Source organism: Allobosea sp. Root670, assembly GCF_001429415.1.
GTDB lineage: Bacteria > Pseudomonadota > Alphaproteobacteria > Rhizobiales > Beijerinckiaceae > Allobosea > Allobosea robiniae.
In genome coordinates this window covers 172244-257981 of record NZ_LMJU01000020.1, presented here as the reverse complement: position 1 = coordinate 257981, position 85738 = coordinate 172244, and the positions used below count along the sequence as shown (strand labels likewise).

86 protein-coding genes, 1 tRNA gene and 3 pseudogenes (1 of these 90 only partly in view) are annotated in these 85738 nt (G+C 64.2%); 35 read left to right on the top strand and 55 right to left on the bottom strand.

The genetic code is table 11. The annotated features are described in order from the left end of the window. The coding region (locus ASE61_RS24930; protein WP_320409894.1) for a CoA-transferase at positions 1-285 on the top strand (285 nt) is incomplete at its 5' end. Between the two features lie 263 nt (positions 286-548). On the opposite strand, the gene ASE61_RS24920 is transcribed toward ASE61_RS24930, so the two are convergent. From ASE61_RS24920 to ASE61_RS24900, 4 genes are all read right to left on the bottom strand, one after another. After that, positions 549-1400: an alpha/beta fold hydrolase gene (locus tag ASE61_RS24920; RefSeq protein ID WP_061971538.1), complete on the bottom strand. Its 852-nt coding sequence runs from the start codon at positions 1398-1400 to the stop codon at positions 549-551. Positions 1401-1434: 34 nt separating this feature from the next. Next, positions 1435-2310, bottom strand: coding sequence for an alpha/beta fold hydrolase (locus ASE61_RS24915; protein ID WP_061971536.1), 876 nt, complete (start codon positions 2308-2310; stop codon positions 1435-1437). 284 nt (positions 2311-2594) lie between these two features. Continuing rightward, on the bottom strand, positions 2595-3341 hold the full coding sequence (locus ASE61_RS26195) for an IclR family transcriptional regulator (RefSeq protein ID WP_162260153.1): 747 nt from the start codon (positions 3339-3341) through the stop codon (positions 2595-2597). A gap of 28 nt (positions 3342-3369) precedes the next feature. Next, positions 3370-4143: an IclR family transcriptional regulator gene (locus tag ASE61_RS24900; RefSeq protein ID WP_061971531.1), complete on the bottom strand. Its 774-nt coding sequence runs from the start codon at positions 4141-4143 to the stop codon at positions 3370-3372. 116 nt (positions 4144-4259) lie between these two features. On the opposite strand from ASE61_RS24900, the gene ASE61_RS24895 reads away from it, so the two are divergent. The 13 genes from ASE61_RS24895 (at position 4260) to ASE61_RS24840 (ending at position 16058) form a co-directional block, all read left to right on the top strand. Then, entirely contained in the window at positions 4260-5090 is an 831-nt protein-coding gene (locus tag ASE61_RS24895) for a shikimate dehydrogenase family protein (RefSeq protein ID WP_061971530.1), read from the top strand. 42 nt (positions 5091-5132) lie between these two features. Beyond that, a complete protein-coding gene (locus tag ASE61_RS24890; protein WP_061971528.1) occupies positions 5133-5801 on the top strand; it encodes an amino acid ABC transporter permease in 669 nt (222 codons plus the stop codon). Positions 5802-5808: 7 nt separating this feature from the next. Further along, complete coding sequence (locus ASE61_RS24885; protein WP_061971527.1) at positions 5809-6459, top strand: amino acid ABC transporter permease; 651 nt, start codon at positions 5809-5811, stop codon at positions 6457-6459. Between the two features lie 36 nt (positions 6460-6495). Then, on the top strand, positions 6496-7341 hold the full coding sequence (locus ASE61_RS24880; RefSeq protein WP_162260152.1) for a transporter substrate-binding domain-containing protein: 846 nt from the start codon (positions 6496-6498) through the stop codon (positions 7339-7341). Positions 7342-7392: 51 nt separating this feature from the next. Continuing rightward, a complete protein-coding gene (locus ASE61_RS24875; RefSeq protein WP_061971523.1) occupies positions 7393-8163 on the top strand; it encodes an amino acid ABC transporter ATP-binding protein in 771 nt (256 codons plus the stop codon). Positions 8164-8217: 54 nt separating this feature from the next. Further along, positions 8218-8685 (top strand): MaoC family dehydratase, encoded by a 468-nt coding sequence (locus ASE61_RS24870; protein ID WP_061971522.1) that lies wholly within the window; start codon positions 8218-8220, stop codon positions 8683-8685. After that, positions 8685-10226 carry an acyl CoA:acetate/3-ketoacid CoA transferase gene (locus ASE61_RS24865; RefSeq protein WP_061971520.1) on the top strand — a complete coding sequence of 514 codons (1542 nt, stop codon included), beginning with the start codon at positions 8685-8687 and terminating at the stop codon, positions 10224-10226. The genes ASE61_RS24870 and ASE61_RS24865 overlap by 1 nt, the downstream gene beginning before the upstream one ends. A 16-nt stretch (positions 10227-10242) precedes the next feature. Next, the gene (locus tag ASE61_RS24860; RefSeq protein WP_061971518.1) at positions 10243-11229 is read left to right on the top strand and encodes an aldo/keto reductase; all 987 of its coding nucleotides are present in this window, start codon (positions 10243-10245) and stop codon (positions 11227-11229) included. 61 nt (positions 11230-11290) lie between these two features. Then, positions 11291-13285: a bifunctional sugar phosphate isomerase/epimerase/4-hydroxyphenylpyruvate dioxygenase family protein gene (locus tag ASE61_RS24855; protein ID WP_061971516.1), complete on the top strand. Its 1995-nt coding sequence runs from the start codon at positions 11291-11293 to the stop codon at positions 13283-13285. Between the two features lie 15 nt (positions 13286-13300). Beyond that, a complete protein-coding gene (pcaH, locus tag ASE61_RS24850; protein ID WP_061971514.1) occupies positions 13301-14020 on the top strand; it encodes a protocatechuate 3,4-dioxygenase subunit beta in 720 nt (239 codons plus the stop codon). Beyond that, positions 14004-14720 carry a protocatechuate 3,4-dioxygenase subunit alpha gene (pcaG, locus tag ASE61_RS24845; protein WP_061971512.1) on the top strand — a complete coding sequence of 239 codons (717 nt, stop codon included), beginning with the start codon at positions 14004-14006 and terminating at the stop codon, positions 14718-14720. Before pcaH ends, pcaG begins: the two co-directional genes overlap by 17 nt. Continuing rightward, entirely contained in the window at positions 14721-15134 is a 414-nt protein-coding gene (locus tag ASE61_RS26720) for a hypothetical protein (RefSeq protein WP_156407223.1), read from the top strand. It abuts the gene before it with no gap. A gap of 30 nt (positions 15135-15164) precedes the next feature. Then, entirely contained in the window at positions 15165-16058 is an 894-nt protein-coding gene (locus tag ASE61_RS24840) for a LysR family transcriptional regulator (RefSeq protein WP_061971510.1), read from the top strand. A gap of 265 nt (positions 16059-16323) precedes the next feature. Here ASE61_RS24840 and ASE61_RS27450 read toward each other — a convergent pair. The 7 genes and pseudogenes from ASE61_RS27450 to ASE61_RS24810 form a co-directional block, all read right to left on the bottom strand. Next, a pseudogene (locus ASE61_RS27450) lies at positions 16324-16584 on the bottom strand (DUF4405 domain-containing protein); the annotation flags it as partial. Positions 16585-16716: 132 nt separating this feature from the next. Next, complete coding sequence (locus ASE61_RS24835; protein WP_061971508.1) at positions 16717-17199, bottom strand: cytochrome P460 family protein; 483 nt, start codon at positions 17197-17199, stop codon at positions 16717-16719. A 13-nt stretch (positions 17200-17212) separates the two neighbouring features. Continuing rightward, positions 17213-17683, bottom strand: a complete 471-nt coding sequence (locus tag ASE61_RS24830) for a cupin domain-containing protein (RefSeq protein ID WP_061971601.1) — start codon at positions 17681-17683, stop codon at positions 17213-17215. 8 nt (positions 17684-17691) lie between these two features. Next, positions 17692-18123 (bottom strand): carboxymuconolactone decarboxylase family protein, encoded by a 432-nt coding sequence (locus tag ASE61_RS24825; protein ID WP_061971506.1) that lies wholly within the window; start codon positions 18121-18123, stop codon positions 17692-17694. Positions 18124-18238: 115 nt separating this feature from the next. Continuing rightward, a complete protein-coding gene (locus ASE61_RS24820; RefSeq protein WP_244493018.1) occupies positions 18239-19249 on the bottom strand; it encodes an alpha/beta hydrolase in 1011 nt (336 codons plus the stop codon). Positions 19250-19407: 158 nt separating this feature from the next. Continuing rightward, positions 19408-20499 carry an alpha/beta hydrolase gene (locus ASE61_RS24815; RefSeq protein WP_082617725.1) on the bottom strand — a complete coding sequence of 364 codons (1092 nt, stop codon included), beginning with the start codon at positions 20497-20499 and terminating at the stop codon, positions 19408-19410. Positions 20500-20668: 169 nt separating this feature from the next. Continuing rightward, entirely contained in the window at positions 20669-21523 is an 855-nt protein-coding gene (locus tag ASE61_RS24810; RefSeq protein ID WP_162260151.1) for an alpha/beta hydrolase, read from the bottom strand. 144 nt (positions 21524-21667) lie between these two features. Between ASE61_RS24810 and ASE61_RS24805 the strand changes: the two genes are divergently transcribed. After that, positions 21668-22081 (top strand): DUF2177 family protein, encoded by a 414-nt coding sequence (locus ASE61_RS24805; protein ID WP_061971500.1) that lies wholly within the window; start codon positions 21668-21670, stop codon positions 22079-22081. 18 nt (positions 22082-22099) lie between these two features. On the opposite strand, the gene ASE61_RS24800 is transcribed toward ASE61_RS24805, so the two are convergent. From ASE61_RS24800 to ASE61_RS24775, 6 genes are all read right to left on the bottom strand, one after another. Next, positions 22100-23122: an SAM-dependent methyltransferase gene (locus ASE61_RS24800; RefSeq protein WP_061971498.1), complete on the bottom strand. Its 1023-nt coding sequence runs from the start codon at positions 23120-23122 to the stop codon at positions 22100-22102. Next, the gene (locus ASE61_RS24795) at positions 23119-23874 is read right to left on the bottom strand and encodes a DUF1295 domain-containing protein (RefSeq protein WP_244493016.1); all 756 of its coding nucleotides are present in this window, start codon (positions 23872-23874) and stop codon (positions 23119-23121) included. The genes ASE61_RS24800 and ASE61_RS24795 overlap by 4 nt, the downstream gene beginning before the upstream one ends. A 44-nt stretch (positions 23875-23918) precedes the next feature. Then, the gene (locus ASE61_RS24790) at positions 23919-24545 is read right to left on the bottom strand and encodes a ChrR family anti-sigma-E factor (RefSeq protein WP_061971494.1); all 627 of its coding nucleotides are present in this window, start codon (positions 24543-24545) and stop codon (positions 23919-23921) included. Continuing rightward, entirely contained in the window at positions 24542-25120 is a 579-nt protein-coding gene (locus ASE61_RS24785) for a sigma-70 family RNA polymerase sigma factor (protein WP_274532903.1), read from the bottom strand. Before ASE61_RS24785 ends, ASE61_RS24790 begins: the two co-directional genes overlap by 4 nt. A 97-nt stretch (positions 25121-25217) precedes the next feature. Continuing rightward, complete coding sequence (locus tag ASE61_RS24780; RefSeq protein WP_061971492.1) at positions 25218-25586, bottom strand: DUF2147 domain-containing protein; 369 nt, start codon at positions 25584-25586, stop codon at positions 25218-25220. A gap of 31 nt (positions 25587-25617) precedes the next feature. Beyond that, a complete protein-coding gene (locus ASE61_RS24775) occupies positions 25618-26211 on the bottom strand; it encodes a hypothetical protein (protein ID WP_061971596.1) in 594 nt (197 codons plus the stop codon). A gap of 181 nt (positions 26212-26392) precedes the next feature. Here ASE61_RS24775 and ASE61_RS24770 point away from each other — a divergent pair, with 181 nt between their 5' ends. The 3 genes from ASE61_RS24770 to ASE61_RS24760 are packed head-to-tail and all read left to right on the top strand — an operon-like array spanning position 26393 to position 29738. Further along, a complete protein-coding gene (locus ASE61_RS24770; protein ID WP_244493012.1) occupies positions 26393-27706 on the top strand; it encodes an NAD(P)/FAD-dependent oxidoreductase in 1314 nt (437 codons plus the stop codon). Continuing rightward, positions 27703-28506 (top strand): DUF1365 domain-containing protein, encoded by an 804-nt coding sequence (locus ASE61_RS24765; RefSeq protein WP_061971488.1) that lies wholly within the window; start codon positions 27703-27705, stop codon positions 28504-28506. Before ASE61_RS24770 ends, ASE61_RS24765 begins: the two co-directional genes overlap by 4 nt. Beyond that, positions 28503-29738: an SAM-dependent methyltransferase gene (locus ASE61_RS24760; RefSeq protein ID WP_082617722.1), complete on the top strand. Its 1236-nt coding sequence runs from the start codon at positions 28503-28505 to the stop codon at positions 29736-29738. Before ASE61_RS24765 ends, ASE61_RS24760 begins: the two co-directional genes overlap by 4 nt. A 130-nt stretch (positions 29739-29868) precedes the next feature. Here the strand turns inward: ASE61_RS24760 and ASE61_RS24755 are convergent, their stop codons facing one another. Then, a complete protein-coding gene (locus ASE61_RS24755; protein ID WP_061971486.1) occupies positions 29869-30591 on the bottom strand; it encodes an anti-sigma factor domain-containing protein in 723 nt (240 codons plus the stop codon). Continuing rightward, a complete protein-coding gene (locus ASE61_RS24750) occupies positions 30588-31148 on the bottom strand; it encodes a sigma-70 family RNA polymerase sigma factor (RefSeq protein WP_061971484.1) in 561 nt (186 codons plus the stop codon). Before ASE61_RS24750 ends, ASE61_RS24755 begins: the two co-directional genes overlap by 4 nt. 189 nt (positions 31149-31337) lie before the next feature. Here ASE61_RS24750 and ASE61_RS24745 point away from each other — a divergent pair, with 189 nt between their 5' ends. Continuing rightward, positions 31338-32120 carry a DUF4394 domain-containing protein gene (locus ASE61_RS24745; protein ID WP_061971592.1) on the top strand — a complete coding sequence of 261 codons (783 nt, stop codon included), beginning with the start codon at positions 31338-31340 and terminating at the stop codon, positions 32118-32120. Between the two features lie 161 nt (positions 32121-32281). Here the strand turns inward: ASE61_RS24745 and ASE61_RS24740 are convergent, their stop codons facing one another. The 5 genes from ASE61_RS24740 to ASE61_RS24720 all read right to left on the bottom strand — a co-directional run bounded on the left by ASE61_RS24740 (position 32282) and on the right by ASE61_RS24720 (position 38271). Continuing rightward, the gene (locus ASE61_RS24740) at positions 32282-34345 is read right to left on the bottom strand and encodes a putative bifunctional diguanylate cyclase/phosphodiesterase (RefSeq protein WP_061971482.1); all 2064 of its coding nucleotides are present in this window, start codon (positions 34343-34345) and stop codon (positions 32282-32284) included. Positions 34346-34811: 466 nt separating this feature from the next. Then, entirely contained in the window at positions 34812-35351 is a 540-nt protein-coding gene (locus tag ASE61_RS24735) for a mechanosensitive ion channel family protein (protein ID WP_061971480.1), read from the bottom strand. Continuing rightward, entirely contained in the window at positions 35318-36214 is an 897-nt protein-coding gene (locus tag ASE61_RS24730) for a DUF1254 domain-containing protein (RefSeq protein WP_320409893.1), read from the bottom strand. The genes ASE61_RS24735 and ASE61_RS24730 overlap by 34 nt, the downstream gene beginning before the upstream one ends. A 243-nt stretch (positions 36215-36457) precedes the next feature. Then, on the bottom strand, positions 36458-37291 hold the full coding sequence (locus ASE61_RS24725) for an acid phosphatase (RefSeq protein ID WP_244493011.1): 834 nt from the start codon (positions 37289-37291) through the stop codon (positions 36458-36460). A gap of 41 nt (positions 37292-37332) precedes the next feature. Then, a complete protein-coding gene (locus ASE61_RS24720; protein ID WP_156407220.1) occupies positions 37333-38271 on the bottom strand; it encodes an outer membrane protein in 939 nt (312 codons plus the stop codon). A 94-nt stretch (positions 38272-38365) separates the two neighbouring features. Here ASE61_RS24720 and ASE61_RS24715 point away from each other — a divergent pair, with 94 nt between their 5' ends. Beyond that, entirely contained in the window at positions 38366-39364 is a 999-nt protein-coding gene (locus tag ASE61_RS24715; RefSeq protein WP_082617720.1) for a helix-turn-helix transcriptional regulator, read from the top strand. Positions 39365-39515: 151 nt separating this feature from the next. Here the strand turns inward: ASE61_RS24715 and ASE61_RS24710 are convergent, their stop codons facing one another. The 7 genes from ASE61_RS24710 to ASE61_RS24680 are packed head-to-tail and all read right to left on the bottom strand — an operon-like array spanning position 39516 to position 44892. Then, entirely contained in the window at positions 39516-40694 is a 1179-nt protein-coding gene (locus ASE61_RS24710; RefSeq protein ID WP_061971476.1) for an MFS transporter, read from the bottom strand. After that, positions 40691-42097, bottom strand: a complete 1407-nt coding sequence (locus tag ASE61_RS24705; protein ID WP_061971474.1) for an FAD-dependent oxidoreductase — start codon at positions 42095-42097, stop codon at positions 40691-40693. The genes ASE61_RS24710 and ASE61_RS24705 overlap by 4 nt, the downstream gene beginning before the upstream one ends. A gap of 56 nt (positions 42098-42153) precedes the next feature. Then, on the bottom strand, positions 42154-42471 hold the full coding sequence (locus ASE61_RS24700) for an ArsR/SmtB family transcription factor (RefSeq protein WP_061971472.1): 318 nt from the start codon (positions 42469-42471) through the stop codon (positions 42154-42156). A gap of 59 nt (positions 42472-42530) precedes the next feature. Then, the gene (arsB, locus tag ASE61_RS24695; RefSeq protein WP_061971586.1) at positions 42531-43583 is read right to left on the bottom strand and encodes an ACR3 family arsenite efflux transporter; all 1053 of its coding nucleotides are present in this window, start codon (positions 43581-43583) and stop codon (positions 42531-42533) included. 7 nt (positions 43584-43590) lie between these two features. Next, a complete protein-coding gene (gene arsC / locus ASE61_RS24690) occupies positions 43591-44016 on the bottom strand; it encodes an arsenate reductase (glutaredoxin) (protein ID WP_061971470.1) in 426 nt (141 codons plus the stop codon). Beyond that, positions 44016-44543, bottom strand: coding sequence for an arsenate reductase ArsC (locus tag ASE61_RS24685; protein ID WP_061971468.1), 528 nt, complete (start codon positions 44541-44543; stop codon positions 44016-44018). The genes arsC and ASE61_RS24685 overlap by 1 nt, the downstream gene beginning before the upstream one ends. Then, positions 44536-44892 carry an ArsR/SmtB family transcription factor gene (locus ASE61_RS24680; RefSeq protein WP_061971467.1) on the bottom strand — a complete coding sequence of 119 codons (357 nt, stop codon included), beginning with the start codon at positions 44890-44892 and terminating at the stop codon, positions 44536-44538. Before ASE61_RS24680 ends, ASE61_RS24685 begins: the two co-directional genes overlap by 8 nt. A 272-nt stretch (positions 44893-45164) precedes the next feature. Here ASE61_RS24680 and ASE61_RS24675 point away from each other — a divergent pair, with 272 nt between their 5' ends. Both ASE61_RS24675 and ASE61_RS27635 read left to right on the top strand, forming a co-directional pair. Then, entirely contained in the window at positions 45165-45617 is a 453-nt protein-coding gene (locus tag ASE61_RS24675) for an SRPBCC family protein (protein ID WP_061971465.1), read from the top strand. A 287-nt stretch (positions 45618-45904) separates the two neighbouring features. After that, positions 45905-46255, top strand: a pseudogene (locus ASE61_RS27635) (SDR family NAD(P)-dependent oxidoreductase); the annotation flags it as partial. A 93-nt stretch (positions 46256-46348) separates the two neighbouring features. On the opposite strand, the gene ASE61_RS24665 reads toward ASE61_RS27635, so the two are convergent. The 9 genes from ASE61_RS24665 to ASE61_RS24625 form a co-directional block, all read right to left on the bottom strand. Next, a complete protein-coding gene (locus ASE61_RS24665) occupies positions 46349-47404 on the bottom strand; it encodes an ABC transporter substrate-binding protein (protein ID WP_061971461.1) in 1056 nt (351 codons plus the stop codon). Positions 47405-47504: 100 nt separating this feature from the next. Beyond that, positions 47505-48998 carry a M81 family metallopeptidase gene (locus ASE61_RS24660; RefSeq protein ID WP_061971460.1) on the bottom strand — a complete coding sequence of 498 codons (1494 nt, stop codon included), beginning with the start codon at positions 48996-48998 and terminating at the stop codon, positions 47505-47507. A gap of 15 nt (positions 48999-49013) precedes the next feature. Beyond that, positions 49014-50072 (bottom strand): ABC transporter substrate-binding protein, encoded by a 1059-nt coding sequence (locus ASE61_RS24655; RefSeq protein WP_061971458.1) that lies wholly within the window; start codon positions 50070-50072, stop codon positions 49014-49016. Between the two features lie 40 nt (positions 50073-50112). Next, positions 50113-51225 carry an extracellular solute-binding protein gene (locus ASE61_RS27315; RefSeq protein WP_061971457.1) on the bottom strand — a complete coding sequence of 371 codons (1113 nt, stop codon included), beginning with the start codon at positions 51223-51225 and terminating at the stop codon, positions 50113-50115. Positions 51226-51252: 27 nt separating this feature from the next. After that, complete coding sequence (locus tag ASE61_RS24645) at positions 51253-52620, bottom strand: amidohydrolase family protein (protein ID WP_061971455.1); 1368 nt, start codon at positions 52618-52620, stop codon at positions 51253-51255. 12 nt (positions 52621-52632) lie between these two features. After that, positions 52633-53403 carry an SDR family NAD(P)-dependent oxidoreductase gene (locus ASE61_RS24640; RefSeq protein ID WP_061971454.1) on the bottom strand — a complete coding sequence of 257 codons (771 nt, stop codon included), beginning with the start codon at positions 53401-53403 and terminating at the stop codon, positions 52633-52635. Continuing rightward, positions 53403-55133, bottom strand: a complete 1731-nt coding sequence (locus ASE61_RS24635) for an acetolactate synthase catalytic subunit (RefSeq protein ID WP_061971452.1) — start codon at positions 55131-55133, stop codon at positions 53403-53405. Before ASE61_RS24635 ends, ASE61_RS24640 begins: the two co-directional genes overlap by 1 nt. Further along, positions 55130-56485, bottom strand: coding sequence for an aspartate aminotransferase family protein (locus tag ASE61_RS24630; protein ID WP_061971450.1), 1356 nt, complete (start codon positions 56483-56485; stop codon positions 55130-55132). The genes ASE61_RS24635 and ASE61_RS24630 overlap by 4 nt, the downstream gene beginning before the upstream one ends. 104 nt (positions 56486-56589) lie before the next feature. After that, positions 56590-57276 carry a GntR family transcriptional regulator gene (locus tag ASE61_RS24625; protein ID WP_061971449.1) on the bottom strand — a complete coding sequence of 229 codons (687 nt, stop codon included), beginning with the start codon at positions 57274-57276 and terminating at the stop codon, positions 56590-56592. A gap of 171 nt (positions 57277-57447) precedes the next feature. On the opposite strand from ASE61_RS24625, the gene ASE61_RS24620 reads away from it, so the two are divergent. The 4 genes from ASE61_RS24620 to ASE61_RS24605 are packed head-to-tail and all read left to right on the top strand — an operon-like array spanning position 57448 to position 61775. Next, the gene (locus ASE61_RS24620; protein WP_082617737.1) at positions 57448-58581 is read left to right on the top strand and encodes an ABC transporter ATP-binding protein; all 1134 of its coding nucleotides are present in this window, start codon (positions 57448-57450) and stop codon (positions 58579-58581) included. A gap of 3 nt (positions 58582-58584) precedes the next feature. Then, positions 58585-59451, top strand: a complete 867-nt coding sequence (locus ASE61_RS24615) for an ABC transporter permease (protein WP_061971447.1) — start codon at positions 58585-58587, stop codon at positions 59449-59451. A gap of 5 nt (positions 59452-59456) precedes the next feature. Continuing rightward, on the top strand, positions 59457-60299 hold the full coding sequence (locus tag ASE61_RS24610) for an ABC transporter permease (RefSeq protein WP_413813554.1): 843 nt from the start codon (positions 59457-59459) through the stop codon (positions 60297-60299). A 24-nt stretch (positions 60300-60323) separates the two neighbouring features. Then, positions 60324-61775 carry an NAD-dependent succinate-semialdehyde dehydrogenase gene (locus tag ASE61_RS24605; protein ID WP_061971582.1) on the top strand — a complete coding sequence of 484 codons (1452 nt, stop codon included), beginning with the start codon at positions 60324-60326 and terminating at the stop codon, positions 61773-61775. 65 nt (positions 61776-61840) lie between these two features. On the opposite strand, the gene ASE61_RS24600 is transcribed toward ASE61_RS24605, so the two are convergent. The 7 genes from ASE61_RS24600 to ASE61_RS24570 all read right to left on the bottom strand — a co-directional run bounded on the left by ASE61_RS24600 (position 61841) and on the right by ASE61_RS24570 (position 70813). Continuing rightward, positions 61841-63091: a serine hydrolase domain-containing protein gene (locus tag ASE61_RS24600; RefSeq protein WP_061971444.1), complete on the bottom strand. Its 1251-nt coding sequence runs from the start codon at positions 63089-63091 to the stop codon at positions 61841-61843. 41 nt (positions 63092-63132) lie between these two features. After that, positions 63133-63969, bottom strand: a complete 837-nt coding sequence (locus ASE61_RS24595) for an ABC transporter permease (protein WP_061971580.1) — start codon at positions 63967-63969, stop codon at positions 63133-63135. 32 nt (positions 63970-64001) lie between these two features. Further along, the gene (locus ASE61_RS24590) at positions 64002-64943 is read right to left on the bottom strand and encodes an ABC transporter permease (protein WP_061971442.1); all 942 of its coding nucleotides are present in this window, start codon (positions 64941-64943) and stop codon (positions 64002-64004) included. A gap of 36 nt (positions 64944-64979) precedes the next feature. Then, positions 64980-66551 carry an ABC transporter substrate-binding protein gene (locus ASE61_RS24585; RefSeq protein WP_061971440.1) on the bottom strand — a complete coding sequence of 524 codons (1572 nt, stop codon included), beginning with the start codon at positions 66549-66551 and terminating at the stop codon, positions 64980-64982. Continuing rightward, entirely contained in the window at positions 66523-67536 is a 1014-nt protein-coding gene (locus ASE61_RS24580; RefSeq protein WP_162260148.1) for a hydroxymethylglutaryl-CoA lyase, read from the bottom strand. Before ASE61_RS24580 ends, ASE61_RS24585 begins: the two co-directional genes overlap by 29 nt. Continuing rightward, positions 67533-68705 (bottom strand): CaiB/BaiF CoA transferase family protein, encoded by a 1173-nt coding sequence (locus ASE61_RS24575; protein WP_061971439.1) that lies wholly within the window; start codon positions 68703-68705, stop codon positions 67533-67535. The genes ASE61_RS24580 and ASE61_RS24575 overlap by 4 nt, the downstream gene beginning before the upstream one ends. Before the next feature lie 155 nt (positions 68706-68860). Continuing rightward, positions 68861-70813 carry an aconitase family protein gene (locus ASE61_RS24570; protein WP_061971437.1) on the bottom strand — a complete coding sequence of 651 codons (1953 nt, stop codon included), beginning with the start codon at positions 70811-70813 and terminating at the stop codon, positions 68861-68863. 178 nt (positions 70814-70991) lie between these two features. On the opposite strand from ASE61_RS24570, the gene ASE61_RS24565 reads away from it, so the two are divergent. Then, on the top strand, positions 70992-71891 hold the full coding sequence (locus ASE61_RS24565) for an FCD domain-containing protein (protein WP_061971435.1): 900 nt from the start codon (positions 70992-70994) through the stop codon (positions 71889-71891). 209 nt (positions 71892-72100) lie between these two features. Then, a pseudogene (locus tag ASE61_RS27310) lies at positions 72101-72724 on the top strand (tyrosine-type recombinase/integrase). A 191-nt stretch (positions 72725-72915) separates the two neighbouring features. Here ASE61_RS27310 and ASE61_RS24555 read toward each other — a convergent pair. The 3 genes from ASE61_RS24555 to ASE61_RS24545 all read right to left on the bottom strand — a co-directional run bounded on the left by ASE61_RS24555 (position 72916) and on the right by ASE61_RS24545 (position 75415). Next, positions 72916-73395: a c-type cytochrome gene (locus ASE61_RS24555; RefSeq protein ID WP_061971434.1), complete on the bottom strand. Its 480-nt coding sequence runs from the start codon at positions 73393-73395 to the stop codon at positions 72916-72918. Between the two features lie 70 nt (positions 73396-73465). Next, a complete protein-coding gene (locus tag ASE61_RS26715) occupies positions 73466-74089 on the bottom strand; it encodes a glycosyltransferase (RefSeq protein WP_156407218.1) in 624 nt (207 codons plus the stop codon). Between the two features lie 729 nt (positions 74090-74818). Then, positions 74819-75415, bottom strand: a complete 597-nt coding sequence (locus ASE61_RS24545) for a TetR/AcrR family transcriptional regulator (protein ID WP_061971430.1) — start codon at positions 75413-75415, stop codon at positions 74819-74821. A gap of 259 nt (positions 75416-75674) precedes the next feature. Between ASE61_RS24545 and ASE61_RS24540 the strand changes: the two genes are divergently transcribed. After that, positions 75675-76349: a hypothetical protein gene (locus ASE61_RS24540; RefSeq protein ID WP_061971429.1), complete on the top strand. Its 675-nt coding sequence runs from the start codon at positions 75675-75677 to the stop codon at positions 76347-76349. A 20-nt stretch (positions 76350-76369) separates the two neighbouring features. Here ASE61_RS24540 and ASE61_RS24535 read toward each other — a convergent pair whose 3' ends face one another. Together ASE61_RS24535 and ASE61_RS24530 are read right to left on the bottom strand one after the other, a co-directional pair. Then, entirely contained in the window at positions 76370-76933 is a 564-nt protein-coding gene (locus ASE61_RS24535; RefSeq protein ID WP_061971427.1) for a DUF6538 domain-containing protein, read from the bottom strand. Positions 76934-77017: 84 nt separating this feature from the next. Then, positions 77018-77093 (bottom strand) — tRNA-Glu (locus ASE61_RS24530). 295 nt (positions 77094-77388) lie between these two features. On the opposite strand from ASE61_RS24530, the gene ASE61_RS24525 reads away from it, so the two are divergent. The 5 genes from ASE61_RS24525 to ASE61_RS24505 all read left to right on the top strand — a co-directional run bounded on the left by ASE61_RS24525 (position 77389) and on the right by ASE61_RS24505 (position 82458). Then, complete coding sequence (locus tag ASE61_RS24525) at positions 77389-78252, top strand: ComF family protein (protein WP_082617714.1); 864 nt, start codon at positions 77389-77391, stop codon at positions 78250-78252. 28 nt (positions 78253-78280) lie between these two features. Continuing rightward, positions 78281-78538, top strand: coding sequence for a glutaredoxin 3 (grxC, locus tag ASE61_RS24520; RefSeq protein WP_061971425.1), 258 nt, complete (start codon positions 78281-78283; stop codon positions 78536-78538). Positions 78539-78591: 53 nt separating this feature from the next. Then, on the top strand, positions 78592-79074 hold the full coding sequence (locus ASE61_RS24515) for a DUF1178 family protein (RefSeq protein ID WP_061971423.1): 483 nt from the start codon (positions 78592-78594) through the stop codon (positions 79072-79074). 313 nt (positions 79075-79387) lie between these two features. Beyond that, positions 79388-80305, top strand: a complete 918-nt coding sequence (locus tag ASE61_RS24510) for a cell wall hydrolase (RefSeq protein ID WP_244493008.1) — start codon at positions 79388-79390, stop codon at positions 80303-80305. Between the two features lie 164 nt (positions 80306-80469). After that, positions 80470-82458, top strand: a complete 1989-nt coding sequence (locus tag ASE61_RS24505; protein WP_061971422.1) for a protein meaA — start codon at positions 80470-80472, stop codon at positions 82456-82458. A 12-nt stretch (positions 82459-82470) separates the two neighbouring features. Here ASE61_RS24505 and ASE61_RS24500 read toward each other — a convergent pair whose 3' ends face one another. Continuing rightward, positions 82471-83088, bottom strand: coding sequence for a J domain-containing protein (locus tag ASE61_RS24500; protein WP_061971420.1), 618 nt, complete (start codon positions 83086-83088; stop codon positions 82471-82473). A gap of 96 nt (positions 83089-83184) precedes the next feature. Between ASE61_RS24500 and ASE61_RS24495 the strand changes: the two genes are divergently transcribed. Next, positions 83185-83457, top strand: coding sequence for a BolA family protein (locus tag ASE61_RS24495; RefSeq protein ID WP_061971418.1), 273 nt, complete (start codon positions 83185-83187; stop codon positions 83455-83457). A gap of 1 nt (position 83458) precedes the next feature. On the opposite strand, the gene ASE61_RS24490 is transcribed toward ASE61_RS24495, so the two are convergent. Together ASE61_RS24490 and ASE61_RS24485 are read right to left on the bottom strand one after the other, a co-directional pair. Then, on the bottom strand, positions 83459-84667 hold the full coding sequence (locus tag ASE61_RS24490; protein WP_061971417.1) for an MFS transporter: 1209 nt from the start codon (positions 84665-84667) through the stop codon (positions 83459-83461). A 73-nt stretch (positions 84668-84740) separates the two neighbouring features. After that, positions 84741-85738, bottom strand: the 3' portion of a protein-coding gene (locus tag ASE61_RS24485) for an acetyl-CoA acetyltransferase (RefSeq protein ID WP_061971415.1). 172 nt of this gene lie beyond the right edge of the window; 998 of the gene's 1170 nt are visible here — the last part of the coding sequence; the start codon falls outside the window, past its right edge — the gene reads right to left on this strand; it ends in the stop codon at positions 84741-84743.

Sequence of the window (85738 nt, the reverse complement as noted above, 5' to 3'; positions counted from 1 at the left end):
GGCGGCGCGATGGATCTCGTCGCCGGCGTCAAGAAGGTCATCGTCGTGATGGAGCACGCCAACAAGGCGGGCGAATCCAAGGTGCTGGAGCGCTGCACGCTGCCGCTGACCGGTGCGGGCGTGGTCGACCTCATCGTCACCGATCTCTGCGTGATGAGCTGCGCCAAGGAAAACGGCGGCGGGCTGACCCTGGTCGAGCTCGCGCCAGGCGTCACGCTCGACGAGGTCAAGGCCAAGACCGGCGCGCCCTTCACCGTCGCGCCAAGCCTCGCAAAGGCCGCGTGAGCGGGTTCTATAGAAAGCCGCGCGAGGTTCGACCGGGATGAAGCCCACAGTCCGGCGCGGTGTACCTTCTTCGGCCTAAGGGCTCGCATTGAAGCTCAAGTGCATTGCCGGAGCAGCCGCCCGAATTTGCTTGGCAGCCACAAGTCTCAACTTCAGAAACATGTACATTGCAAAGCCGCTGTTGAATGCTGACAAGCCGCTCTGCTCAGACTCTGGCGCTTTTACGCGCTCGGACGAGCGCGGAGCGAGGATGTCCAGCTGAGTCACGTCTCAAAAAATGAGAGAAGCCTCTTGGCGGTCTCCGCTGGCCGCTCTTCCGGCACCCAATGGCCGCAACCTGCGATGGATCCTCCTACAACGCTGGAAGCGAATTCCTTGAGCATGGGGATCATCTTTTCCCCATATCGGTGTTCCCCACCCAGAGCCATAACCGGGATCGTCAAGGGCGCCTTTTTCCAGGCGAGACCATTGGCGTGATCCAAAGGAAAGGCACGGTACCATTCGAGTGCGCCGCGGGTGTTTCCGACTTGCGCGAGAGCGCGAGCAAAAATCTCGATATCATGATGCTCGAATGCGCCGTGGTTGAAGGCTCTGTCCGATAAGAACGTTGAAACATACGTCAGTTCACGCCCCTGGATCAGCAATTCCGGCAAATCCCGTCGCATGTGAAATGCGAAGTGCCACACCTTTGGATCAGCGAAATTGGCTTCCCATTGACTCCAGCCGGGCATCGGAGCGTCCAGGATTGCGAGACGCGTCAAGGCCTCGCGGTGCTGGAATGCCAACGCAAGAGCAACCATGGCTCCGATATCATGCCCACAGACGGCGTAACGGGCAAAGCCCAGCGATCTCATCGCGGCGTGTACGTCTGCCGCCATGGAAGCCTTGTCATACCCTGCTTGCGGCTTGTCTGAATGACCGGCACCTCGCAAATCGAGCGCGATCACCGTGTGGTGCTTGCTGAGTTCAGGCATGACCTTGTGCCATTCCCACCAAGTTTGGGGAAACCCATGCAAAAGAACGACAGGCGAACCCGATCCACCAATGACCGCGTGAAGCCCAACCTCACCCGCCATCACCATGCGATGTTCGAAACCTTCGAGCTTCGTGCTCATGGTCTCCTCCGTAGGTTCTAGTCGCAGCCTTGGATCAGCTCCTTGCGGAGCGTGATCTCCCGAGAAATTGCTTGATTGCGGCGGCCAGCTCGTGCGGCCTCTCCTCTGGCGGATAGTGGCCACATCGCTCGATCAGGACATCTTCGACATTGCTTGCGACCTGACGGATCGTCCGCGACGATGCATCGCCGTATCCCCAGTCGGCGCCCACAGCGAGAACCGGCATTTGTAGAGGCGTCTGCCCCCACGCCCGATTGTCTTCGCGATCAATCGGTATGGTTCGGTAATAGCTGAAGGAGCTACGCAGCGCACCCGGCCTGGCGAGCGCCTGCGCATAGTGTTCGATTTCAGAAGAGCCGACGGCATTTGCGTCGAACAAGCCGACCTTCTCACGCCGCATGAAATGGTCGACGAACAGAAACTCTCGCCCCCTGACCAGCTCTTCCGAGATGTCGCCTGCCATGTTGAAGCCGAAATGCCAGCTCCCACCTCTGGCAACATCCATGCCCGCTTCTTGGCCAAAGGCAGGGAGGCTGCTCTCAATGAACACGAGATGGCTCACTTCGTCCGGCCACTGGGCAGCGTACGCAAAGGCGACGTGTCCTCCCAAGTCATGACCGGCAATAGCGATGCGCGACAAACCGAGTGATTGAACAAATTCTCTTAGACGCGCGGAAACAGTCTTCTTGTCGAACCCGCTATCCGGCTTCGATGAGTAACCGAAGCCTGGCAGATCGGGCGCGATTACGTCGTGCTCATTGCAGAGAAGTGGCATGATTTTTCGCCAGGCGAACGACGTCTGTGGCCATCCGTGAAGCAACAGGATCGGGGTGCCTTGGCCCACGCGCGCGTAGGCAAAACGCATATCACGGGTGCGAACAGAACCGAGGGTCTCCGCAGCGTGGCCCATTGCCCCAATCTCATTTCAACTCAGCCGGGCGCAGTACCGCATAATTCGTTCCTGCATGCAAACAAGAATGTATCGAGTTCATGGATGAGAACAATCGGCTAGGACGCCAACATATGGGGAGAGTGGTCACGGCGGCGAAAACGCGTCATTCGGGGCCGAATGACGCGACGCCGTAACGGCCCGGTCTGCTCATCGGAGCCGCCCACAAACGAGCACGTTGAGAATTTAAGAGCGAGCTAGCGCATCCGCACGCGAGCAGACGTCAAGCGCCATCCCGGTCGGTATCAGGTAAGGCTGAACAAGGGGGATGAAGCAGCCGCTGCGCCGAGTTCGTCGGCGCTGGCAAGTAGCCAGGGCGCAATTTCTGTCATGCGAGCAGGCGTCATTCGAATGGTCGGACCTGCTACACTGATCGTGCCGACAGGGGTTCCCACACCGCGCTTGCGGATCGCGGTAGCCATTGCAGATGTCCCTATCTCGTAAGCCTCCGTCACGCACGCATATCCGAGCTGGCGCGTCCGCTCGATCTGCGTAAGCAACTGCTCGATGGTGGCCGGAGCGTTGGGACCGAGTCCAGATCGATGCAGACCCTGTTTCTCGACGACAATTTTCACTTGCTCGTCGCTGAGGTTCGCTAACCAGGCCTGGCCATTGGCTGTGGCCGCAAGATAAACTTCCGGCTCGGTGTGTGGGACATAGAACAGGCCGCTTTGCGTACTTTGAGATTTGGCTACCCAGGTCAAATGATCACTTTCGACGACGGCCAGCCGCACCAATTCTCCTGTTCGTTTGGCGAGGTCATCGAGAATCGGCTGAACAAGGTCGGTTATGCCGCTGGTGCCGAGATAGGCCAAGCCGAGAGCAGCGAGCTTCACGCTCAAATTCACGGTGCCGTCCGCCGAGCGAAAGAGGAAGCCACCATCGACCAGGCCCTGAACGGCTCGTTCAGCAGCTGCCGCCGGTATTTTTAATCTGTGGGCGAGGTCTCGCAATGGCAAGCCGGCGGGACATTGCGCCAATGTTTCGAGCATTCCTAAGGCTCGGATACGGCTAGACATGTCAATGCGCCGGTTCGGAGAAAATGGGTAGCCCTGTGCCGGCCTTGGCGATGGCGCTGGCTGCGCCGCGCAGGGAGGGCAGGATCTGATCCATTGCTTCGCTAGTCATGCGTATGACGGGCCCGGCGACACTGATTGTGCCGATAGGGCGTTGCGTCGCTTCGTCGAAGATGGCGACGGCGATCGCGGAAGTTCCCGGCTCGTAGGTTTCGAAGATTTTAGCATAGCCGAGTTCACGCGCAGCATCGACAAAGATCAACAGGTCTCGCATTGATCGTGGCGCGTTCGGTCCATACCCCTCACGCTTCAATCCCTGCTTGGCAGCGAGCTGCAACACCTCGTCCTCGTCAAGGCATGAAAGCCAAGCATGGCCGTTCGAGGTTGCGGCCAGATAGACCTCGGCTCCTTCGTCGGGGTTGTACAGAAGCCCACGCCTCGCGCCCTGCGCCTTCGCGACGCGGATGAGTTTTCGGTCATGGATGACGGCCAGCGTAACCAGTTCGCCGGTCTTGTCAGCGAGCCCGTCGAGGAGCGGCTGGATCCTGGTGGTAATACCGGTGGACGCCAGATGACTGAAGCCAAGGGCCACGATCTTTGCGGTTAGGCGGTAGGCCCCGCCATCGAACTCTTGGCGGACGTAACCTTCGTCTTTGAGGTCCGCGAGAAGGCGGTGTGTGGCACTTCGAGGGATGGCCAAAGTGTCGGCCACAGCCATGAGCGGCAGTCCGCCAGCGTGGCGCGACAACAAGTCGATGATCGCGATCGCCCGATCCATGGAGCCTCCGTTCCAATTGGACACTATTCGATTTGGAACGGAGTGTCACCGTTCTTGACGAAACTGGAATTATGAGATTTATGGAATTCATTCCATTTTTATGACGGACCTCACGCTTGGCAGATGCCCTTCTCCCGACCAGCGAGCCTTCCGCGGCGAAGGCGATCAGCGGCAGAACGCGGCTTTTCGCTGTGCTTGGCGACCCTGTCGCCCAAGTCATGGCACCGGCGATGATGAACCAGCTCTTTGTTGAGCGGGGCGTGGACGCCGTGCTGATCCCTGTGGAGGTATCAGCACGGTCGTTGGCGGCAGTCGTCAATGGGCTGAAACAGATCGACAACCTCGACGGGCTCCTCGTCACCGTCCCTCATAAGCGCAGCGTCCACGATCAGGCGGACATGTTGAGCGGCACCGCTCGGCTGGCAAGGTCGGTCAACGCCATGCGGCGCGAGGCTGACGGCACGTGGTTCGGGGATAACTTCGACGGCGAGGGCTTCGTACGCGGGTTGGAGCGGGCTGACCGCTCGATTGCGGGCAAGCGTTTCACGGTTGTTGGCGCCGGTGGGGCGGGTGTCTCGATCGCGGCCGCCATCCTTCGGGCGCAGGCCGCGAGCATCACGATCGTCGATATAGACCGCGCAAGTGCGGAAACGCTCGCGAGCCGCCTCGACGAGAGGTGGCCCGGACTTGCTGAGGTCGCGGATGTTCCCGATGCAGCAAGCGATGTGGTGGTGAACGCAACGCCGCTCGGTTTGGGCGGCAATGATCCACTGCCCTTCGAGCTGAATGATCTGCGTTCCGAATGCCTTGTCGCCGACATCATCATGAAGCCGGCCGAAACGCGCCTTCTCCGTGAGGCCGCTGCGCAGGGTTTCGCCACGCACCCGGGGCTTCCCATGCTGAGCGAGCAGATCCCTCTTTACCGGGAGTTTTTCCGGATTCCCTGAACCAACGACCTTGGCAGAAGACCAGGGCGCCTGGAGGAAACCTTGACGTATCAGTTCGATTTTTCAGTCCTACTTCCGTACTGGGAGCAATTGCTGCGAGGTTGCTGGCTGACAGTCCTGCTGTCGGCCATCTCGATCTCGGCGGGGCTCGTGATCGGAATTCTGACCGCACTCGCCAAGCAAAGCCGCTTCGCAGCGGCTCGGATCGCGGCCAGCACCTATGTCGAGATCATCCGGAATACGCCGTTCCTGGTGCAGGTCTTCTTCATCTTTTTTGGCCTGCCGGCTCTCGGCATCAGCTTTCAGCCCTGGAGCGCAGCCATCTTAGCGCTGAGCCTCAATTGCGGAGCGTTTTCGGCGGAGGTTATTCGTGGTGGAATCGATGCGATCGCGCGCGGACAGTATGAGGCCGGCACCGCCCTCGGCCTGAAACCGCTGCAAATCTTCCGTCACATCATCTTGAAGCCGGCCCTGCGGATCATTTTCCCAGCATTATCCGGCCAGTTTGTCCTGACGCTCCTCACGACCAGCATTGTCTCGTCGATTTCTGCCGAGGAGCTCACTTCGATCGCCCAGTCGATCGACACGATGACGTTCCGAAGCTTCGAAATCTACATCGTTGCAACGATCCTCTACCTCACGATGTCGTTCGCCTTCGCAACGTTGTTCAAGCTGATCGACCGTCTCTATTTCTCTTATCCCGTGAAGTGAGGACGGCATGATCAGAGAATTCGGTCTGTCGGAAGCACTCGCCATCCTGTCGGGCGTTCAGTCGACAATTCTCCTATCGCTTATCGCCTTCGCGGGGGGCGGAGTAGTCGGGCTGGCGATCGCATTGATGCGCACTTCGGAGCGCGCTTGGCTGCGCCGCTGTGCCGGCTTCTACATCGATTTCTTTCAAGGCACGCCGCTGCTCATGCAGCTGTTCCTGGTGTTCTACGGACTGCCGGTTCTCGGGTACAAGGTGAACCCCTGGGTCGCGGTGACCATCGGTTTCACCTTGCATGCCAGTGCATTCCTCGGCGAGGTCTGGCGTGGCAGCATCCAAGCCGTACCGCGCGGACAGAGCGAAGCCGCCTATGCGCTTGGCCTGAGCTACGTCTCTCGCATGCGCAATGTCGTCCTGCCGCAAGCCATGCGGATCTCAGTGGCGCCGACGGTCGGCTTCATGGTGCAGCTGATCAAGGGCACCTCACTCGCGGCGATTATCGGCTTCGTCGAGCTCTCGCGCGCTGCTCAGATCATCGCCAGCGCGACCTACAAACCGCTGCTCGCCTACGGCTGCGCCGCAATCGTCTACTTCCTTCTCTGCTTCCCGCTTTCACGCCTGAGCATGCGCCTCGAGAAGCGCTTCGCCGTGAAATCCTGAAGACCACACCAAAAGACCAACTGGAGGAAAATGCCTATGAAGTGGGTTGAATCATTCCGTCGCACCGCAGTGGCTTCGGCCATGTTCGTCCTCGCAACTTCTGCTGTCGCTGGCATAGCGGCCGCACAGACGGTCGACTCGATCAAAAAAGGGGGCGTGCTTAAGATCGGATCGCAGGTCTCCCAGGTCCCGTGGGGCTTCAGCGATGCCTCCGGCAAGCTCACCGGCTTCGACATCGAGCTTGGTGAGATGCTGGCCAAGGACCTCGGCGTGAAGGCCGAAGTCACTCCGGTTACATCGAGCAATCGGGTCGCGGCGCTGCTCACTGGCCAGGTCGACGTTTTGGCCGCTGTGATGGGCATCTTCGCCGACCGCCAGAAGGTCGTGCTGTTCGCGCGGCCCTACACCACCAACGACACAATCTACATTGGCAAGGTTGGTGCCGACATCAAGGGATGGAACGACCTGAAGGGCGTGCGTGTCGGCGTTCCACGCGGCACGCCACAGGACATCGCCATCACGAAGGCGGCGCCGGCCGGCGCGATCATCCAGCGCTTCGACGACGATGCTGCAACCGTCCAGGCGCTTATTGCGGGACAGGTCGACATGATTGGCGGCGCCGCGACGCAGGTGCCGAATATCGCTCAGGTCGCCGGACCAGGAAAGTTTGAGCAGAAATTCGTCGTTGCCCGCGCCTACAACGCCTTCGCGGTGCGACCGGCGTCGCGGGAATGGGCCAGTTACCTCAGCGATTTCGTTGCCCGGAAGCTCGCGAGCGGCGAATTGCCAGCCCTCTACAAGAAGTGGATCGGCGGCGAGCTCGCTCAGATGCCCACGACTGGTGAGGGCGAGGCCGCCCTACCGATTTCGGTGGTGCAGTAACTGGCGCGCGGGCGGCGTTGCGCCGCCCGCCTCTTTCCCATGAGCACACACATGTCAGACCAGCAACTCCGCGTGGATAATTCCACTCAGTCCCCCATCGTAGACATCAGCGGGGTTCAGAAGTGGTTCGGCACATTCCAAGTCCTGAAGGACATCGCGCTGACGGTCGCGCGCGGCGAGCGCATCGTGATCTGCGGGCCTTCCGGGTCGGGAAAGTCGACGCTGATCCGCTGCATCAATAGCCTTGAGCGCTACCAGGAAGGCCGGCTCGTCGTCGATGGTTACGACCTTGGTGCGGGGCAGAAGAACATCGACGCCGTCCGCGCCGAGGTCGGCATGGTCTTTCAGCAGTTCAATCTCTTTCCGCACCTCACGGTGAAAGAGAACTGCATGCTGGCGCCGATGAAGGTTCGTGGGACGTCGAAGAGGAACGCCCAGGAACTCGCGATGCGCTTTCTCACGCGCGTTCGCATTGGTGATCAGGCCGAGAAATACCCAGCCCAGCTATCCGGCGGTCAGCAACAGCGTGTGGCCATCGCGCGAGCCTTGTGCATGACGCCGAAGCTCATGCTCTTCGACGAGCCGACGTCAGCCTTGGACCCCGAAATGGTCAAGGAGGTGCTCGACACGATGGTCAGCCTCGCCGACGAGGGCATGACCATGCTGTGTGTGACACACGAAATGGGCTTTGCCCGGAAGGTCGCGGATCGTGTGATCTTCATGGACCGCGGCGAGATCATCGAGATCGGCAAGCCGGAGCCCTTCTTCGCCAACCCGCAAAACCCGCGCACCCAGGCCTTCCTCGGGCAGCTCCTGCACTGAGCAGGTGGCGGCAAAGCACCCGCCTCGGAATGAAATCCAAAGGATCAAGCCATCATGCTTCCGGGCAAATTCTACGAAGAAATTCAGATTGGCGACGAGCGGCTGACTCCGCGCGTCACCGTAACCGAAGGGCATGTTCTGGCTTACGCCGGCGTCGCCGGTGACTTCTCTCCGATCCATATGGACGAGATTTATGCCCAATCGACAGTTTTCGGGGGCCGCATCGCACACGGGTTGATGGGGCTGTCCCTGACCGATGGCATGAAGGTGCAGTCAGGCTTCTTCCATGACGGCATCGCCCTCGGCTGGACTTGGAACTTCAAGCGGCCGATCCGGATCGGCGACACATTGCAGGTCAAGTTCAGGATCGCGGATATGCGTATCCCCAGGAGCCGCAGCGATATGGGCATCCTGACCATCGCCATCGAGCTCCTCAACCAGCATGGCGAGGTGGTTCAGGAAGGCGAGCACCGGCTGATGGTGCCACGCAAGCCGGACGCAGCGCCGACGGAGGCCATCTGATGGCCCGCGACAAGTTCATGACGGCCGACCAGGCCGTCGCGCTGATCAAGGACAGCGATACCGTCGCGTTGATCGGGGGCGGTGGCGGCCTGATGGAGGCGACGCATACTTTCCGCGCCGTCTCGCGCCGTTTCCTCTCGACCGGCTACCCGCGCAACCTCACCGTGCTGCACGCACTCGGGATCGGCGACAAGAAGACCGAGGGCATGAACCACTTCGCTCATGAGGGGCTAGTGAAGCGCGTCATCGGCGGCCATTGGGTCTGGTCGCCGAAGATGCAGGAGATGGCGCGCGACGAGAAGATTGAGGCCTATGTCCTGCCGAGCGGCTGCGTGATGCAGCTGTATCGCGAGATCGGCGGGCAGCGGCCGGGCCTGTTCACCCATGTCGGTCTTGGGACCTTTGTCGACCCGCGCCACCAGGGCGGAAAGATGAATGCGTCTGCGAAAGAGGACCTGGTCGAAGTCGTCAACCTCGGCGGACAGGAATTGCTTTGGTACAAATCCTTCCCGATCAACGTCGCGATCATCCGCGGTTCCTTCGGCGACGCAGCCGGCAATATCAGTCTGGATCAGGAAGCGGCGAATGTGGATGTCTATGCCGCGGCTCTCGCAGCCCATAATTCCGGCGGCATCGTCATCGCGCAGGTTCGTACGGCGGTCGATGTAAACTCGCTTCCGGCGCGCTCGGTCCGAGTCCCCGGAGCCATCGTCGATGCCGTCGTGGTCGATCCCGACCAGCGCATGAGCTACGACGTGCCTTACGACCCGCTCATCTCCGGCGAGCGCCGCGGCCCGACGCCGCTCGATCCGCCCGAGCCGCTCAACATCCGCTCTCTGATCGCGCGCCGCGCCTATCAAGAGTTGACCGAGGGCGACGTGATCAATTTCGGCGTTGGCATCGGCGAGGGTGTTGCCAAGATGGTCGCCGAGCGCGGCGAAGTCGGGCGCTATTACCAGACCATCGAGCACGGGACTTATGGCGGCGCACTGCTGGTTGGCCTGCTCTTCGGCTTTGCCCGCAGCGCCTCGGCCATGATCGACGGCCCGTCCCAGTTCGATTTCTATGCCGGTGGCGGCCTCGACACCGCATTCCTCGGCTTTGGCGAGTTGGATGAGGCCGGCGACGTCAACGTCTCGAAGCTCGGCGGGCTGACCGTCGGGCCCGGCGGCTTCATGGACATCGCTCAGAATGCCAAGAAGGTCGTGTTCTGCGGTACCTTCGACACCAAGGGCAGCAGATTGGAGGTCGGCGGCGGCAAGCTCGCAATTGCGCAGCACGGCTCGGTGCGAAAGCTCGTCAGCAAGGTCGAGCAGATTACATATTCAGGCAAGCAGGCGCTCAAGCGCGGCCATAAGGCGGTGTTCGTAACCGAGCGGGCAGTGTTCAATCTGGAGAATGAGGGCCTCGTTTTGAGCGAAGTCGCGCCTGGCGTCGACATCCGCCGCGATATCCTCGAACGGATGGATTTCATGCCCCTCATCCCGCGCGATCCTCAGGTTATGGATAGCGCAATTTTCTCGGAATTATCAGGCCTCTGAGCCGCGCGAGGATAGTATGGAATATCGGAATCTAGGCCGGACCGGCTTGAAGGTCTCGCGCATCGCGCTAGGCTGCATGAGCTATGGCGATCCGACGCGCGGCAACCATAGTTGGGTGATGAACGAGGATGAAGGGCGCCCCTTCATTCGCAAGGCATTGGAAGCCGGCATCAACTTCTTCGACACCGCGAATGTCTACTCCGATGGCGCTAGCGAGGAGGTTCTCGGCCGCGCCATCCGCGACTTCACCACACGAGAAGCCGTGGTAATCGCCACCAAGGTCTATGGTCCCATGCGTCCCGATGCGAATGGTCATGGCCTATCGCGAAAGGCGATCTTCGCAGAGATCGATGCCAGCCTTAGACGTCTGGGTACCGACTACATCGATCTCTATCAAATTCACCGCTGGGACTATGAAACGCCCATCGAGGAGACGCTTGAGGCGCTGAGCGACGTGGTTCGGGCCGGCAAGGCCCGTTATCTAGGAGCGTCTTCCATGCACGCTTGGCAATTCATGAAGGCGCTCGGCCTCCAGCGCCAGCATGGCTGGGCGCCTTTCGTCTCCATGCAGAACCATCTCAACCTTCTCTACCGCGAGGAGGAGCGTGAGATGCTGCCGCTATGCCGGTCCGAGGGAGTTGGTGTCGTGCCTTGGTCCCCCTTGGCGCGAGGCCGTCTGACGCGTCCCTGGCAGGACGAGCCGGCAACCGCGCGCGCCGCGACGGACGAAGTGGGTAAGGGCTTCTACGACAAGGCCAAGGATGCCGACCGTTTGGTAGTCCAACGCGTTGGGGAAGTCGCAGAGCGTCTTGGCGCACCACGCGCTCAAGTGGCTCTCGCCTGGCTGCTGCAGAAGGAGGGTGTATCGGCGCCTCTGGTCGGTGCGACCAAGATGGCGCAGCTCGATGATGCCCTCGCAGCGCTTCAGCTCAAACTTCCGGATGATGAAATCGCCTCGCTGGAGGAGCCTTACGCGCCGCATCAGGTCTCCGCCTTCGTGTGAAAGCGATAGCCCTGCCCGGAACTGCTGCGGGCAACGATGTGCCAGTTCGGGAAGGACAGCCATGTTACCGTCGATCGCCACCGTCTGCGTTTCCGGCACACTTCAGGAGAAGCTCGAGGCCATCGCCGCCGCCGGCTTCAAGGCCGTCGAGATTTTCGAGAACGACCTGATCGCCTTCCCCGGTTCTCCGACCGAGGTCCGGCGCATCTGCGGCGATCTCGGCCTGACCATCGTGACCTGCCAGCCCTTCCGCGATTTCGAGGGCATGCCGGAAGGGCGCCGCCAGCGCGTCTTCGACCGGGCCGAGCGCAAGTTCGACCTGCTTCAGGAACTGGGAACGGACCTGCTCTTCATCTGCTCCAGCGTCTCGCCGGAAGCCTTGCCGGGCATTGACCGGCTCGCCGCCGATTTCGCCGAGCTCGGCGAGCGCGCGGGCCGGCGCGGCCTTCGCGTCGGTTACGAGGCGCTGGCCTGGGGGCGGCATGTCTTCGACTATCGCGACGCCTGGGAGATCGTGCGCCGCGCCAACCGGCCGGAGGTCGGGATCATCCTCGATTCCTTCCACATCCTGGCGCGCGGCCTCGATCTTGCGGCGATCGGCACGATCCCGCGCGACAAGATCGAGATGGTGCAGATGGCCGACGCGCCGCTCCTGCAGATGGACCCGCTCTCCTGGAGCCGGCACTGGCGCTGCCTGCCCGGCCAGGGCGACCTCGATCTCTCCGGCTTCATGCGCGCGCTGGCCGCGACCGGCTATGACGGCGTGCTCTCGCTGGAGATCTTCAACGATCGCTTCCGCGCCGGTTCCGCGCGTTCCGTCGCGCTCGACGGCCATCGCTCGCTGATCTGGCTGCTCGACGAGACCGCGCGGCAAGTCGGCAAGCCGGTGCCCTCCGCGCGTTCCGTCGCGCTCGACGGCCATCGCTCGCTGATCTGGCTGCTCGACGAGACCGCGCGGCAAGTCGGCAAGCCGGTGCCCGGCGCGGTGCCGATGCCGCCGCCGGCCCCGGTCGAGGCGGTCGAGTTCATCGAGTTCACGGTGTCGGAGGCCGAACGGCCCGGTTTCGAGAAGCTGTTGCGGGCGCTCGGCTTCGCGCGAGCCGGCGCGCATCGCTCCAAGGATGTCGATCTCTGGCGCCAGGGCGATATCCGCATCGTGCTGAACAGCGAGGCCGACGGCTTCGCCCATAGCTACCAGATCACGCATGGCACCTCGGTCTGTGCGCTGGCCCTGCGCGTGCCGGATGCGCAGGCCGCGATCGCCCGCGCCAAGGCCCTGCTCGACGTGCCCCATGCCGGCGCGATCGGGCCGGATGAGCTCGACATCCCCGCCGTGCGCGGGCTCGGCGGCAGCCTGCTCTATTTCCTCGACCAGGCTTCGGCGCTGGGCCGCTGGGCGGAGGTCGATTTCGAGGCGACGGGCGAGGCCTCGGACGATGCCGGGCTCACCGGCGTCGACCATGTCTCGCAGAGCATGCAGTACGAGGAGATGCTGACCTGGCTGCTGTTCTATTCCTCGCTGTTCGAAACGCGGAAGACGCCGAGCCAGGCCGTGCTCGACCCCGGCGGCGTGGTTCAGAGCCAGGTGATCGAGAGCGGGCTCGACGGCCGGAACGGCCATGGCTTGAGGCTCATCCTCAACGGCTCGCAGAGCCACCGCACGCTTTCGGCGCGGTTCATCACCGATTTCTTCGGCTCGGGCGTGCAGCACATCGCCTTCGCGACCGACGACATCGCCGCGACCGTCAAGCGGCTGGTGGCGAATGGCGTCGCCATGCTACCCATCCCCGAGAACTACTATGACGACCTCGAAGCCCGCTCCGACCTGACGGCCGAGGAGATCGATGCGATGAAGGCGCTGAACATCCTCTATGACAGCGATGCCGGCGGCGCCTTCCGTCAGGCCTATACGCAGACGCTGGATGGTGGCTTGTTCTTCGAGATCGTCCAGCGCGATGGCTATGCCGGCTATGGCGCGGCCAATGCCGGCATCCGGCTGACCGCGCAATCAAGGCTCGCGCGCCCGATCAGCGTTCCCGCGCCGAGCCATGGCTGAGGAGAGATAAGCCGCATGAGCAGCCTGATCCTTCCCTATGCGGGGCTCGATGCCGGGCAGCCGGCCTCGCTCTCGCCGGATTACCGCTCGACCGTGGCACGCAGCCCGCGTCAGACCCCGATCGCGATCCCGCAGACGCTGACCGAGGTCACCGGGCCGACCGACTGGTCGCGCCTGATGGGGCCGGCGATGGCCGACCTCACCACCCAGCACAAGGCGCAGCCGCAGGGCCAGCGCATCGTCGTGACCGGCCGCGTGCTCGATGAGGACGGACGGCCCGTGCCGAACACCGTCGTCGAGATCTGGCAGGCCAATGCCGCCGGACGCTACATCCACGCCAAGGACGACTGGCCGGCGCCGCTCGATCCGAATTTCACTGGCGTCGGCCGCGTGATCACCGACGAACAGGGCCGCTATCGCTATGTCACGATCCGGCCCGGCGCCTATCCCTGGGGCAACCACAAGAACGCCTGGCGCCCGGCCCATATCCATCTCTCGCTATTAGGCCCGGCCTTCGCGACGCGGCTGGTCACGCAGATGTATTTCCCCGACGATCCGCTGATCGAGATCGACCCGATCGCGAATGCCGTGCCGATGCCCTATCGCCAGCGCATGGTCTCGCGCTTCGATATCGGCACCACCGTGCCGAACTGGGCGCTGGGCTATGTCTTCGACATCGTGCTCAAGGGCCGCGACCAGACGCCGTTCGAGGACGACCATGACGACGACCACTGACTCTTCTGGCGGGGATTTGGAAACTCGCAACGCCGCGCCGCGGCAGGACAGCCAGGACCCGTCGATCTTCGGCCAGACGCCGTGGCAGACGGTCGGCCCCTATTTCCATTACGGTCTGCCCTGGAAGGGCGGCGCCGATCTGGTCGAGCGCTCCGAGATGGGCGCGCGGCCCGACCTGATGCCGCCGGAGCATTTCCTGCTCTCGGGCTCGAATGTTTCGGGTACGCCCGAGGGCGAGGTCATCGCGCTCGCCGGCTGCGTCTACGATGCCGACGGCAAACCGATCGAGGATGCGATGATCGAGATCTGGCAGGCGAACGCGAACGGCCGCTATGCCAGCCCGGACGATGACCGCGCCGATGTGGCGCTCGACCGGCATTTCGTCGGCTTCGGCCGCGCCTCGACCGACAAGTCCGGCGTCTTCCGCTTCCGCACGATCCGCCCCGGCCGCGTGCCCGGCCCCGGCAACAGCCTGCAGGCGCCGCATATCGCGCTCTCGGTCTTCGGCCGCGGCCTGCTGAGGCGCCTGCCGACCCGGCTCTATTTCGCCGATGGCGAGGGCAACGAGACCGACCCGATCCTCAATCTGGTGCCCGAAGCGCGCAGGCACACCCTGATCGCCCAGCGCAAGCCGGACGGCACCTGGTGGCTCGACATCAACCTCGCCGGCGAGAGCGAGACGGTGTTCTTCGATCTGTAGGTGATCCTCACTGTCGAGCGGAGGGTTTGCTGCCGTCGGCTCGACCGCATCCCGGAAATAGCCGGTCACCAGCCGCTCCAGCTCGACGCCGCTGAGCTTGGTCAGGTCGTGCTGCGCAACTTTCGCCGTAAACGTGGTCTCGGCATTCGCGGTGCGTCGCAGCTTGTCAAACCGTTCCATGTAGTGATCAAGGTGCTTGCCCATGAGGCGCAGCGCCTTGGAACGCTCACTGGTCCGCAGGCTGGCGCTACTTACTTTCAGCCGGGCCATCTTGATCAACAACCCGAGACCGCAATCGTCGCACTTCAATGTCCGCAACTGGCGCGGCCCAGAATTCGGCCGCGAGCAACATTGAATCGATGTGTTGATGAGGCATTGCCAGCACGTGCCGGCCATCGGGATAAGGAGCTATAATTCGACCGGGCTCATAAGGCACTCTAATCAATGGCGCAGCCGAACTTCAACGATCTCGCCGCCTTCGCCATGGTTGCGAAGGAGCGCAGCTTCACCAAGGCCGGTGCCAAGCTGGGCGTCTCGCAGTCGGCGCTCAGCCAGACCATCAAGGCTCTCGAGGAACGCTTGAAGCTGCGGCTCCTGACGCGCACGACCCGAAGCGTCGCCCCGACCGAGGCCGGCATGCGCCTTCTCGAAACCGTCGCGCCACGCTTCGACGAGATCGAGGCGGAGATCGCGGCACTCGGCGAATTGCGCGGCAAGCCGGCCGGGACGATTCGCATCACGGCCGGCGAACATGCTGCTATTTCGGCGTTGCAGCCTGCCCTGAAGCGCTTCCTGCCGGATCATCCCGACATCAAGGTCGAGATCATCGTCGACTATGGTCTCGTCGACATCGTGGCGGCGGGCTACGATGCCGGGGTGCGATTGGGCGAACAGGTCGCGAAGGACATGATCGCCGTCCGGATCGGGCCGGAGATGCGCATGGCCGTGGTCGGATCGCCGGATTATTTCAAGCGCTTCGGTATTCCGGAGTCACCGCAGGACCTGGCCTCACATAACTGCATCGCGTCTCGTCTCCCGACCTATGGCGGGCTGTTTCCCTGGGGCCTCGAAAAGGATGGCCGCGAGGTCAAGGTGCGGGGCGATGGGCAACTCGTGTTCAATAGCCTCGCGCTGCGCCTGAATTCGGCGCTCGACGGTCTCGGGCTGGCCTACCTCCCCGAGGATCAGACGATCCCGCATATTCGCGCGGGCAGGCTCATACGGGTGCTCGAGGATTGGTGCCCGCCATTCCCCGGCTACCACCTCTACTATCCGAGCCGGCGGCATTTCTCGCCGGCCCTGTCGGTGCTCGTCGACGTCCTGCGCTATCGCGATTGAACCCGTAATAGGTGATGACCATCACGAGCCCGGCGACGGCCGCGCAATGGATGAAGAAGCCCGCGACCGCTTCCTCGAAGTTCCACCAATCCAGCGTCATCTGCATGGAGAGTTTCGTACCCAGACCGAGCTGGACGAAGCTCCAGACGCCGTGGATCGCGATTGTCCCGGCGATCGCCCGCAGCATGAGTGTTCGCAGCGGGTTCGTTCGTTTGATCCCGAACAGGTTGCGCGCCACCCCCATCAGCAGCGGCCAGCGCAGGCCGAGATGGATCGCGACGATGATCAGGATCCAGTAGGCGGCGAGCGTGTGGATCTGCCGCACGGTGAAGCCACCCCAGGGCGGCAGGTATGGCGCCAGCGCGTTCGAGATCAGCACGCTGGTTGCGAGCAGCACCAGCATGGCGATCAGGAGCGCGAAGGTCACTCCGACATTGAACAGGCTGCGCGGTTCGCGCCGCGTCCGCGGGATCCCGCTCCACCAGCGCCGGTTGAAGACGTTATGGGCAATGATCAGCAGGAACATCGCCGTTCCCGCCAGCTCATGGACAGCGTTGCCCAGCCACCAATAGGCGAAGCCGAGCAGCAGCAGCGCCGCGGTCAGGCCATCGAGCCACAAACGGGTGAGAAAAAGACGGTTCACCTCGCGATTTCCCGACTATTCGATCGGCGTGCCGTTGAAGCGGGGAATCCGGGAACCGGTGAACAGATATTCCGCCCCCGACTGGCTGCTGTGGCAGGACTGGCAGCGCGCAGTGTTCTCCGCGGTGTTGATGGTCTTGTCCGGCCAGAACCACTGGAACTGCCAGTCGCCGGTACGGCGGCGCTCGTCGTAATCCGCGCCCCAGCCCTGGCCCTTTTCCATGACGAAATAGCGGAAGAGCTTGCCGTCGCGATGGTCGACGAGAACGAAATGCGTGCCAGCGGGCACGGGCTGGCGATCCTTGATCGCCTGGATCGCCTCGGGCGTGGTCATGATGTGCTCCATGACGTTGCCGCGGCGCACGGTGGTGTAGTGCACCAGCTTGTCGAGCTGCGGGAAGGTGACCCGTGTCGCCTCGGCATGGACCTGCCAGCCGACGGCAAGAACGGCAGCCATGGACAGGCTGGCCAGGGCGATCTGGAATGCAGGGATTTTCATCTTCGTCTCGTTTCTAGCGCCGGTACTGCTCGTCGGTGACGTGCTCCAGCCAGTCGACGGTCTTGCCGTCCTGTGCCTCCGAGATGGCGACATGCGTCATGCCCGTGGTCGGCGCTGCGCCGTGCCAATGCTTCACGCCGGACGGGATCCAGACGACGTCGCCGGGACGGATCTCCTGGGTCGCACCGCCCCAGTGCTGCACCAGTCCCGCGCCGGCCGTGACGATAAGCGTCTGGCCGAGCGGGTGCGTATGCCAGGCGGTGCGCGCTCCCGGTTCGAAGGTCACCGTGCCGCCGCTGACCCGCGCCGGCGCGCTGCCCTGGAAGCGGCCGTCGACACGGACAGTGCCGGTAAAATTCTGGCCGGCGCCGACGCTCGGCTTCTGGGAGCCGGCGCGCTGGACGACGATCTCCTGACTGGTTTGGGCCAGGGCAGAGGCGATGGGCAGCAGCATAGCGATGAGAGCGAGTCCTGGCGCAAACATCCCGGCCATCATTTCGGCTTGAAGACGTCGCGGGCGACCCCGATCGCCGTGATGGCGTTGGGCCAACCGGTGTAGAAGGCGAGTTGGGTGATCGCCTCGACGAGCTCCTCCTCCTTGACACCGTTCTGCCGCGCGAGCGCGAGATGCGAGCGGAGCTGATCGGGACGGTTCAGTGCGATCAGCGCGCTGACGGTGACCAGGCTACGGTCGCGCTTGGCGAGGCCCGGGCGCTCCCAGATGTCGCCGAACAGCACATTGTCGGTGAGCTCCGCCATCTTGGGCGCGATGTCGCCCATCAGTTGCTGGGCCCGGGAGGGCGGCTTGGCGGGAGTCGTGCTGGATGCGGCGGGTGGCTGGCTCTGGGCGATCACCATGGTGGACAGTCCTCCGGAGAGCAGCAGGACGGCTGCGACGAACAGATTTCGGGTGAGCTTCTTCACGGATGCAGTGCTCCTCAGGGGCAAGACCATGACGGCCCGGAACGGAACCGGGACGTCACGCTGCTGAAAGCTTTCACGGGATGGCCCAAGCGATGGGTCCGCGGGTCCTGAACGGTCAGACGAGGGTCCGGGCGAAGAACGGCGTCAGCTTGCCCAGCGCGGCGTCGACATATTTGGGGACCCAATAGGTCTCGATATGCGTCGCACCCTCGATCTTGAACAGTTCCTTGTCCTTGGTGCCGACAGCCTTCGGGAACGCGTCCTCGGTCATGTAGAGGCTGTCGGCCTTGCTGCCGGCGATCATCAGCAGCGGCTGGTCGATCAGGTCGATCTGGTCGGTGGCATCCCAGCGCATCAGGTCGAGCAGGCTGCTCATCGTGTACTTGAAGGTCGAATTCGGATGCGCGTGCGTCTTCCAGTAGTACTCGTAACCCTGCCGGTACATTTCGAAGGGAAGCTTGGCGATCTGCGCGTCGGTCAGGTTGGCGTCGCCCGCATAGAGGATTTCTCCCCCGGCCATCTCCTGGGCACGAGCCTGCGAAACCTGCTTCAGGCGGTCCTGAATCGTGTTCAGTTGCGAATCCGCGAAGCCGTTGCGACGAACCCGTCCCGAGTTGAACATGCTCAGCGTCGCGATGGTCTTGAACCGCTTGTCGGCCTTCGCCGCCGATAATGCGTAGCCGCCGCCACCGCAGATACCGAGCAGGCCGAGACGCTCGGCATCGACGCCCGCATAGCGGGTGATGAAGTCCGCTGCGCCATGGATATCCTCGATGCGGAACTGGGGCTTGTCGACGCTGCGCGGCTGGCCGCCGCTGCCGCCCTGATAGGCCGCGTCCATCGTGATCGTGATGTAGCCCTGTTCCGCCAGGCGCTGGGCATAGAGGCCCGCGACCTGTTCCTTGATGCCGCCATTCGGGTGCGCGACGACGATGGCGGGATACCTCCGTCTCGGATCGTAGTTCGCCGGGGTGTAGACATTGGCGACGATGTCCAGCCCGCCCAGCTTGTAGGTGACCGGGTGGATGTTGACCTTGCCCGGCTCGTTATTCGTGATCGCACCGCCATAGACCAAGCCGAACGGATTCTGCTTGGAGTCGGCTGCGACCGTGGTGGGATTGGCCATTGCTGAAACTCCTGGAACTGTAACGGAGAGCACGAGCGCGGAGGCTCCCAGGAATTCGCGCCTGCTCGTGTTGATGGCTGTTATGGTCATTTCGACCTCCGATCCGTGATCCGAAGGGAGAGCGCTGCCCGCGTCGCGCCGGCTGTCGCGCAAGCGGTTCAGTCGAGCTTCTTCTCGGCCAGGAATTTCGAGACCAGATCGGCGATCGCGACATTGTTGAGGTCGGACATCGGGAAATGCGTGTTGCCCTTGATGCCGATCTCGGGGAGATGCACGAGGCGCGCGTCACCACCATGCTTGTTGACGGCTGCGACCCAGAGCTTGGCCATGGCGAGCCGCACCCGCCAGTTGTCCTGGCCACGCTCCGCGGTCGGCTCGACCGGAAAATTGTCGCCGTAATAGATGACGATCGGGATGCGGGTGAGCTTCTGGAAATCCGCCGTCGGCACGGCCTCGGGCGACAAGGTCCCGGCCGCACTCGGCATAACCGGGGGCAGTTCGCCCTCCGGGAAGATGAAGCCACTCCCCGGTTCGAAGGCGACGATGCCTTTAACGTTCGCGCTCCTGATCGCCGTCAGCCAGCCCGGGCCGCCACCCTGGGAATGTGTGAACAGGATTGCAGGACCGGTCTTGGCGAACAGCGCCGCCATCGCGTTGGAGATCACGCCGGCATCGTAGGGACCGGTGTTCGGCGTCACCGAGCGGAAGAACTGGTCCAGCGTCTCGGGCTTGCGGTCGAACTGGACATGGTCGAAGTAGTTCGGCCATTTGCCGAGCCGGAACTGATCGAAGAAGAGCTGATCGTAAGGGGTGGGCTCGATCGTCGTCGCGACGGTGCTGTTGCCAGCCCGCCCGCGACGCGGCTGATCCACCAGATAAACGGGGAAACCGCGGCGCAGGAACAGGGTCTGGAAGCCTTCGCGCCCGTCGGAGGTCGTCTCCCAGCTCCGCGCCGACTGGAAGGCGCCGTGCAGCATCACGATCGGCAACGCCTTCGGGTTCTGCGGAACCTGATAGAAGGCGTAGAGATGGTCGCCGTGCAGGCTTTGGCCGGCGGCCGTCGGCTTGTTGTTATCATAGGTGCCTGCGGTCTTCGCCACCGTCCCGCCGACGGCGAAGCTGCCCTGCTCCTGGATCGTCAGAGGCACGGGGTTGGCTGCCTGCTGTTGAGCGAGCGCGGGTGTCGAGCCGATCAGGCCGGCCGCCAGAAGGAAGGGCGGAATAAGGAATTTGGTCTCGATGGAAGGCATTTACCCCTCGTTCGCTGCATCAGCTTGCGAGGAACCTAGTCACAGACCCACTCTTCGATTAGCCATCTGGATTCGATAGGGCTAATAAGCTTGCCTAATCAATCGGGCCGCGACCACGGCGGTTATCCACCGTGCGAAATCTGACGGCTTCTGGCGCAGAACTCGGCAGTCACCTTGCTGATGTCGCCTGAAGAAACGCGACGACATCGTTGAGGATTGGCGCCTGCCATTGCAGAAGCGTGGACAGCGCCGTGGCTGTGGTTGTATGGCCGAGCCCCTGATAGATCTTCAGCGAGATCGATCGCGCACCCGCCTTTCTGAGCTCTAGGGCAAGGCGCTCGCTGTTGCGGGGGAGTACCGTTGTGTCGGCGGATCCTGTCACCAGAAGGACCGGCGGGGCGTCGCGCCTTGCAAAGTTGATCGGCTGCGTCTGGGCGAGTTCGCGCGCGTTTCCAAACGCCGCCTTCGTAACGTCGATATCGAACGGCAGAAAGTCGTAGGGGCCGGAGAGGCCTACGGTGGAGCGGATATCGTCGGCACGCATTCCCACGGCGGCAAGATAACGCCGGTCCAGCGTCAGCATCATCGCGTTGTAGGCGCCCGCCGAATGCCCCATCAGGTGGATTGCCTTCGGGGAGCCACCGAAGCGGGCTATGTTATCTCGGACGAAACGCAGCGCCAGCGCTCCATCCTCGATGAAGACCGGGAAGTGCACCTCGGGCACCAGGCGATAATCCGCGATCACCGTGATGAAGCCGCGCGCGGAAAGCGCTTCGCCGACGAAGGCATAGGTTTCCTTCGCGCCATTGGCCCATGAACCGCCATAGATGAAGAAGACCACCGGCTTCCGCGCGCTGCCGCCACCCGAAGGCACGTAGATATCCATCCGTTGCCGGGGATGAGGACCATAGGCCACATCGCGAGCCCCCTCGGTCAGGCCGCCGGGGCGCAGGGCTGCGCATGCAGGAAGGGCCAGTCCGGCCAGCAGGGGCAGGATCGCGCGTCGGACAATTCGGATCGTCATCATAGCCTGGGGCCAGAGAAGCGTCGCAATCTATACGCCTTAAGCGCTGCGGTGGATCAGCGCCGCGGCCGCGCGATCTCGACGGCGATACTGAACCGAGCCGGCCCGCCGCACGTATCTCCTCGCAGAATCCAGGAGATCGCCATGCGCTTCGTCGCCGGTTACATCGCCTTCATCGTCGCCTTCGGCATCTGCGACGCCATCTGGCTGGGCACGATGACGGCAAGGCTCTATCGGCCCGCGCTCGGCGATCTCATCGTCGAGCAGGTGCGCTACTGGCCGGCCGCGCTGTTCTATTTCGGTTTCCCGCTCGGGGTCGTCTATTTCGCGCTGATGCCGGCCCTGCGTGACGGCAGCGCCGGCACCGCGTTGCTCAATGGCGCGCTCATCGGCCTGCTCGCCTATGCGACCTACGATCTGACGAACTACGCCAGCTTGCGTCCCTGGACGCTGACGATCACGCTCGTCGATCTCGTCTACGGCACGGTCGTCGTCGGATTGTGCACATGGATCGCCTATGGCGTCGTCCGCCGGGCGGCCGACTGGGGCTGGTTCTAGCCCCAGTCGGCCAATCCGTCAGCTCGCGCGCAACCTGTAGTGATGAACGCCCCAGGCATCGCCGCCTTCATGGCCGAACAGTCCGCTCGTGGCCAGGAAGAACAGCCGCCAGCGCCGACGCCAGAGCGACGCATCCGCACCATAGGTCTCGCGCAGGATCGGATCGATCTTCGCGAGGTTGCGATCGAAATTCGCCAGCCAGTCCTCTGCCGTCGCGCGATAGTGCTCGCCGCCCCAGCGCCATTCGGCCTCGACGGTGAAGAGATCGGGGAATTGGTGCGCGAGCGTCGCACTCGGCATCAGGCCGCCTGTGAAGAAATGCTGCGCGATCCAGTCGCCCGTATCGGCGGTGTCGAAACGGTAGCAGCCCTGCCGATGGGCAAAGACATGGATGAAGAGCCGGCCGTCCGGCTTCAGCCAGTCACGAACCCGCCCGAGCAGCTCGCGCCAGTTCGACATGTGTTCGAACATTTCGACGGATACGACGCGATCGAAACGCTCCTTCGTGCCAAACTCGTTCATGTCGGCGGTGACGACGCGGAGATTGGCGAGATGACGGCGCTGCGCCTGCTCTTCGATATAGGCGCGTTGCGAAGCCGAGTTTGAGACCGATACGATCCGCGCCAGCGGATAGCGCTCCGCCATCCACAGCGAGAGCGAACCCCAGCCGCAACCGAGTTCGAGGATGTCCTGTCCATCGGCGAGATCGGCATGCTCTGCGGTCAGCTCCAGCGCCTTGTCTTCCGCTGCGGCCAGCGTGTCGCCGGGATCCGCGTAATAGCAGCAGGAATACTTGCGCCGCGGGCCGAGCACCTGATCGAAGAAAGCGACCGGCACCTCGTAATGCTGGGCATTGGCGGCATCGGTATGAACGGCTATCGGAAATTCCGCCATGTCGCGGGCGAAGGCCGCGGCACCGGCCGATTGCGCTGCCAGCGAGCGCGCCGTGCGCCCGACCAGCGACGCGATCACCATGCGGCTGACGGCATCGGGTACGGGCAGCCCTTCGCCCCAGGTCGAAAGCTTCTGCATGATCGTCATGACGTCGCTCCTTTCGGCGGTAGCGGGATCAGGGCGCTGGTTCGATGCTGATAGGCCCGATAGGCCTCGCCGTGCTTGGCGAGCATGTGCTCTTCCAGGGGCGGTATGCCGGAGATGCGGGTGAGCAGCAGCGTGATGCAGGCCGGTGCCAGCAAGGCAAGCCAGCCCCAGGGGTAGCCGGTCGCGAGCGCGATCACGGGATAGGAGCACCAGAGCAGGCACTCGAAGAAGTAGTTCGGGTGCCGCGACCAGCGCCACAGGCCAGAGTCGCAGACGCCGCCCGCTCCCGAGCGTGCGAAGGTCCGCAATTGCCCATCGGCGATGGCGCCTCCCGCAAGGCCGGCGGCGAACACGGCGACACCGGCAAAATCCCGCCAGCCCAGCGCTGGCGCTGGGCTATGTGCCGCGAGGACGATCCCCAATCCCAGGGGAATGCTGACCACCGCCTGCATCTGCAGCAGCCGAGCCAGCTGCCGCTGCGCATCGCCGCCCCAGTCGCGCTTCAGCTTAGCATAGCGCGGATCCTCTGCGATGCCGCTCGTGCGCTGCGCGATGTGCAGGCCCAGCCGAAGCGCCCAGGCCAGTGCGAGTGCGGCTACGAGCAGACGTCTCGAGGCCGGCCCCGCCCCAAAAGGCAGCAAGGCGGCGGCGATACCCGTCAGGCCCAACCCGAAAGTCCAGACCACATCGATCCAGCCGGAATTGCCGGTGCGGCGTTCGACCAGCGTCGCCAGGGCCATGAAAGCGGACATGGCCACGGCCATGAAGATAACAGCCGTGGCGAAAGAAGCGACCGTCAAAACCGCACCAGCGGTTGCAGCAGCCGGCCGAGCCAGCCCTGCAACTGCACGCTCCCCGTCATCGCGACGATGCAGGTGCAGCCCTCGACGGGATCGACGCGCGGCGTGTGATCGTGTTCGGAATCGGCCTCGTCGAAATCCCCGGCCGCGTAGCGCCCGTATTCGTGTTCATAGGCACCGGCAAGGATCGTGGTCCACTCGACCCCCGTATGCTTGTGGTGCGGCAAGGCGATCCCCGGCCCGGCGCGCAACATGAAGACGCGCGCGCCCGCACCGGGAACCTCGACGCGGCGCATGGCGATGCGGATGCCGATCGGGCGCCAGGGACCGAGGCCATAGGGGCGCAGTACCTTCGGCATCCCGGTTTCGGACATCGGGACGGCTGCAGCCGGCCCTGGTTCGGCTCGTGCTGCGGTGGCCGGAGGATTTGGGCCGGAAGCCATCGGGATGGGCTCGACCGCATCCAGCAGTGCGCCTTGTACGGCCTCGAGTTCCCGCAGGCGGCGCCGGCTCTCCTGATCCGCCTCGATATGGCAGGCGACGACCAGTGCCAAGCCTTCGTCGAGCTGCCCTGCGGCGAAGGCGGTGAGTGTCTCGTCGGATGGGCGATGCCCGATGCTCATCGCAGATCCTCCAGCCGGCCGCGCAGATGCGACAGCGCCAGGCGCAGGCGGGATTTCACCGTGCCCAGCGGGATGGCGAGGCGATCGGCGACATCCTGATGACTGAAGCCTTCGATGAAGGCGAGTTCGACCACGCGGTACTGGTCGGGTGAAAGCTGGGTCATCGCGGCCCGCACGCGCGCATCGCGTTCGGCGCCGGAGAGCATCGCATCGGGTTGTTCGGGGGCTTCTTCATCCAGGATCTCGTAAACTTGCGATAGCCGCGACCGGATCTCACGTCGGGCGATGTCGATGCGCAGGTTGCGCGCGATCGTTGCGATCCAGGTCGAGGCGCTTGCCTTCGCGGGATCGAACAGGGCTGCCTTGCGCCAGACGGTCAGGAGCGTTTCCTGCGCGACCTCCTCGGCCAGCTCCGCCGGGGCGCCGCCGCGCATCAGCAACCCCTTCACGCGGGGCGCGAAATGGTCGAACAGCGCGGCGAAAGCGGCCCGGTCCCCCGAGCGCGCAATGGCGGCAATCAGTCTGTTGGGGTCGAACAAGACGATGAAACGACCTCCTTGAGCGCTGGCTCCCACCTCGCGCATGCCGTCGACAGTCAAGGCGAGAGCGGGGACCATGTATGAGATACGCGGCCCGAACCGCTCCGGATCACCGGGACGAGGTCACCCGCCATCACTCGGCGGCCTTCCAGTTCACGTCGCGGCAGATCAGGCGCCCGACGATGCAACCGCGCGTGGTGAGCGTACCCGGCGTCACTGTGATCGTCATCGCGTAGGTCCAGTCGCGCTTGGGGTCGTAGGCGTTGCCCGAGAACGTCCCGTCGGGCTGGCGGGCCAGCGTCATGACCAGCTTGTCGCCGGCCGCCTCGCCCTTGCTGGTGTCGCCGATCCAGAGATTGGTGGCGCAGATCTTGTCGCCGCACGGGGCGATGCGCACACGCGCATTGCCGTCATCGCGCAGCCATGTCCCGTCGAGGCCAGCGGCAGCCGCGCTCGCGGCTGAAAAAGAAGCCAGAGCGAGAGCGAGCAGAAGACGCTTCATGACGATGCCCTTTCAGCCAATGTCTCGACCTCTACGCTCCACGGCCGTCGTCGGTTTCATCGGCACGCGAAATCGTGTGGAGGTGCGCGGTGAAGAGCCATCCGATCAGCGCGGTCAGGGACGCCGCGCTCAGAAAGTTCAGGCGCTGCAAGGCGGCGTATTCGCCGGGCGCGTAAAGATGCGCCGGCGCGCCGAGCAGCGTTGCCGGCAGCAGATAGGCGATGAAGGCGAGCGCCGCGAAGCCGAGAGCGAAGAGGCGCTCCGCGCGGCGAAACAGCATCAGCGCCAGCATGAGGCAGGGAAACAGGAAGACCTCGACCCCTGAGCCTGGGCCAAAGGCGGCCCGGCAGAGCAACGTATTGCCGATGCCGGCGGCGAGGAGCAGCGCTCGCCCGAGCACGGTATTGCGCCGCATGGCGGCCGGCACGGCCGCGAAGAACGGCGTGGACAGGAAAGTGACATAGGACGGCGCGATGACGGACGAGACCGCCCAGTAAAGATAGAGCGGATAGAACGGCTGGTTCGAGACGATCACGAGCGCGACGGTGTTGGCGATCGCCGCCCGCGGATCGGGATGCGCTGCATAGGCGCCGATTGCGGCGACTACCCGCTTCAGTCGATTCATCGACATCGTCCAGCCCTCGCGGAATCTCCCGGCCTTTCCTCGCTTACGCAGGAAGCCCGACGGCGGGTCACAGGCCCCGAGCGTTTTTGGTCGCGCCGCGGCAAATCCAGTCCGGACCATGCCGCGTATACCCGTCATGAAAAGCGCAAACGCGACGATGGAGCGGGCACAAGGAAAGGCGATGAGGGTCGCCGTGATCGGTGCCGGCATATCCGGCCTTTCGGCAGCGTGGCTGCTGGGGCAAGCGCATGACGTCGTGCTGTTCGAGGCTGCTCCTCGCCTCGGCGGTCACGCCAACACGGTTCGCATTGCGGGTGCCGGCGGCGAGACGGCGGTCGATACCGGCTTCATCGTCTACAACGAGGCGACCTATCCGAATTTCATCGCGCTGATGGAGCATCTTCGCGTCGCCACGCAGCCGACCGAGATGTCCTTCGCTGTGTCGCTCGATGGCGGCCGGCTCGAATATAGCGGCACCAGCGTCGCCGGGTTGTTCGCCCAGCGCAGCAATCTGGTGCGCCCGCGCTTCTGGGCGATGCTGCAGGATATCACCCGCTTCTACCGGAACGCATCCAGGGACACGCTGGCGGGCGGTGCGGCCGATATTTCACTCGGCGACTATCTCGCTGCCGGCGGTTATGGGGCCGCCTTCCGGGACGACCACCTCCTGCCAATGGCGGCAGCGATCTGGTCGGCCCCCTGTTCGGAAATCCTGTCCTATCCTGCCGCCGCCTTCCTGCGCTTCCATCACAATCATGGATTGCTCCAGCTCGCCGGCCGGCCGATCTGGCGCACCGTCACCGGCGGTAGCGGCGTCTATGTGCAGAAGCTGCGCACCGCCTTTTCGGGAGAAGTGAGGCTCGGCTCGCCGGTGAGGCAGGTTCGGCGCGGAACCAACGATGTCGTTCTGACGGGCGACGGTTGGAACGAGACCTTCGACCAGGTCGTCTTCGCCTCCCATGCCGACCAGACGCTTGCCATGCTGGCCGATCCCGACCAGGCCGAGGTCGAAACGCTCGGCGCGTTCCGCTATAGCCGCAACCGCGCCGTGCTGCATGGCGATGAAGCGCTGATGCCGAAGCGACGCCGCGCTTGGGCGAGCTGGAACCATATCGGCGACCGCGCCCGGCCGGACGCCGCCTGCGCGGTCACCTACTGGATGAACCGGCTGCAAGGCTTGCCGAACGAGCCGCCTCTCTTCGTCACGCTCAACCCGCCGGACACGCTGCGTGCGGACACAGTCCTCCATGAGGATATCTATGATCATCCGCTCTTCGACGCGGCGGCTCTCGACGCGCAACAGCGCCTCTGGTGGCTTCAGGGCACGCGTCGAAGCTGGTTTTGCGGTGCCTATCTCGGATCGGGCTTCCATGAGGACGGCCTGCAGGCCGGGCTCGCAGTGGCCGAGGAACTCGGCGGCGTTCGCCGGCCCTGGCGGGTTCGCAATGAGTCCGGGCGCATTCCAATCGGGCCTCGGCTGGAGCAAGCCGCATGAACTGGCAATCCGCCCTCTATGTCGGCCGTGTCAGGCATCATCGGTTCCGGCCCCGCCCCCATGCGCTGGCCTATCGCGTCTTCTGGATGCTCCTCGATCTCGACGAGATCGATCGACTGGCCGCGAAGCTCGCGCTGTTCTCGCGCAATCGTTTCAATCTCTACGCATTTCGCGACGCGGATTACGGGGATCGCAGCGGCCAGCCCCTGCGGCCGCAGATCGAGGCCGCCCTGGCGAATGCCGGCATCGCGCATGATGGCGGCCCGATCCGGCTGCTGACCATGCCGCGTATCCTCGGCTACGCGTTCAACCCGCTCAGCACCTATTTCTGCTATCGCCGCGACGGCAGCCTCTGCGCCACCGTCTACGAAGTGCACAACACCTTCGGCGAGATCCACAGCTACGTCGCGCCCGCCGATTCCGCAGGAGGCGCGCTTCGGCAGGAGGCCGACAAGGTCTTCCACGTCTCGCCGTTCATGAACCTCGACATGCGCTACGCCTTCGCGGTCACTCCTCCCGGGCAGCGCATTTCCGTCGCCATAGACGGCCATGACGCCGAGGGCCGCCTGATCACGGCCGTGCTGAGCGGTAAGCGAACGGAGCTCAGCGATGCGGCCCTGCTGCGGCTGCTCGCGACGCATCCGCTGCTCACGCTGAAGGTCACCGCCGCCATCCACTGGCACGCGCTGCGGCTGCTGGCGAAGCGGATTCCCTGGCGACCTCATCCGGCCGCGCCGGAGCGACCCTTCACTCTTGGCAGCGCCGCGACGCCTCACGCGAAAGAATCGATGCAGCCATGAGCCAGCCCGAGACTGAACAGCATCTTCGGACGGTCGAACAGCCGCTGGCGCTGCCGCGCGGCGTCGGCCTGTCGCGCTGGTTCCTGCGCCGGCTGCTGTCCCACATCAAGATCGGCCGTCTGACGGTGTTCACACCGGATGGCGAGCGCCATTGCAGTGCTCAAGCCTCGCCCGGGCCGCAGGCGACGATGATCCTCGTCAACTGGCGGGCGATGCGCCGCCTGCTGATCGACGGCGACATCGGGCTGGCCGAAGCCTATCGCGACGGCGACCTCCATACGCCGGATCTCACCGCATTGATCGAACTCGGCGCGCGCAACGATGCGACCCTGCGCAAGCTGCTCTCAGGCGCCTGGCCGGCGCGTCTGCTGAACCGCCTGCGGCATGTTCTCAACGCCAATACGCGTCGCGGCAGCCGCCGCAACATCACGGCGCATTACGATCTCGGGAACGACTTCTATGGCCGCTGGCTCGACGCCAGCATGATGTATTCCTCGGCACTCTATGAAACACCGACCGAGACGCTAGAGGCCGCTCAGCAGCGCCGGATGGACCGGATCGTCGCCATGCTCGACCTTTCGGGCGGCGAGCATGTTCTGGAGATCGGCTGCGGCTGGGGAGCGCTGGCGGAACGGCTGGCGCGCGAGGGCTGCCGCGTGACGGCGATCACCTTGTCGCCGGCCCAGCTCGAAGCCGCACGACAGCGCGTTGCCGCCGCAGGCCTGTCCGAACGCGTCACCATCGAGCTCAAGGATTATCGCGACATCGCCGGGCTGTTCGACCGCATCGTTTCGATCGAGATGATCGAGGCGGTCGGCCGCGCCTATTGGCCGTCCTATTTCGCGACGCTTCGCCGCTCGCTGCGGCCCGGCGGCCGTGTCGTCCTGCAGGCGATCACGATCGACGACGCGCTATTCGAGAGCTACCAGCAGGGCAGCGATTTCATCCAGCGCTACATCTTCCCCGGAGGCAGCCTGCCATCGGTTCCAATGCTCAAGAGCAGTGCCGAGGCTGCCGCTCTCGCCGTGGTCGAGCAGCTCGACTTCGGCGGCAGCTACGCCCTGACCCTGAAGGAGTGGCGCCGGCGCTTTCTCGAAAGCTGGGCTGAGATATTGCCGTTGGGGTTCGACGAGCCGTTTCGCCGGCTCTGGGAATTCTATCTCTGCTACTGCGAAGCCGGCTTCCGCGCCCGGACGATCGACGTCAACCTGCTCGCCCTTCAAGGCCGCTGAGAGGCGCGGCGTTCCCCGCCGCACCCTTCTAGAGCATTTTCGAGTGAAGTGGATACCGGTTCGCGTGAAGAAAATGCGATAAAACAAAGGCCTAGAGCAATTCCGCGACTCAGGAAATGGCGGAATTGCTCTAGAGGCGTCGCGCAGTCAGCCCCTTGGCGACGATCGGGCCGGTCGGGCGTCCGGTTGGCGAACCGGCGGCGGGTTCCACCGTGATCTCGAAGAGCTGATCGGCCCCGAGCGGCAGGTTGTCCAAGCGCAGCGGCACGGCCCGGGCCCTGTCGATAAGGCCGACCGAGCGCGGCCCGGTGGCACGATCCCATAGCGTCCAGATTTCCAGCGCACGGCCCTGCGGCACGGGGATATCCTGAAGCGGCAGCAATTCGACGCGCCCGTCGGCGAACGTATTCACAACGGCCGCGGCGGCATTGGTCTCAGTCAGCAGAACCGCGACCATCACGGGCTGACGACGCGCACGATCGAGGGCAGCGACGAGCCCGAAGGCGAGCAGGAGCGCTGCGGCAAGACCGGCCAACGCGGTCCCGCGCCAAAGCCAAAGGCTCTCCCACCATTGCGAGAGCCGCGCGCCACGCGCCGGCTGCGAAGCCGCGGCTTGGCTTCCCGCGGGAGCTTGGTCGAGGCCGCTCTCGATGCGCTGCCAGAGTCCTGTCGATGGCTCGATCGCCCGGGCGGTGGCATCGATCGGCGTCAGCCGCGCCTGCCAGCGAGCGACCGCGGCATCCAGCTTCGCATCACCCGCCATCCGCCTCTCGAACGCCTCCTTCTCGGCGCCGTCGAGCAGGCCCAGCACATACTCTCCCGCGACGATCTCGCGATCCGGTTCCGGCGTCATCCGAGGCACTCCTTGAGTGCGATCAGCGAACGGCGGATCCATGATTTCACCGTCCCGAGCGGCATGCCGAGCTTGCCGGCAATCTCGCCATGGCTCAGCCCCTGCACGAAGGCGAGCAGCACCATCCCGCGCCGCGGAGCCGGCAAGGTCTCCAGACAGCCGCGCAAGGCCTTGGCATCGGAGAGCTTCGCCATCACGGTCTCGGGATCATCCTCCTCGCTCGCGGCCTCCTGGCCGATCGGGCTTTCGTCGATCTCCATGCGCCGCTCGTCGCGCAGGATCGACAGCGAGCGGTTGCGCAGGATGGCGTAGATCCAGGTCAGGCCCGAGCCGCGTTGCGGATCGAAGCGTCCCGCATGCCGCCAGATCAGGATGAAACTGTCCTGCACCGCTTCCTCCGCCAGGGCGCGGCGCTTCAGCATGCGCTGCGCCACACCGATCATACGCGGGCATTCCTGATCGTAGATGCGCCGGAGTGCGTTTTTATCGCCGCCGGCGCAGGCTGCCAGCGCCTGCTCGATGCCTGCTCCATGCGATTGCGCGGCATTGACGGCCATGCGGAATCCCTAAGCTCGGCTGCCCCGATTGGACGGCACGACGGGAGGATACGCTGCCCGCGCCGCGATGGATGCACCCCGGCGGCTTTATTTTTTCGAGCGCATCCAATGCCTTGCCTCGGCTCTATCCGGCATGAGCGCCGCCAGCAGATATGCATGCCGCGGCGCCTGACAGAACCGGAGGACACCATGACCAAGACGATCCGTTTCGCCCTCGTCGTTTCAACGTTTCTCGGCAGCGGGATCGCCGCGCAGGCCGCCATGCTCGCGGCTCTCACCGGCGACGACACGCTCACCATGGTCGATACCGCGACCCTCAAGGCCGGCAAGTCGATGAAGGTCACCGGCCTTGCCGGCAAGATCGCTGGCATCGACGTCAGACCGGCCGACGGCATGCTCTACGCGCTCGCGGTCGACGGCGCGATCTATACGATCGACAAGACGGGCAAAGCGACGATGAAGTCGAAGATGGACACCGTGCTCCCTGCCGGCGCCCGGGCCACGGTCGATTTCAATCCGGCCGCCGACCGGCTCCGCGTGATCGGCTCCGACGGCACCAACCTGCGGGTCAATGTCGATGACGGCAAGACCACGGTCGACGGTAAGCTGAAATTCGCCGAGACCGACATGCACAAGGGCGAGGTGCCCATGATCGTGGCCGGCGCCTACACCAACTCCGTCAAGGGTACGAAGGAGACGGCGCTCTACGACATCGACGGCAAGATCGGCGGCCTGATCAAGCAGGCGCCGCCCAATGACGGCGTTCTCGGCGCGGTCGGGAAGCTCGGCGTCATGCCGAAAACGATCGCCTTCGATATCGAGACAGCGGGCGACGGGACCAACACTGGCTGGCTGCTCGCCGACGGCGCCCTGCACAAGGTTGATCTCGCCACCGGCAAGGCGACTGCGGTGGGCAAGGTTGCTGGTCTGAGCGCAGCCGCGAGGGACATCGCCGTCCTTCCGGCGATGTAGGCCCGCGCTGGACGATCAGGGCGCTCGCTATACGGCGGGCGTCTTCACCACGTCTCGCCTGGCGCTCCCATGCACCGATCAATCGCTTCAAATGTCTGCTTCCGGGCAGTGACTCAATGTCCGGTCATGGCGCTAAGCGCCGAGGTAAGCACCTTCCGCCCTCAAAGCTCTGGCTTGCCTGTCGGGAACCAGCTCTGAATGGTCTTCGGCACCATCTCCCCTCGCAGCGGCTTCGCATAAAAATAGCCCTGAGCAGAATCGCACCCTGCTTCTCGCAGGCGTGCGGCCTGTTGGGGGCTTTCGACCCCCTCCGCAGTTGTATGCATTCCCATAGCGTGACCGAGACTTACGATGGCGGCGACAATTGCAGCGTCGCTGTCGTCGCTGATCAGGTTCCGCACGAAACTCTGGTCGATCTTGATGTGGTCCACGGGGAACTGCTTCAGATGGAGAAGCGACGCAAAGCCCGTCCCGAAATCATCCAATGCGATGGAGACGCCGGCCTCGTGCAGCTTGTTCAGGATGGAGGACGCCGTCGCGGTTCTGCGCCCGAGGAAAGCCGTTTCCGTCACTTCGACTTCAAAATGCGCCGAGGAGACACGTGTATCCTCCAGGATGCGGATAATCCTGTCGGCGAGTCTCGGGTCGGAGATCTCGGCGGAAGACAGATTGACCGCGACGCGACCGCATTCGAGACCCTGATTCAGCCATGATCGAACATCGGCCGCAACCTGGCGGATCATCTGCTCGCCCAGAGCAATCGAAATGGCCTGCTCGGCGAACATCGAGCCAAAATAATCAGGCGTGAGAAGCCCTTTGGTCGGGTGGTTCCAACGCGCGAGGGCCTCGAAGCCGACGATCCGGCCTGTCACCAACGACACTTTCGGCTGGTAATAGGGAACGAACTGCTGTGCTGCGAGCCCTTCCCGGACGTCGTGTGCGATGGTCACGCGATGCTCCATCGTCTCGCGGGCGGCACTGGTATAAGCAACCGCTTGGCTGCGTCCCTGCTCCTTCGCGCGATAAAGCGCGATGTCGGCGTCCTTCATCAGTTCGACCGGATCGCGGTGATGCTCAGGGAAGGTTGCCAGCCCGATGCTGACCGTTGTGGAAAGAGCTCGTCCTTCGTGCTGGAAGGGAGCACAGAGAGCGTCTACGATTTCCGTAGCAAGGGCAGTTGCTTCACTTCCCGCTGAAATATCGGCGAGTATGATGGCAAACTCGTCGCCCCCGAGGCGTGCCACGGTATCGCCTTCTCCGACAAAGCTTCTGAGCCGAAGGGCCGCCTCCTGAAGGAGGAGGTCTCCAACCGCATGGCCAAGCGTGTCATTGACATCCTTGAAGTCGTCGAGATCCAGCAGTAACAGCCCCACGTTGGCCCCAGAGATTCCGGCATTCGTCAGCGCCTCGTTGAGGCGAGCCTGGAAGAGCGCCCGGTTCGCCAAGCCCGTCAGAGGGTCGTGATTGGCGGTTCGCCAGATGGCTTCTTCGGCGGCCTTCCGATCTGCGATGTCGAAGGTCAGTCCGATGAGTCGATTATCGTCCTTTCGCTCGGCCCTGAGAGCAAGCCACGTTTGCGAGCCGTCAGGAGAATGGTAGCGCACTTCGGCCGCGCCACTTCCTTCCGACCTGACGGCGCTCCAGAAGGCCGTCACTATTTCTCGGTCGTCGGGATGGACCCTATTGATGAAATCGCCTGCCGGTCCCGAGGAAATGCCAAGCAGCACCATGGAATTCTCGGAGCGATCGACCCACTGCGTCTCGAGATCGAGCTCCCAAGCAGCCATCCTGCTCGCCTGCAAAGCCAGCCGCAGGCGCTCCTCGCTCACCCGAATCGCGTTCTCGGCCGCTTTTCGTGTGGTTATGTCAGTAAAGGTGCGCACCATTCCGCCGTTGGGGAGGCGGTTGGTTCGAACTTCCAGCACCGTGCCGTCTGGTCTCTGCCTATCGTAGTCCAGGATTTCTACGTGTATCCCTTCATATTTGATGGCCCGAAGGAGGTCCTCGGTGACAGTACCAAATTCACCTTGTTCCATCTGCCATCTCTTCACCGCCTCGAAAGATGGATTGGAACGCATCAGGTCGGGTGGCAGGCCAAGCAGATCGATCGCGCGCTGATTGCAGACGGCCACATAGCCGTTGGCATCGACCATCAGAATTCCTTGGTCCACATGCTCCAGGACTGCGTTCAATAGAGCACTGTCCACGGGGAAAGCTCGAGTCATGCGCTGAGTGGTCAAGCGTCGGCCTCTCGCCAAGCTAACGGTCGATCAGGGTATGGCGGCGCGCTTTCGAAATGCTGAAAGATCGAGATCGATTTGCCCGATATCCTGTGTCCAACGATGGCTTGGACAACCTTCCTTTACCCAGCTGCCCGAAAGCGCCGTTTAGCCTCCCACCAAGACCTGGCAAATCTCCCGACTAGGTTGCTTAAGACCAAGCTCGCGAACGTCCAAGACAGATCGTTTCCGATCGTGCCGCGCCCGCGTTCAAGAGGACCGCTTTTGGGCAGAGAGCTAGAGTCCGCTACTGGCGCATCTCCCCCGGAAGAGCGACCGGCGTTTGTGGTCCCTTGCAGACATTAGGAACGTCCGCTCTCGGGTATGTTGATTTCACCGGTCCTAGGCCTGTCCGTGGGGAAGCGGGCCTTCATTTGAGTCTGGTGTGGGTGCCGACCTCAGGAAACCAAGCTCATCCCCCCATCTGCGGTACATGAAGAGGCTTGGGGACCAGTTTGATGTTGTTCTCGGCCAGCGTGGTCCACACCTTGGACAAGATCGCCTTGCGGATCTGGAACTGCCGCCCGGCCCGAGCCTTGTATTTGCCGCGGATCACCAGAGTGCCTTCCTCGAGAGCGGCAATACCCTGGCTCTTGAACGGCTCGATGAGATCGGCGTTTAGCTCTGGGTCGTCTGCGACCTCCAGCCCGATCTTCTTGAACAGTTTTCGCTCCGCTCCGACATCGGTATCCAAAGCCACCCGGAACAGCATCTTCTCGACGACCCATTCGCGACTGAAATTCTGAATCTTCCCGATCTGGCCGAAGGGGATTGTCGCAACCGGGCCGCGCGGATGCCTCGAGGAGACCGAGCGCAGCGAGATTCTCTCGACCGTACCCCTGGCCCCCGCGGTCTCAATGTACTCGCTATGGCGGAAGGCGTCATCGACGAGGAAGAACAGGCCAGGCGGGCGGCCTTCTACGATGCAGGCTGCGCTACCGGCAGTTTCCACGTGCCGTTCAGGAACACGGCGCGAGGGCGGTAGAGTCTGAACGTGTAATTCCACCCCTGCGTGATCGGCAGGCAGTTCCCGATCTTGCCGTCGCAGCCGCCGAACTGGATGTCAATCGCACCGTCGGCGCTCTTCTTGCCGGTGATGCTGTTGACCGAATAGGCGTCGTAATCGTTCTTCTGGAAGAAGCCCTTGTCATTATAGACGCTGATCGACCAGAACGCGTCGACGGGGACGTCCTTGAGCCTGAGCTTGTAGACGGTCTTGCCGTCGTTCTTGGCGGGGGTCACCGAGGGGTAGGATGCATCCTTGTCGGGGTTGCCACCCCAGCCGGACGCGGTACCGAGCAGGTGCTTGACCGGATCGACCTTCCCCTTCGGGCCGAAAGCGTTGCTGAAGTCGCCTGACGCCGCGGAGAGCGTTTCCAGTGCCTCGCGGATCTTCTTCTGCTGAGCCAGATCCCAGTTCGGGGCCTCGAACTTGCCGGCCGACTTCTGCTGCACCTTCAGCGCATCCTGCAAGGCGTGAACCTGCGCGAGGTCCTTGGTGTCGTTGGGATCGACGAGGATACGGACCGCAACGAACACATAGCGGGTGCCGACCTTATCCCGGGTGAGGGTCGTGCGGCCCGGCTTGTAGACCACCATCGGGGTGTAGTGGTCCTCGCTGATGACCTGCATCGAGACGAAGCGCTTGCCGGCCTCTGGAAGGGTGATGGTCACCGGGCCGGCGTCGAGATCGAAGACCGCCTGGGAATAGAGCGTATCCCGGTTCATCCGGACCACGGGCTGCTTGTCGATCGGCGTCGGCGTCCGGTTATGGACGAACTTGCCGAGAGCACCCGCATCGACTGTTTTGGCCATATAGAAATCGGACTCGGCTCGCTTGAAGTTGTCGACGGTCACCGGAACCGGCTGTGCGGACGCCACGCAGGGCGCCAGAACCATGAAACTCAGGCTGCAGGCCAACGTCATGCGCATTGAACGGTACCTCATTGGTGTCTTTGATCGATGTGCTCGTCGGACAGGCCGGAATGGCTCCGCACCCGTGCCTCGGCTGATCGTCGGCTACGCTCCGCCGGCTGGAAATGTCCGGTTCCGAGCCCGCTACTGCGCAGAGAGCGCGGCAGCCTCCGCGGCACATTCGGCGGTCGAGGGCAGCCGTTTCGCCTTCGCCGCCTTCACCTCCACTTTCGCGGCCTTGAGATCGGCGAGGAAGGTCGGGTTGGTCTGCAGCCGCGCGACGGTAGCCGCACCCATGATCCGCCCGGCATCGACATCGCTCTGCCAATGCGCGTCGCAGATCACGCGGCTCTGCCCGAATTCGATGCCGCGCTTGAAGAGGGCATCCGCGCGCTCGGGATTGATCTGCGCGAAGACGAGAGCCCAGCCCCAGCCGGCAGCCGTGTGGCCGGATGGATACGAGCCGTCGTTCCGCAGAATGGCCTCCTGATCCGCTCGGCAGGTCGCCTCATTATGGACCACGAAGGGGCGGACCCGGTTGTACTTGTTCTTCACGCCATAGGTGGAGAGGCCGAAATCCGACAGCATCTTCTGCATCATCGCGTAGAGGCGTGGGGTCTGCTGGCCGTCGATCCGGACGCCCATCGCGCAGGAGAAGTTATCCGCGGCCTGCGGAAAGGCGAGATCGGCATCGGTAATAGCGAGCTTCCAGCGCGCGGTGTTGCGCAAGGGAATTGTCGCCTTGCGCGCTTCCTCGTCCCGGGCGAGCGCAGCCGAGTCCGCAGCGGGCGGCGCCCCGAGCAGGACCAGGCTGTTGGGCAGGTCTGATCGCTTCAGATAGCCCGGAGCGATCTTGAAATGCGGATCGGTGACCTTGGGCTGGGCTTCGCCCGTCTGCGCCAGGGCCTGCCCGCAGAGCGCGAGCAGTGCAAGCAGGGAAACATGTGCGGCTCGCACCGCAGTCCCGGTCATCGACATTCCCATTCCTCTCGACATGGCGCGAACGCGTGAAGCTCCGGTCAGAACCGGTATGTTGCGGCGACGGCGGGCCCGTGCTGGGTCACGTCATACGAAAAGCCACCGCTGCGATAATCGACATGGAGCGCCCGGTAGCCGGCTTTCAGCGTCAGGTTCTCGTTCCAGGCGTAGTCGACGCTGCCCAGGCCTTGCCAGGTCAGGCGCGAGCCGACGCCGAAGCCACCGATGTCGCCCGCCACCGTCAGGCTCCACGGACCGCCCAGCTTTATTCCGAGGCGGGCGCCGAGGATCGGGTCGGCCCACATCTGCGATTGACGGTGTTCGATGCGAAGATTGGCGAGGCCGGGCAGGATTTCGAGCTTGGTGTCGAGATTCCAGAACCGGATACCGCCGCCCACGTCCAGCGCAAAAACCGAGTCCTCATGGACGCGGTAAAAGGCGGAGCCCTGCAGGGTCGTGGTCTGCGAGCGCAGCTTCAGCGCGGAAAAGAAGGGTCCGGGCAGAGTGCCGCCGGTCGTCACCTGCGAGAACTGCCCGTCGACCAGGACGCTCCAGCGGTCGATGCGCATCTCGGCGGATGCCATCAGCGCGCCGTTGAGCTCCTTGAGCACGTCGCGGAAACGCAGGCTGATATCCGCAGCCGGCAGCGGCGGCAGCGTCGCGCTTTTGCCGTCGATCGCCGTCGCCCAGACATAGCTCGTGACCGAGAAGCTCGGTGTCGACGCGAGGGCAGGCGTCGGTGGCGCGGCGGGCTGTCGGAGGTCGGACGCCCAGGCCGGCCCGCACAGGCAAGCCGGCATCAAACCGATAGCGAGATAGCGCGGCGTTGCGCCTGACATTGCTGCCTGTCCCCTGCCCTGCCAGCGCCTGCACGAACGCTCCGGTTCGCTACGGCCCGTGATCGCGGCCAAACGGCCAGCACATGTCGTCGCGAGCATTTCGTGCATGGGGAGCCTGCTCGTCTTGCCATTTCGCGCCAATCGCAATCGGCTAATCTGCACTCTCCTGCCAGTCGCGAATCTCCCGAGATTCGGCCTTGCGAAAGCGTTAACGCGATGATCGCGGCGAGGTCCTATGGCTGATATCCCTTTGACGCGCGGTCAGTTCCTGCTGCCTTTCGTCAGCATTCTCGACGATATCGGCGCACCGACGGAGACGCTCCTGGAAAGGTCCCGGTTGCCATCATCCCTGGCCGAGAAGAGCGAGCTCTACCTGCCGCTCCTGCCGGCCCTGCGCTTCGTCGAGACCGCACAGAGAAGCCAGGGTATCGAGGATTTCGGCTTCCTCGCCGCCCAGCGCCTGCATTTCTCGCATATGAGGGAAAAAACGCGGGCCCTGATCGCGCATTCCCCGACGCTGCTCGTCGCGCTCCGGCACGCCTGCCATGAGGCGTCGGGGGAAGACACCATTCTGAGCATGTGGATCGAACATGAGGCAGATCACGTGCGGGTCTGCAGCAGGCTCACCGGGCCATGGCTCCTGCAGCTGAAACACGCGCAGTGGATCCAGAACATCTTCTCGGTCTACATCATCAGGCAATTCGCAGGGCCCGACTGGATGCCGGCAGCGATCGGCTTTGAATCGTCTTATGGGCCAAGCCCTGCGACGCGATCCTGCTGGCCGAATGTGCGGTTTCTGTCGGGTCAGCATGCCGCTTGGATCAGCGTGCCGACCAAGCTGCTCGGCCTCCCGAACCGTTCGCCCCCCTCGTTTGCGCTGCCGCGCGACAATGAAGACGGCCCGTCCGCCTACAGCATCGTCGATCTTCTCAAGCTGATGCTTCCGGCCTATCTCGACGAGGGAACAACCGCTCTTGCTGACGTCGCCGAGATCGCGGGCCTCAGCGCGCGGACGCTTCAACGCAGGCTCGCCCAACTCGGCCTGTCCTACTCGGACATCCTCGACACCGTCAGATACGAGAATGCGAGCAGGCTGCTGCGCGACACCGATTGCAGGATCATCGACGTCGCCTTTTCATCCGGCTACACCGATCCGGCGCATTTCAGCCGCGCCTTCCGCCGGATGACAGGCGTCACGCCGCGTCAGTTTCGCGAGCAATCACGGCTCGGCTGAAGGCGTTTCGTCTCACGCCACCAGCCAAGAAATACCCCGTTCAAAAGGGCGCCTTCAAGCACCGTTCCAAACTATGCGAACGTCCGCTCCGGAGCTTTGCGCCAACGTCGACAATTGGCGCAAGCTGGAAGAGCACGGGCGATGATGAGATTTACGGCCGTTTTGCTCGGAAACTCGCCCACAGACCAAGGCATAGCACCACATTTGCTGCGGCCAGCAGCAAGAGTGTGCCGTAGGCTCCGGTGACGCCGGCATGTTCTAAGATCCAAGCGCTTGCCGCCGGAGCGAGTGCTTGGGCTACGAGACTTGGCCGTGCCAAACGCCCGACAATTGGCGCATAGCGATCTGCGCCGAACAGCGCCAACGGCACTATTCCCTTGGCAATCGAAAACACGCCGTTTCCGGCACCGTACAGCAGGATTGCCATCGACACCGGGCCCAATCCAAAGGTGAGTAATCCGAGCCCGAGAGCTACTAGCACCAGTGCGGCGGTCATGGTCCAGAGAGGGTGATGCTTGCCCTTGCCGGCCATCTCGATCACCCGGCCGCCAACCTGTGCGGGCCCGACGAGCACTCCCAACGCCACCGCAGCCGCCAGTGTGATGCCTTGTGCCTGGAGTAGGGTCAGAAGTTGCACGCCGACGATCGAGCCGATCGCGCCGCCGATGACCAAGAGGCCGGCAAGCAGCAGGAACATCGAACGATCATTGCCCGCGAGTTTTATGTCCTGGGAGGTCGTCCTCGCCGATTGGGAAATGTCGATTGCGGCCGGCGGCACCGTCGTCAGAACCAGCGGAAGCGAGATGAGAAGCTGGATAGCCGCATAGGCAAAGCAGGTCTCACGCCAGCCGAACTGGGCGACCATATAGGCCGAGAGTGGCCAGCAAACGGTACTGGCGAAACCGCCCCATAGCGTCAGGACCGTGATCGCCGAACGCGCGGTTCCGCCATAGAGACGCCCCAGCGTCGAGAACGCCGCATCGTAAAGGCCTGCCGCCATCCCAGCTCCGATCACCACCCAGCCTGCGATGAAGATCGGGAGGTTTGGGGACAGGCCAAGGATGACCTGACCGGCGGCGAGGAGCAGGGCCGCCGCAGCGAGGACCGGGCGCCCTCCGCGTTCACCGATGACACGACCAATGAGGGGCGCGATGGCACCAGCGGTCAGAAGCCCGATCGACAATGCGCCGATGACCCACGACAGCGGCCAGCCGGTGTCGTCGGCGATCGGTGCGGCGAGGACAGCGGAGAGATAGTAGGAAGAGCCCCAGGCGAGGATCTGCACCACACCCAGGGCCGAGATGACCGTCAGGCGGCTCCGCTCGGTCACGCGGCTCTGCCGCAGCAGGAGGACGTTGCCGGCTCAGGCTCCTTCACCGGACCACAACCACAACCGGCCTGGCCGCCAGCCTTTGCCAAGGCATCCTCAGCGCAGCAGGCGTTTGCTTCGACAGGAGCCGGGCCGCCGCAGCAGTCGCCCGCCGGAGCTGCCTTGCAAACCCCGGTTTCCGGCAGGACGAGATTCACATCGTCCGCCGCGGCGAGATCGCCGGCAATTGCCGCAGCAATCGAGCGGACCTGCTCGTAGCCGGTCAGCATCAGGAAAGTCGGCGCCCGCCCATAGCTCTTGATCCCGACGGTGTAGAACCCCGGTTCCGGGTGCGACAGCTCGCGGTGACCATGTGGCGGCACCGAGCCGCAGGAATGCAGGTTCGGATCGATCAGCGGACCGAGCGCCTTGGCGCTTTCCAGCCAGGGGTCGAACTCGACCCGTAGCTCCCGGGTCAGCGAGAAATCCGGCCGCTGACCCGTGCAGCCTACGATGCGATCGACCGGTCCAATCGTCCGGCCAACGCCGTCGACCTCTCCGTCCACGAACAGGTGGGCGCCGTCCTCACGAACTCCGGTGGCCCCGAAGCCCGAGATCAGTTCGATACGGCCTTCCGCGACGAGGCGGTGCAGGCGCTGCCCGAGCTCGCCACGCGCGGCGAGCTGATCATTTGCTCCGCCGCCAAACACCCGGGACAGATCACGTCCGCGCGTAGCCCAGATTGCCTTGGTGCCGGGCTCGGCGACCGCAAGCTCTTCGAGATCGAGCAGGACGTTCGCCGCCGAGTGGCCCGCACCGATGACGAGCGTCGCCCGCCCGGCATAGGTCGATCGATTGCGGCTCGATACATCGGGTATCCCGTAGGCGATGCGATCCTTGAGCGCTTCCTCGCCATCGGCAGCAAGTCCGCCTGCGCCGATTGGGTTAGGGGATGTCCAGGTTCCCGATGCATCGATGATCGCTCGCGCCTGGTCGCGCCGTGTTGTCCCATCGCTCCCGACGATGGTCAGCACGAAAGGACGCTGGTTCCGATCTCGGCTGACCACCTTGTCGATGCCGTGGCGCCCGATAGCGGTGATGCGCGCGCCATATTCGATCACGACAGCGAGCGCCGGAGTAACCGACAGAGGGGCGAGATAGCGATCCACGAGCTCGCCTCCGGTAGGGTAGGCCTGCCCATCAGGTTCCTCCCAGCCGACATTTGCCAGCAACGCTCGTGCGGCCGGTGCGATGTTGAACTCCCAAGGTGAGAACAGCCTGACATGACCCCATCCACGGATGTTGGCGCCTGCCTCCTGACCGGCCTCATACACCTTCACTGCGATGCCGCGCTCGACGAGATTGGCGGCGGCGGCCAGCCCGACGGGCCCTGCTCCAATGATCGCGACGGGAAGCTCAGTCATTGTATTATCCACTGATTCTAGAATTATGGAATTATGTGGCAAATAAAAAGGGCTTCTCAGGCGGCCTTGTCCGGCGCTTGAGAGCAACCCTCTTCGATGCAGCATTCGTCGCCGAGGAAGCCGAGGAGGGCATCCATGGCCGGGTAGACAGCACGGCAGATCAGCGTGGTGGCTTGACGCTCCTGCGAGACGAGGCCGTTACGGATCAGCCGCTGAAGGTGGTGTGACAAGGTCGAGGCCGGGATCCCAAGGCGCTCCTGCACCTGATTGACGGGCAGGCCACCGTGACCCGCCCGGACGAGTGTCCGGTAGAGCTCCAACCGGGTTGGATTCCCGAGAGCCTCAAGCTGCTTCGCTGCTTCTTCGACGTTCATGGAAATAAGTAGGCATGGACGGGATCGCTCCGTCAAGCTCTATTTCGATGATCATCGAATTACTCGGCTGCCTGAACCTTTCGCACGCTGTCGCCGCGCTCGTACCAACCCTTCGATCGGTTCACGATCCAGACGACGGTGAGCATCACCGGAACCTCGATCAGAACGCCGACGACCGTGGCGAGTGCCGCTCCGGAGTTGAAACCGAACAGGCTGATCGCGGCGGCGACGGCGAGTTCGAAGAAGTTGGAGGCGCCGATCAAGGCGGACGGCCCCGCGACGCAATGCTGTTCGCCGGCGATCCGATTCAGGAGATAGGCCAACCCGGCATTCAGATAGACCTGGATCAGGATCGGCACCGCCAGCAGAGCGATCACCATAGGCTGGGCGAGGATCTGCTCGCCCTGGAAGCCGAAGAGCAGGACGAGCGTGGCGAGCAGCGCGACCAGAGAAACTGGCCCGAGGTGGCGGAGCAGCCTGTCGAGCGCGGCCTGTCCGCCCTTCGCCAGAACGCTGCTGCGGACGAGCTGCGCGACGATTACGGGAATGACGATGTAGAGGACGACCGAGAGGGCGAGCGTTCCCCACGGCACGGTGATCGCCGACAGGCCGAGCAACAGGCCGACGATCGGCGCGAAGGCGACGACCATGATGGCGTCGTTGAGCGCGACCTGGCTGAGCGTAAAGTGCGGCTCGCCCCTCGTCAGGCTCGACCAGACGAAGACCATCGCCGTGCAGGGCGCGGCCGCCAGGATGATGAGACCGGCGATGTAGCTGTTGATCTGGTCGGCCGGGAGCCACGGCCGGAACAGCCAGGCGATGAAGAACCAGCCGAGCGCCGCCATCGAGAAGGGCTTCACCGCCCAGTTGATGAAGAGCGTGACGCCGATCCCGCGCCAGTGCCTGCTGACCTGTCCGAGCGCTGAGAAGTCGATCTTCAGCAGCATGGGGATGACCATCAGCCAGATCAGGACTGCGACGGGCAGATTGACCTTGGCGACCTCGGCCGCGCCGATGGCCTGGAACACGCCCGGCATGACATGGCCCAGCGCGATCCCGGCGACGATGCACAGCGCGACCCAGATGGTCAGGTAGCGTTCGAAGGTGGACATGATGACCTCAGGCGAGAGCAGTCGGGCGGCCGGAGGCATCCACGGCGAGCTCTCCATCCTCCTTGCGGAATTCGCCAAGCTGCGGCGGCAGGAGCGGCAGCACGGCCTCAGACGGGCGGCACAGCCGAACGCCCTTGGGCGAAACGACCAGCGGGCGATTCATCAGGATGGGATGGGCCTCGATCGCATCGAGCAGGGCATCGTCGGAAAGGCTCGGGTCACCGAGGTTGAGTTCGGCGAAGGGCGTTCCCTTCTCGCGCAGGATGTCCCGGACGGTCAGCCCGGCGCGCTCCAGAAGCTGCTTCAGCAGCGTCCGGCTCGGCGGCGTCTTCAAGTATTCGATGACATGCGGCTCGACGCCCGCATTGCGGATCAGCGCGAGCGTGTTCCGGGACGTCCCGCAGACAGGGTTGTGGTAGATGATCACGTCCATCAGGCGACCTCCGGGCGGCGACCGCTCGCGCCTTCGAGGCCCCCGATCCGCCGAACCTGCTGAGCCAACGCCATCTCGTCGAGGCTGGCGACGGGCAGCGACAAGAGGACGTTGATCCGGTTCCTGAGATAGCGCAGCGCCGTCACGAAGGCTCGCTCGCGCTCGATCTCGCTACCCTGGACGTTGGACGGGTCTTCGATGCCCCAATGCGCCGTGATCGGTTGCCCCGGCCAATGCGGGCAGGCCTCGCCCGCCGCCTGGTCGCAGAGGGTGATCACGAGATCCATGACGGGCGCGCCGGGCTGCGCGAAGACATCCCAGGTCTTCGACGAGAGGCCCTCGCTCGGGATGCCTTCGGCATCCAGCACCTTGAGCGCCATCGGCTTCGGCCCGGGACCGCCTTCGCTGCCAGCGGAGAAGGCTCGAAAGCGCCCTTCCCCGAGATGGTTGAGCAAGGCCTCGGCCATGATCGACCGAGCGGAGTTGTGAGTGCAGAGGAACAGCACGTTGTGAATGCGATCAGGCATCGGTCGTGACCTTCGGTGGGCAGCAGGGCGTGAGCTCAGCCAGAAGCGGCGCGCAGATCTCAGCGCGGCCACCGCAGCAATCCTTCAGGAGGAAGGCGATGGCCGATCGAAGCGCGTCGAGATCAGCCCGGTAGACGATCGAGCGGCTGAAGCGCTCGGAACGGACGAGCCCTGCCCGGCTGAGGATGCTCAGATGGGACGACATGGTGTTGTGGGGAACGGCGAGGCGCCGGGCCACCTCGCCGGCAGGCAATCCCTCCGGCTCCGCGCTCACCAGCAGGCGGAACACGTCGAGGCGAGTGCTCTGCGCCAGCGCCGCCAGGGCGAGGATGACTTGCTCGTTTTCCATATGTCGAGAATTACCGACATATTAAATGCAACGCAAGGCTCATTTTCGGGTTGGAAGCGAGCAGCCAGCAAGGTCCCGCCAAAAATCCGCTTCCTGGCGGTAGCTCAACGCCAGCTGCTGGTCGGAAGCGGGCTAATCGATGTCCGTCGCCCGCGCCGCGCCGGTCGGGGGAATTGCCCCGGCCGAAACCGTCGCAGGCTGAAATCGGGTGGTTCGCGAACCTCCGAGTTCTTTAAATTCGTGGTCATGCAAACCTAACAAGGACCAGATGCATGACCAGGGCGTACTACAGCACCATTTTCGAGGCACCTGCCGAAAACGTATGGAATACGATCCGTTCCTTCGGTGATTACGATTGGGCCGGCGTTCCGAGTGTCACCGTGATTGAGAATGGGCGTGCCGGCGACCAAATCGGCGCGGTTCGACGTGTCGAGATGGCGGACCGTACTATGCGCCAGATTTTGATGGCTCACTCGGATCGTGAGCGTTCCTACAGCTATGAATTTTTGAGCGGAATGCCCGTGAATGCGGAGAACTATATCGCAACGTTGCGGGTCACTCCGATTGTAGATGGCAATAAATCTTTTATTGAGTGGTTCGCTGACTTCGATGCCACGCCCGACGACCGCGACCTGATCAGAGATACTTTCGTCACCAATGGATTCGCCGTTTGGCTACGTTCCTTGCGGGCTCGCTTGGCTCAGTCAGAATGGGATTGGGGTTGAGGCAGCCTCGCGGCTCGCGACGGGAGCCGGGTAGCCCAACTCGGACCTGGCCAAGGTCCGAGTTGGGTCAAGAACTGCCGTTCGACCCAGAGTCGGGAACGTCCGCTTCCGGGCAGCGGCCCAGTGTCCGGTCATGGCGCAATACGAAGGGGAATGTCAGCCCATCTGAGCCTGTTGATTGGATTCGACACGTCCCATTAGGGTGGCTGGCCAAAAGCTTGACGAAGGCAATCGGCGAAAGCGCGTAGCTTGGTCGATGGTTTGCGGCCCTCGGATGCGCCGGATAGATGGCTTCCACCTCCGGCTGTACGCCTGGTGGCAGGAATCGTCGCCGAGGGGGTCAGGCGCAGGCGATCGAGGCCGACGTGGCGGATGCAGCCGCCGTCGCGACCATGTTCGCGCGCTGCGACGCCGAGCTGGGCTGCCTGAAGGGGCTCGTAAACTGTGCCGGTCTAGTCGGCATGCGTGAGCGTTTCGTCGACGTTCCGGACGCGACGATCCGGCAGGTCTTCGACGTGAATCTCTTCGGCGCCATGACCTGCATTCGCGAGGCGATCCCGCGCATGTCGACCGCGAGCCGTGGCTCCGGCGGAGCGCTCGTCAACATCTCCTCGGGCCTGTCCACGGCCGGCGCACCGAATGTCGAATCGCGGCAAGGAAGCCGTAATGGGGCTAATGCAGGCGACCCGCTCGCGCCGGCTCGGGATCCCCGAGCCGGCCTCCCGATGGCGCTATTTCTGGATCCAGCTGTTCCAAGCTTCGAGCAAGCGCGCCTGATTGGCGGCGATCCAGGCAGCATCGTGCTTGACGATCGCCTTGAAGGCCTCCGGCGAGTTAGGAATGTTGGCCCGCGCGGCATCGCTCATCTTCGCCACGGCGTCGAGGCTGGGCGGTGTCACGTTCAGACGCTCGGCCAGTTTCGCCTGGACGTCGGGATTGTCGAGGTAGAACTTCAGCAGCGCCTCTGCCCCGGTCGAGTTGGGTCCGTCGCGTAGGATCTGCATCGTGTCGGCAAGCAGAAAAGCTCCGTCATAGGACACCGCGACCGGTTGCTTCTCGGCCTTGAGCGCGGCCGCCCGTGTGCCCCAGATCATTCCCATCACATATTCGGCGTTGCGGAAGCCCTGCTGGCTCTGGTCCCCCGTCCGCCACCAGAGCTGGACCTGCGGCTTGATCTGATCGAGCTTCTTCAGAGCTCGGTCCACATCGAGCGGGAACAGCTTGTCGGCCGGGACGCCGTCGGCCAGCAGCGCCGCGGCGAAGACACGCCAGGGGTCATTGAAACTCGGTAGCGCCCGGGGGCCGGGAAAGCGCGAGACGTTCCAGAAATCGGCCCAGTTTCCGGGGGGCCCGTCCTTGAAGCGCTCGGTGTTGAAAGCCATCAGCGTCGCGTTGAAGGAGATCTTCACGCCGGCGGGGCCGCAGGTCTTCTCCGCGAGATCCTTTCGCGCTTCGAAGCTTTTGCAGAACGAGGTCAAGTCGCGCGAGAAGCTGCGATTCTGGGCCGACTCGGCGATGATGTCGACATTGTTGATGATGTCCCAGGTCACCTTGCCGGCGTTGGCCATGGCCTGGGCCCGCGTACGCTGCTCGGAATCCGTCGCCACGACCGTCGCGACGCCGATACCCGTCGCCTTCGTGAAAGGCTCGAACCAGATCTCTTTCAGGGCGCGGTCATAGGTGCCGCCGGTTGTCGCGACGACGACCTCCTTTGGTTGCGCCAGCACGGACGTGCCCAGCGCGGCCGACAGTGCGATCTGCCCGGCCAGGATCGAAAGAGTCCGCACGCGCGACCTTCTGGTGAGAGGCCGCGGATGTTGTCTCGCTCGCATGGTGTCAGTCCCCTTTTGGATTGTGGTTGGTCGAGTGACGCGCAAGCGATCGCCGCTAATCGGCAACGCTCGCAAAGATTCGGGCGGTCAGGGCCGGCCGGGAGATGATGTCCTCGGGATGGATCGGCCGCCGCTTCGCGAAGGGCAAAAGCCCCGGCCGGTAGTTCGAGATGCCGGGCGTATCGACTACGAGGCAGGGGCCGATCGTCTCGAACGAAATCCTGAAGTGGTAACCGGACTTGACCACCACGATGTCCTTGTCGGCGAGATCGATGCCCTGGCTGCGGAAAGCCGCTGGGTCCTGGGTGAAGCCGGGCAGGCTCATGGCGAGCACCGTCAGGTTGCCGGAACGCAGGATCGCCGTGTCGCCGAGCGTCGCTGGCTCGTTCCTGAGATAGGGACCGTCTTGGACGAAGCGGCCGTCTCCGAGACCGGCAACCACCCAGCGAGACCGGAACGGGCAGATGCCGGACGAGAGGGTACCGCCGAGCGGCTGTTCGATCTCTGCTCCGATTCCCGCCATCTGCGCGATGCGGACTATGGCGGGGTCGGTGATCGGGACGACGGCCTCGAGGTTCGGCCAGCGCGTGGCGAGTTCATGCAGGATCGCCGTGCCGTCTCCCGGGGTGCCCGCGAGAACACGGTCGCCCTGATCGCCGAGGATGGCGGGGCGCGCGATGCGTCCTGCCGTGACCGCTGACAAGGCGTCATGCAGGGGCATGAAGTCGGAGACGAAGGCGTCGCGCTGGGTCCAGAACAGCGCCGCGAGTTCCTCCACAGCCGCCTGGGCCAGCTGCGCGTCGCCATCGGCGATGGCCGTGATGCATTGCTGCCCGTCTGGCACATCGACCAGCGTGGTGCAGTTGTAGATGGAAATGTCGAGCAGCTGCGGATTGGCCGCCATCATCTGGCATCGCCTGGCATGTAGCGCAGCGAGCGGGCCTCTCGCGGTCTCCATCTGCGCACCGAAAATGAAGGGCAGCCAGACCGAGGCCGTCACCGGCGCGACCTTGCCCTGCAAGGTCTCGACGAGGAGAGCGGCCGCGCGCTCGCCGGCGAGATCGTAGTCGGTATGCGGGTTCTCCTTGCAGGCGACGACGATGTCCGCACTCTCCAGCACCGCCGGTGTAACATGGGCGTGGAGGTCCAGGCTGACGGCGATGACGCCTCGCGGCCCAAGCACCTGGCGGACGGCGGCAAGCAGCACGCCTTCGGGATCGTCGAGACTTTCCGTGATCATGGCGCCGTGCAGGTCGAGGAAGACGCCGTCCGGCCGCTGCGCCTCGACCTCACCGACGATCTCGGAAAGGAGATCTTGGAAGACGACGTCCTCGACAGGCCCGCCGGGCGGCGCGACCGCCGAAACTCCGGTCAGGATCTCTGCTCCGCTCGCCGTAAGCCGCCTGCAGCCACCAGCGAGTCCCGAACTACCCTGCGCGACCTTTTCGAGCAGGGCCTTGCCGCGAACGATCGCGAAGCTGGCGAGCCCGGTCCGCAGCCGGCTGAAGCTGTTGCCCTCGTGGAAGAGGCTGGAGACGAAGATGCGCATCGTGGAGCCGCCCGTTTATTGCTGAAGCCAGGCGTTCCAGCGGTTGAGCATCGCGGTCTTGTTGGCGTTGATCCAATCCGCATCGGGCACGACGAGGCCGCCGAACACGTCGGGCCCCAGCGGCAGGGCCTTCTGGGCCTCGGCACTCATCATCGCGGCGGCCTTGCGGCTGGTCGGCGTGCAGGTCTGGGCTTCGCAACGGCGCGCCTGCCCCTCGATGTTCTCGACGTAGAATTTCAGGAAACGCAGGGCATTCTCGCGGTTTGGCGCGCCCTTGATCAGGGCCCAGCGATCGCCGACCAGCACGGCCTGGTTCTGGCTCCAATCCAAGGGCTGCTTCTCGGCGCGAAGAGCGGACGCCCGGGTCTGCCAGATCATGCCCATGACGTATTCGCCGTTGCGAAAGCCCTGGACGCTCTGGTCGCCGGTCTTCCACCAGAGCGCAACATGCGGACGGATCTCGTCCATCTTCCGGAAGGCCCGGTCGAGGTCGAGCGGGAACAGTTTGTCGACCGGTACGCCGTCTGCCAGAAGGGCGGCGGCGAGGACGCGCCACGGATCGTTGAAGTTCGGCAGCGACCGCGGCCCCGGGAAATCCTTGACGTTCCAGAAATCCGCCCAGCTGCGTGGCTTGCGGCCCGGAAACTTGGCGTCGTTGTAGACCAGCAGCGTCGTGCCATAGGCGGCGAGCAGGCCGGTCGGCTTGCAGGCGCCCGGCAACAGGTCGTCATTGCCCTTCAGCGGCTCACAGAAGCTGCCGAGGTCTTCGGTCAGGGCACGATACTCGTCCGAAGAGGACTGGATGTCGCCCGCCTGGAAGATATCCCAGGAGACGCTTCCCGCCGTCACCATCGCCTTGACGCGTGCGACAGTCTGGGCTTCGGCACCCGAGACCGGCCGGACCCTGATCCCGGTCGCTTTCTCAAAGGGCTCATAGAAGTGCTTGCGCAGTTCCTGCTCCTGCGCACCACCGGTGGTGGCGATCACGAGTTCCTTGCCGGATTGGGCATGGACGGTGGCGGGCAAGGCGAGCGCGAGCAGTGCCGCGGCGATCAATCGGTCGAGCTTTGTCACGGTGCTTCCTGTCTCTTCCGTAGGCTTTCGTTGGAACGGTTCAGCGCGCGAGCCAGTCTGCCCAGCGGCGCAGAACGGCGTCCTGATTGGCGTCGAGCCAGTCGCGATCGATCTTGACGATGCGCGGCCAGTTTTCGGGCGCGGTCGCCAGATCGCGCGCGATCGCGGGCTCCAGCAGCGGCAATGCACCCTTGAGGCCGGTGGCTGCCAGACCCTCCTTGACGAAGGCGGCATGGGCGCCGGGGCGGCTGTAGACGAAGTTGAGCAAGGCGAGCCCCGCGTTCGGGCGCTGGGCACCTTCGAGCACGCCCCAGAACGAGGCATCGAGCGGCGCACCGTTCCATGAGACACCGACCGGCAGCCCCTCCGAGCGAAGCCGCATTGCCCGCCCCGCGAAGATCATCGCCATGACGACCTCCTTCGACCGGAAGATCTGCTGGCTCTGGTCGCCGCTGCGCCACCAAACGGCGATGTGCGGCTTGATCGCATCGAGCTTGCGGAAGGCGCGATCGAGATCGAGCGGGAAGAGCTTGTCGACGGCGACCCCGTCCGCGAGCAGCGCGGCGATCAGGTTCCACCAGGGTGTGCCGGCATTGGGCAGCGAACGCGGCCCCGGAAAGGCCTTCACGTCCCAGAAATCCACCCAGCTCGCGGGCTGTCGACCGGAGGCGGGAAAGGCGTCGAGACTATAGGTCAGCAGAGCACCGCCGACGTCGAACAGGGCGCCATATTGCAGGCAAGCCCCGTCGACACCTTCTCGCGCCACGTTCGGCGTCGCCTCGCAGGCGGGGCCGAGATCACGGAAGAAGCGGCGATTCTCGGGGGTCAGCGAGTCGACCGACAGCGTGAGCACGTCCCATTCGACTCGCTTGACCTGCGTCATCGCCTTTAGCTTGGCGAGTTTCTCGCCATAGGAGCCACCGGTGGCGACGACCCTGATGCCGGTCATCTCGGTGAACGGATCGTAGAAGGTCTTCTTGACCATCTCGCCATAGGCCCCCGTGCCGCCGGCGACGACGACGTCCTTTTCGCCGGCCTTGTTGGCGCGCTCGACCAACGCGTCGATGGCGGCCTGCGCCTGTGCGGGATCGAGGAGCGGCAGGCAGAGCAGCGGCGCGGCGGCGCCGGCCTTGACGAATTCGCGACGATTCATGCGTGGTCCCCTTCTCTCTCGTTGACGTCAGTTGCTGAGGCCGCAGCGGCGCATGAGGCCGCTTGCCGAGGCATGTGCTCGCTCGATCACCGCGCCGGGCTCCTGCCTTTCGGGTAGTCCGTCCCGGGCGACGCAGCGTCCATTGACGAAGACCGCACGCGGCGGCGTCGCGCTGCCGAGGATTGCGGTCTCCCAGACCGGATCGAGACCCAGCGCCTCGGATGCGTCCGGCGCGCGCAAGACGATGTCGGCGCGCTTGCCCGGCGCGATGCTGCCGGTCCAGCCTCCGGCGCCCACGCTCGCAGCGGCCCCAGCGGTGCGCATCCGCATGATCTCGGCCGGCGTCGCCGGCGTGCCGCAGACGGCGGCATTGGCATGAGCGAGCGTGCCCAGCGCGTCGAAACGCACGCTGCGGGGAATGTCGGTCGCGAGCCCGACCGGCGCGCCGCCGCGGGCGAGATCGAGCATACGCGGCCGGCCTTTTTCGCTGCTTATCATCCGCATCTGCGAGTAAGGGCACCAGACGATCCCCGTGCCGCTGCCGGCGAGACGCTCGATGTCGCCGTGATGGACCAGGTTCATGTGGACGAAGGTCGTGCCGGGACCGAGCGCGCCCGCTTCCTGCAACGCGGCGATCGTCTCGCCGGCCGCTTCTCCGGCGCGATAGGCGTTCGGGCTGTAGCCGCGATGTTCCTGGAACTGGACGCCGTTCCGCCGCGCGAGATCGAGCGCGGCACGAAACAGCTCTGGCGATGCTGTGTCGGCGCCATAGATGCCGACGAAGGCGTGGACGAGACCGCCGGGCTCCGCGTTGCGGCGCAGTTCGCGGCCGAGCCGCTCCAGCGCTTCCTCGAGATCGCGCGGCCAGAGCTTCAGGAAGCTCGGGCTGACGAGTTCGGGCTGGTTCTCGGCCAACGCACGGGCGCGGTCCGAGACGTAAGGGTCGGTGAGCCAGATGCGGATGCCGAAATCGCCTGCGACCTGCGCGACGGCATCGGGCATGAAGATGGTGCCGGGATCGACGAAGCCGGTATAGCCGGCCCGGAAATAGTCGACCGTGGCGAGCGCGGCGCTGGCGTATTCATCTTCCGGGCGCAGCGCGGATTTCCAGTTCCCCATCGTGACGGAGGCCGCCTCCATGCGCTGGAGCACGCTGCGGGAGGTGTATTGCGAGATGTGGATATGGGCATCGATGAAGCCGGGATGGACGACGCCGCCCTTGGCGTCGATGCGCTCGCGCGGCGCGTAGGCCTCACGCAACCTCGCCGTATCGCCCACTGCGACGATGTCGGCCCCGGTGATCGCTACGGCGCCGTCGGCAATCACCGTGTCGTCCGTATCGACGGTGAGGACCGTGGCGCTCTCGATCAGGATGTCGCAGGGCTGCGGGGTCATGCGGAGGAGCTTTCAGGACGGGGTGAATTCGCCGCCGTTGATGTCGAGGATCGCACCATTCACGAACCCGGCTTCCGGCGCGCAGAGGAAGAGGACGGCGCGGGCGATGTCCTCCGGTCGGCCGAGCCGGGCGGACGGAATGCGCGACAATGCGGCCTGGTTGGCGGGAGCCGAGGGATCTCCGGTCATCTCCGTAACGATGCGGCCCGGTGCGATCGTGTTCGCAGTGATGCCGTGCCGCGCGTATTCGGAGACGATCGAACGCGAGAGGCCGGCCAGCGCTGCCTTGGAAGCGGCATAGCTCGCGCCTGCGATCCGCGGCTGCGTGCGCCCGGCGAGCGAGCCGATGAGCACGATCCGGCCATGCCGCCGCTCCGCCATGCCGGGCAGTACCGCCTGACAGCAGAGCAGCGCGCCGGTCAGGTTGACCGAGAGCACGTCGTTCCACTCCGCCAACGGGATTTCGGCGATCGGTGCACGGCCCCCCTGGCGTTTCGGCGAGAAACCGGCATTGCAGACGAGAGCCTGGACATGGCCGAGATGCGCCTCGACATCCCGGAAAAAGGCCGCGATCGCCGCGGGGTCACGAAGATCGAGCGTATCCGCGTGGATGGCGCTCCGATCGAAGCGCTGGCCGAGACTTTCTGCTGCCTTCTCAACATTCGCCCGCTGCTGGCTGAACAGGGCGACCGCCCAGCCTCCTTCGAGAAATGCCTCGGCCGTGGCGAGGCCGATCCCCGAACTGCCTCCCGAAACGACCGCGACAGGACGAAGCGGCTTCATCAGACGAGCTCCGCCTCTTGCGGTGCCTTGTCGAGCGTGCCGTCATAGAGCGAGATCGCCGGATGCGCGTCGGGATCGGTGGCGACCTCGATCAGGATCGGCCGGTCGCTCTGCAGCGCTGCACGCAGCGCGGGCAGGATCTCAGCCGCCTCCCGAACATGAACGCCCTCGCAGCCGCAGGCGCGCGCGATCGCAGCGTGATCGACCGGCGCGAAATGGCAAGCGGTTGTATAGCGACCGAACTTCACCGTCTCGGCATCCTTCTGATAACCGAGGACGCCGTTGTTCAGGACGATCACGGTCAGCGCGATGCCCATCCTGACCATCGTTTCGAGCTCGGCCCAGGAATGAGCGAAGCCGCCATCACCGACGAGCGCGACGACCTTCGACCCAGGGCGTGCGACCTTGGCTCCCATCGCCAGAGGCAAGCCCCAGCCCAGCCCGGCAAGACCGCGCGGCGTCAGGAAGCGCATGCCCGGTGCAAGGCCGCGCAACTGCCCGACGATCCACATCGAGGAATAGCTCGCATCGGCGGCGACGATCATGTCGGACGTCAGCAGGGTCTGCAGTTCGGCCATGACGCGCTCGGGCCGGATCGGGCTGGTATTGTGTCCCGTCGACGGCGCGCGGCGCTGGTCGAAGCTCTCCCACAACCCCGCGATCCGTTGCTCCAGCGCGGGGCGAGCCTGCGTGCGGCGGCTCAGATCGACCTTGCGAAGGGCCTCCGTCAGCGCCCCCAGCGTCTCGGCTGCGTCGCCGACGAGGCGAAAGGCCTCGTAGTTGCGGCCGATCTCCTGAGGGTCGAGATCGATCTGGATCAGGCGCGCGGAGTTCGGCACCAGCCGCCAGCTGTCGGTGCCGTTCTGGTTGTTGCGCGTACCGACCTGAAGAATGAGATCGGCCTCTTGCAGCAGCTCGCGGCTTTGACGGCCCAGCGATGTCGGCCCGGTCAGCGCTCCGAGCACGCCGCAGGACAGGGGGTGATGCTCGTCGACGGCGCCCTTGCCCATATTGGTGGTGAAGACCGGCAGCCCGGCCAGATCCTGCAACGCGGCCAGCGCGGCCGGCGCGCCCTGCGAAAGCGCGCCGCCGCCCGCCATGACGACCGGGTTCTGCGCCTCGGCGATCAGCCTGGCGGCCTGCTCGATGGCCGCCTGGCCGGGGCGGACCCGATCGGCCGGGAACGTGCCGTAATTCGCCGAGCGAGCCACGGCTGACGCAGCGACCGGCTCACGCAGGAGATCGGCCGGCAACAGCAGGACCGCAGGGCCCGGACGCCCGCTCGCAGCCGCGATGAAGGCGGCGTCGACATAGTCATCGACGCGATCGGCCCCGCCGAGCCTGCGCGTCCATTTCGCGCAGGACGAGAACAGCGCGACATGGTCCAGCTCCTGGAAGGCGTTCTTGTCGACCTGATGCCGCTCGACCTCCTGGACGATGGCGACGATCGGGATGCTGGCCTTGAGCGCTTCGGCCAGGGGGGCCACGAGCAGCGTCGCCGCCGGTCCGTTCTGCGCGGCCACCACCGGCACGCGCCCCGAAATCCGGGCGTAGCCGTCGGCCATCGCCCCGCCCATGTTCTCCTGGCGATAGGCGATCTGGCGGATGCCGATGGCCTCCGCCGCGAGGATGACGGCAGAAGGGAGGCTCTGGCCGAAGATGACCTCGACGCCGTGGCGCTTGAGTGCGCGGGCGATCGCCTGGGCGACGGTTTCGGTCGGCTTGGTCATGCTGCAAGGCTTTCGATCAGGTCGCCGCGGGCGGCGAGGAAGGCATCGAACACCGAGACGACCTGGTCGACGTCATCGGTGGTCATCGGTGTCGAGAGGCAGGCCGCAGCGCCCACCGGCAGGATGATGCCGGCTTCGGCGAAGAAGCGGCTGAGTTCCCTGACCGCATGGGCCTGGGCAGCGTTCGGGGTCGCCTCGCGGAAGTCGTTCGGCAATGCCGCTTTCGGATGGATGCGGAACAGCGACGCCGCGCCCGAGACGCAGAACGGAGCGTGATGGCGCGCGATGGCTGCGGCCAGCTCCTTCCGGAGCCTGTCGCCGAGATGTTCGAGACGGGCGAAGGTCGCCTGGTCGAGTGCCGTCATCGAGGCGAGGCCGGCGACCATCGAGAGCGGGTTGGCCGAGAAGGTGCCGCCCTGGGGCAGCAGCGGCTTGCCGCCGGAGGCGTCGAAGACGTTCATGACCTCGCGCCGTCCGGCGATCGCGCCGATCGGCAACCCGCCGCCGATGATCTTGCCCAGGGTGATCAGATCCGGCTGGAGCCCGTAGCGCGCCGCCGCGCCCTGATAGCCCTGCCGGAAGCTCAGCACCTCGTCGGCGATGATCAGGATGCCGTGCTTGGCCGCGGCCCGCTGGATGGCCGCGACGAATTCCGGCTTCGGCGCGATCAGGCCGGCACGGCTCGGCATTGGGTCGAGGACGATCGCGGCAAGCCTGCCGGCATTGGCCGCGAGCAGCTTTTCGGCGAGTTCGGGACGGTTGAAGCGGAGCGTGACGACCTCTTCCAGAACCGAATCCGGCATGCCGCGATAATAGGGCACGGCGCTCGGCGCATCCTCGGCGCCCCAGTTGGCCGGCGTGCTGGACTGGCTGACCTCGACCCAGTCATAGGCGCCGTGATAGGCGCCCTCGATCTTGGCGATCGCCGGACGGCCCGTCGCGGCCCGGGCCGCCTTGATCGCAAACATCACGGCCTCGGAACCGGTATTCACGAAGCGGATCGTCTCGGCGCCGGGCACGCGCCCGCAGATCAGTTCGGCGAGCTCGATCTCGGCCAGGGTCGGATTCGCAAAACAGGTCCCCGCCTGCAGCTGGCGGGTGACGGCCTCGATCACCGGGCCGAACCGGTGGCCATGGATCAGGGTGGTGAAGTTGCCGTTGAGATCGAGAAAGCGGCGCCCGTCGAGATCGCGCAGATAAGCGCCTTCGCCGCTCTCCATGTAGCGCGGAACCGGGTCCCGCTCGATCGTGACCCGCGTCGTTCCGTCGACGAAAACCTTTCCTGCACGCTCGAACGCCAACGTCGAGGCGCGGCCTACCGAATTATGTCCCTGGGGTGTCACTGCGGTCATTGCTCTCATGCATCCATGGGCCGCCATGCCGGCGGTTGGAGAGAGCTAGCCCGATATTGATGTTTGGTGCAACAAAAATATTTGCCGATGCCGGCGCTTCGTTCTCAGGCTTGAGAATCGATCTTGGCTTTCAGGCGCGCATAGCCGTCGCGAATGTCCTGCTCCATGGCGGCGCGCACCTTCGATCCGTCTCTGGCACGTAAGCCGTCGAGCGCGGACATGTGGTTCGAAACGCCCTGTCGATTGGTGGCGAAATGGGGATAAAGGCCGTTGAGAGACGGCCCAACCCGCAGCCAGAGCGATTCGATCATGCCCACCAGCCGCGGCCAGCCTGCCAGCCGATAGATCAGAAAATGGAATTCGCGGTTGGCGCGCAGCACTTCTCGATAATCGGCCGAGTCGAGGCCTGCGTTGATCTCGCCCTGCAAGCGCTCCAGTTCCGAGATATGTGGCGCTTCGACGTGGCCTACCGAGCGTTCCGCCGCCAACCCTTCCAAGGCAATCCGCGTCGCCGCAATCTCGTCGAGCGCCTCAAGGGTGAGTGAAGGCAGGACCACCGTCTTGGGACCTTCGTTGACGAGAGCCCCCTCCGACAAGAGACGGTTGATCGCGTCGCGGGCCGGTGTCGTGCTGACGCCCAGCGCGGCGGCGACGGACCTGACCGTCAGTTTCTCGTTGGGCGGAAACGAGCCGGCCACGATGATCTGCTTGAGCCGCTCGTAGGTGAGCTCACCGAGACTGGATTGCCTGACGATCGGTGAAACGACGCCTGCCAGCGGATGCTCCGACATGTGATCCTCGTGTTGTTGTCTGATGCGCCAAATAGCGAGACAGCCGCCATCCTACCAGACCCGGGAGTTGACAACCGATAAATGATACATCAAACGTCAAAATAGCGATAGCAGCCGGCAGGCCTTCGACCGCCAGCGCACTTACAGAAAATGATGGGGATCATGAACAGGATGCCGGAGAAGCACGCATTCTCGCCACCCGGACGAGAGCCCTCGATCAAGGGTGAGGCGATCACCTTTACGGGCATCACCAAGCGATTCGGCTCCGTGATCGGCGTCGATCATATCGATCTTCAGGTCGAAGCGGGCGAGTTCCTATCCCTGCTAGGCCCCTCCGGCTCCGGCAAGACGACGCTTCTGATGATGCTCGCGGGCTTCGAGACGCCGAGCTCGGGCTCTATCACGCTCGGGGGGCGGGATCTGACCCATGTGCCGCCGAACAAGCGCGGCATCGGCATGGTCTTCCAGCGCTATGCGCTGTTTCCCCATATGAGCGTCGCCCAGAACGTCGCATTCCCGCTGAAGATGCGCGGGCTCGGCAAGGACGAGATGGCGCCGCTGGTCGAGCAGGCCCTCGCGCGCGTCCGCCTTCAGGACTACGGCGCCCGCATGCCCGCCCAGCTTTCCGGCGGCCAGCAGCAGCGTGTCGCCGTCGCGCGGGCTCTCGTCTTCCAGCCGCCTGTCCTGCTGATGGACGAGCCGCTCGGCGCTCTCGACAAGAAGCTGCGCGAGGAGCTGCAGATCGAGATCAAGAAGCTGCATGAGAGCCTCGGCGTCACGATCATCTATGTGACGCATGACCAGGAAGAGGCGCTGACGATGTCCGACCGCATCGCGGTCATGGATCGGGGGCGGATCCAGCAGCTCGGCAGCCCCGTCTCGCTCTACCACGAGCCCGAGACCGGCTTCGTGGCGGACTTCATCGGCAAGATGAATTTCCTGAAGGGCGTCGTCACCGGCATCGGCGATCGCGAGGCGATCATCGAGGTTTCCGGACAATCCATCGCCGTACCCCGCTCGCAGTTCGGCGGGCGCGGCGACCTGACCACCGGCAGCCCGGTGCGCGTCGCGGCGAGGCCCGAGACCCTCAGCACGAGCCAGAGCCCGGATGGCGCGATCCCGGGAGAAATCGAGACATCCATCTTCCTCGGCTCGCATCGCACGCTGATCGTCCGGATGCAGGACGGCACGCAGCTTCAGATCCAAAGCTCGTCGGCCAGGGGCACAGACGAAGCCGGTCTTCGCGGCCGGACCTTCGTGAGACTGTCACCCTCTTCGGTTCGCGTCTTCGCAGGCGAGGGTTGATCCATGGCGGCCTCTGCTACCACTCCCTCCGATCGCTCCTTCGCCGGGCAGTTGTCCCGCCCGGTCTCGCTTGCGCTGGCGCTGCCGCTCGTACTCCTGCTGGGCCTCGCTTTTCTGCTTCCGGTCGCAAAACTCCTGATCGGCAGCGCCTTCACCCCCGGACCGACGGCAGAGCACTATCTGCGGATCGCACAGGAGCCGCTGTTCCTGCGCATCCTGCTGCGCACCGTCCAGACCGCGGCGATCGTGACGATTCTTGCCATCCTGCTCGGCTATCCGGTCGCCCTCGTGATGTCCCGGCTCGACGGGCGGGCGGCGATGCTGGTCGCGGCGTGCGTCCTGATCCCGCTCTGGACGAGCGTCCTGGTGCGCTCCTACGCCTGGATCGTGCTGTTGCAGCGAACCGGGGTGGTCAACAACGCGCTGATGAGCTGGGGCCTGATCGACCAGCCGCTCAGGCTGATCTACACGGACGGCGCGGTCGTCATCGCGATGACCCACGTGCTGATGCCCTATATGATCCTGCCGATCTTCTCGGCCTTGCGCTCGATCCCGCCGGAGCTCGATCGCGCGGCGCGCAATCTCGGCGCCGGGCCGTGGCGCAGCTTCATCGCCGTCACGCTGCCGCTGAGCCTGCCCGGCATTTATGCCGGCTGCATCATGGTCTTCATCCTGTCGCTGGGCTTCTACGTCACGCCGGCGCTGGTCGGAGGCCCGCAGAACCTGACGATCGCGACACTCATCGGCCAGCAGGTCACCGAATTGCTGAACTGGCCCTTTGCCGGGGCGCTCGCCGGCGTCTTGCTCGGCGTGACGCTCGGTCTCGTCGCCCTGTTCAGGCGGTTCCTCAATTTCGGGAAGGCGATCTGATGACGATGCCAATCTCGCAGCCGGCGGGGCCGGCAGTGTCTTCGCGCCCGGTTTTCTCGCCCGCGTTCGGGCGCTGGTGCCTCAACGGCTTCGTCGGACTCGTCCTGATCTTCCTGCTGCTGCCGACCCTGCTCGTCATCCCGATGTCGCTTGGCGAGGCATCCTACATCCAGTTTCCGCCGCGCGGGCTGACGCTGAAATGGTATCAGGCCTACTTCGCCGATGCCGACTGGATGAGCGCGACCTGGTTCAGCTTGAGGATCGCCTTCGCGACGACCATTGCCGCGACCGTCATCGGTACCCTGGCTTCCTTCGCCCTGATCCGCGGCAACCTGCCGGGCGCCCGCGCCCTTCAGGCACTGACGCTGGCTCCCTTGATCGTGCCGCACATCGTGCTCGCCGTAGCGCTATATCTCGTCTTCGCTCCCATCGGCCTGACCGGCAATTTCCTTGGCTTCGCGGTCGCTCATACCATGCTGTCGGTGCCCTATGTGATGCTGACCGTCACGGCGGCGATGCAGCGGCTCGATCCAGCCCTGGAGCTCGCGGCCCTCAATTGCGGCGCCAGCCGCGCCCAGGCCTTCTGGCATGTCGTGCTGCCCAATATCGCGCCCGGCGTGGCCGCAGGAGCCGTCTTCGCCTTCCTCGCGTCCTTCGATGAGGCGACCGTCGCCTTCTTCATCTCCGGCATCGAAGGCAAGACGATCACGCGAAAGCTCTTCGAGGACATCGACTACAACCTGACGCCCGTCATCGCGGCGGCATCGACCGTGATGGTGGCGCTTTCGCTGGTGCTGATGGGCGGGGTCGAGTGGCTCCGCGCGCGCTCGGCGCAGACGAAGATCTGACCTCCCTCAATGTCGGCGAACACCATGCTTCAGCTCAACGACCCGTCACTTCTGAAGGCGCAATGCCATGTCGACGGCGCCTGGCTCGGCGCGGGCGTCGATGCCGTCGACAATCCCGCGACCGGAGAGATCCTGGCCAAGGTGCCACGCTTCGGCGCCAACGAGACGACCGCCGCCGTCGAGGCCGCACAGCGCGCCTTCAAGCCCTGGGCGAAGAAGACCGCCAAGGAGCGTTCGACGATCCTGCGCAAATGGTTCGAGCTGATCATGGCGAACCAGGAGGACCTGGCGCAGATCATGACGGCCGAGCAGGGCAAGCCGCTGGCCGAGGCGCGCGGCGAGGTCTCCTACGCCGCCTCCTTCGTCGAGTTCTATGCCGAGGAAGCCAAGCGCATCTACGGCGAGACGATTCCCTCGCCCTTCCCGGGCTCGCGCATCATCGTCCAGAAGCAGCCGGTGGGCGTCTGCGCCGCGATCACGCCCTGGAATTTCCCGGCGGCGATGATCACGCGCAAATGCGCGCCCGGCCTCGCGGCCGGTTGCACCTTCGTGGTCAAGCCCGCGCCGGATACCCCGCTGACCGCGCTCGCCCTGATGGAGCTGGCCACCCGCGCCGGCTTCCCCAAGGGGGTCATCAACATCGTCACCGGTGATGCCCAGGCCATCGGCGGCGTCATGACCAGCCATCCGGCGGTGCGCTTCATCGGCTTCACCGGCTCGACCTCGGTCGGCAAGCTCCTGATGCAGCAGGCTGCTTCCACCGTGAAGAAGGTCGGCCTCGAACTCGGCGGCAACGCGCCCTTCATCGTCTTCGACGACGCCGATCTCGATGCCGCCGTGCAGGGTGCCATCGCGGCCAAGTTCCGCAACATGGGCCAGACCTGCGTCTGCACCAACCGCCTCTTCGTGCAGGCGGGCGTGCATGACGAGTTCGTGGCGAAGTTCGCCGGCGAGGTCGCCAGGCTCAAGGTCGGCAACGGCACCGAGGTCGGCGTCGTGCAGGGGCCGCTGATCAACGCGAAGGCGATCGAGAAGGTCGAGCGCCATGTCGCGGACGCCGTCGCCAACGGCGCCAGGGTGGTCGTCGGCGGGCGCCGCCATGCGCTGGGCCGCAGCTTCTACGAGCCCACGGTGCTTTCGGGCGTCACCACCAGGATGCTGGTGACCCATGAGGAGACCTTCGGCCCGGTCGCTCCGGTCTATCGCTTCTCGACCGAGGACGAGGTCGTCGCAATGGCCAACGACACCCCCTTCGGCCTGGCTGCCTATTTCTACACGAAGGACCTCGGCCGAGCCTTCCGAGTCGCCGAGGAGCTCGAATACGGCATGGTCGGGATCAACGCCGCGGTGCTCGGCACCGAGGTCGCGCCCTTCGGCGGCGTCAAGGAATCCGGCCTCGGCCGCGAGGGCTCCCTCCACGGCATCGAGGAATTCGTCGAAATCAAATACATGCTCATGGGAGGAATTGGCGGATAAGAGCTCAAAGTGGACTATTGCAGGCGCCCGCTTTCGGGCAGACCGCTAAGGTCAGCTTGTGACGCCTAAGCAACCGCATCCGTCAGCGCTGTAAACAGGGTGGCGTCGGCATGGCGACCACGGCCGTTCGGCCCCTGGCTATCGTTCCAGGCCGCCCATTTCACGATGACGATCCCTTCGATCGGACTGATCGAAATCGACTGTCCCGCGTTGCCGAGTGCGTAGAATATCGAGTCCGCTCCGCGCAGCGGCAACGGGTCAGCGAAGGGCGTCTCTGGATCGACGGCCCCCGCGCGAACCGAGTTCACGCCTTGGGCAGCGTGCAGCCACCATTGGAAACCATATGGCGCGCGTTCCCTCAGCGAAGCCTCGGAGGGTTTGGTCGCTTCCGACAGCCACCAGGATGGCAGGATTTGGGTCGTTCCGATCGAGCCGCCTTCCAGGATGAATTGCCCAAATCGTGCATAGTCACGCAACGTGGCCCCGATGCCTGAAGCCGTGAATGTCGTGCCGCCATCGGCTTCCGTATTCCAGAAGCCATCGGCTTCCATGCCGAACGGCTTCCAGATCTTCTCCGAGAGGTAGGCCGCCGGGCGTTTTCCTGTCGCCCGTTCGACGATGATGCCGCACAGGATGGAGTCCAGAGACGAATAATAGAAGACGCTGCCGGGAGGTGTTGTCTGCTTGGGTACGCGATTGGCCACCTTGTCGAGCAGGCGTAGGAAAGAGCCGACTTCGCGCCCGACGGTACACGCTTGAAGGGTGTAGACGTCCGCATTGGGGTCTTTGTAGTCTTCGATAAAGGGTACGCCGGAGACCATCTGGAGGGCATGGCGCAGGCTGACGCCATCGTAGAGGCTGCCTTTCAGCTCCGGCACATATTTGGAAACAAGATCGTCCACGGAATCGATTGCGCCGTCTTGGATGGCAGCCCCGACCAGCGTTGACGTGAACGACTTGGCCATCGAGCGCGATGCCCAGCGCGTCGAGGCGTTGTTGCCGTGGGCATACTTCTCTAGGACGATCTTCCCGCGCTTCAGCATGATCAATCCGGTCGTCTGATTGTCATCGAAGTAGTCGTCGAGCGTCAGCCGCTTGCCTTCGTAGGTATAGGTGGCATCGATGTTCCCCACCGTTTCAAGTGGACGAACATGATCTCCTGCCGGAACGACATCGCACGGAAACAGATGATGCATGTTCCGGTGCGCGATGAACTTCTCGGCGGTTGCCCATCTCAGCTGATCTTCGGGCTTCGGCAACGCAACCTGGTCCTGCGGCAGGACCGGCGTGAGCTCGCGCTGGGCGATACGGGACATGGAGCGTTTCCTCAGCTGGAAGTTTCGGCTTTTGGTTTGACCTACAGGTCTTTCGCCATTCTCGGGTCGAGCGCTTCCCTGAGGCCGTCGCCGAGCAGATTCACGCTGAGCACGCAGAGCGACAGGAAGAGCGCGGGGAAAAGCAGCATCGTGGGCCGGATCTGCCAGAATGTCCGGGCATCGGCGATGATGTTGCCCCAGCTCGGAATGATGGGAGGCAGGCCAGCCCCGATGAAGGAGAGGATCGACTCCGCGATCATGGCCGCCGCGCAGACATAGGTCGCCTGGACGGATAGCGGCGCGATGGTGTTCGGAAAGATATGCCTGATCGCAATCCGGCTCGTGCTGGCTCCGGCTACGATAGCGGCATCGATGTAAGGCTCTTCGCGGATCGAAAGAACGACGCTCCGCACGAGGCGCGATGTCCGTGGAATCTCGGCGATCGTTATGGCGACGATCACGGTCAGAAGGGAGCCTCGGATCAGCGCGACGATCGCGATCGCGAGCAAGATCGAGGGAATGGACATCATTCCATCCATGATGCGCATGATGATCGCATCAAACCTGCGAACGAACCCCGACATCGTCCCGATGATCACGCCGCACACGGACGCGAAGAAGGCGACCGACAGGCCCACGATCAGAGAGACGCGGCTGCCGTAGATCACCCGCGAATAGATATCGCGGCCGAGCATATCGGTGCCGAACCAGAACTCCGCCGATGGAGGTTTCAGTCGATTGGCGGGATTGAGCTGCGCGGGATCGACGGTCCCCAGGAACGGCGCGAAGATTGCGATCAAGGCCAAGACGATGAGCAGCGCGCTCGGAAATGCAATCAGCGTGTTGCGGCTCATATAGCGCAGCAGCCGACTGCCCATGGTGCGCCGAGCCGCCAGGGGAAGGGTCATGGTCAATAGCTGATCCTCGGATCGAACACCGTGTAGAGCAGGTCGACGATGAGATTCACGAGGACGTAGCTCGCCGAGAAGATCAGGACGACGGCCTGGATGACGGGATAGTCCCGCCCCATGATCGCATCGATCGTCAGGCGCCCGAGCCCCGGGAGGGCGAAGACACTTTCGGCTACGACCGAACCGCCGATCAGCAGGGCCACGCCTGTGCCCACCACCGTCACGATCGGAACAGCGGCATTCTTGAGCGCATGTCCGAATAGCAATGACCGGTCAGCGACACCCTTTGCCCTGGCCGTCCGGATGTAGTCTCGCGACATCGTCTCAAGCATCGTCGCGCGCGTGATCCGGGCGATGAGCGAGATATAGACCAGGCTTAGAGCGAGAGACGGAAGGATGATCCCGCGGAGCCAGGGCAGGACGCCGTTCTCGATGCGCGCGTAACCCTGAACGGGAAGCCATGATAGCTGCAGACCGAATGTGTAGGCGAGAAGGTATCCGGTGACGAAAACTGGTAGCGAGAACCCGCCGACGCAAAGGATCATGACAGCTCGATCGATAAAGGATCCCCGTTTCCAGGCGGAGAGAACGCCCAGCGGCACAGCGACGCTCACCGATATGACAAGGGTCGCAAGCATCAGCGAAACGGTCGGCTGAATGCGCTGGGCGATCAGATTGCTCACCGGCGCGCCGCTGAGAACGGACTTGCCGAAATCTCCCTGCAGGACGTCCCAGAGCCAATGTCCGAACCGGACGTAGATCGGCAAATCCAGACCAAGCTGCTGGCGTATGCGCTCCACGACCGCCGGCGTAGCCTGATCGCCGGCGATCATGAGCGCAGGGTCACCCGGTGTGATGTAGAGCAGGCCGAAGATCAGCACTGCCACGATCAGCATCACCGGGATCGTGGAAAGGCATCGCTTTCCAATATAGAGCATCATCTCGCGAGGAGCCTGTTATCACTGTGCTGTGACGGGCTAAGCCCGTTTCACGCCCCAGAATTTGGCGAAGCCCGGCGCGAACCCCTGGAGGTTCGAGCGTGCCAGGCCAGGCGCCTGGACCTCGCCGATCGGGACATATGGGACGTCTTTCCAGGCCTGAAGCTGGATTTGGGCCGCGATTTCTTTCTGAGCGGCGACGTCGGTCGAATTGAACCACTCTTCGGTCAACTGTTCGATGCGGGGGCTGTCGGGCCAGCCAAACCAGCCCTCGCGGCCATTTGCACGCGCCAGGAAATTCGTCGCCGGATCGAGGAAGTACTCGGAGTCCGCCCCGACGAAGAAGCATGCCCAGCCGCCCTTATCCGGCGGCTCCATGCTTGCCCGGCGCTGCGAAACGGTTCCCCAATCCAGGGACTGGAAGTCGACGTTCAGCCCCATCTTCTTGAAGGTGCTTTCCGCGACCTGGCTGGCGGCCAGATTGCGGGGGGTGTCCGAGCCGACGAGCATCACCATCCGCTCGCCCTTGTAGCCCGCGGCCGCCAGCTCGCTCTTGATCTTGTCGAAATCGGTCCTGCCGCGGAAAGCCTCCTTGATACCAGCGTCGGTCTTCATGGAGCCCAGATAAAGCCCGATATCGTCGCGCCACTCGCCACCCCCGCCGACCGCTTGCATGATCGACTTCCGATCGATGCAGCTGAGCAGGATCCGCCGGATTTCAGGGTTGTTGAAAGGCGGATAGAGGTGGTTGAGCCTGAGGAACATGACCTGGCCGCCGGCCGGCACGATCTTCATGTTCGGATTGCCCTGCACGATCGGCAGGAAGTCCGGCAGCGGGGATTCCCACCAGTCCATTTCGCCGCTTTGGATCGCCGCGAGCGCGGTGGATCCGTCCGGGATGACATGCCACTCGACGCGGTCAAAATGCACGTTCTTGGGGCCGGAGCTGAAGCCGACCTCGCCGCCCGAGCGGGGCGTGTACTTCTTGAACTTCTCGTAGGCGATGAGAGCGCCGGGGCTGTAATCCTTCGCGACGAAGGAGAAAGGCCCGCTGCCGACGACCTCGGTCACCGCCTTGGACGGATCGGTCGAAGCATGGCGCTCCGGCATGATCACTGCGATGTTGGAGCCGACTTTACCCAGCGCTGCCGGCAGGAGCGCGAAGGGACGCTTCAGGCGGAACCGCACCGTCTTGTCATCAACGGCAAGCAACTCGTTGGTTCGGCTGAACAGGGTCTTGCCGAATGTGTCGCGCTTGCTCCATCGATTCAGGCTGGCGACGACGTCCTTGGCGCGCACCGGCTCGCCGTCATGGAAGAACAGCCCGTCGCGCAGCTTGATCGTCCAGTCCAGGCCGTCGGCTGAAACCTCGTGACCTTCCGCCATTTGCGGCTGCGGCGCGAAATTGCTGTCGAGCCCGTACAGCGTGTCATAGACCATGAAGCCATGGAGACGCGTGGGAGCCGACGTGTTTGCGATCGGATCGAGGATCGCAAGACTGGCGCCGGGAATGAACTTCAACACCGAAGCCGGTTGAGCAATAGCGAACCGGGGCAAGCTCGCAGCGGCAGACGCAGCCAGGCTACCTTGCAGGAATGTATGTCTCTTCATCGCGTCCTCCCTGGACTTGGGCTTGTTGTTGGCGGTTCTCGCCCTTGGCCCATTGAATGTTTGTTGGAACGCCGGCGCGTGCGATGGCGCCATAGAGCTGCTCCGCCGGCATGGCAGCTTGCTGGATGCGGCGAACGTCCGTCAGAGCATGGAGGTCGATGCCTGTTCGATAGCCCTTCGTTTCACAGAGAAAGACGAGATCCTCGAAGACCGCGTTGCCCGTAGCACCGGGCGCAAACGGGCAACCACCCAGGCCGCCAAGCGAACCGTCCAGAATCCGGCATCCCGCATCGAGCGCGGCAGATGCGTTTGCGATTGCCATCCCACGCGTATCGTGGAGGTGAACGGAGAAGCGACCCGAGCCAACAAGCAGGTGGACCGCTTTCGAAAGCTCAAACACCTGATCCGGGCCGGCAAAGCCGACCGTATCCGCGATGCCCACCAGATCCGCGCCTGCCTCGAGGCATCGCTCGACCAGGTTGAGGACTTCCTCGGATTTGACGTCCCCGGCGATCGAGCATCCGAACGCCATCGCGATACCGACCGAGACGAGAGCCCGGTGCCCGGTCGCGTTACGCTTGGCGACGGCGCCTCGTACGAGATCGATGGCTTCGGAACGCGAGCGGCGGATATTCGCCTGGCTGTGTTCCTCCGTCGCCGAGACGACACAGGCAATTTCGGCGACGTTCGTCGTAAACGCATCGTCGATGCCACGCTCATTCAGTACGAGCGCGGAAGCGTGGAGTTTTGGCCGGGTCCGGAAGAACTCCAGCAGCCCAGGCAAGTCAGCAAACTGGGGAAAGCGGCTGGCCGGCAGGAAGGATCCGACCTCGAAATGCGTGACGCCGGCTGCGCATTCCTGAGCAAGCCAATACAGCTTCTGGTCCGTGGATGGCCACGCTTTGACGAGCTGGAGTCCGTCGCGCAGGCCGACTTCGCGTAGGACGATCCGATCGGTCGGATAGGCTGCTTCCACCGGCATCACATCGTCTCGCCGTTGGCAGTTGCGCGGGATTGAGAGCGCCCAGCTTTCAGCTCGGCCAGCACTTCCTCGGTGTGCTCACCAATCTTCGGCGGATCGCGCCGCTTTTGAAGGCGCGCTCCATCGAACGAGAAAGGCAATGCGGGCGTCTTGACCTGGTGACCTCCATCAGTGGTCAGGTCCATCAACCCGCCCGACGCATTGAGATGAGGGTCGTCGAACAGATCGCCGGGTGTGTTTACCGGTGCGAACGGAAGCCCGAGCTTTTCCAGAATCTGGCTGATCTCTTCGCTGTCACATCGAGCAACGATGTCCCTGATCTCGGGAATAATCCAACTGCGGTTATCGACGCGCCCCTGACTGGTCGCAAGGCGCGGGTCGCTCAACCAACCTTTTCGATCGAAGGCCTCGCAGAAACCGACCCAGTGCTCCTCGCCGACGATCGAAACAAAGATCTTCTCGCCGCCCTTGGTGTCGAAAAGATCATAGACCGGCCAGGGGGCCTCCTTCACCGACCATGGTTGAGAGCGCTCCCCTGTAACGCTTTCGAACATCATGGCTTGGGCCATGAGGAAGACGTTGTTCTCGAACAGAGCGCTCTGGATGTAAGTCCCCCTGCCCGTCTTCGCGCGCTGCGCCAGAGCTGCCTGGATCGCGATGACCCCGAACATTCCGCCCATGATGTCATTGACCGACGCGCCCGCGCGCATCGGCCGGCCGGGAAGACCGGTCATATAGGCAAGCCCGCCCATCATCTGAACGACCTCGTCCAGCGCCAAGCGGTTCTCGTAAGGCCCGGGCAGATAGCCCTTGAGCGAGCAGTAGATGAGCCGAGGGGCTTCCGGCGCCAAAGTCCCATAGTCCAGCCCGAAGCGCCCGAGGAGGCCGGGGCGGAAGTTCTCGATGAGGACGTCAGCACCTAGAACCAGCTGCTTGGCTGTCTGTCGGCCCTCGGGAGTGGCGGTGTCGATCACGACGCTGCGCTTGTTGCGGCTGTAGGTGTTGAAGAAGCCTGAGGCTACGCCCTTGAAGAAGCGTGTCCTGTCGCCCTTGGGCGGCTCCACCTTGATCACGTCGGCGCCGAGATCGGCGAGGATCATTCCGCAGGATGGCCCCATGACCATCTGCGAGAACTCAACGACGCGGACCCCCTCCAAAGGCAGTTGGCTCATGTCATGCGGCCTTTGAAAGAGCAGGACGCAGCAGCCAAACCACGGCCGTTCGCCGTGCCTCGATACGCTCCGCCGATGAGAGCAACTTTCATAACCACCCTAGTCCAGCTTTTTGTAATTTATGAATTCAAATTACAAAATCTGCATTTCGAATGTCAATGAGATTCAGGCCGTCCAGGGCCGGACCGGATGTCGTCGAAGCTGGCGATCTGGCCGGCGATTGCACTAGCAGCGACGGTAAAAGGGCTGGCGAGCCAAACCTGCCCCGGACCTGACCGGCCAGAGAAGTTGCGGTTGATCGCGGAGATCGTCACTTGATCGCGCGCCGTTGAAGACCCAGGGCCGCAGTTCGCGCATGCTCCGCAGGCAGGCTGCATGAGCTCAGCGCCTACTGCGCGGAAGGCGTCGAGATATCCTTTCGCCTCGCAGTAGCCCCGGACGTCGATCGTTCCGAACTGCAGGATCAGGGTGACGCCTGGTGCCACCTTCATTCCCCTGGCGGCCGCCCAGGCGAGAACCTCGTGGTAATTGTCGAAGTCCTCGCGCTTTCCAGCGGTGCACGAACCGCCATATGCGATATCGATGGTCACCGGCGCCGTCAGTTTCGACAGGTCAACGCCATTGCCGGGATCTCCTGGCTTCGCCACCATCGGTGCCATGGCGGAAACATCCAGGACAATGCGCTCCGCATACTTGGCGCCCGGATCGCTTCGCATCCAATCCTCGACGACGAAATCGACGCCTCTGCGTTCTCGGATGAAGCGCACCGTCTCGTCGTCCGGCGCGACCAGCCCTGCGAACCCGCCCAGTTCAGCGACCATATTCGTCAGTGTTGCGCGCTCATCGACCGACATTCCGGCAACCGCTGGGCCTGCAAACTCGAAGGTCCGTCCCACACCTGCGCCGGACCGGATCGCCGGCAACGCCAATAGGTGCAGGACAACATCCTTGGCAGTCACACCGCGTGGCCTGTCACCTTCCAGCCAGATCAGGATGCTCTCGGGCATTGCCATCCGGACGGCGCCGGTAACGAAGCTGTTGGCAATATCCGTCGTCCCCACCCCGAAGGCGACGCATCCGAGAGCGCCCGAATGCGGCGTGTGGGAATCCGTACCGACGATCAGCTCTCCCGGCAGAGCGTAGCGCTCAGCCATCAGGGCATGCGAGATGCCCTCCGAGCCCGGTCCGCCCTTCAGATAGCCATGATGGCGAAGGCCGTGTTCCTCGACGAATGCACGATGCGCAGCTGACAACTCTCGAATCTGCGGCATGAGGTGACGATGAGCCGGGCTCAGATGGGTGTACGAGTAGTGATCTTCGAAAACCAGGATCGACGACGGGTCGCTCAGTCTGAGAGCCTGCCCGAACTCGCGGTGGAGCATGTGCCGGGCCATGGCGGTGTAGATGTCATGGATAAATCGGACGTCGGCGCGCACGAAGCCGCTATCGCCAATTTCCCGGACTGCCGGCGTATCCATCGTGCTAATCGCATGACGACGTACGATCTTCTCGAAGAGCGTGCGTGGAGCAGGGTCCGACGGGACCTCCACCGCCTCGATGGGCGCAAGCTTTTGACGCCCGTAGCCGAGCAGGCCTCCGGCACGGAGGATGGACTGGGCGAGCGGGTCCCGCCCAGTCAGCAATTCGTCAACCGAGATCGCCTCGCCGGCTTGAATGCGCCTGATCAACGAAAAATCAGTCGACGTAAACAATCCGACATTGTCGGCGTTCTGACGGTAGATCCGTTCGAAGCTCTCGGCAATCACGAGCCGGATGCCGGCCATACGCTCGGCAACCGGCGAATGCTCGCGGGACGATCCTTTGCCGTATCGGCCGCCGGCGACAATCGTGGAGAACCCGCCATTTTTCAGCGCTCCCAACGCGATCGGATTCTCGTCACCAGCCTTGAAACCGATATGCGCATGGGATGCCAGACGTTCGTCGAAGAACGCTAACGACGGAATCGGCGTAATCTCGTCGGTCGAGATTTCCGAACGCAATGGGCGGCAATCCTCGATAGTGAGATCCTTCCCGCCGAGCTGCTGCCTGACGCGGCCGGGATCGCACGACAAGAATAGAACGCGACGCCCAAGATCCAGATTGGTCATTGTCTGGCTGTCCCGATCATCGGTGTTCCGGCTTCCACCCGCGAGATGCTTTTCCAGATTTCGGCATCGCCTTACAAAAATACCTATCTGCTATTTTTGTAATTTGTAGCAAAAAATGACAAAACGATGATCATTTGTCAATGAGACGTCACGATGTGATATCAGAGGCGATATTGGCTTGGGCGAGCACGATATGGGCGCAGATTTGAACGTTTCGCCGAAGACGCTGGAACTGGTCGGACAAATCATTCAGATCGCGCGAAGCGACAACCTCCGCCGTGGCGAGCGGCTTTTCCCTCACCGGTTCGCCAATCGCCTCGGTGTCTCTCGCGGACCGGTTCAGAGCGCGATGCAGATCCTGGTCGCCAAGGGGATTGCTGAAGCTGTTCCGAACAAGGGCTTCGTCTTGGTTGACGAGCTCGACACCGCGACTGCGCTCGAAGCGCTGGGGAGCGCGGACGACGAGAGTGAAGCCCACTATTTGAGAATTGCACGGGATCGTCTGAACGGCGCGCTTCCGGACGTCGTCAGCGAAGCCGAACTCATGCGACGCTACGAGATGAAGCGTGCGGCGGTTTTACGTTTGCTGGATCGGATCGCATCCGAAGGTTGGATCGAGCGTTCGCGTGGCTACGGATGGCGCTTCACCCAGACGCTCAACAGCGCGCGATCCTACGCCGAAACCGGCAGGTTGCGCATGATGATCGAGCCGGGAGGTATCCTCGAGCCCGCGTTCCAATGGCGTACTGATCTGATGGCATCCGTGCGAGAGCACCAGCAGCGCCTGCTGGAAGACCCAGGCCGTTTCACCCCTCCCGAGCTTTTTCGCTTCGGCTGCGAGGTGCATGAGGCCATTGCCGAGTGTTCCGGGAACGCGGTGCTGCTGGAGACATTAAAGCGCCTCAACCGACTCCGTCGCCTTTTCGCATACAGCTTCATAACTGATCTGCAGGTGGAAAAACATGCTCGGGAGCACCTACAGCTGCTCGATCTGCTAGAGGCTGGACAGCATTCCGATGCCGCGGAGCTCATGAAGCACCATCTTCGCTGGAGCGGTGGCGGAGATCAGATCGGATAGCTTCTGCATCGGCCTGCGCCGATGGGAGGCGCATCTTCGTTGTTCGGCATTCGTGCGCAGGTGGTTTTTTGCACCTGAGGAATGTCCGCTACCCGGCGACCAGCCGACTTCCGCTTACTGGCACGCCTCGGCAGGAAGCGAGCACTGAGTCTCGCGAAGTATTTTGATAAAATAGTCCCGGATGCGGCATCCCAAATGGGGGATCTGCCATGGATATCCAAGCGCAGAGCCAGTTGCCTCATCAGCCGTGGAACCTCGGGCGCATCATCGGACCGAAGCCACCTCTGAAGCCGAGGCATATCTGGGCTATCCGGACCTGCCTCCAGCACGACGGGCGTGTTCGTGATCTCGCCATGTTCAATCTCGCAATCGACAGCAAGCTGCGAGGGTGCGACCTCGTTCGCCTTCGTGTCGGCGATGTCGTGCTTGGGGGCACGGTCCGGCTACGAACGGCGATCGTTCAATAGAGGACCGGGCGGCCGGTTCCCTTTGAGCTAACAGACTCTGCCCGCGAAGCACTCACGGCGAGGCTCGGAAGGAGAGCCTCGCGAAGAGGGTTGACTCTTCCCGAGCCGCAGCCGGCCGGGTGACCACATCACAACGCGCCAATACGGCCGTCTTCTTGATAACTGGGTGGCGCTGATTGGACTGGGTCCCGCGCTCTATTGAACCCACAGTCTCCGCCGAACGAAGGTCGCGTAATCTATAAGCGCACCGGAAACCTACGCGCTTGTCGGCTCCTTCTAGGCCATACGAAACTGGAAAGCACTGTACGCTACCTCGGCATCGAGGTTGACGATGCGCTTCTCCTTTCGGAGCAAACGGACCTATGACGCGTGGCACGGCGGGTACCCGCCGTGCCATTTTACACCACTCGGCCAAGGGCAACAGAGGGTCGGGTCAGGAAATTGGGCCGGCCACCCGCTACGTCTGCTTCCAGGCAAGGAGGCAGAGTCCGCTTGTGGCGCAATGCGATGCACCAGTCAGCAACAAGCACTTCGAGCTCAAGTTCGGCGGACGGCTTTTATGGAGAGATGACCGTCAAGTAAGGGCTGGCCGGCTTGTCCTGTGGAGGGGTGATCGCCGGCACCTTGTTGGAGATCGGCTTCAGCGACTTCAGATAGCTTGCCAGCGAGTCGGCGTCCTGCGGGTTGAGCCTGCCGTACGAGTGCCAAGGCATGACCGGTGCCAGAACCCGGCCGTCCGGTCGCTCGCCTTTGGTTACCGCCTTGATGATGTCTGCCTTCGACCATTTGCCCAGTCCCGTCTCCGGATCTGGCGTCAGGTTCGGCGGGTAGAAGATACCGACATTGGGGATCTGGAAGCCGACGTCGCCTCCGGCGATGAAGCGGGAATGGTCGGGTTTGCCGAGCATTTGGCCGGGTGTGTGGCAGCCGCCGCAGTCCATGATCGCGGCCAGGTACTCGCCCCGCGTCACATCGGCGTGGCCAATGGCTGGAAGACTTGTCAGGGCGATGACAGTGGCAAAGGCAAGGCGATACATCTCGCTTCTCCTTGGAGGGTGGCAAGTCTGCATGCTTCCGGCGATGGAACCGTCCGGAAGTCGCAGGCGATCAGGCCGCCTGGCCCGGCTTATCGGCTTGATGCCCGGCGGCGAAGGCTTCGATCTCTGCGATTAGGCGATTAACGCTGGAGTCTTCGGCCGCGAGCAGGCCGGCCATTCGCCTGGCCTGCTCCGCGAAGCTGGCTTCGGCGAGGACATCTTGAACCGCGCTTGCGATTTCGGACGGGCTCGCTGTCGGGGCCAAGCGAATGCCGACCCGATGATATTCCACGCGGGCGGCATTATCGTTCTGGTCGCGTCCCATCGGTATCACGACCAGGGGAACGCCATGACGCAGCGCGCGCAGGACCGTGCCGTGTCCGCCATGGGTCACGACGACCTGCGTCGATGGCAGGATCGCCTCATGCGACGCGCTGTCGAGGATGCGGACATTGTCCGGTGCTTCGATTGCGAACTGCTCCAATGCCTTGCCGAGCGTCAGCACGGCGCTAACCGGGAGTTGGCCGAGCGCAGCAACGATACGGCGCAAGACTTTGTCCTGCCCCTGATGCGTGGTGCTGAAGGAAACCAGCGCTCTCGGGCGCGTGTCGATGCCGATTGCGTGGTGCCCGGAAGTGACCGCCCAGCTCGGCTCCTCCAGGAGGGGGCCGACATAGCGGATATGCTCCGGCATCCGCGCGACGGGAAAGTCGAAGCTGGGGCTGGTCGCGAGCAGGCAGCGCCCGGCGCGGGCAGCCTGATCGAGGACGCGTGCGAGCGGGGCGAGGCCGAAATGGGCGCGGGCGGCATTGAGGGCTGGCAGCGCCTGGTTCCAGAGCGCCTCGCCGACGGCTGCGGCTTCCGCATCGCGCGCCTGTTCGGGCCGGGTTTCCAGCGGGCTGGAAACCCGGCCCGAACGGCGGGTGGCCGGGCAATGGCGACAGGGAGATGTTGGCCGCGAGCAGCACAAGAGGGGTCCGGGAGACTTCCGCGGCTAACATGCCGCCGAAGAGCAGATCCGAGCCGATCATCAGCTCCGCGGGCTCCGCGGCCAGCGCATCCAGAATATCGAGCGCATAGTCCCGTGCTGGTGCCACGAAGATCCGATCGCACCATTGCCGAAACGCAGCGATCGGGTCCGCGATATCCCGATCGCGCACGAAACAGCTGGCGGCGCTTCGATCCGGTCGGTTGGGAGCACGGGTCCAGGGCTGGAAGCGTGCTCCGGCCGCAATCGCCTCGGCTCTCATGGAATCATCGGCGATCAGGCGAACGTCATGGCCGCGGGCCGCGAGGCCTCGCAAGGCGGCGATGAAGGGCGGCACGTTGCCACCGCCTTCCCATCCCGTCACCAGAATGCGCAGAGGCGTCTGTGGGCTCGACAGCTGTGTCATGTCGGAGTTCCTGCACCTGAACCGGAAATCTAACGAACCGCGCCCTCGTGGAGCAGCCGTTCCACTGCCTCGATCATCAGCCGGCCGGTCTCGCCGGCCGTATGGTTTTGGTTGCGGCGCAGCAGATGCCACACCCACACATCCGTCAGCGCCAGCAGCTGTGCGAGACGGTCGGCTTTCGCCGAGGGAGGCAGCTTGTCGAGCCAAGCCGCGAACATCTCCTCGATCCACGCGCGGTGACTATTGCGGCCGCGCGCGAGGATCGCGCCGAACTCGGGAATGCGCGCCTCCTGGCTGAGCGTGCGGACAACGATGTCGCCCGCCTGTTCATAGTCCTGCACCAGGACCGTGATGATCGCAGCGACGGTCTTTCCGGGGTTGTGCCAGCGCCTGGTCCTGATCTCCGCATCAAGCCCATCGGCCATCGCGCTCAGCACGCCAGCCTTGTCGCCGAATCGCCTGATCACGGTCTGTCGGGTCGTGTTGGCCGCCCTGGCGATATCGTCGAGCGTGATGTCCTCAAACCAGCGCTCGCTCAGGAGGTGCCTGAGAGCGTCCACGATTTGTTGCTCGGTGTCTTGCACGGCATGGGCGCGTGCGACCTGACGATAAGCACGGGGCGACATTGATGAATTCCAATTTAGAGTTACTGACTGTAACATTAAATAGAAATGCGTCAATGCATCCGTCGATGAAGCCGGCGGCATCTCTTCGAACAGCGACACCTCGGGGAACGAGCTTGCAGTCCGCGGCAAGCATCCCGATCTCCACCGGGTCGGCAGGCGGCCTCCTGCAGGCTCGTGCGATGCTCGGCTGCGGACATGTCCTGACCAGAAACCGATCCATGATGAGCCCTTCGGAACGCCGGGCTCAGATGGATCTCACATGGCACGTGGCGTAAGCGCGGTTCCTCGACGCGGCACGACCGGCCTGCGTCAGTTTCTGGATCCTGAACAGCAGCGCGCCTGGATCGAGGGCACGGCTGGCTTGCCCGACGCCGACGAGCGCTCCGAGTCCCTGGAGCTGCGGTTCAAGTACATCCCCCGGTTTGAAAAGCTGCTTCGCCGCCCGCAGGCACAGGACGTCCTGGCGCTTCTCGGCCTCTATGGCCGGAACTGCATCCCCATCCCGCGCAGGAGCGAACGTCACTACTGGTCGGTTTCCTGCCTGCCTTCGACGTCCGACAAGCCGCTTGTCCGCGTCAACGCGAGCTGGATGGAACTTTTCACGCTCTATGCGGCCGAAGAAGGTATCCGTGCGCGCTGCCTGATGCGCCTCTCGGATTTCACCACGGACCGTTCGCTCGCATGCAGCCATCTGGATGAGGCCTTTCTCGAGAGCTGCGTCACGGCGCCGGAGGATATCAGCTATTTCTTCCCACATGGCCCGGACATGTTCGGCGTTAATGTCCTGGGCTGCGCCTCGATCCGTCGTTTCCTTGAAATGCCGCGGATCCTATGCGCCATTCGGACTTTCAATTTGATGCACATGAACCGGGGGCGGAACGCCTACCAGGCCAGTCACTGTTACAGCCTGGCAGATTTCATGCTGGCAGGGTGAATGCCAGCGCGGCACTGCCCTCAGCCTGCACGGCCTCGCGTTCGGTCTACATCGACGGTGGGGAGAATCCGCTTGATGACGCCGACTTTGGTTCGAATGCTCGGCCACCCGGATTTGAGCAAGATATGATCGGCGGTGCTTTGCACCCGCTCATTGCCCTCTTCGTCGCGGCGGTCCGTCACATGAGAGAGGGTGTCACTCCAACCCGCAACAAGGTCGTCGCGGTCTTCATCGTCGACTGGCCGAGTAATAGCGGCGGGCCGCAGCACATCCCGGTAATAATCTGTCACCAGCCGTTCCAGTTCGGCCCGACCCAACTTGGCTATGTCCTTGCGGACGATCTTTTCGGCGAGGGCCTGTTCCGCCTTGCCCGTGCGACGCAACTCGTCAAACCGCTCCATATAATGGTCGAGGTGCTTGCCCATCAGGCGGAGCGCCTTGGAGCGTTCTTTGGTGCGCAGGCTGAACCGAATGGTCTTGGAACCGAACGCGGCGGCCACATCCACGGGCACGCGCATATCGAAATAGAACCTGCCGTTGCGGGCGATCAGGTACGACGCTCTGGGCACGATTTCTCTGCTCATGCATGCCAAAATGTATGACAGGCCGGCCGGAGTAAACCGTTGGTTTTTCGAGAGTTTAAGCCCTTCAAGGGCTTAGGCGGCGAATGGCGCTCCCTAGGGGACTCGAACCCCTGTTTTCGCCGTGAGAGGGCGACGTCCTAGACCGCTAGACGAAGGGAGCAGCGCTGGCCGAGGGCGCCTGTGTAGTCGGACAGCCGCGCCACCGCAACAGCTTTTTGCATCGTCCGCTCATTAAAGATGCCCGGACCGCCCGGTGCCCTGCGGAAAGCCGTACAGGTCGTCGACTGGCACGGGGTGATCCGGCGATGCCAGCCGGCCTGGACCATCCGAAGAACCGCGTTTTCCGATAACCCCGTCGTCGTCCGCAGTTGCCCTCCCGCGCAGGAAGCCTGATGCTGCGGCGATCCCGGCCGGCATGAGCCGGCCGGCTTCGACGGTCGGATGGCGGCACGCCCATGGCGGAGTGGCAGATCGAAACCCCGGTTCGCGAGGCGACCGCCGACGAGGCGCTTGTGACCGGGCACACGCGATCGGCGAACGGGGCACTGCGCGATTCCGCGAAGCGCGCGCGTCTCGCCCTTCGGACGGGCCTGCACGGCCTGCTCGGCATCGTCTACCCGCCGACCTGCATCGCCTGCCGGGCCGCCACGGGAGAAGCACAGGCGCTGTGCCCGGCGTGCTGGCGCGGCGTCGGCTTCATCGAGCGGCCCTATTGCGAGCGGCTGGGCACGCCGTTTCCCGTCGATCTCGGCGCCGGCCTGCTCTCGCCGGCTGCGATCGCCGATCCGCCCGTCTTCGCCCGCGCGCGCGCCGTCTGCCGCTTCGATGGCACGGCGCGCGAACTGGTCCATCGCCTGAAATACGGCGACCGCGTCGAGCTCTCGCTGACGCTCGGCCGGATGATGGCGCAAGCCGGTCGCGAGCTCATCGGCGATGCCGATCTGATCCTGCCGGTGCCGCTCCACCGGACCCGGCTCTGGCGCCGGCGATTCAACCAGGCCGCAGCCCTGGCACAGGTGGTTGCCCGCGAGGCCGGGCTGCCGCTCGCCACGACGGCATTGACCCGGATCAGACGCACCCGGCAGCAGGTCGGGCTGACGCGCGTCCAGCGCGCCAACAATCTGCAAGGTGCTTTCCACATACCGGCAGCGATGCGCGGGCTTGTCGAAGGCCGGCGCGCCCTGCTGGTCGACGACGTGCTGACCACCAGCGCGACGGTCAATGCCGCCTCGCGCGCCCTGCTGCGGGCCGGCGCGAGCGCCGTCGATGTGCTGACTTTCGCACGGGTCGTGACGGATGGCCGGGAAGGCACTACATGAGGGGCATCGCAACAAGAGACACGTCCTCATGCCGCCGGTCACGATCTACACCACGCCCTGGTGCCCCTATTGCCATGCGGCCAAGGCGCTGCTGACGCGGAAGGGGGTGGCCTTCACCGAGGTCGACGTCGACGGCAAGCCGGAATTGCGCCAGGCCATGACGGTGCGCGCCGGCGGGCGCACCTCGGTGCCGCAGATCTTCATCGGCGAGCAGCATGTCGGCGGTTCCGACGATATCCATGCGCTCGACGCCCGCGGCGAACTCGACAAGCTTCTGGCGGCCTGACGCCGCCGGCAGACCGGTTGCCTTGGCGGCCTCCCGCCACCATCTATGACGACATGATCCGTTACGCCCTCATCTGCGACAGCGCCCACGAATTCGAGAGCTGGTTCGCCTCCTCGGCCAGCTTCGAGGACCAGACGAAGCGCGGCTTCGTCACCTGCCCGGTCTGCAACAGCGCGAAGATCGAGCGCGCGATCATGGCGCCCAATGTCGCCCGCACCGATCTCGGCCCGAAGGCGACGGGGCCGGTAGCGGAGACTCCCGCCCCGGCAGCAGCGACGTCGGCGCCTGCCCCGGTCGCGCTGATGAGCGAGAAGGAGCAGGCCTTCCGCGAGATGGTGACGGCACTGCACCGGCATGTCAGCGAGAACGCCGAGCATGTCGGCAAGCGCTTCGCCGACGAGGCGCTGAAGATCCATCACGGGGAAGCGGAAGAGCGCGCCATCTTTGGCGAGGCGACGCCGGACGATGCCCGGATGCTGCATGAGGAGGGCGTCGATTTCCTGCCATTGCCGCGCCTGCCGGGCTCGGGGAACTGAAGCGCTCCTCGGGCGTTTCTAATCACGAAACCGCGCTCACAGCGATTTTCACCGCTGCCGGAATTACGATTTCGGCAAGGTTTGTGAGACGATCCGAACGAAAATTTTCGACGCGAGATCACGAATTTTTTCGTTGGGTAACAAGGGTCTATCAGCCAAGCACCTTCCGTCGGGAGGCGCTCGAAGGCTATCTGTGCGGCTTCCCCCCTTCCGTCCCGGATTAACTTTCTGTTAAGGAATTCGCGGTTCCTTGCCGGCAATACCGGTTTGCCGCCCTCGGCGATCACGGGTCCGGAATTCAGGAGGTTGCCGCATGAAGCGGACCGCGATCGCTGCGCATGGTCTTCGTTCCGGTGAGAAATCCCGGCATGGCAGCAAGGCGATCCCGCTTCTGATTGCGCTGGCGGCTCCTGCTCTCGGCGCCTGCAGCATGTCCCCGGTCGAGACGGCCGCAACCTCCGCAGCCGCGGCTCCCGCAGTGAAGGAGCCCGCCAAGGCGCGCAGGCATGCGGTGGCGCTGGCCAAGGCCAATCCGCGCGAGAAGGAATGCCTCGTCCGCGCGATGTATTTCGAATCGAACCGGTCGAGCGAGTCCGGCCTGCTCGGCGTCGGCACGGTCGTGATGAACCGGGTCGAATCGGCCAAATACCCCGAGACGATCTGCGGCGTGGTCGGAGCGCCGCGCCAGTTCGCCGCCGGCGTCCTGACCCGGCCGATGACGGACAACGTCCTGCCTAAGGTCGAGGCTATCGCCGAGGACATCCTCAACGGCCGCCGCAACGATGCGGTCGGCGCGGCCAAGCACTTCCACATGGCCGGCCTGCGCTTCGGCTACAAGAACATGCATTACGTGACCGTGGCCGGCGGCAACGCCTTCTACGTCAAGGGCGAGCGCCCCGAGCGCCGTCGCATCGAGGAACCGACGATCCAGCTCGCCTCGGCCTCCACCACCGCGATCCCGCTCACGACGGCGTCTTCTTCGGCCACCACAGCGACCTCCTTCGCCTCGGCCCCGCTCGCCTTCGCACCGGAGGCCCCCGCGCCGAAGCTGCCCGCGCTCGAAAGCCCGATGGTGACGCTGATCAAGAACGCGCCGCTGCCGCCCGGCCGGCCGCTCGATCTCGACCTGCCCAAGGCGCCCTTGCGTGCCTTCGTGGCCCCGCCGAAGGACGACCGCCGCGTCGCGCTGCTGCGGACGGCGGATATCAGGGGCAGCCTGTCCTCGCGGTAATCGCGCGCAAGCCTGCTGCTGCCCCTAACAATCCTTATCCTGAGGAACCGCGCGAGCGGCCCGAGGCGCCGTCAGCCTAACGTCGCAGGGGACACAGCCTCAGCTCTGGCGTTATCTTCGCCGCAGTGCAACATTCAGATTGCTCTGCAATAAGGGGAGACGCCATGACCGCGACGGACCAAGGCGGCCGGGAATCGGCCCAGCGCGACAAGCCGTGGATCTTCCGGACCTATGCCGGTCATTCCGACGCGGCCGAATCCAACAAGCTCTATCGCGGCAATCTCGCCAAGGGCCAGACCGGCCTCTCCGTTGCCTTCGACCTGCCGACGCAGACTGGCTACGACCCGGATCACGTGCTGGCGCGCGGCGAGGTCGGCAAGGTCGGCGTGCCGATCACGCATCTCGGCGATATGCGGGCCCTGTTCGACCAGATCCCGCTGGCGCAGATGAACACCTCGATGACGATCAACGCGACGGCGGCCTGGCTGCTCTCGCTCTATATCGCCGTCGCCGACGAGCAGGGCGCCGACCGCAAGCTGCTGCAGGGCACGACCCAGAACGACCTCGTGAAGGAGTACCTCTCACGCGGCACTTATGTCTTCCCGCCGCGCCCTTCGATGCAGCTCACCACCGACATCGTCGTCTTCACGGCAACTGAGCTGCCGAAATGGAACCCGACCAATGTCTGCTCCTATCACCTGCAGGAGGCTGGGGCCTCGCCGGTGCAGGAACTGTCCTTCGCGCTGGCGACGGCCATCGCCCTGCTTGATTCAATCCGCGCCCGCCCGGAGGTCTCAGCGGAAGAATTCCCCGGAACGGTCGGCCGCATCTCCTTCTTCGTGAATGCCGGAATGCGCTTCGTCACCGAGCTCTGCAAGATGCGGGCTTTCGTCGAGCTCTGGGACGAGATCACGCTCGGCCGCTATGGCATCGCCGATGAGGCGATGCGCCGCTTCCGCTATGGCGTGCAGGTCAATTCGCTGGGGCTGACCGAGCCGCAGCCCGAGAACAACGTCTATCGCATCCTGATCGAGATGCTGGCCGTGACGCTGTCGAAGAAGGCGCGCGCGCGAGCCGTGCAGCTCCCCGCCTGGAACGAGGCGCTCGGGCTTCCCCGCCCGTTCGACCAGCAATGGTCGCTGCGCATGCAGCAGGTGCTGGCCTATGAGACCGACCTGCTCGAATTCGGCGACATCTTCGACGGCTCGACCGTGGTCGATGCCAAGGTGGCCGCGCTCAAGACCGCCGCGCTGGAGGAACTGGCCAAGATCGACGACATGGGCGGCGCGCTCGCCGCCGTCGAGAGCGGCTACATGAAGATGGCGCTGGTCGAGAATGGCGCGCGCCGCATCGAGGCGATCGAGCGCGGTGAGCAGGTCGTCGTTGGCGTCAACAAGTTCACCAACAGCGAGCCCTCCCCGCTCTCGGCCGGCGACGGCGCGGTCGTCACCGTGCCGGATTCGGTCGAGACCGAGGCGATCGCGCGGCTGAAGGCCTGGCGTTCGGCCCGCGACACGAAGGCGACAGAGGCGGCCTTGGCCGAGCTTGCGGCCAGCGCCCGCGAAAACCGCAACGTCATGCCGGCCTCGATCGCTTGCGCCAAGGCCGGCGTCACCACCGGCGAATGGGCGCAGACCCTGCGCGAGATTTTTGGCGAGTACCGCGCACCCACCGGCGTGGACACCAAGAAACTGGGCGACGCGACCGGCCTCGCCACGGCCAGGGCTGCCGTGGAGAAGGCGACCGAGCGTCTCGGCCGCGCGCCGCGCTTCCTCGTCGGCAAGCCCGGCCTCGATGGCCATTCCAACGGCGCCGAGCAGATCGCCGTGCGCGCCCGCGATGCCGGGATGAGCGTCAGCTATGGCGGCATCCGCCAGACGCCGGAGGAGATCGTCAGCGAGGCCCGCGAGCAGCAGGCCGACATCATCGGGCTCTCGATTCTCTCGGGCTCGCATCTGCCATTGGTCCGCGACGTCACGGCGCGTCTACGCGTCGCCGGGATGGACGTGCCGGTCGTGGTCGGCGGCATCATTCCGCCCGACGACGAGAACGCCTTGCGCAACATGGGCGTGGCGCGGGTCTATACGCCCAAGGATTTCGCGCTGGACGGCATCATCGCCGATGTCGCGGGGCTGGCGACGAAACAAAGGTGAGCCTCATCCCGCTCAGACCATCCCCACGCTCTTCAGCTGCTGGTAAGCCTTCAGGATCTCCTGAAGCGTGCCCTCGCGCGAGCGATCCCCGCCATTGGCATCCGGGTGGAAGCGCTTCACCAGTTCCTTGTAGCGCGCCTTGATCGCGGCGGAATCGGCGGTGTCGTCGAGGCCGAGCGTATCCAGCGCCTTGCGCGCCACGATGCCGACGCGCGATTCCGGCTGGGCCGCCTGCTGCTTGTTCCGGGCGCCGAACAGGTTGAAGGCATCGTGCATGTCGGCGGCGGCCTCACCGTTGGCCTTGCGCCCGCGCTGCGACATCCGCGCCGCCTTGGAGTTGACGCCGAGCTTCCAGGTCGGCCGATGGCCGATCTCCTCCTGCTTGGCGTAAGCAGCGAGCGCATCGTCATCCATGCCCGCGAAATAATTGTAGGTCGCGTTATAGGCCTTCACATGCTCCATGCAGAACAGGAAGAACTGGCCTTCACGGCCGCGGCCCTTCGGCGCCCGGAACTCGCCCGTGCGGGCGCAGCCCGGATGGCTGCAACGCGGAGCATCGCTTTCTACGGGCGCTTCCGCCTCGGAAGCTCCGATCCTGATGCTGTCGAAAAGGCGAGAGTTGATGTTCATCGTCGACGGGTTATGAGACGCAAGGGCTAGGGCCGGCAAGTGCGATGCAGCACATCGCCGAACCGACAGAACAATCATGGTAACGGTGGCGCGATCATGACCTCAATCAGCGAAAGAATCACGCAAAAGCTGACCGCGGCCTTTGCGCCACAGGCGCTCAGGGTGATCGACGAATCGCACCAGCATCAGGGCCATGGCGGTTGGCGCGAGGGCGGCGAGACTCATTTCAGGGTCGATATCGTATCGGAGGCCTTCGCTGGCAAGAGCCGGCTCGAACGCCACCGCCTCGTCAACGCGGCCCTGGCGCAGGAACTGGCCGACCGTGTGCACGCCCTGGCGATCGCGGCGAAGGCTCCGGGCGAAGGCTGAGCTAGGTTGCCGCAGGGACGACGGCCTTGGGCTCCGCCGGTGCGGCGATATAGATGGCCAGCGTCACGGCGAGCATCGCGCCCATGAAGACGAACAGCCAGCCAAAGGTCGCCTGCGCATCGTAGCCGCGCCCGTCGAGAGCGTTCACCAGGCGTCCCGAGAGCCACTGCATCACGCCCGCCCCACCCATGAAGACGAAATTCATGAAGGTGACGCCGCGGCCGATCTCCTGGGGCGACATGAAGGCGCGCGCATGCGCCATCACCACGGCATAGGTGACGCCGAACAGGCCGATGACGAGGAGCAGGCCGACCGCAAGGCGCGACGATGCCTCGCCCCACAGAGCCAGCGAGAAACACGCAAGGGCGACGGTCACCGCACAGGCGATGACCGTGGGCTTGGCGCCGATCCGCCGATAGAGCGGCAGCACCAGGAGCGCACCCGCCGCGATAAAGCCGCCCATGGTCATCGCAGCATAGCTCGTGGCAGCGAGGTCGAAGCCGTGCACCGTCTGGAGATAGGGCGCGATCCACAAGCCCCGGATCGAGATCGTCACGCCATAGCTCACGAAGGTGAAGGGGAAGATCAGCCAGAGCGGCCGTTTCACCACGATCTGCTTGATCCCGCCCAGCAGCGAGACATGCTGTTGCGCGGCGCCAGGCAGCGGCGGCGGGTCCTTCAGCAGCAGCACCACGAGCAGGGCCGTCAGCGCCACGATTCCGGCAAGGCCGAACACCGTCGCGCGCCAACCATAGGCCGCCAGGAAATAGGCGAGCGGCGCGCCGCTCAGCGGATCGCCGATGCAGCCGAACCCGATCAGGAAGGATGACATCGTGGCGAAATGCCGGGGCGAATAGAGCCGCGCAGCCAGATAGAAGCCGGACATCAGGATCGGCGCGCAGCCGATCCCGATCAGCGCGAGCGCCGTCAGGGCGGAGAGATAGCCGCGCGACAGGCCGAAGATCACCGTCCCGGCGAAGGCGACCAGCAGAAACCCTGCCAGCGTCCGCCGCGGGCCGATCCGGTCGAGTGCATAACCGACCGGGAATTGCGTGAGCGCGAAGGCGATCAGCCAGGCGGCCTGCAGGCTGCCGAGCTGGCCCTGGTCGAGGCCGAGGTCTCGCGTCAGGTCCCCGGAGATCACCGCCAGGAACGAGCGGAAGAACTGGCTCAGGATATAGGCCAGCAGCAGGACCAAGAAGCTCGTCACGACAATCCGCCTTCATCCGGCGGACTGTGCCGCAAGCCTTCTTTCCGGGCTCGTCCTGGCCTGGAAGCCGGCCTCACTTGATCCGTTCGAGCACGGAGACGTAGTTGGCGACCGCAGCCCCGCCCATGTTGAAGATGCCGCCGAGGCGCGGCTCGCTGAGCTGCATGCCCTCCGGCGCCTCCCCGGTGAGCTGCATGGCGGAAAGCACATGCATGGAGACGCCGGTCGCGCCGATCGGGTGGCCCTTGGCTTTGAGGCCGCCGGACACGTTGACCGGCAGCTTGCCGTCCTTCTGGGTCCAGCCTTCCTTGATCGCGCGGGCGCCATCGCCTTCCTTGGTCAGGCCCATCGCCTCGTATTCGATCAGCTCGGCGACGGTGAAGCAGTCATGCGTCTCGACGAAGGAGAGATCGTCGAGCGTCACGCCGGCCTTGGCCAGCGCCTGCTTCCAGGCGAGCGCGCCGCCCTCGAATTTCAGGATGTCGCGCTTCGACATCGGCAGGAAGTCCTGGACATGGGCCATGCCGCGGAAGCCGACGGCGCGGCGCATCCTGAGCGCGGTCTCCTCATCGGCTAGCACCAGCGCAGCGGCGCCGTCCGAGACCAGCGAGCAGTCGGTGCGCTTCAGCGGCCCGGCGACATAGGGGTTCTTCTCGCTCTCCTCGCGGCAGAAGGCATAGCCGAGGTCCTTGCGCATCTGCGCATAGGGGTTCGCGACGCCGTTCTTGTGGTTCTTTGCCGCGATCATCGCGAGCGCGTCGGACTGGTCGCCATGGCGCTGGAAATAGGCCGCTGCGATCTTGCCGAAGACGCCGGCGAAGCCGCCCTGCACCTCGCTATCCTCCGGCAGGTAGGAGGCCTTCAGCAGGTTCTTGCCGATCTCGGGGCCGGGCGTCTTGGTCATCTGCTCGACGCCGACGACGAGCACGACCTTGGCGTCACCGGCCCGGATCGCGCGCACGCCCTGGTGCACCGCAGCAGAGCCGGTCGCGCAGGCGTTCTCGACGCGCGTCGTCGGCTTGAAGCGCAGGGCAGGATCGGCCTGCAAGACCAGCGATGCGGTGAAATCCT

Bases quoted from the DNA above. Each gene is read 5' to 3' on its own strand.
- ASE61_RS24920 (WP_061971538.1), bottom strand. From the start codon at position 1,400: ATGAGCACGAAGCTCGAAGGTTTCGAACATCGCATGGTGATGGCGGGT.
- ASE61_RS24915 (WP_061971536.1), bottom strand. From the start codon at position 2,310: ATGGGCCACGCTGCGGAGACCCTCGGTTCTGTTCGCACCCGTGATATG.
- ASE61_RS26195 (WP_162260153.1), bottom strand. From the start codon at position 3,341: ATGCTCGAAACATTGGCGCAATGTCCCGCCGGCTTGCCATTGCGAGAC.
- ASE61_RS24900 (WP_061971531.1), bottom strand. From the start codon at position 4,143: ATGGATCGGGCGATCGCGATCATCGACTTGTTGTCGCGCCACGCTGGC.
- ASE61_RS24885 (WP_061971527.1), top strand. From the start codon at position 5,809: ATGATCAGAGAATTCGGTCTGTCGGAAGCACTCGCCATCCTGTCGGGC.
- ASE61_RS24880 (WP_162260152.1), top strand. From the start codon at position 6,496: ATGAAGTGGGTTGAATCATTCCGTCGCACCGCAGTGGCTTCGGCCATG.
- ASE61_RS24875 (WP_061971523.1), top strand. From the start codon at position 7,393: ATGTCAGACCAGCAACTCCGCGTGGATAATTCCACTCAGTCCCCCATC.
- ASE61_RS24870 (WP_061971522.1), top strand. From the start codon at position 8,218: ATGCTTCCGGGCAAATTCTACGAAGAAATTCAGATTGGCGACGAGCGG.
- ASE61_RS24865 (WP_061971520.1), top strand. From the start codon at position 8,685: ATGGCCCGCGACAAGTTCATGACGGCCGACCAGGCCGTCGCGCTGATC.
- ASE61_RS24860 (WP_061971518.1), top strand. From the start codon at position 10,243: ATGGAATATCGGAATCTAGGCCGGACCGGCTTGAAGGTCTCGCGCATC.
- ASE61_RS24855 (WP_061971516.1), top strand. From the start codon at position 11,291: ATGTTACCGTCGATCGCCACCGTCTGCGTTTCCGGCACACTTCAGGAG.
- pcaH (WP_061971514.1), top strand. From the start codon at position 13,301: ATGAGCAGCCTGATCCTTCCCTATGCGGGGCTCGATGCCGGGCAGCCG.
- pcaG (WP_061971512.1), top strand. From the start codon at position 14,004: ATGACGACGACCACTGACTCTTCTGGCGGGGATTTGGAAACTCGCAAC.
- ASE61_RS24840 (WP_061971510.1), top strand. From the start codon at position 15,165: ATGGCGCAGCCGAACTTCAACGATCTCGCCGCCTTCGCCATGGTTGCG.
- ASE61_RS24835 (WP_061971508.1), bottom strand. From the start codon at position 17,199: ATGAAAATCCCTGCATTCCAGATCGCCCTGGCCAGCCTGTCCATGGCT.
- ASE61_RS24830 (WP_061971601.1), bottom strand. From the start codon at position 17,683: ATGTTTGCGCCAGGACTCGCTCTCATCGCTATGCTGCTGCCCATCGCC.
- ASE61_RS24820 (WP_244493018.1), bottom strand. From the start codon at position 19,249: ATGGCCAATCCCACCACGGTCGCAGCCGACTCCAAGCAGAATCCGTTC.
- ASE61_RS24815 (WP_082617725.1), bottom strand. From the start codon at position 20,499: ATGCCTTCCATCGAGACCAAATTCCTTATTCCGCCCTTCCTTCTGGCG.
- ASE61_RS24810 (WP_162260151.1), bottom strand. From the start codon at position 21,523: ATGACGATCCGAATTGTCCGACGCGCGATCCTGCCCCTGCTGGCCGGA.
- ASE61_RS24805 (WP_061971500.1), top strand. From the start codon at position 21,668: ATGCGCTTCGTCGCCGGTTACATCGCCTTCATCGTCGCCTTCGGCATC.
- ASE61_RS24800 (WP_061971498.1), bottom strand. From the start codon at position 23,122: ATGACGATCATGCAGAAGCTTTCGACCTGGGGCGAAGGGCTGCCCGTA.
- ASE61_RS24795 (WP_244493016.1), bottom strand. From the start codon at position 23,874: ATGTCCGCTTTCATGGCCCTGGCGACGCTGGTCGAACGCCGCACCGGC.
- ASE61_RS24790 (WP_061971494.1), bottom strand. From the start codon at position 24,545: ATGAGCATCGGGCATCGCCCATCCGACGAGACACTCACCGCCTTCGCC.
- ASE61_RS24780 (WP_061971492.1), bottom strand. From the start codon at position 25,586: ATGAAGCGTCTTCTGCTCGCTCTCGCTCTGGCTTCTTTTTCAGCCGCG.
- ASE61_RS24775 (WP_061971596.1), bottom strand. From the start codon at position 26,211: ATGAATCGACTGAAGCGGGTAGTCGCCGCAATCGGCGCCTATGCAGCG.
- ASE61_RS24770 (WP_244493012.1), top strand. From the start codon at position 26,393: ATGAGGGTCGCCGTGATCGGTGCCGGCATATCCGGCCTTTCGGCAGCG.
- ASE61_RS24765 (WP_061971488.1), top strand. From the start codon at position 27,703: ATGAACTGGCAATCCGCCCTCTATGTCGGCCGTGTCAGGCATCATCGG.
- ASE61_RS24760 (WP_082617722.1), top strand. From the start codon at position 28,503: ATGAGCCAGCCCGAGACTGAACAGCATCTTCGGACGGTCGAACAGCCG.
- ASE61_RS24755 (WP_061971486.1), bottom strand. From the start codon at position 30,591: ATGACGCCGGAACCGGATCGCGAGATCGTCGCGGGAGAGTATGTGCTG.
- ASE61_RS24750 (WP_061971484.1), bottom strand. From the start codon at position 31,148: ATGGCCGTCAATGCCGCGCAATCGCATGGAGCAGGCATCGAGCAGGCG.
- ASE61_RS24745 (WP_061971592.1), top strand. From the start codon at position 31,338: ATGACCAAGACGATCCGTTTCGCCCTCGTCGTTTCAACGTTTCTCGGC.
- ASE61_RS24740 (WP_061971482.1), bottom strand. From the start codon at position 34,345: ATGACTCGAGCTTTCCCCGTGGACAGTGCTCTATTGAACGCAGTCCTG.
- ASE61_RS24730 (WP_320409893.1), bottom strand. From the start codon at position 36,214: ATGGCCAAAACAGTCGATGCGGGTGCTCTCGGCAAGTTCGTCCATAAC.
- ASE61_RS24725 (WP_244493011.1), bottom strand. From the start codon at position 37,291: ATGTCGATGACCGGGACTGCGGTGCGAGCCGCACATGTTTCCCTGCTT.
- ASE61_RS24715 (WP_082617720.1), top strand. From the start codon at position 38,366: ATGGCTGATATCCCTTTGACGCGCGGTCAGTTCCTGCTGCCTTTCGTC.
- ASE61_RS24705 (WP_061971474.1), bottom strand. From the start codon at position 42,097: ATGACTGAGCTTCCCGTCGCGATCATTGGAGCAGGGCCCGTCGGGCTG.
- ASE61_RS24700 (WP_061971472.1), bottom strand. From the start codon at position 42,471: ATGAACGTCGAAGAAGCAGCGAAGCAGCTTGAGGCTCTCGGGAATCCA.
- arsB (WP_061971586.1), bottom strand. From the start codon at position 43,583: ATGTCCACCTTCGAACGCTACCTGACCATCTGGGTCGCGCTGTGCATC.
- arsC (WP_061971470.1), bottom strand. From the start codon at position 44,016: ATGGACGTGATCATCTACCACAACCCTGTCTGCGGGACGTCCCGGAAC.
- ASE61_RS24685 (WP_061971468.1), bottom strand. From the start codon at position 44,543: ATGCCTGATCGCATTCACAACGTGCTGTTCCTCTGCACTCACAACTCC.
- ASE61_RS24680 (WP_061971467.1), bottom strand. From the start codon at position 44,892: ATGGAAAACGAGCAAGTCATCCTCGCCCTGGCGGCGCTGGCGCAGAGC.
- ASE61_RS24675 (WP_061971465.1), top strand. From the start codon at position 45,165: ATGACCAGGGCGTACTACAGCACCATTTTCGAGGCACCTGCCGAAAAC.
- ASE61_RS24660 (WP_061971460.1), bottom strand. From the start codon at position 48,998: ATGCGCATCTTCGTCTCCAGCCTCTTCCACGAGGGCAACAGCTTCAGC.
- ASE61_RS27315 (WP_061971457.1), bottom strand. From the start codon at position 51,225: ATGAATCGTCGCGAATTCGTCAAGGCCGGCGCCGCCGCGCCGCTGCTC.
- ASE61_RS24645 (WP_061971455.1), bottom strand. From the start codon at position 52,620: ATGACCCCGCAGCCCTGCGACATCCTGATCGAGAGCGCCACGGTCCTC.
- ASE61_RS24640 (WP_061971454.1), bottom strand. From the start codon at position 53,403: ATGAAGCCGCTTCGTCCTGTCGCGGTCGTTTCGGGAGGCAGTTCGGGG.
- ASE61_RS24635 (WP_061971452.1), bottom strand. From the start codon at position 55,133: ATGACCAAGCCGACCGAAACCGTCGCCCAGGCGATCGCCCGCGCACTC.
- ASE61_RS24630 (WP_061971450.1), bottom strand. From the start codon at position 56,485: ATGACCGCAGTGACACCCCAGGGACATAATTCGGTAGGCCGCGCCTCG.
- ASE61_RS24625 (WP_061971449.1), bottom strand. From the start codon at position 57,276: ATGTCGGAGCATCCGCTGGCAGGCGTCGTTTCACCGATCGTCAGGCAA.
- ASE61_RS24620 (WP_082617737.1), top strand. From the start codon at position 57,448: ATGCCGGAGAAGCACGCATTCTCGCCACCCGGACGAGAGCCCTCGATC.
- ASE61_RS24615 (WP_061971447.1), top strand. From the start codon at position 58,585: ATGGCGGCCTCTGCTACCACTCCCTCCGATCGCTCCTTCGCCGGGCAG.
- ASE61_RS24610 (WP_413813554.1), top strand. From the start codon at position 59,457: ATGCCAATCTCGCAGCCGGCGGGGCCGGCAGTGTCTTCGCGCCCGGTT.
- ASE61_RS24605 (WP_061971582.1), top strand. From the start codon at position 60,324: ATGCTTCAGCTCAACGACCCGTCACTTCTGAAGGCGCAATGCCATGTC.
- ASE61_RS24600 (WP_061971444.1), bottom strand. From the start codon at position 63,091: ATGTCCCGTATCGCCCAGCGCGAGCTCACGCCGGTCCTGCCGCAGGAC.
- ASE61_RS24595 (WP_061971580.1), bottom strand. From the start codon at position 63,969: ATGGGCAGTCGGCTGCTGCGCTATATGAGCCGCAACACGCTGATTGCA.
- ASE61_RS24590 (WP_061971442.1), bottom strand. From the start codon at position 64,943: ATGATGCTCTATATTGGAAAGCGATGCCTTTCCACGATCCCGGTGATG.
- ASE61_RS24585 (WP_061971440.1), bottom strand. From the start codon at position 66,551: ATGAAGAGACATACATTCCTGCAAGGTAGCCTGGCTGCGTCTGCCGCT.
- ASE61_RS24575 (WP_061971439.1), bottom strand. From the start codon at position 68,705: ATGAGCCAACTGCCTTTGGAGGGGGTCCGCGTCGTTGAGTTCTCGCAG.
- ASE61_RS24570 (WP_061971437.1), bottom strand. From the start codon at position 70,813: ATGACCAATCTGGATCTTGGGCGTCGCGTTCTATTCTTGTCGTGCGAT.
- ASE61_RS24555 (WP_061971434.1), bottom strand. From the start codon at position 73,395: ATGTATCGCCTTGCCTTTGCCACTGTCATCGCCCTGACAAGTCTTCCA.
- ASE61_RS26715 (WP_156407218.1), bottom strand. From the start codon at position 74,089: ATGCCGGAGCATATCCGCTATGTCGGCCCCCTCCTGGAGGAGCCGAGC.
- ASE61_RS24545 (WP_061971430.1), bottom strand. From the start codon at position 75,415: ATGTCGCCCCGTGCTTATCGTCAGGTCGCACGCGCCCATGCCGTGCAA.
- ASE61_RS24540 (WP_061971429.1), top strand. From the start codon at position 75,675: ATGGCACGTGGCGTAAGCGCGGTTCCTCGACGCGGCACGACCGGCCTG.
- ASE61_RS24535 (WP_061971427.1), bottom strand. From the start codon at position 76,933: ATGAGCAGAGAAATCGTGCCCAGAGCGTCGTACCTGATCGCCCGCAAC.
- ASE61_RS24525 (WP_082617714.1), top strand. From the start codon at position 77,389: ATGGCGGAGTGGCAGATCGAAACCCCGGTTCGCGAGGCGACCGCCGAC.
- grxC (WP_061971425.1), top strand. From the start codon at position 78,281: ATGCCGCCGGTCACGATCTACACCACGCCCTGGTGCCCCTATTGCCAT.
- ASE61_RS24515 (WP_061971423.1), top strand. From the start codon at position 78,592: ATGATCCGTTACGCCCTCATCTGCGACAGCGCCCACGAATTCGAGAGC.
- ASE61_RS24510 (WP_244493008.1), top strand. From the start codon at position 79,388: ATGAAGCGGACCGCGATCGCTGCGCATGGTCTTCGTTCCGGTGAGAAA.
- ASE61_RS24505 (WP_061971422.1), top strand. From the start codon at position 80,470: ATGACCGCGACGGACCAAGGCGGCCGGGAATCGGCCCAGCGCGACAAG.
- ASE61_RS24500 (WP_061971420.1), bottom strand. From the start codon at position 83,088: ATGAACATCAACTCTCGCCTTTTCGACAGCATCAGGATCGGAGCTTCC.
- ASE61_RS24495 (WP_061971418.1), top strand. From the start codon at position 83,185: ATGACCTCAATCAGCGAAAGAATCACGCAAAAGCTGACCGCGGCCTTT.